We start from the raw sequence: 110,348 nt of genomic DNA on the forward strand, positions 1-110,348 counted from the left end.
TCAACACCTCACTCTGGCACGTCGATGCCGTCGGGGGGCGTCCACCCCATCACCCGTAGCCGACATTGAATGCGTCCGCTTTCGGACCGTGACCCGGTCGCGCGAAGGGGGTGGGGAGGGTGACGGCCGATGGTGGGAAAGGTAGGACTTCTCCATGAGCACCCTCCCCGAGATCCACGGCTCCTGCCCGCCGCGCTTCGCCGCGGTGAAGGACGCTTTCGCGGCCAATTTCACCGAGGCGCCCGAGGGGCTGAACGAGCAGGCGGCGCGGTTCAGCGTCTGTATCGGCGGCGAGGTCGTGGTCGATCTGTGGGCCGGCTGGGCCGATGCGGCCCGGACCCGGCCGTTCGATGAGCAGACGCTGACGCCGGTGTTCTCGACCGGCAAGGCCGTGATGGCCTTGATGATCGGTACGTGCGTCGAGCGGGGGCTGCTGGACTATGAGAAGGCGGTTTCCGGCTACTGGCCGGCCTTCGGACAGGCGGGCAAGGAACGGATCACGGTCGGCCAGCTGATGAGCCACCAGGCGGGGCTGCCGGGGTTCTCGGAGAGCGTGGACCCGACGATCTGGTTCGACCCCGACGCGGCGCTGGCGCGGCTGTGCGAGCAGGCGCCGATGTGGGCGCCGGGGACGGCGTCGGGCTATCACCCGATCACCATCGGCCTGCTGGCCGGCGAGCTGTTCCGGCTCGTCGACGGGCGGAGCATGGGCGCGGCCCTGCGCGAGGACTTCGCCGACCCGTTTGGGCTCGACCTGTGGATCGGCCTGCCCGAGGCCGAGCACGGCCGCGTGGCGCAGATGAAGAAGCCGACGGCGGCGCCGCACCTGGGCGTCATCGATGCGGTCAAGCGCGCCGCCTTCCTCGACACCGGCTCGGCCCCCGGCGGGCGCGGCTCGGCGGAATGGCGGACGATGGAGCTGCCCTCGGCCAATCTGCACGGCACGGCGAAGGATCTGGCGCGGATCATGGCGGTGGTCGCCGATGGCGGAGCGCTGGACGGGCGCACCGTGCTGTCGCCGGGGGTGCTGGCCCAGATGCTGCGCGAGCGGATCCACGGCCGCGACAAGGTCGTGCCGTTCGACATCAGCTGGGCGGCGGGGCTGATGCGCAACGAAGGCCTGCACATCTTCGGGCCCAACCCGACGGCGGCGGGCCATTGCGGCTGGGGCGGCAGCTGCGCCTTCGCCGATCCGGACGCCGGAGTGTCGGGGGCCTATGTGATGACGCGCCAGTCGCCGCATCTGATCGGCGACCCGCGGGCGCAACGGTTGATCGGGGCGCTGTATGGGGGGCTGTGAGGGGTGGCTGGTGGCTGCCGGTTCGCCCGAGGAGGTCGTCCAGCCACCAGTCACCAGCCACCTTCAGACCGGTTCCGCCGACCGTTTCAAGGCTTCCCGCGCGGCGCGGTGGCGGAACAGGGCCGCCGCCGCGAAGACGCCCGCGCCGCCCCAGATGAAGGCGAAGCTGATCACGCGCAGGGGAGTCAGGGCCTCGCCCGCCCAGACGCCGACGGCGAACTGCAGCGTCGGGGCGAGGAACTGGATAAAGCCGATGGTCGACAGCGGCAGGCGCCGGGCCGACCAGGCGAACAGGGCCAGCGGCAGGACGGTGGCGGGGCCGTTGGCGAGGGCCCAGAGCGTATTGACCGGGCTGTCGAATGCCACGCCGGCGCCGGTGTGCTGCAGCCACAGCACCCAGGCCAGGCCAAACGGGACCAGCAACAGACATTCGACCAGCAGGCCGGCCTGGGCGTCGATGGGGACGCGTTTGCGGATCACCCCATAGCTGGCGAAGCTGATGGCCAGGACGATGGAGATCCACGGCGGACGGCCGAGGGCGGCGGTCTGGAAGGCCACGCCGATGGCGGCCAGACCGATGGCGACCCAGCCCCATTTGTCGATCTTCTCGCGGAACAGCCACAGACCCACGACCATGTTGAGCAGCGGGTTGATGTAGTAGCCGAGGCTGGCTTCCAGCGTGGCCTCATGCGTCGTGGCCCAGACATAGAGGCCCCAGTTGACCCCGATCAGCAGCGTCGAGAGGATCAACCACCCGAGAGTTTTGGGCGAGGCGAAGGCGGCGCGGACCTGACCGCCCTGCTTCGCCAGCAGCACCAGCAGGCCGGCGACGGCCACGGCCCAAAGGGCGCGGTGGGCGAGGATTTCGAGCGAGTCGAAACCGAGCGCGCCCTGCCCCATGAACAGCAGGGGCATGAAACCCCACATGACATAGCAGCCGAAGGCGGAGACCAGGGCGGCGCGGGGCGTGGCGGACGAAGCGGGGGCCATGGCGGACATTCTGTTTCCTTCTCCCGTTGGGAGAAGGTGGCCCGGAGGGCCGGATGAGGGTCGGTCGGGTGGAGCGGCGAAGCCGCCCCGGGGCCGTAGCCCCTCACCCTTTCGCGCAAGGACGACGGCCTGCGGCCGGCGTGCGCTCAAGCCCTCTCCCGCCGGGAGAGGGAGGCCTTAAACAGTGATGCTTCGATACCCGGACGCCGGCTTGATGATCCCCGTCTCGTCCAGCAGTTGGGCGATCTGGACGGCGTTGAGGGCTGCGCCCTTGCGCAGGTTGTCAGAGACGATCCACAGCGACAGGCCGTTCTCGACGGTCGGGTCCTTGCGGATGCGGCTGACATAGACGGCGTGTTCGCCGGCGGCGTCGACGGGGGTGATGTAGCCGTCGTGCTCCTGCTTATCGATGACCATGACGCCGGGGGCCTCGCGCAGGATGGCGCGGGCCTCGTCGGGCGAGATGGGGCGGTCGAACTCGAGGTTCACGGACTCGGAGTGGCCGACGAAGACGGGCACGCGCACGCAGGTGACGGTGAGCTTGATGTCAGGATCGAGGATCTTGTGCGTCTCTTTCCACATCTTGGCTTCCTCGTCGGTGGAACCGTCGTCGAGGAAGCTGCCGATGTAGGGGATGACGTTGAAGGCGATCTGTTTGGGGAACAGTTTCGGCCGCGCGTCGCCGAGGCCGTAGATGGCCTTGGTCTGGTTCCACAGCTCGTCCATGCCCGCCTTGCCGGCGCCCGAGACCGATTGATAAGTCGAGACCACAGCGCGCTTGATCTTCGCCGCGTCATGCAGGGGCTTGAGGGCGACGACCAGCTGGGCGGTCGAGCAGTTGGGGTTGGCGATGATGTTCTTCCGCGTCGCCAGCTTGATGGCGTCCGGGTTCACCTCGGGCACGATCAGCGGCACGTCCGGGTCCATGCGGAAGGCCGAGGAGTTGTCGATGACGATGGGGCCGGCCTTGCCGATCTTCTCGGACCACAGGCGCGAGGCGTCGCTTCCGGCGCTCATCAGCACCAGGTCGACGGTCGAGAAATCGAACAGTTCGATGTCCTCGCATTTGATCGTCTTGTCGCCCCAGGAGACCTCAACGCCCTTGGATTTGCGCGAGGCGACGGCGTGCATCTTCTCGACGGGGAAATCGAGTTCCTCGAGGATGTTCAGCATCTCCCGGCCGACATTGCCGGTGGCGCCCACGACGGCGACGCGATAACCCATGACATTGTTCCTTGCGCTAACGCTCGCCGCGCGGCGGCTCGCTTCTTGAGCGCGATTGGGGTTGATCCTTCGAACGCTCTAACGCTCGGCCCGGAGAGCCTCGCTGCTTGAGCGCAGGTGGTGTGGATGTCCGGGAACCGGACGTTGACGCCTATGTGGGCCTTCGCGGGCGCGAAGCAATCGCTTTTCAGCGGTCGCGGGCGCCGCTAAGCCCGGGAACGATGCCGTCACGCATACGCACCGCTTATGACCGTCGTTTGGCCGACGGTCGACTGACGCCCGATCCGTCGCAGATTCCGGTGGTCGACGCCCTGGCACGGCTGGAGAAAGATCTGCGCAAAAAGGCGCCGATGGGCGGCCTGCTGGGGTCGGGCCCCGAGGTGCGCGGCGTCTATCTGTGGGGGCCGCCGGGGCGGGGCAAATCCCTGCTGATGGACATGTTCTGCGCCTGCGCGCCCGAGCCGCGGAAGACCCGCGCCCATTTCCACGCCTTCATGGCCCGCGTCCACGACCTGATCCGCCAGTGGCGCGAAGGGGATGCGAAGACGCGCAAGGCCGTGTTCGGCCAGTCGAAAGGCGACGATCCCATCAGGCCGGTGGCGGAACTGATCGCCGACGAGGCGCGGCTGCTGTGTTTCGACGAGCTACAGGTCACCGACATCGCCGACGCCATGATCCTGGGCCGGCTGTTCGAGGCCCTGTTCGAGCGGGGCGTGGTGCTGGCGGTGACCTCGAACCGGGCGCCGGACCAGCTGTATCTGAACGGGATCAACCGCCAGCTCTTCCTGCCCTTCATCGCCATGCTGGAGCGCAAATGCGTGGTGGTCAGCGTCTCGGGCTCGCGCGACTGGCGGCTGGACCGGCTGATGGGGACCCGGGTCTGGTACACGGCGACCGACATGGGGCGGCGCATCGGGTTCGAGACCCTGTGGGAGCAGCTGAAGGGTGAACAGCAGGAGTCGCCGACCCGGCTGACGGTGCTGGGTCGCGACGTGGTCATCGAGCGAACGGACGGCGGACTGGCGCGGGCGACCTTCAGCCAGCTGTGCGGAACGGCGCTGGGGCCGCAGGACTACCTGGCCATCGCCGCGCGGTTCCACACCCTGTTCCTCGAGGGTGTCCCGGTGCTGGGACCGGCCAACCACCATGAGGCGCGGCGGTTCGTGACCCTGATCGACGCCCTGTACGAGGCCGGGACGCGGCTGGTGGTGCTGGCCGAGGCGGCGCCGGAGGCCCTGTATCGCGAGGGGGCCGGGGCCTTCGAATTCGAGCGGACGGCGTCGCGGCTCAATGAAATGGCGAGCGCGGACTGGCTGGCGCGCGAGCGAACGGCGTAGGATGGTCGCCACAATTCCGCTCGGGCCGATGGCTCTAACGTCTGCGACCCCGGAGATCCGCCATGCGTCTGCCCGTTCTGTTCGCCGCCCTCGCTCTCGCCGCCGCCCTGCCCGGCGCGGCCCTGGCCCAGACTCCGCCGCCGGCGGCGGTCGCGACCAACGGGGTCTCGGTCGCCGATGCGAGGACCTGGCTGACCGGTCTCGGCGGCTCGGTCGGGGAGCCGGTCCTGCGCGAGGGCGTGACCAGTCTGCACATCGCCGACCAGCCCCTGCCGTGGAACCTGACCTTCTACGCCTGCGGCCCGACCCTTTGCGACGACGTCCAGTACAGCGCCATCTTCACGGGGCCGATCACCGCCGACCAGATCAACGCCTGGAACCGCGACAACCGCTTCCTCAAGGCCTTCTTCGTCCCGGCCGCTCCGGGCGGCGAGGCGAGCGCGGTGGTCCAGTATGACGTCGTCCTGACCAGCGCCGGAACCGAGCAGCTGCGGGAACCGACAGTGGTCTGGCTGCAGCTGCTGAGGACGTTTGCGCAGAGCCTGGTGGCCGCGACGGCGCCGGCGACAGCGGCTCCCGCGCAATAGCTATCGTCATCCTCCGGCGAGCGCAGCGAAACCGGGGGACCCAGCGGCGCCGAAGGCGATCTGTTCAGGCAGGGTGTCCGCGACAGCTTCGCGCTCTCGCGCGCCGCTGGGTCCCCCGGTCTGCGCCGCGAAGGCGCGGCTTGCCGGAGGATGACGAAAGCAAAAAGGGCCGCGGATCGCTCCGCGGCCCTTCTGTTTTTCGCGGCTCGCTGCAGCGATTACGTCAGCGAACTATCGATGTCCTTGCAGGCCTGGATCAGGCCCTGCACCGACTCGACCGACTTGGCGAACATCGCCTTCTCGTCATCATTGGTGGTGAACTCGATCACCTTCTCCACGCCGCCGGCGCCGATCATGGCGGGGACGCCGACGTAGAGGTCCTTGAGACCATATTCGCCCGACAGCCAGACGGCGCAGGGCAGGACGCGCTTCTGGTCGAGCAGATAGGAGCGGGCCATGGCGATGGCGCTTTCGGCCGGGGCGTAGAAGGCCGAGCCGGTCTTGAGCAGGGCGACGATCTCGCCGCCGCCCTTGCGGGTGCGATCTACGATGGCGTCGAGCTCGGCCTGCGACAGCAGGCCCGCCTTGACGGCGTCGGGCAGGGGCAGGCCGCCGACAGTCGAGTGGCGCACCATCGGCACCATGTCGTCGCCGTGTCCGCCCAGGGTCCAGGCGTGGATGTCCTGGATGGACACGCCGGTCTTCTCGGCGAGGAAATACGCAAACCGCGCCGAGTCGAGCACGCCGGCCATGCCGACGACCTTTTCCTTCGGCAGGCCCGAGAACTGCTGCAGGGCCCAGACCATGGCGTCGAGCGGATTGGTGATGCAGATGACGAAGGCGTCCGGGGCGTGCTGGCGGATGCCTTCACCCACCGCTTTCATGACCTTCAGATTGATGCCGATCAGGTCGTCGCGGCTCATGCCCGGTTTGCGCGGCACGCCGGCGGTGACGATGCAGACGTCGGCGCCCGCGATGTCGGCATAGTCATTCGCGCCCTTGAGGGCGACGTCGGTTCCGATGACGGCGGTGGCCTCGGCGATGTCCAGCGCCTTGCCCTGGGGGGTGCCCTCGGCGATGTCGAACAGGATGATGTCGCCCAGCGCTTCGCGCGCGGCCACATGGGCCAGGGTGCCGCCGATCATGCCGGCCCCGATGAGGGCGATCTTCGCGCGAGCCATGGGTGTCATCTCCGAGGGGTGGTTCTTGGGAGGATGGAAGTTTGCGGTTGCGAACCGCGGTCGGGCGGGGTCTAGACCCGCGAGCGCGGGCCTGCAACCGTGACGCTGCGTCATCGGAGCGCCCATGGCCCGCCTGCCCGAAACCCGTCCCGAGTTCGTCGCCGCCGAGGACACGCCGTCCGACCTGATCACGGTCGTGGACGAGACCACGGTGCGGGCGGAGGTCGCGACGTGGCGGGCCAGGGTGCTGAAGCCGCCGGGGCTGTGGGACAAGGCGACGCGCGGGTCCCAGGACCGGATCAACAAAATCATCCCCGAGCGGGTTCATGCCATCATCACCTCGGGCGTCGAGGCGATGACCAGGGGCATTCTGTTCGGCTCTGACCTGATCCAGACGCGGCCCACAGCCGATGGCTCCCTGGCGGCGCGCGAGCTGCGGGCGCGGGCGAGGATCAAGGCCTACCGCACCACCGCCAGCGTCGAGGGCGGGATCGCGGGGGCCGGCGGCTTTGTGCTGGCGGCGGCGGACTTTCCGGCCCTGATGGCGATCAAGGTGCGGATGCTGGGCGATGTCGTCGGCGCCTATGGCTGGGGCGGGGCTGCGGATGGCGACTCCGGGCGCGAGCGGCTGTTCCTGCTGCACATCTTCCACCTCGCCTTCGCCAGCGCGAAGCGGCGGCCCGGGGCGCTGGCGGAGCTGGAGCGGTGGATCGCCGGCGTGGATCAGCCCGAGGCGATCACGGAGTACGACTGGCGGCGGTTCCAGATCGAGTACCGCGACTATATCGACCTGGCCAAACTGGCCCAGCTGATCCCCGTCGTCGGCGCCCCGATCGGGGCCGTGGTCAACTGGCGGCTGGTCGACCGGCTCGGCGAGACGGCGATCATGGCCTGCCGGATGCGGTGGCTGGACGAGGCGCAACAAGCTCTACCATAGATAGAACGCGCTATCCGCCACGGCCTGGCGTATGGTGGGGCGGCCATGAAGGATGTTGCGAACTACCGGGCGAGATCAGAGGCGGCCATCGCGAGAGCGGGCGGCGCGACGAGCGAGACCGAGAAGGCGCATCACCAGGCCGACGCCGCGAGTTGGGAAGCCCTGGCGAAAATGGCCGAACGCCATGCGCTGATGATGGCGGCGTTCAGGCTGTAGGGCGGGAGCTTCGCAGCGGCAACGCCACGCGATATTTTCGTACATACATAAATTATTGACGTCCGACATTTTATGTGTATACACATATTGCCGATGGCCATCGAGTTCGATCCGGAGAAGGACGCCGCCAACATCGCCAAACACGGCGTGTCCCTCTCGGCGGCCCTTGAGATGGTCCTTGATGACGCCGTGATCGTTCCAGACACCCGATTCGACTACGGCGAAGACCGTTTCAACGCCTACGGCATGATCGGCGGGACGCTGCCTGCGATGACCTTCACCCTTCGGGGCGACGACATCCGCGTGATCAGCCTTCGCCGGGCCCGGCCAAAGGAATTGAAGCGTTACACCGAATGATGGCCGCAGTTGCGACCCGCCAAGCCAAGGAGAACCAGGTGGTGGACAAGGACGACGCCCCGGAGCTGACCCGGGAGATGATGAAGAAGGCCGGGCGCGGTCGTGAGGTCCTGCCCGAAACGGTCCTCGCACAGTTCCGGCGCGGTCCGGGACGGCCGCCGGCGGACAATCCGAAAGTCCCCGTCTCGATCCGGCTCGACAAGGATGTGGTGGACCACTTCAAGGCGACGGGCGAAGGCTGGCAGACCAGGATCAACAGCATCCTGCAGGACGCGAAATCGGGTCGCCTGAAGGCGGTGAAGCCATCGAGCCCGCCCCTGAAGAGACGGGCTTGAGTTCCTGTTTTGTTCGTGCGTAGATCAGCGCTCAAAGGGAGGGTTTCGACATGATCGGCTATGTGACGCTGGGCACCAACGACCTGGAGCGGGCGGCGGTGTTTTATGATGCGATCGCCGCGGAGTTGGGGACGGCGCGGATGATGGAGTGGCCGGGGGCGATCGCATGGGGCACGCCGGGCGGCGGGGCCGGGATCGGGCTGACCAAGCCGTTCGACGGTCAGGCGGCCAGCATCGGCAATGGGGTGATGGTGGCGCTGGAGGCGGCGTCGCGCGAGCAGGTCCACCGGCTGCACGAAGTCGCCCTGGCCCACGGCGGGACCTGCGAAGGGCCGCCCGGACCGCGCGGGGATACGTTCTACGCCGCCTATTTCCGCGATCCCGACGGCAACAAGCTGAACGCCTTCATGATGGAGGGCGGCGCGGTGGCGTAGGTCCGTGCCCAACAAGCTCCACAGCCCGTCATCCTCGGGCTTGTCCCGAGGACCCATTTACCCGCCGCACGGGCAAATGAAGCCTCGCAGATCGTCAGGACACGCCATCTGACCTAAGGTTCGAGGCCGCTGAACGATGGGTTCTCGGGACAAGCCCGAGGATGACGGGACCGTAGATCATCATAGATTTTCCTGCTTCTCGCGACAGGATTTATCGATTTTCCTTAGCGACGCTACCGGTCCAGGCTGTCCGCAATCGCGCCCAGGCGCAGGAGGACACCATGGACGGACACGCGGGCGGACCCAGCCCCCTCAATGATCCGAAGAAGGAAAAGGCCGCGTTGCGATCGCTGCTCGGCCGGACCAACCGCGACTGGTGGCCGAACCAGATGGCCGTGGACATCCTGCACCAGCAGGGGCGGACCGGCGATCCGATGGGCGACGGCTTCAACTATGCCAAGGCGTTCAAGGCGCTGGACTATGCGGCCGTCAAACGCGACCTGACCGCCCTGATGACCGACAGCCAGCCGTGGTGGCCGGCGGACTATGGCCACTATGGCCCCTTCTTCATCCGCATGGCGTGGCATTCGGCCGGCACCTATCGCACCGGCGACGGGCGCGGCGGCGCGGGCGCGGGGCAGCAGCGGTTCGCCCCGCTGAACAGCTGGCCGGACAACGGCAACCTCGACAAGGCGCGGCGGCTGCTGTGGCCGATCAAGCAGAAATACGGGGCCAGCCTGTCGTGGGCCGATCTGATGATCCTGGCCGGCAATGTCGCCATCGAGAGCATGGGCGGGCCGGTGTTCGGCTTCGGCGGCGGCCGGGCCGACGTGTGGGAGCCCGAGAAGGACGTCTATTGGGGCACCGAGGAGAAATGGGTCGGCGAGGAGGGCAATGAGACCCGTATCCAGCCCGACAGGGAGATGGCGCTGGAGAGCCCGCTGGCGGCGATCCAGATGGGACTGATCTATGTGAACCCCGAGGGCCCTGGCGGCGTGCCGGACGCCCTGCAATCCGCGCGCGACATCCGCGAGACCTTCGCCCGCATGGGGATGAACGACGAGGAGACGGTGGCCCTGACGGTGGGCGGCCACACCTTCGGCAAGGCCCACGGCGCCGGCGACGCCTCCAAGGTCGGGGTCTCGCCCGAGGGGGCGGACATCGCCCAGCAGGGACTCGGCTGGACCTCCAGCCACGAGAGCGGCATCGGCGACCACACCATCACCTCGGGCATCGAAGGCGCCTGGACGCCGACGCCGATCCAGTGGGACATGACCTATTTCGACATGCTGCTGGACCACGAGTACGAGCTGGTCCGCAGTCCGGCCGGCGCCAAACAGTGGCGGCCGGTGGGCAATCCGGACGACACCCTGGCCCCGGCCGCGCACACGCCGGGCAAGCGCGTGCCGACGATGATGACCACCGCCGACATGGCGATGAAATTCGACCCCGAATACCGCAAGGTGATGGAGCGGTTCCGCGGCGATCCGGCCCATTTCGGCGACGCCTTCGCCCGCGCCTGGTTCAAGCTGTGCCACCGCGACATGGGGCCGAAGGTCCGCTACCTCGGGCCGGAAGTTCCGCAGGAAGACCTGATCTGGCAGGACCCGATCCCGGCGCGGAAGGGTCCGGCGCTCACCGCGTGGGACATCAGCGCGCTGAAGGAACAGATCGCGGCGTCAACCCTGACGGTGGCCGATCTGGTCACGACGGCATGGGCGGCGGCGGCGACCTATCGGGGGTCCGACCACCGCGGCGGCGCCAACGGCGGTCGGCTGCGGCTCGAACCTCAGCGGTCATGGGACGTCAACCAGCCCCGGGCGCTCGCCCATGTGCTGGAGGTCTATGAGGCCATCAAGGGCGACTTCGACGGCGAGCGCATCGTCTCCATCGCGGACCTGATCGTGCTGGGCGGCTCGGTGGGAGTCGAGAAGGCGGCCAGGGCCGGCGGCCATGCGGTGGAGGTTCCCTTCACCCCGGGCCGGACCGACGCCTCGGCCGAACAGACCGACGTCGAGGGCTTTGCGGTGCTTGAGCCCAAGGCCGACGGCTTCCGCAACTATCTGCAGGTCCGGTACAATGTCCCGACCGAGGAGCTGCTGGTCGACCGGGCGCAGCTGCTGGGCTTGACGGCGCCGGAGATGACGGTGCTGGTCGGCGGGCTGCGGGTGATCGGCGCCAACCACGGCGCGTCGAAGCATGGCGTGTTGACCGATCGGCCGGGCCAGCTGACCAACGACTTCTTCGTCAATCTGCTGGACATGCGGACGGGCTGGAAACAGGTCGACGACAGCGGCGACGAGACATTCGTCGGTTCGGACCGCCTCACCGGCGAGCCGCGGTGGACGGCGACTCGCACCGATCTGGTGTTCGGCTCCAACTCGCAGCTGCGGGCCCTGTCGGAGGTCTACGCCTCGGCCGATGCGGGCGGGAAATTCGTCCGCGACTTCATCAAGGCCTGGGTCAAGGTCATGAACGCCGACCGCTACGACGTGACCCTGAAAGAGGAGTTCGGCGCCGCGGCGGCCTGATCGGCTGAAGGGTTCATCACGACAGGCACAACGAAAGGCACAACGGACACGACGGGACAGGTGATCTTTCCTCAAGACCGGTTTCTTGCGGGGCGATGAGATCGCGGCTTCGCCGCCTTGATTGATCAAAGCCCTGGATGACCGCCTGGCCGTTTTCCCGGCCCCCGTTGTGTCCGCCGTGACTTTCGTTGTGTCCGTTGTGATGAACCCGCCACCGTCGACCCCATAAAGCCGTCTGATTGCCTTTGGCCAAAGCCATAGCGGACGCCTATATGTCGGCCATGCTCCCGACCCTGCGACAGCTCCAGTATCTCAAGCTCCTGGCCGAACACGCCTCGTTCAGCCGGGCGGCGGAGGCGGCCCATGTCAGCCAGCCGGCCCTGTCGGCCGGGGTGCAGGAACTGGAGAAGATTCTCGGCGCGCCCGTGGTCGAGCGGACGCGCGGCAACATCCAGCTGACCGCCGTGGGGGCCGAGGCGGTCCGGCGGGGCGAGGACGTGCTGGCCCGAACCGAGGATCTGGTCGAGGCGGCGCGCAATGCGGGCAAGCCCTTGACCGGGCGGTTCCGGCTGGGCGTGATTCCGACCGTCGCCCCCTTCCTGCTGCCGACCAAACTGCCGGGGGTGAAGGCGGCCTGGCCGGCCCTGCGGCTGTTCATTCGCGAGGACCTGACGCCGCGGCTGATCGCCGGGCTGAAGGCGGGGCAGCTGGACGCGGCGGTGATCGCCCTGCCCTACAGCTCGCACGGCATCGACCACGCCCGCATAGGCGACGACGAGATTCTGGCCGCCGCGCCTGTGGGCCATGCGCTGGCGGGGACGGGGCCGATCCCGGCGGGCTCGCTCAAGGCCGAGGACCTGATCCTGCTGGAGGACGGCCACTGTCTGCGCGACCACGCCCTGGCGGCCTTCGGTATCGAGCCGCCGCGCGGCGAGGATGTCTTCGCCGCCACCAGCCTGCATACGCTGGTGCAGATGGTCTCGGCCGGGCTGGGGGTCAGCTTCCTGCCCGAGATGGCGGTGCGGGCCGGACTGGCGGACCTGCCGGGCGTCGTGGTCCGGCCGATCACGGCCAAGGCCCCGCGCCGCGAGATCGTGGTGGCCTGGCGCGCCGGCTCCAGCCGCGCTGCCGAAGCGAGACTGCTGGCGGACGCGCTCAGACTGGATTGAATACTCTATCTTCCGCTCATCCCGGCGAAAGCCGGGACCCGGTGCTTTGGCGGATTCGGCGGATAAAAAGGTCCCTCAGGCCTCAATCCTGAAACACCGCGTCAAGCTGGACAGGACTGGGTCCCGGCTTTCGCCGGGATGAGCGGAATAGGGAATTGGACTCATTACGACTCCGTAAGGTGCGCCGGGTTTTGGCCCTGTTAGGGTTCGCCCGCCCGCGTGCGCCGGGCGTCCCGGAGCCGTGCCCCATGAAGTCCCGCCTGTTCGCCGCCGCCTCGATCGCCGCCCTGATGCTGGGCGTTTCCGCCTGCGCCACCACCAGCGCCCAGGATGCCGCCGTTACCGCCGCAGCCGGCGCCAGCGAGGCGATAAGAGCCTGGGAGGCAACTCAGCCGACACCCGCCCCCATCGTGGTTCCCCCGCTAGGTTTCGCCGAGCGGACCCTGCCGAACGGGCTGAGAGTGTTCACGGCGCGCGACACGGCCACGTCCAACGTCACCGTCCAGGTCTGGTACAAGGTCGGGGCCAAGGACGATCCGGAAGGGCGGTCCGGCTTCGCCCACATGTTCGAACACCTGATGTTCAAGGCGACGCGGAACCTGCCGCAGGAGACTTTCGACCGGCTGACCGAGGACGTCGGCGGTTCGAACAACGCTTCGACGGGCCTGGACGTGACCAACTACTATGAGACCGTGCCGGCCCAGCATCTGGAGCGGATGCTGTTCGCCGAGTCCGAGCGGATGGGGTCGCTGGTCGTCGACGAGGCGTCGTTCGAGAGCGAGCGCGACGTGGTCAAGGAGGAGTTCCGCCAGCGCGTGCTGTCGACCCCCTATGGCCGGTTCCAGCGCCTGCACTCCCAGGCCTTCATCTATCAGGACAGCCCGTATCGTCGCCCGGGCATCGGCTCGATCGCCGATCTGGACGCCGCCACCATCGACGACGTGCTGCGCTTCCACGAGACCTTCTACCGGCCCGACAACGCCTATCTGATCGTGGCCGGGAATTTCGACCAGGCCCAGTTGGACGCCTGGATCGACGGCTATTTCGGCGGCATCGAAAACCCGGACCGGGCCCTGCCCGTCAACAATGTGCCCGAGAGCTTCGGCACGGCGCGCGAGGCGACCTTCCATGGTCCCAACGTGCCGCTGCCGATGGTGCAGATCACCTGGCCGACCGTGCCCTATGACCACCCCGACCGGGCGGCGCTGGACGTGCTGGACGGCATTCTGTCGACCGGGGAGTCGAGCCGGCTGTACCAGGCGCTGGTCTATCGCCAGCAGATCGCGACCACGGCCACGTCGTCCAACAGCCAGCAGCAGCAGGTCGGGGTGCTGAACACCTCGGCCGTCATGAGCGCGGGGCATACGCCGGACGAGGGCATGACCGCCCTGCGCGCCGAGGTCGCCCGCATGCGCGACGAACCGGTCACCGAGGCCGAACTGGCCGAGGCCAAGACCGAACTGGTGGCCAGCGCGCTGCGCGGACTGGAGACCATCGACGGCCGGGCCTTCGCGCTGGGCTACACCCTGATCATGACCGGCGATCCGACCAGCGCGGATCGCGACGTCGCCAACATCCAGGCCGTGACCGTCGCCGACGTGCAGCGGGTGGCGCGTCAGTACCTGCGCGACGACCGCGCCATCGCCATGCGCTATCTGCAGGCTGACGCCGAGAATCCGGCCTCGCCGGTGCAGGAGGTGTTCACCGCGCCGATCACCCTCGCCTCGCTGGCCCCCGCGGGCGAACCGGTGACCCTGCTGCCTGAAGGTCAGCGGACGCCGCTGCCGCAACCGGGCCCGGCGGTCGACGCCGCCACGCCGCAGGTGGTCGAGCGCCGTCTGGCCAACGGCATGCGGGTGCTGGTCGCCCGCAAGCCCGGCCTGCCTCTGATCTCGGCCCGGCTGAGCTTCAACGCCGGCACGGCTGACGACCCGGCAGGCAAGGCGGGCGCAGCCAATTTCACCGCCTCGCTGCTGACCCAGGGGACACAGACCCGCTCGGCTCCCGAAATCGCCACCGAGATCGAGCGACTGGGCGCGGATATCGGCGCGGGCGCGGGCGCGGACTTCACCAATGTCTTCGCCTCCTCGCCGTCCAATGTCTTCCCGCAGACCATGGCCCTGATGGCCGATGTGGTGCGCAACCCGGCCTATGCCGCCGAGGAGCTGGACCGCGAAAAGACCCAGACGCTGAACGGCCTGCGCGTCGCCCTGTCGCAGCCGGGGCCGGTGTCCAACCTGGCCGCCGCCCGCGCGGTGTTCGGCGAAGCGCCCTACGCCCTGCCCGGCTCGGGCACGCCGGGCACCATTCCGGGCCTGACCCGCGACGATCTGGTCGCCTTCCACGAAGGCCGCTACCGGCCCAGCCAGGCGACACTGGTGTTCTCGGGCGACATCACGCCGGAGGCGGCCTACGCCCTGGCGGAACAGGCCTTTGGCGACTGGCGCGATCCGGCGGGAACTGTGGCAACGATCGACGATCCGGCCGGGGCGCTGGTGGCGCCGCGCATCATCGTCATCGACCAGCCCGGCGCCGGTCAGGCGGCGGTGGTCGCGGCCCTGCGCGGCATCGCCCGCACGGACGAGGACTATTTCCCGCTTCTGGTCGGCAACAGCCTGATGGGCGGCGGCTTCTCGGCGCGCCTGAATCAGGAGATCCGCATCAAGCGCGGCCTGTCCTACGGGGCCAGCTCGAGCCTCGGCGTGCGCGAGGACGAGGGCATCCTTTCGGCCTCGGCCCAAACCCGCAATGACGCCGTGCCGGAGGTGGCCGAGCTGATCCTGGCCGAAATCGCCCGTCTGTCAGCGACCACCGCCACCGAGGCCGAACTGGCGCCACGCAAGGCGACCCTGATCGGCTCGTTCGGCCGTCAGCTGGAGACGGTGGACGGTCTGGGCGGTCTGGTCGCCAATCTGGCGCTGTACGGCCTGCCCCTGACCAACCTGGCCAGCTACGACGACGATGTGAACGGCGTGACCCCGGATGCGATCCGGGCCGCGGCGGCGGAACACCTGCCCGCCTCGAGCGCCAGTCTGGTGATCGTCGGCGACGCCTCGGTCTTCCTGACGGCGCTGCGGGCGAAATATTCGAATATCGATGTGGTGCCGCTGTCGAGCCTGAACATCGACTCGGTGAGGCTGAGGTAGGCGTCAGATCGACAGACAGACGACCTGGGCCACGCGCAGTTCGCGGCGCAGGTCGTCGGCGACGAGGCCGTAGTTGTCGACGGTGACGAGGCGGCCGGTCAGGGGTTCGTCAGCCTTCTGCACGCCGCGGATGGCCGGGCCAAAGGTATCGGGCGAGGTGGTGTAGATCCGGCCCCGGCGCGGGCTTTCGGCGATAGTGACGCCGATGGCGCGGCCCTGGCGGTCCAGCACCGGCGCGCCCGACAGGCCCGCCAGCGTGCCGCCCAGACCGTCGGTGCGGCCGACCTCGGCCCAGGCCAGGACCGGTTCGTCGCGCTGTCCCCGGCCGCGCACCCTGAGCGTCTCCCGGCCGAGCAGGCGGGAGGCGACCTCGCCCGCCCGCGCCTGGGGATATCCGGGGTGGAAGCCGCGCTGTCCGGCGCGCAGGCCGTGCGCAGCCATCACCGGAACCGCGTCCGATCCGCCCTGGGTCAGCAACACCGCGATGTCGGCGCGAGGCGCCAGCCGCACGTCGGCGGCGACGGCGCGGCCGCCCCCGACGAGGATGGCCGGACGCCGGCAGCCCTCAACCACATGGCGGGCCGTGACCCAGCGGCCGTCACGCGAGATCGAAAAGGCCGTGCCGGAAGTCGGCTGGAAGGGAGTGTCAGGGGCGTGGACGGTGACAGCGGGGTCGAACGGCGTGATCGGCCCCAGCAGGGCGCCCTCGACCTCATCCGGCGGGGGCGGCGCCGGCGGGGCGTCTGCGTTTTCTCGCAGTTGCAGGGACCAGATGACGAGCGCGCCGACCACTGCCGAGTAGATGATCCAGTCGGGAATACGCATCAGGTTCTGGGTTCTAGGGATTAGGTTCTGGGGAACAGGGTGGATTGGAGACGAGGCGTGCTCTCAGGGCGGTCAACATGCGCCCGACCTCCTCGGCCTGAGCCAACACGAGGTCGGTAGCGGTGGATGGAGCCAAGTCGAGCTCCGCAACAAGTAGCAGAAACGTCTCAAGCTCCGCCAAGGAGCCTTTCGCGATGCTGACGAAATGAGCGTAGTCCCGTCTCGTCCCGCGACCATGCCCCTCCGCGATATTCGCCGGCACCGACGTGGCAGCGCGGATCATCTGTCCGGATATTCGATATTCCTCATGCTTGGGCAGCTGCCGCGTCAGGCGGTAAACCGACGCCGCCAGGGCCATCCCCTTCTTCCAGACTACGAGGTCCCGGTAAGACCGAACCGTCATCCGCGCCCTCCCTAGAACCTGATCCCTAGAACCTAGAACCTCGCACTTACCCTGTCAGCGCCGCCGCCAGGATCAGCGCGGTCGACAGCTTGGCGCCGACCAGCAGGACGGCGGCGGCGACCTCGCCCTCGCGGATGCGCTGGGGCAGGCCGGTCAGCAGCAGGTCGACGATGCGGAAGGCCAGAAGCTGCAACACCACAGTGGCGACGCCCCACAGGGCGATGTCCTTGAGCGAGGTCGAGACGCTGAGGCTGACCGCAAGCGGAATGGCGAGGCCGACCAGCACGCCGGAGAAGGCCACGGCGGCAGCGGCGTTGCCCTCGCGGATCAGGGCGATCTCCTTCCACGGCGTGAACAGGGCATAGAGGATCGCCCCCACCGCCAGCAGGGCCAGCGTCACGCCAAGGTGCGCCAGGGTGGTCGGAAAGCCGGTCGCAAAGGCCTGAACCTCGGCGCTTTCGAGCAGGGTGGTGAGGGACGAGGAGTCCATGATTGTCCGTTGTCAGAGCCCCGTCGACGATTGCCTGGATTTCGCCTCAATCCGCAAGCGCGACGGCGCCACACCTCATCACGAATCTTGTCCGAATGTAACCGGAGGTTAGGCGGCCGCGACGGCTCCCGCCACCGTGGCCTGCCCGGTCTTGCGCAGGGTCGAGGCCCGCACCTTCTCGCTCTCGGACTTCAGCTGCCCGCAGGCGGCGAGGATGTCGCGGCCGCGCGGGGTGCGGATGGGCGAGGCGTAGCCAGCCTTGTTGAGGATGGCGGCGAACCGCTCGATGGTCTTCCAGTCCGAGCATTCGTAGTTCGTGCCGGGCCACGGATTGAACGGGATCAGGTTCACCTTGGCCGGAATACCCTCGATCAGCTTGAGCAGGGCGCGGGCTTCGTCCGGGCTGTCATTAACGCCCTTCAGCATCACATATTCGAACGTCACCCGGCGGGCGTTGGAGAGGCCCGGATAGGCGCGGATGCCGGCCATCAGCTGGGCCAGGTCGTATTTCTTGTTCAGGGGCACCAGGACGTCGCGCAGGGCGTCGTTGGTGGCGTGCAGGCTGATCGCCAGCATGGCCTGGGTGCGGGCGCCCAGGGCGTCAAGCTGCGGCACCACGCCCGAGGTCGAGACGGTGATGCGACGACGGGACAGGGCGATGCCCTCATTGTCCGAGATGATGTCGATGGCGTCTGCGACATGGTCGAGATTGTAGAGCGGCTCGCCCATGCCCATGAAGACGATGTTGGACAGGCGGCGGTCTTCCTTGGGCGACGGCCATTCCTCGAGGTCGTCGCGCGCGACCTGGACCTGGGCCACGATCTCGGCGGCGGTCAGGTTGCGGACCAGCTTCTGGGTGCCGGTGTGGCAGAAGGTGCAGTTCAGGGTGCAGCCGACCTGGGACGAGACGCACAGCGCCCCCGCACGGCCCACATCAGGGATGTAGACGGTCTCGATCTCGATGCCGGGGGCGGTGCGGATCAGCCATTTGCGGGTGCCGTCCTTCGACACCTGACGCTCGACGATTTCGGGGCGGGCGAGGGTGAAGGCGGCGGCCAGTTTCGCCTGGGTGTCCCTGGCCACATTGCTCATGGCGGCGAAGTCGGTGACGCCGAAATGGTGGATCCAGCCCCAGACCTGCGAGGCGCGCATCTTCGCCTTTTCGGGCGGGCAGATGTCGGCGTCGATCAGGGCCTGCCGCAGGCCCGTGCGCGTCATACCGGACAGGTTGACGGGCGCCGTCGGGGCGGTCGCGGACGTGCGCGAGAGGTCGAGCGTGAGGCTCAAGGGTCAGTCCTGCAGGAGAGGGAGGCGCGGCTTATACCACAGATCGGGAAGGATTTAAGGCGGACATCCTGATCCTTCTCCCAATGGGAGAAGGTGGCGCGCAGCGCCGGATGAGGGTCGAGCGGTGGAAGCGGCGCAGCCGCCCCCCGGCGGTCGACCCACACCCTTTCGCGCAAGAACGACGGCTCCGCCGCCGTGCGCTCAAGCCCTATCCCAATGAGAGAGGGTCAATCGTCGGCTTCCTCAATCACGTCGATCCGGTCGTCGTCGAGGCCGAAATGGTGGCCGATTTCGTGGATCAGGACATGGGCGATGATCTCGCTGAGGCCGACGTCGCCGCGTTCGCACCATTCGTCGAGGATCGGGCGCCGGTAGAGGAAGATGCGCGAGGGTTCAGCCGCAGGGCCGAGAGAGTCGCGCAGGCCGATGTCGACGCCATGATAGAGGCCGGTCAGTTCGAACGGATCCTCCATCTCCATCATCGCCAGCGTCTCCTCCGCGGCGAAGTCGTCGACGCGAATGACCACCTCGCCGGCCAGCGAGCGGAACGGTTCGGGCAGGACGTCGAACGCCTCGCGCGCAAGCCGGGCGAAGTCGTCGAGCGAAGGGGCTGTTTGGTCGGTCCACTGCATAGGTTTCAGGTTCTAGGGACTGGGTTCCAGGGAAGCGAGGGGCCAGGCTCTCCCTGGAACCTAGTCCCTAGCCCCTAACCCCTCTTGAGGTATGGTTACCGAATCAGGGCGCGGGAGCTGACACGAAATCATGGCCGAGGCCGACATCGCCTATGTCGCGACCGCGGGCGCCGCGGGGCTGGCCCTGGCCCTCAGCGCCTGGGCGGCGCGGCTACGCGGCCGGCTGGCGGCGCGCAACCGGGTGGCCGAGGCCGAGCTGGCGACGGCCCTGGTCGATCTGGCGGATCGCGACGGAGCGCTGGCGGCCTTCGAGGATGTGCGGCTGGCCCTGACGCCTGACGGCCAGACCAAGCGGCTGGGGTCCCCCCAGGCCTGGAACACCCTGACCCGCGAACTGGCCGACGACGAAGACCATGAGCGCGATCCGGGGCTGGTGGTGCTGGACGCCGCGCGGCGGGCGGCGGGACCGCGGCTGGACGCCCTTATCGATCAGGGCGAGGCGTTCGACGCCGTGCTGGAAGGCTCGGGCGGGGCCTGGTCGGTCGAGGGCCGGTCTTCGGCGGGCGCGGCCTGGCTGAGGCTGTCGCGGCTCGGGCTGGTCGGCTCGGCGACGGAGAGCGGCCTGGGGTTGCTGGCCGATTCCTATCCGGCCCCGACCTGGATCACCGACGCGGCGGGGCGGCTGGCCTGGGCCAACAAGGCCTGGCTGACCGAGATGAAGGCCGACAGCGTCGAGGCGGCGCGCGAAAAGGGGCTGAGCTTCGACCGGGGCGCCGACGCCATCGTGGCCGAGGCCGGCCGGACGCATCAGCATCAGGACGGCTTCCGCTGGACCACCGGCGGCGGACGGCGGCGGGCGTGGCGGATCGTGGCCGAGCCGGTTCAGGGCGGGGCGGGCGCGGTGCTGGCCTTTGCGCTGGACATGACCGAGGCGGAAGAGACGCGCGACACCCTGCGCCGCCACGTCGAGGCCCATGACGAGACGCTGAACCATCTGGCCGATGCGGTCGCCATCTTCGGTCCGTCCAAGCGACTGGCCTTCCACAACACCGCCTTCCAGACCCTGTTCAACATCGATCCGGCCTGGCTGGATGAGCGACCGACCCATGCCGAGCTGCTGGACCGGCTACGCCAGCGCCGCCTGCTGCCCGAAGTCATCGACTACGCCGGCTGGAAGGCCAATGAGCTGGACTTCTACGGCGCCTCGGCGGCCGCGCCGGACGATAGCTGGTCCCTGCCGGACGGCAGGACGCTGCGGGTGGTGCGCCAGCCGCACCCGCTGGGCGGGGTGTTGCTGCTGTTCTCGGACATCACCGACGAGCTGAAGCTGCGCAGCCGGTTCAACGCCCAGATCCAGGTCCAGACCGCGACGCTGGACAAGCTCAATGACGCCGTGGCCGTGTTCGGCTCGGACGGGCGTCTGCGGCTGCACAATGAGGCCTTCGACGCCTTCTGGGGCGTGACCGGCGAGGCGCTGGACGCGGCGGGGGATTTCGACGCGGTCGCGGCCCTGTGCCAGTCGACCATGCCCGATCCGGCCCTGTGGCTGGGGCTGAAAGCGCGGGTCGCCGACCCTGATCCCGAAAGCCGGGTGCCGATCGCCGGCGAGGGCAAGACCACCGACGGTCGCATCGCCTCCTGGCAGACCCGGCCCCTGCCCGACGGCGCCACCCTGGTGGCCTTTTCCGACGTGACGGCCCGGCGCGGCCTCGAACAGGCGCTGGCGGCCAAGGCCCAGGCGCTGGAGGAATCCACGGCGCTGAAGCGCGAGTTCGTGGGCAGCGTGTCGTATGAACTGCGCACCCCCCTGACCACCATCGTCGGCTATTCCGAACTGCTGGAGATGCAGGCTGACCTGCCCGAGCGCAGCCGCCAGCATGCCGGCGCTATCCGCATCGCCGCCAGCCAGCTGGCCAGCTCGATCGACGATGTGCTGGACATGGCCCAGATCGACGCCGGCGAGATGGAGCTGCAGCTCGGCGACGTGCGGGTGCGCGACCTGCTGGACACGGCCGCCGAAGGGGTCTCGGCCCGGATCGAGGCGCGCGGGGCCAGCCTGAAGGTCGACTGCCCCAACGGCCTGCGGCCCATCCGCGCCGACGCCCAGCGGGTCGGTCAGGCGCTGGATCATCTGCTGGACCACGCCGCGCGGGCGGTGTCGGAGGGCGGGTCCGTGGTCCTGGCCGCCGAGGCCACGTCATCGGAAGTCCGCATCCGCGTCGAGGACACCGGGCGCGGCATTCCCTACCACCTGCAGGCCCATGTCTTTGACCGGTTCGTGCGGCGCGAGCGCGGCGGGCCAGGGGTTGGCCTGGCCCTGGTCAAGGCCCTTGTCGAACTGCACGGCGGCTGGGCCGAGGTGGAGAGCGAACCCGGCAAGGGCGCGACCTTCATCCTGCACCTTCCACTGGAAGCCGCGGGCGTGGCGGCGGCTCCGGAGCTCTTGTTAGGTTCCAGGGGTTAGGTTCCAGGTTCTGGGGAAGGAATGCCGGGCCCGCGCTCTTTGACAGGCCCTGTCGCTTTCCCTACCCCCTAGAACCCACCCCCCAGAACCCAGAACCTCTCATGGCCAAGCCCCTCAAGACCGCCCTGATCTACGATTTCGACGGCACGCTGGCGCGCGGCAACATGCAGGAGGTCAGCTTCATTCCGTCGATCGGGATGAAGCCGCAGCAGTTCTGGGACAGCGTCTATCCCGAGACCCGGAAGGCCGATGGCGACGGCATCCTGATGTATATGCAGATGATGCTGGCCGCCGCCAAACAGGTGAACCAGCCGGTGACGAAACAGGCCCTGCGCGATCACGGTCGCGACGTCGCCCTGTTCGAAGGCCTGCGGGACCTGTCCTGGTTCGACCGGATGAACGCCTACGGCGCCGAGGTCGGGCTGGAGATCGAGCACTACATCATCTCGGCCGGGCTGACGGAGATGATCGAGGGCTGTCCGATCGCCAAGGCCTTCCGCCACGTCTATGCGTCGAAATACGTCTATGACACAGAGGATGTGGCGATCTGGCCGGCGGTCGGCGTCAACTACACGACCAAGACCCAGTATCTGTTCCGCATCAACAAGGGCGTGTTCAACCATTGGGATGACGAGCGGATCAACCGCTTCATCCCCGATGACGAGCGCCCGATTCCGTTCGAACGGATGATCTTCCTCGGCGATGGCGACACCGACGTGCCAACAATGAAGATGATGCACACCAAGGGCGGCTATTCGATCGCCGTCTATGACCCCGACAACACCCCGCGCGACACGCGCAAGATTCACCGGCTGATCTCGGAGGACCGGGTCAATTTCGTCGCCGCCGCCGACTATCGCGAGGGCACGGCGGTGGACCTGATCGTCAAGGGCCTGATCGGCCGGATCGCGGTCAATTCAGGGACGATGCCGGCCGATCTCTGAAACTAGATCGCGTTCAGCGGCAGTTTGAGGAACCGCTTGCCCGAGGCTTCGGCGGGCGGCAGGGCGCCGGCGCGGATGTTGATCTGCAATGACGGCAGGATCAGCGCCGGCACCTTAAGGGTCGCGTCGCGGGCTTCGCGCAGGGAGACGAAATCGTCTTCCGAACGGCCGCCGCCGATGTGGATGTTGCCGGCCGCCTCGGCCGCCACCGTCGTCTCCCAGCGATAGTCCGCGCGGCCCTCGGGCAGATAGTCGTGGCCGACGAAGAGCCGCGTTTCCGACGGCAGGGCGAGGATACGCCGGATCGAGCGATACAGGGTCCGGGCGTCGCCGCCTGGGAAGTCGCACCGCGCCGTGCCGTAGTCGGGCATGAACAGGGTGTCGCCCACAAAGGCGGCGTCGCCGATGACGTAACTGACGCAGGCCGGGGTGTGGCCGGGCGTGTGCATCACCTCGACCGGCAGCGAGCCCAGGTTGAAGCGTGCGCCGTCGGCATAGAGGCTGTCGAACACCACGCCGTCGGCGGTGACGTCATGGGCTTCGAACAGGACGCCGAAGGCCTTCTGCACCTCGGTGATGCGGCTGCCGATGCCGATGGGGGCGCCGGTGCGGCGGCGGATCTCGTCGGCGCCGGTAAGGTGGTCGGCATGGGCGTGGGTTTCCAGAACCCGTTCGAGCGTCAGGCCGCGTTCGGCGATCCGGGCCAGGACCTGCTCCAGAGAGGCGGTCGAGGTGCGGCCGCTGGCGGCGTCGAAGTCGAGCACGGGGTCGATCACGGCCGCGGCGCCGGTCGCCGGGTCGGCGACCAGATAGGTGATGGTGTGGGTCGCGGCGTCGAAGAAGCCTTCAACGGTCGGCACAGGGGCGGGGGCGACGGTCATGCGGAGCTCCTTGGTTCGTCGCAGTATATTAGCGGTTGCTAAATTAGCAATACATCATATATTCCGCGTCATGAACACCCTTTCCACCCTGTCCCTCGACCAGTTTCAAGACAACGCCGGCGAGGCGGCCCGGCTTCTGAAGGCGCTCTCGAATGAGAAGCGGCTGATGATCCTGTGCCAGCTTGCCGACGGCGAACGCGCCGTCGGGGAACTGCTGCCGCTTGTGGGCCTGTCCCAGTCCGCCCTGTCGCAACACCTCGCGGTCCTTCGCGGGGAAGGGTTGGTCGCCGGCCGGCGCGAGGGCGTGTCGATTCTCTACCGCGTCGCCGATCCGGCGGCCCTGAAGGTCATCGCCTTACTCGCCGACATCTATTGCCCTCCCGCTCAAGGAAACTGATCATGGCCGTGCTCACCCCCCTCTCCGCCGCTGAAGTCGCAGCCCGCATCAAGTCCGGCAAGGCCGTGCTGGTCGACATTCGCGAGCCCGGCGAAGTCGCGCAGGAACGGATCGCCGGCAGCGTCGTCAAGTCGCTGTCCGCCTTCGACGCGGCCGACCTGGACGTCCAGCCGGACAGGGATGTCATCTACATGTGCCGCTCCGGCGCCCGCACCGGCATGAACTGCGCCCGCCTGGCCGCCTGCATCCCCGGGGAAGCGTTTGTGCTGGAGGGTGGTCTGAATGCCTGGAAGGCCGAGGGCCTGCCCACGGTCGCCAGATCCGGAAAGCCCGCGTAACGCCATGGACGCGACCGTCGCCCAGCTGCTGCTGGCCGTCCTCAGCGGCGGCATCGTCGCCCTGCTGCTGACCGTGTTCGGCGGCGGGGGCTCGGTGCTGGCCGTACCGCTGTTGCTGTATGTGGTCGGGGTCCAGGATCCGCACGTCGCCATCGGCGCCTCGGCCGCCGGCGTGGCGCTGAACGCCCTGACGGCGCTGGCCGGTCAGGCCCGCGCGGGGCGGGTGCGTTGGCCTTGCGCCCTGCTTTTCGCCGTGACCGGCTCGGTCGGCGCCTTCGCCGGATCGTCTGTCGCCAAGGCGATCGACGGCCACGCCTTGCTGATCTTCTTCGCCCTGGCCATGGGGCTGGTCGCCCTGGCCATGCTGAGGCCGAACGCGCCGGTCGGGACCGAGAATGTGCGACTGACCCGCGCCATAGCCCCGCGCGTCGCCGCCTCGGGCGCAGGTGTGGGCGTGGCCGCCGGCTTCTTCGGCATCGGCGGCGGCTTTCTGATCGTTCCAGGCCTGATGGGCGCCGCTGGCATGACCCTGGCTCTGGCGCAGGCCTCATCGCTGGTCAGCGTCGCGGCCTTCGGAGCGACGACGGCGGCCAACTACGCTTTGTCGGGCCTGATCGACTGGCCCATCGTGGCCGCCATGGCGGCGGGCGGGACGGTGGGAACCCTCGCGGGCCTGCCCATCGCCCGGCGGCTGGGGGCCAACGCCGTCCTCGGGCGACGCCTGTTCGCGGGTTTGATCCTGATCGTCGCCGTCTATGTGGCGATCAAGGCCATCTCAGCCGTCTAACGGCCGCCCGCTCTCACGAAGGCGGCGCGGGCGGCCGCGAAGCGGGAGGGGATCAGGCCGCGCAGGGAGGACTGGCCGTGCCGTTTCAATCCCGCCTCCAGCCCCTTTCTCCAGACCACTTCGGCCTCGATGACCACGGCCTGCGCCATGTCGATGACGAACACCCGGTCGGGCAGGGCGAGCTTGCGGTCCAGCCGAAGGCGCAGGCCCGCCGGGGAGTGGTCGACGATCAGACACGGTAGCTCGAGCCCCGGCGCAACCACTACCGCGCGGGCGTTGGCGGCCGAACGCGGCTCGAAACGGCGATCCTGCGGCGGAGTCATGCGTCCATAGAGCCCGGCAGACGGTTTCGGTCCAGTTTCACGATGACATCGGCCCGCACGCCGCCGACGAGCATGCGGCGGGTGATCCGCTCGAAATACTGGATGAAACCGGCCAGCCGGGCGCGTTCGGCGGCGGGCAGATCGGCGGCATCGACGCCCAGCAGCTCGGCCTCCTGCTGACAGCGCCAGTCCAGCACGACATCGAACGACGGGGCCTTGAGGAACAGCACGGCGTCGAACCGGGCGACGAAGTCCGTATAGGTCCCGCCGACGAAGCCGTTGACGGCGCGCCGCCAGCCGCCGTCCGGGTCGTGGTCGGCCTCCAGGGCGTTGATCGGTTCCGCGAGCTCCGCCGCGTCCTCCGGCAGGGCGCCGAGGCACCAGGCGTCGATCAGTATGGCCGAGGGCCGGCCGCGACAGACGCGCCAGTCCCCGACCGGCCGCCGGTCGTCGCCGCGCTTGTCGAAATCGGGGATCCGGGTCTCGTCGTCAGGCCCGGCGGCGGACAGGCCGTCGATCAACTCTTGCAGCAGGCCGAGATCGTGCGTCCCCGGCGGTCCCCGGGTGACAAACAGCGGATGAACCTCGCGCGCCATCGCCTCGCGTTCGGCCCGGGTCAGATAGACGTCGTCGATCGAGATCTGCACCGCCCCGAACCGCTCGGCGGCGGCGCGGGCCAGGGTAGTCTTGCCGGACCCCTGCGCCCCGACGATGGCGATCAACGGCGGGCGATCCTTCGGACCATCGGCGATCAGGCGGCCAACGAGATCGACGAGCCCAGGGTTTGTGCGGCCCATGGCCGCGGCTCAGTGCTGGTTTTCGGGCAGGCGGACGATCAGGCCGTCGAGATCGTCCGAGACCCGGATCTGGCAGGACAGGCGGCTGTTCGGCTGAACGTTCTCGGCGAAGTCCAGCATCGACTCCTCCATGGCCGAGGCGCGGCCCGTCTCGGCGGCGAAGGCTTCATCGACATAGACATGACATGTCGCGCAGGCGCAGGCGCCACCGCAGTCGGCGTCGATGCCCGGCACATTGTTGCGGATCGCCCCCTCCATGACGGAAAGGCCGGTCTTGACCTCCACGACATGCTCGCGGCCGTCGTGTTCGATGTAGGTGATCTTCGCCATGGGAGGCTCATACCGTCAGGGACGCCATAGGCAAACCGCAACTTGATGCCATATCAGTTATATGGCATATTTATGCGTATGAACGATGTGCGAAAAATTACCGCGATTTTGCCGGCCCGTCTGTTGGCTACGGCGCAGATCAATAGTGGAGCCAGTCTGACACAGACGTTGCGGACCGCTCTCGAACAGTACAATCATTCGGAGTGGTGCCGAAAAATGCTGGCCGCCCAAGGGCGGTTCAAGCTCGATATCGATCTGGATGACCTGCGCGAGGACCGTGAGTTCGATGCCCAGGGCAACGTGCTTTGATCGCGGCCGACTCAAGTTCGCTGATCGCCTTCTTCGCGGGCGACGAAGGCGCGGATACCGCCGCGATAGCGACCGCGGCGACCGAGGAGCGGTTGGGACTGCCGCCCATCGTCCAGTTCGAGATGTTCTCCGGCGTGTTTCCGGCGGCCCATCGAAACCTGATCCGCAATGCAACCCTGCTGGAACTCGAGCCCGGCTACTGGCAGCGCGCGGGGCTCATGAGGCTTGGACTTCGAAAGCGGGGGCTGAAGGCCAAGGCTGCGGATTGTCTGATCGCCCAATGTTGCATCGATGCGGGCGTGTCCCTGATCACCCGCGACCGGGACTTCCGCCACTTCGCTGATCATTGCGGGCTGAAACTGGAAGTCTGACCGTTATTCGCCGCCGGTCTGCTCGCGGGCCAGCGCCTCGTAACCACTGATCTGAGCCAGCATGACGGCGGCGCGGGAACGCGCTTCGGGGTCAGGATCTTCGACGACGACGATCTCATACCAGCGCTTGGCCTGCGCCAGCAGGACGACGTCAACGGGTCCTCTCGGAGCGTTCGGCACGGCCCGGACAAAAGCGGAGCGACCAACCAGTATAGCCGCGTCCTTGCGACCGGCCTCATAGGCCTGCTCCAGCCAGCGTGACGCTGAAACGAGATCGATGGGCCCACCCAGCCCATTCCAGTCCAGTACGCCCCGCTGGAACGCGGCGTTGCGCTGACGCTGGGCCGCCGCCCGCTCATACCACTGACGCGCCATTGCATAGTCCTGCGCCACGCCCCGACCGCCGCCGTAGTGGTCGCCCATGTCGGCCTGGGCGTTCGGGTCGCCCGCATCCGCCGCCTGTCGGCAAAGGGCGACGCCTCGTTCGGGTTCGGCGGCACCGCCTTCACCCTTGATCAGCATATTCCCCAAGGCGCACTTCGCCTGAAGAAAGCCTCCGTCCGCGCCACGCCCGTACCACACGCGCGCCTGTTCCAACTCACGCTCTCCAAAGGCACCCTCCCACAGGCATTGGCCGTAGTTGTGAGCCGCACTGGGGCGGGCTTCGCGCGCGACGCGGAAATGCTCGCAGGAGCGGGCGCGGTCGCGAACCACGCCGTCAAGACCCGTGTAAACTTCGCCCAGCAGGTTGTGGGCTTCCAGATCGCCGCCGTCCGCAAGCGCCTGAAGGCGGGCCAGTCCCTGATCCTGTTCACCGGCCGCGATCTGACGGGCTGCGCCGCGAAGTTCGAGATTCACCCCCGCTTCCTGAGCGGCCACGGAGCCGGCAGTCCCGAACGTCAGGAAGGCGACAAAGGCAAACGCCTCTGGTCCCATCACGCCGCTTCCGTCTTCTTCCGTCCCGGCGACACCATCAGCTTCTTGGTCTTCGCGATCGCCTCGGCCGGGTTCAGCCCCTTCGGACACACCTGGGTGCAGTTCATGATGGTGTGGCAGCGGTAGAGTTTGAACGGGTCCTCGAGGTCGTCGAGCCGCTTGTCCGTGGCGTCGTCGCGGCTGTCGGCGATCCAGCGGTAGGACTGCAGCAGGGCGGCGGGGCCGAGGTATTCCGTCTGGTTCCACCAGTAGCTGGGGCACGACGTCGAGCAGCAGGCGCACAGGATGCATTCGTACAGGCCGTCCAGTTTCGCCCGGTCTTCCGGCAGCTGGATGCGCTCCGTCTCCGGGTCCGGCTCGTCGGACTGGAGCCAGGGCTGGATCGAGTCGTACTGGGCGTAGAACAGGGTCAGGTCCGTCACCAGATCCTTGACCACCGACTGGTGCGGCAGGGGGGCGATGGAGATGGTCGAGGACGAGCATTCCTCCCAGCCCTTGGTGCAGGCCAGGGTGTTGCGCCCGTCGATGTTCATCGAGCACGAGCCGCAGATGCCCTCCCGGCACGAGCGGCGGAAGGTCAGGGTCGGGTCGATCTCGTTCTTGATGTGGATCAGGGCGTCCAGCAGCATCGGGCCGTGGTCGTCGGCCGAAATCTCGAACGTGTCCCAGCGCGGGTCGGCGTCGACCTCGGGGTCGTACCGGTAGACCTTGTAGGTCTTGACGTTCTTGGCGCCGGCCGGGGCCTTGTGGACCTTGCCGGTCGTGGGTTTGGAGCCCTTGGGGAGGGTGAGTTGAACCATCAGGCGACGTCCCGGGTGTCGTTGCCCGCCATGCCGTACCAGTCGACCTTGCGGGTGAAATACATGACGGCCGCGATGGCCGCGAAGCTGGATAAGGCGCCGACCAGCAGCGCATAGTCCTCAAGCCGCATCAGCACATAGATGAGGCCGTACAGGAAGGTGAAGGCGACCAGCGCCCGTATGCCCTGCGCCCGGCTGTCGAAGGTCCAGCCGGCATAGGCCGAGATCAGGCCGACCGTCGGGGCGGCGGCGAGGGCGAAGGCGAGGTCGAAGCCGGTGTGTTCCGCGATCGACAGCAGCAACATGTAGAAGATCACCTGGGCCATGCCGACCAGGACATACTGGGCGGGGTGGACGCGGCGACCGGTCGTGGTCTCGAACAGGAAATAGGCCAGGAAGACCAGCCCGATGAACATGGGCGCGTATTTCAGCGAGCGGCTGACCGACTGATAGGGATTGGCCGGCTCGACGAAGGTGACGGCCAGTTCGGTGGCGCCGAGACGGCTCAGGGCGTCCGACCCGCCCTCGACAGGCACGCCGCGGGCCACGAAGGGAACGGTCCAGGACGCATTGAAGCCGGGACCGTCGGCGGCCGGCACCTGGCGCGCGGGCAGGAAGCCGCCGTTGTAGGACGGGTGAGGCCAGTCACCCTTGATGACGGCGTCGGTGGTCCCGGCAAACGCCAGAACCGCCACCCGCTGGGCGCCCGAGAAGGTTGCGGCGCCCGCCACATCGAAGGTCCCCGCGGCACGCTGGGCCTCAGGCAGGCGGGTGCCGAACAGGCGCAGGCCGTCGCCACGCGGCGCGCGGCTGTCATAGTCGTCGCCGTACGACAGTCCGGTCGTGGCCTCGACCGAGGACGGCGTCAGGGCGACGGTGCGGCCGCCGACGGTGAGGCCGATATCGGATTTCGCCCCGCGCGCATCGGAGGCCCCAAGAACGATCTCGGCCCGGCTCCAGTCCAGAACCGCGCCCCGCGGAGCCTCGGCTCCGGCGTTGGCCAGGTCGAAACGGGCGGAGTAGGTCAGGTCGGCGGTATAGACCGGCACCTTGAACAGGGAGCGACTGCGGACTTCGGACGCCGTCGCGACCTCGACGCGACCGCGGGTCGGGAAGATGTGCCAGACGCCATTTTCGGTGGTCGCGCGGGCCGGCTGGCCAACGGGGACCGCCTCGGCCGTCACGGCGGCGCGACTGTAGGGCACGGCCAGCACCGGCCCGAGGAAGGTCTGGGGTCCGCCCATCAGACCGCCGACCTCTTCGGCCACCGACTCGGCGCGGTTGGACCGGTCCATCAGAAGGGCGAAGACGAACAGGGCGGCGATGCTCATCACCAGCGCCAGGCCGCAGACCAGCAGAAGCTTCAGACCGAGGGACCGGCGCGGCAGACGGGACGACGTCGCCCGGTCATAGACGGGGCGCGGCGCCGGTTCGGGCGTCGCTGGTTCGACGGGAGGCGTCCTGGGCGTGCGGGCCATCTGTGGTTCCTAGTACACCCGTGCCTTGGGCTCGATGTAATCGATGTCCTTGGACATCGTGTAGTTGTGGACCGGGCGGTAATCGATCTTCACCGCCTCGCCGGGGACCTTCCACGACAGGGTGTGTTTCATCCACTCGGCGTCGTCGCGGTCCGGATAGTCCTCGCGGGCGTGGGCGCCGCGGCTCTCGGTGCGGTTCAGGGCGCTCTCGATGGTGACCAGGGCCTGGTCGACCAGGTTGTCGTATTCGAGGGTCTCGATCAGGTCGGTGTTCCAGATCAGGCCGCGATCAGTCGTCTTGATGTCGACGCCGGCGGCGTGGATGGCGCGCAGCTTGGCCACCCCCTCCTCCAGCGTCTTGCCAGTGCGGAAGACGGCGGCGTCGGACTGCATGGCGCGCTGCATGTCGATGCGGAGCTTGGCCGTCGGGGTCGATCCGTTGGCGTGGCGGAAGCGGTCGAGCCGAGCCAGATGGCCGTCGGTGGCGGCGGCCGGGGCGTCGGGCACGGCCGAGGCCTTGTCCACCACCTCGCCGCAACGCAGGCCGGCGGCGCGGCCGAACACCACGAGATCGGTCAGGCTGTTCGAACCCAGACGGTTGGCGCCGTGAACCGAGACGCAGGCCGCCTCGCCGACAGCCATCAGGCCGGGCACCACCGTATCGGCGTTGTCGCCGACCTTGGTCAGGACCTCGCCGTGATAGTTCGTCGGGATGCCACCCATATTGTAGTGGACGGTGGGCAGGACCGGAATCGGCTGTTTGGTCACGTCGACGCCGGCGAAGATCTTGGCGCTCTCGGAAATGCCCGGCAGGCGCTCGTGCAGCACGGCGGGATCGAGGTGGTCGAGGTGGAGGTGGATGTGGTCCTTGTTCGGGCCCACGCCGCGGCCTTCACGGATTTCGATGGTCATGGAGCGGCTGACCATGTCGCGCGGAGCCAGATCCTTCACGGTCGGGGCATAGCGCTCCATGAAGCGCTCGCCCTCGGAGTTGGTCAGGTATCCGCCTTCGCCGCGCGCGCCCTCGGTGATCAGACAGCCGGCGCCGTAGATGCCGGTCGGGTGGAACTGGACGAACTCCATGTCCTGCAGCGGCAGGCCGGCTCGCAGGACCATGGCGTTGCCGTCGCCGGTGCAGGTGTGGGCCGAAGTGGCGCTGAAATAGGCGCGGCCGTAACCGCCGGTGGCCAGGATCACCAGCTTGGCGCGGAAGCGGTGAATCGTGCCGTCGTCGAGCTTGAGCGCCGTCACGCCGGTGCAGGCGCCGTCCTGCATGATCAGGTCGAGGCCGAAATATTCGACGAAGAACTCGACCTCGCGGCGGACCGACTGACCGTAGAGGGTATGCAGGATGGCGTGGCCGGTGCGGTCGGCGGCGGCGCAGGTGCGCTGCACCGGACCCTCGCCGAAATTGCGCGTCATTCCGCCGAAGGCGCGCTGGTAGATCTTGCCTTCCTCGGTGCGCGAGAAGGGCACGCCCCAGTGCTCGAGCTCATAGACGGCCTTGGGCGCGTTGCGGACCAGGTATTCGATGGCGTCCTGGTCGCCCAGCCAGTCCGACCCCTTGACGGTGTCGTACATGTGCCACTGCCAGCTATCCTCGCCCATGTTGCCGAGCGAAGCCGAGATCCCCCCTTGCGCCGCCACAGTGTGGGAACGGGTCGGGAAGACCTTGGTGACGCAGGCGACCTTCAGCCCTTGCTGGGCCGCGCCGAGGGCGGCGCGCAGGCCGGAGCCGCCCGCGCCGACGACGACGACGTCATAGGCGTGATCGACGAATTCATAAGCAGCCATCAGCCGTCAGATCCCGAAACCGGCAGGCAGGGGCGCGGAGCCCAGGGCCAGCCGTACGATAAAGAAGACGCCCGCCGCCGCGAGCAGCAGGCACAGCAGGCCGATCAGGCCCAGCAGCGCGCTGCGCGAGCCGGGCTTGTGGATATAGTCGTCGACGATGACCTTCAGCCCCATCTGCATATGCCAGACGCTGACCGCCAACGTCACGGCCAGCAGGACGGCGTTGACCGGCGAGGCGAACCAGTCTCGCGCGCCGTCATAGCCGCCGCCAGACAGGACATAGCCGCTCCACAGGCCCCACAGGGTCAAGGGCACGAGCGTCAGGGACGACAGCCGCTCGGCGGTCCATTCGCCGGCGCCGTGGCGCTCGGAGACCTTGACGCCGTTGACGAAGGTTTTGGTATCGCGGCTCACAGCACGACCCTCCCGGAGCTGAACAGGAAGGCCCAGAAGGCCACGGCGATGACGACGCCGCCGATCATCGAGGCCCAGGACAGGGCGTCTGCCGCCTTGGGCGACAGGCCGCGGCCGGCGTCCCAGATCAGGTGGCGGACGCCGCCGGTCAGGTGCAGGCACAGGGCCAGGGTCAGGCCGAACCAGACCAGCAGGCCCAGCGGCGATCCCATCCAGCCGGTGAAGCTGGCATAGGCCTCCGGTCCGAAGGCCAATGCCATCAACCAGGCGAAGACCAGCACCGCTCCGACCGACAAGGCCCCGCCGGTCATGCGATTCAGGATCGAGGCGAACATGGTGACGTGCCAGCGCCAGATCTGCAGATGCGGCGACAAGGGGCGGACGCGGCCGTTGGGCTGGACCACAAACCGGCCGGTCTGGTCGTCAGACGGGTCGTTGGAGGCGTCGCCCGGCAGGGGGGAGGTCGACATATTGCGAATGGTTCTCAGAAACCTGAGCGAATTCAGCCGCTCGAAACCGGTCGTCCGGGTTTAGTCAGCGGGGCGGCGGGGGTCAACGAAGCGCAAGCGTATGCGACGTTCGCGATCGCGAATTCGCGGACGGGGTGCAGCCGCTTTGTCATTCGCGCCGGTTCGCGGCAGTCTGGCCCCATGTCGGGTTTGATCGTCCTCGCCTTCGCGGGCCTGCTGATGCAGGAGACCGCGCCGCATCCGTCCACGCAGGCTGCCTATCAGGCGCCTGTAATCCGCCCGTTCGAGCCGGGCCGGAATTTCGGCCGCGAACAGGCCCAGGGCGACGCGGACGGCGACCTTTACCGCCGTCCGCTGGAAACGCCGGTCGTGGTCGAGGCCTATGTCCGATCCTACGAATACACGCCCAGCGACGTCGAGACGGCCTATGAGCAGGGCGTGGCGTCCGCCGAGATCCGGGCCGATCAGGCCGCGGGGCGGCTGGACGGGGCCTGGCGGATCGTCGATGCGGCCGGGCGGACGCTTTACGATCTGGTCCTCAACGATGCCGGCGTCGGTCCGGTCGAGGGCGGCTGGCGCGGTCAGGCGGGTTGGGGCGCGGCGACCTCGGACGGGACGACCCTGACGCTCGACGGCTCCGGGGCAATGACGCTGGAGCGGGCGGGGAACGGATGGCGCGGCGTGCTGACGATCGACGGCCAGCCCCGCCCGGCGAGCCTTATCCGCCCGAACTGAGCCGGATGCGCGACACCGCCGCCTGAAGCCCGTTGGCGCCGTAGGGCACGACCGCGCCACGCCCCCAGACCGGATCAGGCCACTGACCGTCGTCGTGGCGGCGGCCGATGACATGGACGTGCAACTGGGCCGTGACATTGCCGAGGGCGGCGACGTTCAGCTTCTGCACCGGCCGTCCCGCCGCCTGACCCAGCGACCGCACCATGTCGCCGGCGCGGACGACCTCGTCCATCAGGGCGGCGCGCTCGGCGGCAGCCAAGTCCTCGATCTCATGCAGGCCGGCGCGGCGCGGAATCAGGATCAGCCACGGATAGCGGGCGTCATCCTGCAGCCGCACCTGACACAGGGGCCAGTCGCAGACGATGACGGAGCCCGACTCGAAGGCCGGATCGGCTTTGAACGCAGCGGTCATGCCCTTCGGTCGCGCGGCGACGGCGATGGGTCAAGCGTGGCGGTTCAGTTCAGCGCATAGACCACGCAGACGTGGTCGGTCGGTTCGCGCGGCGGGCCGCCTCGCCTATGAGCAGAATAGAGAAAATCTATCGTACAAAGTCGTGTCCAATCATTGACTTTGTGCACTGCACGCGCCATTTCGCAGCTGCGGCGCTCCTCCCCGGGCGCAATCCCATTCAGACATCAGGAGAACCCGCCATGCTGGGCGTTGGACAAACACTGCCGGACTTCAAGATCATCGGCGTCAAGCCGGGCTTCAACAGCCACGAGGAGAACGGCGTCTCGGCGTTCGAGCCAATCACCAGGGACAGCTTTGAGGGCAAGTGGAAGGTGATCTTCTTCTACCCGAAGGACTTCACCTTCGTGTGCCCGACCGAGATCGCCGAGTTCGCCTCGCTGGCGCGCGATTTCGACGACCGCGACACCGTGGTGATGGGCGGCTCGACCGACAATGAGTTCGTCAAACTGGCCTGGCGCCGCGACCACGCCGACCTGTCGAAACTGCCGATCTGGCAGTTCGCCGACAACGGCGGCAAATTCGCCCGCGACCTGGGCATTCTGGACGAGGCCGAGGGCGTCGCCCTGCGCGCCACCTTCGTGGTCGATCCGCACAATGTCGTGCAGCACGTCTATGTCACCAACCTGAACGTGGGCCGCGCGCCGGCCGACACCCTGCGGGTCGTGGACGCCCTGCAGACCGACGAGCTGTGCGCCTGCAACCGCCCGGTGGGCGGCGAGACGCTCGCTGCGTAAAGGCGGCTGACCGAGTGGTGGAAGGCGGCGGTGTTCGCGTCGCCGCCTTTTCGCCGCTCACTTCATTTTTTGGGCGCTATGCTCGGCTCGCGGAGCCTCGCGACTTGAGCGCAGGACGCGCCCGTCAATCCACCAAGCCCCATATGCGGCTCAATTAGTGAGCGACCGCGTCGCGAGCGATAGCCGCTTCCCGAAGGGAACCCCACAAAATGTCCCTCGACACCCTGCGCGACCTGATGCCCGCCTACGCCAGGGACATTTCGCTGAATCTCGGCTCCCTCGCCTCCGAAACCGTGCTCAACGACCAGCAGAAATGGGGCTGTTTCCTCGCCTCGGCCCATGCGATCGGCGTCGCGCCGGTGGTGAAGGCGATCGAGGCCCAGGCCGCGACCGTACTGACGCCAGAGGCGATGAACGCGGCCAAGGCCGCCGCCGCCATCATGGGCATGAACAACATCTACTACCGGTCGCTGCACCTGATGAAGAACCACGAATACACGACCATCCCCGCCCGCCTGCGGATGAACGTCCTGGCCAATCCGGGGGTGGACAAGATGGATTTTGAGCTGTGGTCCACGGCCGTCTCGGCCATCAACGGCTGCGGCTCCTGTCTGGACGCCCATGAGGGCGCGTTGCGCAAGCATGGCGTCCCGGCGACCCAGGTGCAGACGGCGCTGCGCATCGGCGCGGTGGTCCATGCCGCCAGCCGGATCGCGGCTTCGGAAGCGGCCCTGGCGGCCTAGCCGACCGGCGCGGCCCAGTCCGTGCCCTTCAGCGCGACGGCGTAGGTCCGGCTGACCGGGGCGGACGCGCCGTCCGAGAGGGTCAGGGCGCCCCGGGCGCCCCTCTAGCGCACAGCCTCAACGGCGGTGCGCGCCACCGACCACGAGCGGTGGGTGCGGAAACCGTCCAGCCCCGAAAGCGCCTCGAGCGCATCCCCGAGCCGCATGAGGACGAGCGCCGAGCCGGCCTCGGTGCGGACGCGCAGATAGTGGTCCTCGGCCTCGAACGCGACCAGACGCGCCCGCGCCAATCGGGGCGGCAGCCGGCTGTTGCTGGTCGAGGCCTGGCTCAGGGACTTCGGCTGGAACGCCGGGCCTCAGCCCTCGCCGTATTCGACGTAGCGGATGAACCGCTCGAACTGGACGGCCATGACGCCGTTGACAGGATCGGCGAAGGCGCCCAGCCCCGGACCTTCGACGATGAAGGTCATGGTCACCATCGTGCCCGCGCCTGCGTCCGGCCAGCTAAACGTCAGGTCAGCCTTCGAGGCGCGCCCTTTGAGCGGACCCAGCGGGGCGTCCAGCGCCAGATGGTCATCGTCCAGCACAACGACCCGGCCGTGTTCGAAGGCGCTGCCGTCCGCCAAGGCCTCGCAGAAGCACGCGCCCGGATCCAGGAGCAGGCTGAGATTGGCGGCGTCACCGCTGTAGGTATGCGCCCCGTCCCACCAGCCGCCGATATTGTCCAGCGCCAGAATGACATCACCGGCGGACGTCTCCATCGGCACGGCGAAACGCAGCGTGAAACCGTCGGCATGACGCGCGACCACCTCCGCCGCCGCCGGCCCGGCGGCGAAAAGGCTCAAACCGGCCGCGGCCGCGATCATCGATTTCAGCATCTGGAGGTCCTCCCGCCCGCATTCGGCGTCGTGACCGGCCCCCCCGTCAAGTCAAGCGGGCGGGAAGGTCAGGCGGGCGTGAAGGTCAGGGGCGCGCCCCAGAACTGGCTGACCAGATCAGACTGCGGCCCGGCCTTGCCGCTGGTCAGGAAGTCCCGGCGGCCCTGACCGCCGAGGTCATACTCGGGATGGCGCTGGAAATACCGGTCCAGGGCGTCGGCGACGGCCGTGGGCTGGTGGATCACCGGCGTGCCGGGCGGCAGGGCCGCGGCGAACAGGTCGGCGACGATCTCATAGTGGGTGCAGCCGAGGATGGCCTGGTCCGGATGGCGGCCGATGCGGCGGCGCAGGGCGTCGACGTGGTCGTCGACGACCACCTTCAGCTCCTCGGCGGGGGCGCCGAGCTCGATCAGGCCCGCGAGGCCCGGACAGGGTTCGGAGAAGACGGCCAGATCTTCGCGCCGCTTGTCGATCTCGATCTCATAGACCCGGCTGTGGGCGGTCGCGGCGGTGCAGAAGACGCCGGTGACGTCGATGGCCTCGATCTTCTCACCACGACGCTCGGCTTCATAGGCCCAGGGCAGGCCGGTCGCGGCCTCGATGGTCGGAACGATGATGCCGAGCACATTGACCGGGCGGCCGTGGCGGGCCCGGGCCTCCGGCACCCAGCTCTGCTGCAGCCGGCGCAGGGCGATGGCGCTGGCCGTGTTGCAGGCCAGGACGATGACATTGGCCCCGGCTTCGAACAACCGTTCGCAGCCGGCCCGGGTCAGCTCGACGATCTCCTCGCCGCCGCGCCCGCCGTACGGGGCATTGGCCTGGTCGGCCAGATAGATGAAGTCGCGCTCCGGAAAGCGCCGCGTCAATTCGCGGTGGACCGTCAGGCCGCCCACGCCGGAGTCGAATACGCCAATCGCCATGCCGCGCGCTTTAGACGGGCCGCCGGTCCCCGTCCACCGGCGAAGATTACGGGCCGTTCATGTGACAGTCAGGCCGGGAAGGGCCTACGGTTCGCAGGAACCCATTCACGGACGGAGTTTATCCATGCACAGACGCCAGCTTCTCGTCGCCGGGGGCAGTTTGTTCGCCCTGTCGGCCTGCGCCTCCAACGGGATGTCGATGGGCGGCGAAACCCCCGCCGCGACTCTGGCGACTGACGCCGCCGCCGCCCGCGCCGTCCTGCCGGTGCAGACGCCGCAGGCCGAGCTGTTGCAGGTCTGGACCGGCCCGTATGAAGGCGTCCCGCCGTGGGACCGGGTCACGGCGCCGAAGCTGCGCGCGGCCCTGCTTGAGGGCATCGACCTGCAGCGCGCCGAGATTGCGGCGATCGCCGACAATCCCGAACCGGCGACCTTCGCCAACACCCTGGTCGCCCTGCAGATGGCGGGCGATCCGCTCGACCGCGCCGGCGCCATCTATGGCGTCATGACCTCCAACATCGGGTCGGACGATTACAATGCGGTTGATACCGAACTGTCGCCCCTGCTGTCGGCGGCCGGCGACGAGATCACCTTCAATGAACGGCTGTTCGCCCGCATCAAGGCCGTCGCCGACGGCGCCGCCGCTGCGGGCCTGACGGCCGAACAGACGCGGATCACGACGCGCAGCCGGGACGCCTTCATCCGCAACGGCGCGGCCCTGAATCCCGCCGGCAAGGCCGAGCTGGGCCGGATCAACACCGCCCTGTCCAACGCCTTCACCAGCTTCGGCCAGAAGGTGGTGGCCGACGAGAACGCCTGGACGGTCATCTCCAGCGAAGCCGGGGTGGCCGGACTGCCGGCCTCGAACAAGGCCGCCGCCGCCGGCGCGGCCCGGTCGCGCAACGTCCAGGGCTGGGCCATCGTCAACACCCGCTCGAGCGTCGATCCGTTCCTGAGCTTCGCCGACGACCGGGCCCTGCGCGAACAGGTCTGGCGCAAATTCGTCAACCGCGGCGACAACGGCGACGCCAACGACACCAATGCGACCATCGCCGAGATCGTGCGGCTGAGGGCCGAGCGGGCCCGGCTGCTGGGCTTCGCCAACCACGCCGAATGGCGGATGCAGGACACGATGGCGAAGACTCCGGCGGCGGCCATGGGCCTGATGAACCGCGTCTGGGCCCCCGCCAAGGCGCGCGTCATCGAGGAGGTCGCCGACATGCGGGCGATCGCCGGTCACGAAATCGAACCGTGGGACTACCTCTACTATGCGGAGAAGGTCCGGAAGCAGAAGTACGACCTCGATCAGAATGAGCTGAAACCGTATTTCGAGCTGAACAACGTCAAGCGCGGCGCTTTCCATATGGCCGGGCGACTGTACGGATTCGACTTCACGCCCGTGCCGGCCGGGAGCGTCCCGGGCTTCCACCCCGACGTCGAGGTGTTCGAGGTCACGAACAAGTCCGACGGCAGCCATGTCGGCCTGTTCTATTCCGACGACTTCTCGCGCCCCAGCAAACGCTCGGGCGCCTGGGCGACCAGCTACCGCAGCTATTCGACCTATGACGGCGTCAAGAACGTGCTGTCGTCGAACAACAACAATTTCACCAAGGCGGAAGGCACAAACCCGATCCTGATCTCGCTCGATGACGCAGAGACCCTGTTCCACGAGTTCGGCCACGCCCTGCACTCGCTCTCGGCCGCCTACACCTATCCGGCCCTGGGCGGCACGCCGCGGGACTATGTGGAATATCCGTCGCAGGTGCATGAGCACTGGGTGCTGAGCCGGCCGATTCTCGACGGCTTCATGCGCCACTACCAGACCGGCGAGGCCATGCCGCAGGCGCTGGTGGACAAGGTCGAGGCGGCGGCCACCTTCAACCAGGGCTATGCCACTGTCAGCTATCTGTCCTCGGCCCTGGTCGATATGGACCTGCACACCCGGGCCACGCCGCCGACCGACATCGACGCCTTCGAGCGCGAGAGCCTGGCGCGCTATGGCATGCCGAAGGAGATCGTGATGCGGCACCGCCTGCCGCAGTTCAATCACCTGTTCACCTCGGACGCCTATTCGGCGGGCTACTATTCCTACCTCTGGTCAGAGGTCATGGACGCCGACACCTGGGCCTATTTCGAGGAGTCGGGCGACGTCTTCAATCCGGACATCGCGGCCCGCTACAAGGCGATCATCCTGGCCGAGGGCAACACCACCGACCGCGCCGAGGCCTATCGCCGCTTCCGTGGCCGGGACCCGGATGTAACCGCGCTGCTGAAGGTCCGGGGCTTCCCGACGTCGTAAGACATCAGGCCCGAGACAACCGGGGCCGGCGGAGCGATCCGCCGGCCCTTTTCGTGTGACCGCCGCCTGGATCAGAGAATGACCGGCAGGCGGCTGAGGGCGTAGTCGACCTGGACGGCGCCGGGCAGCTGGCGGACCGCCTCGTCACGGAAGGCGGCGCGGCAGAAGGCGCGGTCATTGATCCGGCTGCCGGGCCGTTTGACGCCGCGACACATCCGGTCGGCGGCGGCGGCGACGCGGGCGTCGAAGGCGTCAGCGCCGGCGGCGCTCGAGAGATCCAGATCGCCCCACTGGACGCGGGCCTCCTGGGCTGAGGCGGCGCCGGGGGCGAGGCTGACAGTGAGGGCGGCGACGAGATAAGCGAGGATTTTCATGGCGATCTCCTGCGGAGGTCTGCGTCGCTCTTTGCGGCGACGGACCAGGAGATACGGCCGGGCTGTTTCAGGCGGGTGTGGGTTTGGCGGCGAAATAGAGACGGCGGATGAATTCGCGGAAAGCTGAACACTGATCAGCCGCTGTTGCGCAGACCCGCGGCCACTCCGTTCAGCGCCAGCAATATGCCTTCGCGAACCCGGGGGTCGTCGTCGCCGGCGCGGCGGCGGCGGATCAGCTCGATCTGCACATGGTTCAGCGGTTCGACGTAGGGCATGCGCAGCCGGATCAGCCGGTCCAGCTCGGGCTGGCTGCCCAGCAGGGCTGCCTGGCCGGTGACGCCCAGGACCGCCGCATGGGTGCGGTCCCACTCGGCCTGGATGGCGGCGAATATCCGGTCGGCCAAGGCCCGGTCGGGCACGAGGGCGGCGTAGCGCCGGGCGATGGTCATGTCGGCCTTGGCCATGACCATCTCCATGTTCTGGATCAGGGTGCGGAAGAAGGGCCAGTCGCGGTTCATGGCCTGAAGCTCGTCCATGTCGGCGCCCGCGACGGCCGAGCCGAAGCCGAACCAGCCCGGCAGCATGACGCGCGACTGCGACCAGCTGAACACCCAGGGAATGGCGCGCAGGTCCTCGATGGCGGTGGAGGCTGTGCGCGAGGCGGGCCGCGAGCCGATCTTGAGATCGGCGATCTCGGCGATGGGCGTGGCGGCGCGGAAATATTCGACGAAGCCTTCGGTCTCATAGACCAGGGCCCGGTAGCCGGCCATCGAGGCCTTCGACAGCCGGTCCAGCGTCGGGCCGTGGCGAGCGGTCAGCTCGGCGTCGGGCGGCGGCGCCAGCGAGGCCAGAAGGACCCCGCAGGTCAGGGCGTCGAGGTTGCGCCGCGCCACTTCCGGCTCGCCGTATTTGTTGGCGATGACCTCGCCCTGTTCGGTGACGCGGATGCGGCCCGAGACCGTCCCCTGCGGCTGGGCCACAACCGCGGCGAAACTGGAGCCCCCGCCCCGGCCCACGGCCCCGCCCCGCCCGTGGAACAGCTGCAACCGGAGACCGGCCGCGTCCGTCACGGTCTTTAGAGCGCGCGAGGCCTCGTGCAACTCCCAGGTGGAGGTCAGGTAGGAGCCGTCCTTGTTGGAGTCGGAATAGCCGATCATTACCTCCTGCACGCCCCGGGCCCGGGCGATGGCGAGGGCGGACGGCTCCGTCAGCAGGCGCTCCAGCGTCGGCCGGGAGGCGCGCAGGTCGTCGATCGTCTCGAACAGGGGCGCGGCCTGTATGGGACAGGCGGCGGGATCAGCGGGCCGGTAGAGACCGACCTCCTTGAGCAGAAGATAGACTTCGAGCAGGTCGGAGGCCGCATCGGTCTTGGAGACCACATGGGTGCGGATCGCCTGCGGACCGAACAGGCGCAGGGCCTCAGCCGCCGCCTGGAGGATGGCACGTTCCTTCAGCGTCTCGTCGGCATAGGCCGCATAGGGGTTGAACAGCGGGCGGCCCGAAGCCAGTTCGGCGGCGAGGATCGACAGACGGGTCGCCTCATCCAGGTCGGCGTAGTCGTCGCACACCCCCGCGACCTTCAGCAGATCGGCGACGACGCGCTCATGCACATCCGAATTCTGGCGCAGGTCCAGGGTAGCCATGTGGAATCCGAACACATCGGCAGCCGTGATCAGCCGGGCCAGCCGGTCGTCGGCGAAAACCGCGCCGTGGTTGGCCACCAGACTGTCCTGCAATACCGCCAGATCGGCGCGAAAGGCATCCGGGCCTGAATAGGGCGCGGCGACGAACGACGGCGCGCGCGGGACCGGCTGGCCCGTCAGGACCGGCCAGGTCGCCGCCAGCCGGGCGTAGATCTCGCTGAGGGCGCGGCGGTAGGGCTCGTCGGCGCGGTGGGGCGAGCGGTCGCCAGAGGCCTCGGCCAGGGCACGCAGGGCCGGAGAGATGGCGCTCATCGACCCCGACAGGCTGAGCTCGGCGCCGAGGGCGTTCACCTCGTCGAGATAGAAGCGCAGCACGGCGCGAGACTGGCTGCGGAAGGCGGCGGTCAGGACCGCGCCGTCGACATTGGGATTGCCGTCCCGGTCGCCGCCGACCCAGGTGCCGATGCGGATGAATGGAGCCAGGTCCGGCGCGTCCAGTCGCCGACGCCAGTCCGCCAGCTGGGCGGGCGCCACCTGCAGAAAGACGCGATCGAGGAAGGAGACGACGGTGTCGATCTCGTCCTGCACCACCAGCCCGGCCTGCCGCACCAGACGCGTCGCCCACAGGATGGTGGTCTGGCGGCGCAGCCCCGCGTCCCGCGCGGCGAGATCGCAGGTCGCGCCGGTCTGGTCGCAGGCGTCCAGCAGGTCCGAAACGGCGGCGATGCGGTCGATGACGCTCTTGCGCCGGACCTCCGACGGGTGGGCGGTCAGGACCGGAGAAATCAGGGCGGCGGCCAGCAGGTCGCGCGCATCGGCGGGCGTCCGACCCGCGGCGACCAGCCGCTGCAGGGCGCCCTCGGGCGTGTCGGGCCGCGCGCCTGCCGCCGTCTGCTCCTGCGCCAGCCGCTTGCCGGCCCGGTCCTCGGCCACATTGGCCAGCAGGGAGAAGGCGGCGAAACCGTGGGCCAGGCCGACGGCGTCATCGAGCGACAGTTCGGCCAGCAGCGCCTCCAGCCGCGAGGCGTCGGTGGAGGCCGGGCCCCGATGGTAGGCCACCGAAGCCTGCCGCACAGCCTCGATCCGGTCGTAGAGGTCCTGCCCGCCCTCCGCGCGAATGACCTCGCCCAGCAGGCCGCCCAGCAGGCGGACCTCGTCGCGCAGGCGGTCGTCAGCGGCAGGGCTCATGGCGTCGTCTTTCAGCGGGGAGGCTGGAAGCGGCACCGTATCAGGGGCGAAGGGGTTGGCCATTGCAAAGCTAACGCTGAAACCCAAAGTGCGGTCCGCGAACGCCCGGACGGAATTGTCCCGGACGAGTCGACAAACCGCCCCTTTTCCTTCATAAGCCGCCGCTTCCGACGCCAGTGAACCTCGCGTCTCCACCTGCACGACCCCGGTTCCGGCCGGACGAGGCAGGCGAGAACCCTCCGCCGACGTGATCGTCGCCGGAGGCCATTTCGCTATGGAGACCGTCTCACCCGTCGGATGTTGGTGGCCCGCAGGGCTGACGAGGTTTGTATGTTCGAGGCTCTGAACGAGCGGCTGACAGGCGTCTTTGACCGGATCACCGGGCGCGGCGCCCTGTCCGAAAAGGACGTGGCCGACGCGATGCGCGAAGTGCGCGTGGCGCTGCTCGAGGCCGACGTCGCCCTGCCCGTCGTCAAGGACTTCATCGCCTTCGCCACCGAGCGCGCCACCGGCGAGGACGTCATCCGCTCGGTCAAGCCGGCCGATCAGGTGGTCAAGATCGTCTATGACGGTCTGGTCGAGATGCTGGGCGGCGAGGAGCCGACCCCGATCAATCTGAACGCCACGCCGCCCGCCGTCATCCTGATGGCCGGCCTGCAGGGCTCGGGCAAGACCACGACCTCGGCCAAGCTGGCCCTTCGTCTCACGAAATTCGACCGCAAGAAGGTCATGATGGCCTCGCTGGACACGCGTCGTCCGGCGGCCATGGAGCAGCTGCAGACCCTCGGCAAACAGATCGATGTGGCGACCCTGCCGATCGTGGCCGGCGAGTCGCCGATCCAGATCACCCGACGCGCGCTCCAGTCCGCGAAACTGCAGGGCTTCGATGTCCTGATCCTCGACACGGCCGGCCGCATCACCCTCGATGAGGCCTTGATGGCCGAGGTGGCGGAAGTCGCCGCCGTCTCGAAGCCGGTCGAGACCCTGCTGGTCGCCGACAGCCTGACCGGTCAGGACGCGGTTCGCACGGCGAAAGCCTTCCACGAGCGCCTGCCGCTGACCGGCCTCGTTCTGACCCGCGCCGACGGCGACGGGCGCGGCGGGGCCATGCTGTCGATGCGGGCCGTCACCGGCCTGCCGATCAAATACATCGGCGCGGGCGAGAAGGTCGACGCGCTGGAAGTGTTCGACGCCCGCCGCGTCGCCGGCCGCATCCTGGGTCAGGGGGACATCGTCGCCCTGGTCGAGAAGGCGTCGCAGGAGCTGGACGCCTCCAAGGCCGAGGCCATGGCCCGCAAGCTGGCCAAGGGCCAGTTCGACCTGAACGACCTGGCCGGCCAGCTACAGCAGATGAAGCGGATGGGCGGGCTGCAGGGCATCATGGGCATGCTGCCGGGCGTGGCCAAGATGAAGGCCCAGATGGCCGACAGCGGCGTCGACGACCGCATGATCGCCCGCCAGGAAGCCATCATCTCCTCAATGACCAGGGCCGAGCGCAAGAAGCCCGACCTGCTCAACGCCAGCCGCAAGAAGCGTGTCGCGCGGGGCGCCGGCGTCGAGGTCCAGGACATCAACCGCCTGCTCAAACAACACCGCCAGATGGCCGACATGGTCAAGTCCATGTCGCGCGGCGGCGGCAAGGGCATGAAGCAGATGGCCGCCATGATGGGCGGCCTCGGCGGCGGCATGGGGGGCGGCCCGGACATGGCCCGCCTCAAGGCGATGGGGGGCGGCCGCATGCCCGAGCCCAGCGCCGACGAAATGAAAGCCCTTCAGGACCGGCTCGCTGGACTGGGCGGCGGACAACTTCCGGGGGGCCTTCCGGGTCTTCCGGGCTTCCCTCCCAAGAAATAGAACGACCAAAGAAAGAGACTGAAAATGTTGAAGATTCGTCTGGCCCGCGGCGGCGCCAAGAAGCGCCCCTACTATTACATCGTCGTCGCCGACAGCCACTCGCCGCGCGACGGCAAATTCATCGAGCGCGTCGGCACCTACAACCCGATGCTGCCGCGCGATGGCGAGCAGAAGCGCGTCAACCTGAAGGTCGACCGCATCACGGAATGGCTGTCCAAGGGCGCCCAGCCCACCGACCGCGTCGCCCGCTTCCTGAGCCAGGACGAAGCCCTGGCCGGCAAGGTCAAGTGGACCCAGTCGAACAACCCGAAGAAGGCCGAGCCGGGCAAGAAGGCCCAGGAACGCGCCGCCGAGCGCGCCCAGCGCGAAGCCGACCGCGCCGAGGCCGAAGCCGCCGCCAAGATCGAGGCCGCCGAAGCCGCCGTCCGCGCCAAGGAAGAAGCCAAGGCCGCCGCTGAAGCCGCCAAAAACGCTCCGGCCCCCGAGCCGGAAGCCGCTGCTGAAGAAGCCCCGGCCGAGGCTGCTGCTGAAGAGGCTCCGACCGCTGAAGCTGAAGCCGTGACCGAGGAAGCCCCGGCCGAAGCCGCCGCGGAAGAGGCTCCGGCCGAAGCTGCTGCTGAAGAAGCTCCGGCCGCTGAAGCCGCCGCGGAAGAAGCCCCGGCCGCCGAAGCCACCGAAGAAGAAAAGACCGAGGCCTGACGTGAAAACCCTCTCCCAGAGGGAGAGGGCGGGGCCCGCCCGCGTCAGCGGGTGGGAGGGTGAGGGGTTATGGTGCGTCCACACGGAACGCCGTAACCCCTCACCCTTTGACGCTTCGCGCCGCCCTGCGGGTCGCGCCAGAACGAGCACTGCGCGCTCGTGCGCTCAAGCCCTCTCCCAGTGGGAGAGGGTCTCGTGACCGACAGCAAACTCATCCTCGTCGGCCAGGTCGCCGGGGGGTTCGGGGTCAAGGGCGAGGTGCGGGTCACGGCCTGGACCGCCGACCCCATGGCCCTGCTGTCGTACGGCGTCCTGCTGCGAGCCGATGGCTCGCCCGGCCTGACGCTGACCTCGGGCCGGGCCGAGAAGGCGGCCGTGGTCGGTCGGGCGAAAGAGATCGCCACCAAGGAACAGGCCGACGCCCTGCGCGGACTGAAGCTCTATATCCCGCGCGACAAGCTGCCCGAGCCGGACGAGGACGAGTTCTACCTGACCGATCTGGTCGGGCTGGAGGCGCGCGATCCTGACGGGCTGGTCTTGGGCACCGTCAAGTCCGTGCAGAATTTCGGCGCCGACGACATGCTGGAGATCGCCCCCGCGACCGGCGGCCCGACCTGGTATCTGCCCTTCACGAAGGACGCCGTGCCGGACCTTCACATCGCCGACGGCTGGCTGCTGGCGGTGAAACCGACCGAGATCGGCGAGCGCGAACCGGACTGAGACCCCCGGTGGCGCCTGCGCAACGAAACAGCCCGAGCGTCCCGCTTGACCTTAAACCGCAGGCTCCTCCGACCGCCAGCATTGCGACAGGTTGTCTGTCGCGGCTCGACCGAAATCCGCGATCAAGCCTCCATTGCTGCTCATCTCTAGCCTTGTGTTGGCGGTATGGTCGGGTTGGGTTCCGCGCCCCCAAACCGTTGTCGAGAGGCCGTCCGTAGAGACGGTCACCGGCCTTCTACCTGCGGGCTCCGCCTCACTCGGACTGACTCCAGCGATCTCAATCCTGGGGGCCACAAGCACGGTCATCCATACGAGAGTATTGTATAGGGCCGGGCAGTCGCTCGACCTCGTCCAAGTGATTGTTCCAGCCTGACCAGCTTCACCGCTGTTCCTTCGAGCGACATACTGAATCGTTGGCCTACCGTTGGGCAGCCTTAGATCGGGGTTTGGAAAGGCGAAAATCTCGACTGTCTGCCACGCTCCCGTGAGAGCATCCGTCGTCGAGTACCCTGCGTCTGCCCGCCTGCCTTGGTGTTCCGAGCCTTGCACTTGTTGAGCTCCAACCGGCCCGGCGGCAAAACCGGCACAGCCCAACATTATGGCCGCGACCAAAGCGATCCTAAACTGGACAAGGTTGAGCATCTGGATTCACCTCCGGCCCTGGGTTGTCTTCATCGCCATCCAGGTTGGTCTCATCATACACGCGGATTTGAAGTCGAGCTTGCTCGCCTGGGTCCGCTCGCGTTCCGACGATGTAGATGCGGAAGGCAGAAGGGTCACCTCCGCCTCCCCCGCCGCCACCTGGGCCCGCCGGAAAAGTCCCGTTCGAGCGGCGCCGTTGGCCGACGACCTCGACGTCCGGAAGTGTATCGGTCATCTCGTTCTCCGAGTGCAGCGGAACATCTTAAGGGTGTATACTGGCACGAGAGCGAGTCACATTGCCGTGTTTGGCGAAGCCCTACCCCTCCTCGTCGGCCGCCATGCCCATCATGTGGAAGCCGGCGTCGACGTGGATGACCTCGCCCGTGGTCGAGAAGCCGAGGTCCGAGCACAGCCATAGGGCGGCGCCGGCGACGCCCTCCATCGAGGTGTCCTCCTTCATCGCCGACATGGCCCGGCCTTGGCTGATCATGCCGCGGCCGCCCGAGATGCCGGCCAGCGACAGGGTGCGCATGGCCCCGGCCGAGATGGCGTTGCAGCGGATGCCGCGCGGGCCGAGGTCGCGGGCGATGTAGCGGGTCGCCGCCTCCAGCGCCGCCTTGGCCACGCCCATGGTGTTGTAGTTGGGAATGGCCCGCTCCGAGCCGAGGTAGGTCATGGTCACCAGCGAGCCGCCGTTGGGCATCAGCTTCGAGGCGCGTTTGGCCACGTCGACGAAGCTGAAGGCCGAGATGTTCATGGCCAGCAGGAAGCTGTCGCGGCTGGTGTTATCGACGAAGCTGCCCTTGAGCTCGTCCTTGTTGGCGAAGGCCACCGAATGGACGACGAAATCGATCGTGCCGAAGGCCTTTTCCAGCTCGGCGAAGGCCGCATCCATGGAAGCGTCGTCGGTGACGTCGGCCTGGATCAGCAGTTTCGCGCCGACGCTCTCGGCCAGCGGGCGGACGCGGCGCTCCAGCCCCTCGCCGAGGTAGGTGAAGGCCAGTTCAGCCCCCTGGGCCGCCAGCTGGGAGGCGATGCCCCAGGCGATGGAGTTCGAGTTGGCGACCCCCATGATCAGGCCCTTCTTGCCCTTCATGAGTTCGCCCGTGGGCATGTTCCAGCCGCTCTCGCTCGCCATGGTCCGTCTCCCTTTTGGTGGCCTGTCGCTCGCAACGCGGTTGCTCGCTGCTTGAGGCCGGTCTGGTTGGCCTGAGGCCGTGGGCGGAGGGTTAGCAGCGCCCGCATTCGGGGGGAAGCGTCAGCCCGCTTCCGCCTCACGCCGCCGCGTCAGCCGCTGCAGCAGAGGGGCCGCGGTGACGCCGTGCACAAGGATCGAGACGAGGATGATGAAGCCGACGATGGCCCACAGCCGCTCGCTGTCGCCGAAATCGCCGTGGTTGAGACCGTAGGCCACATAATAGACCGAGCCGACGCCGCGGATGCCGAGGAAGGATAGCAGCAGCCGCTCGCGCATCGGCTGGCTTGATCCGGTCATGGCGATCATCCCCGCGACCGGCCGGACCACGAACACCACCGCCAGGCCGATCAGGGCGTCGACCCAGGTCAGGGACGCCAGCAGGCCGTTGGCCAGGGCGCCGCCGAACAGGACCAGCAACAGCATGATCAGCAGCCGTTCGATCTGGTCGGAGAAGTCGTGCATCTCTTGATGAATCTGGTGGTCGCGCTCGGCGGCGCGGATCGTAAGGGCGCACACGAAGACGGCGAGGAAGCCGTAGCCGTGGGCCAGCTCGGCGGCCGCATAGGCGACCAGGGTGGCGGCAAGGGCGACGAGGCCGTCGCCGAAACGCGTCCCGCCGCCGCGGAAGATCAGCCGGGCGAAGCCGAACCCGGTGAGCACGCCGACGCCCACGCCGGCGGCCAGTTTCCAGCCGACCTTGATCGTCAACCAGTCCGTCAGCCCTTCCGTGGCGGCGAGCCCCCCGGCGGCGGCCAGGATGGCCAGATGCACGAAGGGGAAGGCGAGGGCGTCGTTGAGCCCGGCTTCGGAAGTCAGGCCGAAACGCACCTCGTCCTCGTCGCCCGATGTCGGCGGACCGACCTGTACATCGGCGGCCAGCACGGGGTCCGTCGGGGCCATGGCGGCGCCCAGCAACAGGGCCATGGCGAGGCTGAAGCCCAGACCGGCCACGCCGAGCCAGGCCACGGCGGCGATGGTCAGGGGCATGGCCACGGCCAGCAGCCGCCAGGTCGAGGACCACCGCCGCCAGCCCAGCGGCCGGTCCAGCTTCAGCCCCGCCCCCATCAGGCTGATGATCACCACCAGTTCGGTCAGCCGCTCGGTCGCCGTGTCCCACGTCCTCGGGTCCGGATTGAACGACAGCAGGCCGGTGCTGAATATGACCACGCCCAGCGCCACGCACAGGATGGCGAGAGTCAGCGGCAGCGGCTTCAGCCCGACCGGCGCCCAGGCGACCAGAAGGATGACGGCGCCGAGGCCGAGCAGGAAGAGGATGTAGGGGTCGAGGGTCAGGAAAGGCTCCGGCAAGCAGGGGTCGGGGGCGGTCTTCGCCGGAAATGCGGGTCCGTGTCCAGACAAGCTCGCGTCAGCTTCGATCAGCTGGCGCGCGGATCATGCGGGCGCTAGCGTCATGCCATCGTCCGGAGCGTCCCCCATGTTTGAACTGCTTGTCGCCCTGTCAGGCCCCCTCATGCCGCCGCCGCGCCTGCCGGTCGCCGTCGTAGTGGTATCGCTGGACGACGCGACCCAGGGCCAGATCCGCTATGGGCGGTGGACCGTCGAGGCGGTCGGCGACGAGACCGGTTCGTTCGCCTTCACCCCTCCGCCGCTGGAGGAAGCGGCCTTTCGCGCCTGTCTGGACGACGAACTGGAGCGCGCGGCGACCTGCGCCCGCTTCTATATCGGCCACAACAACGCCCGCGAGGCCCGGCCGCCGGTCGTGGTGGTTCTTCTGGCGGACGCCGCAACCGACGACGAGTTCAAGACCGGGCAGCTTCAGGCTGCCTGCGTCGGTGTCGGCGAGGCCGCGACCAACCCCGGACGCCAGACGATCAAACTGTGGCCGGACGCCGCGCGGATGCATGGCGTCAACGACCTGACGGCTGACCGGAACGCCATGACAGGATGCATCGCTGCAGCCGGGGCGGAAAGCGGCTGGTAGGGCCTCAGACCTTCGACAGGATCAGCGTGCCGTTGGTGCCGCCGAAGCCGAAGCTGTTGGACATGACGTGCTTCAGTTCGCCGTCGTGGCGTTTGCGCAGGATCGGCATGCCCTCGAACTCGGGATCGAGGTTTTCGATGTGGGCGCTTTCGGCGGCGAAGCCGTGCTTCATCATCAGCAGGCAGTAGATGGCCTCCTGCGCCCCGGCGGCCCCCAACGAGTGACCCGTCAGCGACTTGGTCGAGGAGATCATCGGGATGGCGTCGCCGAAGACGTTGCGGACCGCCCCCATCTCCTTGGAGTCGCCCACCGGCGTCGAGGTGCCGTGCGGGTTGAGGTAGTCGATCTTCGGATTGCCGGCCATTTCGAGCGCGATCTTCATGCAGCGCTCGGCGCCCTCGCCCGAGGGGGCGACCATGTCGTAACCGTCGGAATTGGCGCCGTAGCCGGTGACCTCGGCGTAGATGGTCGCGCCGCGCGCCACGGCCCGCTCATACTCTTCCAGCACCACGATCCCGGCGCCGCCGGCGATGACGAAGCCGTCGCGGGCGGCGTCATAGGCTCTTGAGGCGACCGAGGGTGTTTCGTTGAAGTTGGACGACATCGCGCCCATGGCGTCGAACATGTTCGACATCGACCAGTCGATGTCCTCGACGCCGCCGGCGAAGACCACGTCCTGCTTGCCCCAGGCGATCTGTTCGGCGGCCGCGCCGATGCAGTGGGCGCTGGTCGCGCAGGCCGAGGAGATCGAATAGTTGATCCCCTTGAGCTGGAACCAGGTGGCCAGCACGGCCGAGGGACCCGAGGCCATGGCCTTGGGCACGGCGAACGGGCCGATGCGTTTGGGCGACGTCTTTTCAATCGTGGTGGCGGCGGCCTGGAGGATGATCTGGGTCGAGGGACCGCCCTCGCCGACAATCACGCCGATGCGGTCTGACTGGATTTCCTCGGCGCTCATGCCGGAATCCTTCAGCGCCTCCTCGAAGGCGATGTGACCCCAGGCCGTGCCATTGGCGAGGAAGCGGGCGGCGCGGCGATCGACGTGCGGGGCCCAGTCCTCGGCCGTTACGCCCAGCGCCGGCGGGGCCCAGACCTGCGAGCGGAAGCCATACTTTGTATGGTCCGGCGCCGCGACGACGCCCGAGCGGGCGTCGCGCAATGAGGCCGAGACCTCGTCCTGGCCAGTGCCGATGGATGAGACGATACCCAGTCCGGTGACGACGACACGCCGCATGGTGTGGTTTCCTTCTTGAACGCTATTCGCCGCGTTGATCGCGGTCTTCGCATGGAGTCAGCCGCCGACGGGCTCCGTCGCGCCGAACAGGCCGACCCGCATATCGGTGGCTGTATAGATAGGAACGCCGTCGGCTTCGAGAACCCCGTCGGCGATGCCCATGACCAGCCGGCGGTTGATGACCCGCTTCAGGTCGATCTTGTAGACCACCTTCTTGACGTCCGGGGTGACCTGGCCCGTGAACTTGACCTCGCCGACGCCCAGAGCCCGGCCCTTTCCGGGACCGCCGATCCAGCCGAGATAGAAGCCGACCAGCTGCCACATGGCGTCCAGGCCAAGGCAGCCGGGCATGACCGGGTCGCCGATGAAATGGCACTGGAAGAACCAGAGGTCGGGATGGATGTCGAGTTCGGCCTCGACATAGCCCTTGCCGTGCGCGCCGCCGTCATCGTTGATCGTCACGATACGGTCGAACATCAGCATCGGCGGAGCCGGCAGCTTGGCGTTGGCGGGACCGAACAGATCACCCCGTCCCGCCGCCAGAAGGGCCTCGTAGTCGTAGGACGACGGATTTTTCGACTGGCTCAAGGGGCTCTCGCATTGTGTTGGCCTGACGCGCCTTGCGCGGCTTGAGGCCGGTGTTGCCGTCGGGTTACACGACGTGAACCGGCGGCTCAACTTTTTAGCGGTCAATGGCTCCGCTCAAAGCGGTGAGGGTCTAACGCCCCCGTCCCGCCGGACGGGCGGCGCTGCACAGGGCCTGTTCCTGACCGCCGAAGACGTCGCGCTGGCGCACGAAGCCCCGCATCCGGCGCACTCGCACCTCGCACCAGCCGCCTTCGCAGTCTTCCATGGCCACGACCGAGCGGGGCGTCAGCCGGGCCCGCAGGGCGGCGGTCGTGGAAGGGCCGGAGCGGACCGGAATCTCGGCGTCCGAGGCGTTGAAGGCGCTGCGGCGGCTGGAGACGACGCTACGGTGAACCCAGGCGACACCGCCTTCGGGATCGCAGATCTTGCGCCATTCGGTGGTCTCGGCGACCACCTGCACAGGCAGGCCCGAGACCTGGTATTCCCACAGGATCCGGTAGTCGAGACCGGGACCGAACCGCGCCCGGACCTCGTCGGATTTCAGCGACAGCCAGCGCGGCACGGGCTGGCCGCTGGGCGTCGGCCGGCCGTCAGGCATGGCCTGACCCGCCCCGGCCACGACGGCGCCGGTCAGGACGGCGCCGAGGACGGCCAGTCGTTGGAAGCGTGAGCGAGCCTTGCCAGACACCGGATGCGCCAATAAGCCGAAGCGATCGAAACCGAAGGCCGCCAATGTCCGCGCCCAGACTTAAGGTCGTGTTAACCAGACGGCTGCCGGACGCGGTCGAGACGCGCATGCGCGAACTGTTCGACGCCGAGCTGAATCTGACCGACAAGCCCATGGACCGCGCCGCGCTGGAGGCGGCGGTTCAGCGGGCGGACGTGCTGGTCCCGACCATAACCGACATCATAGACGCCACCCTGATCGCCGCGGCGGGCGGGCAGCTGAGGATGATCGCCAATTTCGGCGCGGGCGTGGATCACATCGACATCGACGCGGCGGTGGGACGCGGCCTGATCGTGACCAATACGCCCGGCGTCCTGACCGAGGACACCGCCGACCTCGCCATGGGCCTGATCCTCGCGGTCAGCCGCCGCATCGTCGAAGGCGCCCAGGTGGTGGCCGAGGGCCGGTTCGAGGGCTGGACACCGACCTGGATGACCGGGCGCAAACTGTGGGGCAAGCGGCTGGGCATCGTCGGCATGGGCCGCATCGGACAGGCGTTGGCCCGGCGCGCGAAGGCGTTCGGGATGCAGGTCCACTATCACAACCGAAAACCCGTCCCGGCCATGATCGCCGAGGAGCTGGGAGCGACTTACTGGGACGATCTGGACCAGATGCTGGCGCGGATGGACCTGATCTCGCTGAACTGTCCGGCGACGAAGGAGACCCACCACCTGCTGTCGGCGGAACGGCTGGCCCGGCTGCAGCCCCACGCCATCCTGATCAACACCGCCCGCGGCGAGCTGATCGACGAGGCGGCGCTGGCGGACGCGGTGGCGCGCCGTGCGATCGCCGGGGTCGGTCTGGACGTCTATGAGCACGAGCCGGCCATTCACCCGGGGCTGCTGGGCCACGCCAATGTCGTGCTGCTGCCCCATCTGGGGTCGGCCACGCTGGAGGCGCGACAGGACATGGGCGATCGGGTGATCGCCAATATCCAGACCTTCCACAACGGCCACCGGCCGCCGGACCGGGTGATTCCGGCCATGCTCTGAAACCTTGCGCTTGACGCCTCGCAAAACCTTGGGCTGTTAGGCGCACAGTAGCGTTTCGGGGGGAACCATGAAAACCGGATTGAGCAAGGCGGCGCAAGCCGCCCTGTCGCGGCGCGGTCTGCTGGCCGGAACGGCGGCGCTGGCCGGGATGGCGGCCTTGCCGCCGGGCGTGGCGCGGGCCCAGGCCGGCGCCTATCCGCTGAGTGAATTCTTCAAGCCGACAAAGAGCAGCGGCGCGGCCCTGTCACCGTCCGGAACCCGGATCGCCGTGGCCGAGAACCTCGGCACCGACGAGACCCCGCGCAGCGCCATCGACTTCATCGACGCCGCCGACCCCGAGGGCCAGCGCCGCCGGGTTCCCCTTGGCGCAGTGGTGGTCAGCTTCGTCGACTGGGCGAGTGACGAGCGCCTTCTGGTGAGCGTGATCCTGAAGGGAACGGTATCGGGCCGGGCGATGGCCGGGTCCAACCGGAGGGAAGAGGACGTCGACTACTACATGCGGCGCACGGTCTCCGTGAACGCCACGACCGGCGAGGTGGTGCTGCTGTTCAGCGATCAGCGCAACCGTATGCGCAACACCTTCGACATGGGCCGCATCATCGACATGCTGCCCAACGATCCCGACCATGTCCTGATGGCCGCGTGGGAGACCGACGGGGTGATGGGCCTGCATCGGGTCAATGTGAACACAGGTTCGGCGACCCGGATTGAACGCGGCGGATCGGGCACCTATCACTGGCGGGCCGTCAACGGCGTGCCCGTCCTGCGTCACGACATGAACAGCCGCGGCACGGTCGAGACCATCATGGTCCGGGCGCCGGGCGAGACCGAGTGGAAGATGGCGCGCCGCACCCGGGTGCGGGAGGCCCCGGACTTTTTGTGGGTCGGCGCCGGCGAGACGCCCGGCAAGGTGCTGGTCATCGCCCGTCTCGACAATGAGGACGTCCAGAGCGTCCGCGAGATGGACCTGACGACGACCGCGCTCGGCCCTGCGCTGAACCCCCGTCCAGGCCGGGACGTCGCCTACGGCCTGCGGGACTCCGCGGGCAACTATCTGGGCGCGGCCTATTACGGCGAGCGGCTGGAATATGAGTTCATCGATCCCGCGCTGGCCGTCCACCACCGGGCCCTCAACCGCTTCTTCGACAATACGTGCAACGTGCACTTCACGGACGTCGACATGGCGCGGAACCGCTTCATCGCCCGTGTGGACGGGCCGGCGGAGCCGGGGGCCTGGTTCTTCTACGACAAGGCCGCGCGCGCGATCGTCAACCTCGGCCAGGCGCGCGACCTGGACCAGGAGCGGCTGGGCGCCAGCGAGGTGCTGCAGGTTCAGACCCGCGACGGGGCGACCATCGAAGCCTATCTGACGGCGCCGCCCGGAGGCCGTCCCGGCCCGTTGGTCGTCCTGCCCCACGGCGGACCCGAGGTGCGCGACACGCCGAGTTGGGACCGGCAGGTGCAGGTGCTGGCGGCGCAGGGCTGGTGGGTGCTGCGGCCGAATTTTCGCGGCTCGGGCGGCTATGGCCAGAGCTTCGCCCAACAGGGCTGGACCCGCTGGGGCGACCGTATGCAGGACGACGTCGAGGACGCCGTCGCTCAGGCCATCGCCGCGAAGGGGCTGGACGCGTCGAAGGTCGGGATCATGGGCACCAGCTACGGCGCCTATGCGGCCCTGATGGGGGCGGTGAAGCGGCCGGACCTGTACAAGGCGGCGATCGGCATCTGCGGCGTCTACGACCTGCCCGACGTGCTGGCGTCGGAAGACCGTCAGGACGACACCCCTGGCCAGCCGATCTACGAATTCTGGACCAAACGCATCGGCGACCGGTCGGTGATGGGGCCTGCGCTGGAGGCGGGTTCGCCTCGTCGTCGGGCCAGCGAGATCACCTGCCCTGTGTTGCTGGTGCACGGGGCCGACGACCCCGTCCTGCCATCGATCCAGTCCCGTCGGATGCGCGACGCCTTGCGCAGCGCCGGCAAGTCGGTCGAGCTGATCGAGGTCGAGGACGCGGGGCACGCGGACTGGGAGGACGCCAGGGAGCAGGCGCTGATGACCCGCTATGTCGCCCTGTTCCGTCAGGCCTTCGCTTGACGTCGGCGCCAGCCTTGGGCTGTTAGAACTCAGAGTATCGGGGGTTTATCATGGCAATCAGGAATTCCGCGGCGACGCGGTGGGCATTGTCGCGCCGGGGCCTGCTGGCGAGCGCCGGCGGTCTCGGGGTTGCGGCGGCGGCGGGACCCGTGGCGGCGCGTCAGATCACGCCCCACGCCCTGGCCGACTTCTACGCCAAGGACGGCGTCAAAGGCGTGGCCCTGTCTCCCTCGGGTGAACGGATCGCCATCATCCGCGAGGTCCATCAGGGCAGGGTCCGGCTCGCGGTTCTCGACGTGCTGGACGCCGCCGATCCTTCCGCCCCGCCCAAGCGCTCACCGCTGGGCGACGTCGACTGCGAGTCAATGGCATGGGCCAGCGACGAACGGCTGCTGGTCCGTATCGCACTCGGCGGCCGGACCAGCACGGAACGGACCTCCGCCCGGTCTCTGGGCTCGACCACCGCCGAGGCTGTGATTTCCCGGCGGATGGTGTCGATCAATCCCGACACCGGCGGCGCCGTGGTCCTGTTCGACAATGAAACGCAACGGATGCGGACCACCCACAACCTCGGCGCCATCGTCGACCTGCTGCACGACGATCCGGAGCATGTGCTGATGATGGCTCCAACCCAGGCGCGGCGCATAAACGCCCTGTACAAGGTCAATGTCATGACCGGCCGGGCCGAAGAGTTCGAGCGCGGCGATTTCGACACGGTCGGCTGGGAGACCCGGAACGGGGTGCCGGTGCTGCGCTATGACATCAACAGCGCCGGAAACACCCTGGAGATTATGGCCCGGGCGCCGGACGAGCGTCAGTGGCGCTTCGTGCGCCGGATGCGAATCGCCGACGTTCTCGACTTCGAATACGTCGCGGCGACCGACCGCGGCGACGTGCTTCTCGTTTCCGCCCGACAGGAGGGCGAAGACGTCCAGTCCATCCGCGAGTTCAACCTGCGGACGGGCGTCTATGGCCCGCCCGTCGCCTCGCGGCCCCGGTCCGACGTCTCGGGCGGCCTGACTGACGATCGCGGCGTCTACTTGGGCGCCGCCTACTGGAACGACCGCCTGGAATATGATTTCGCCGTTCCGGAACTGGCTCCGCACCACCGGGCCATGAACCGGTTCTTCGACAACAGTTGCAATGTGCGGCTGGTCGATATCGACCGGACCCACAACCGCTTCCTGTCCTATGTCAGCGGGCCCAATGAGCCCGGCGCCTGGTATCTGTATGACCGGGCCGCCCGCAGCTTCGTCAACCTGACCCCGCGCACCGCGCTGCAGACCGAGCGGCTTGGCCAGACCGAGGCGCTGGATGTGACCACGCGCGATGGCGCTTCCATCCGCGCCTATCTGACTGCGCCCCCCGGGGCGGCCCCCGGACCCTTGATCGTCCTGCCGCACGGCGGGCCCGAACTGCGCGACGTGATGAACTGGGACCGCACGGTCCAGGCCCTGGCGGCCGAGGGCTGGTGGGTTCTTCAGCCCAATTTCCGTGGCTCCGGCGGCTATGGCCTGGCCTTCGCCAGCGAGGGCTGGGGGCGTTGGGGCGACCGGATGCAGGAGGACGTCGAGGACGCCGTCGACCACGCGATCAAGACCCGCGGGCTGGACGCCGGCAAGGTCGGCATCATGGGGAGCAGCTACGGCGGCTATGCCGCGCTGATGGGCGCCGTGCGCCGTCCGGACCTTTACAAGGCCGCCATCGCGATCTGCGGAGACAGCGACCTGCCCGAACTGCTGGCCAATGAGAAGCGGGGTGACAATTCGGCGGAGAACATCGCCTACCGCTTCTGGTCCACCCGGATCGGCGACCCCGAGGCAGACGCCGCGGCCCTGGCTCTGGCCTCGCCCCGCCGCCGGGCCTCGGAAATCGCCTGCCCGATCATGCTGGTGCACGGTGTGGACGACCCCGTGGTTCCGGTCTTCCAGTCGCGCCGCATGAAGGAGGCGCTGGATCGCGCCGGCAAGTCCGTCGACTATGTCGAGATCCGCGGGGCCGGCCACGCCGACTGGGAAGACGGCGTCGAACTGGACCTGATGACCCAGTATATCGAGCTGTTCCGGCGGGTCTTCGCCTAGACCCGGGAGCAGACCGGACAGCCGGGATCGGCGGCGACCGTGACCGCCCGGGCGGTCCCGGCCAGGCCGTCGTAGATCAACAACCGGCCCGCCAGCGGCGCGCCCGCTCCGACGATGAGCTTGATCGCCTCGAGCGCAGCCATGGACCCGACCACGCCCGCCAGCGCCCCGATCACGCCGACGCGGGCGCAGGTTTCGGCCTCCGGGGGGGCGGCGGGCACGAGGCATCGGTAGCAGGGCCGGCCTGTGAAGACGCCGACCTGACCGCTCCATCGACCCAGGGCGCCCGAGACCAGCGGGATACGCGCCGCCATACAGGCGGCGTTGACGGCGAACCGGGTCGCGAAATCGTCGGTTCCGTCGATGACGACGTCACAGCCCGCGATCAGGCGCGCCGCGTTCTCCCCGATCAGCCGTTCGGCGACCGGTTCGATCCGCACATGGGGGTTGAGCGCTGTCAGGGATTCGGCCCCGGCCTCGACCTTGGGGCGGCCGACGTCAGCGGCGTTGAAGGCGATCTGGCGCTGAAGATTGGACAGGGCGACCGTGTCATCGTCGATCAGACGCAGCCCGCCGACCCCCGCCGCCGCCAGGTAGAGGGCCGCCGGCGCGCCGACGCCGCCGAGACCGATCAGGCCCACGCGCGCTGCCTTCAGCCGTTGCTGCCCGGGTCCGCCGACCTCGGCCAGCACCAGATGGCGGGCGTAGCGCTCGATTTCGTCGTCAGAGAAGGTCACCGTCTCCAGTTAGGACGTGCCGACCGCGAGGTCACGCGTTTCAGGCGGCCTCGCGCAGATCCAGAATCAGTTCCGCCTCATTGGCGGTCATGCGCGAGATGCAGGGCAGGCCGATTCGCTCGAGCATCGTGTTCGGGTCGGGGCACAAACCCATCGGCTCGTCGAGACGGCGCGTATGGATCGGCATGTCGGACAGGATGCGCAGGTTGGTGTGGCGCGCGTCGGTCAGCAGACGGCGCATCAGCCGGTCGACATCGGGGCGGCCGCCCTCGATCGCCTGCAAGATGTGTCCCTGGTGGAACATCACGCAGCTGGTCAGATGATCACGGCGATTGTTCCGTTGGGAGACGCCGATAATCTGGGCGACCGACAAGGTGGAGGTCCCTGTCGCGCCAACCGCTTCGCTGGCGAAAATCACGCGATGAAGCACGACGCTTCCCTCTCATGGCGAGTTGTGGGGTATAGTTTGCCAATGTAACGCGTTACATGGCCCGGATTGTGGCTGAGCGTCGCCATTGAATTTGCTCCGATTCGGCTTGCCGCGCCGCATTTCGGTCTCCATCTGCAACGGATGATCAACGCGAACCCCAACTTTCCGGACTGGCACGGCACAACCATCCTCGCGGTGCGCAAGAACGGTCGAACCGTCATCGCCGGCGACGGCCAGGTCTCGATGGGTCCGACCATCGTCAAGGGCGCCGCGCGCAAGGTGCGGGTGCTGGCGGGCGGCAGGGTGTTGGCGGGCTTCGCCGGGGCGACGGCAGACGCCTTCACCCTGATCGAACGGCTGGAAGCCAAGCTGGAACAGTATCCGGACCAGCTGGCGCGCGCCTGCGTCGACCTGGCCAAGGACTGGCGCACCGACCGCTATCTGAGGCGGCTGGAGGCCATGCTGCTGGTGGCGGACAAGAGCTCGATCTTCACCGTCACAGGCGTCGGCGATGTGCTGGAGCCCGAACATGGCGTGGCCGCTGTCGGCTCGGGCGGCAATTTCGCCCTGTCGGCGGCCCGAGCCCTGCTCGATCACACTGACATGGACGCCGAGACCATCGCCCGCCGGGCCATGGAGCTGGCGGCGGAGATCTGCGTCTACACCAACGGCAATCTGACGGTGGAGACGCTGGAGTAGCGGCTGAAGCCGGGGCCCGTTGTGCTCGTTGTGATGAACCCCAACCTATAGTCCCTCTCCCGCGCCGGAACCCGAATGACCGACCTCTCCCCCCGCGAAATCGTCTCCGAACTGGATCGCTTCATCGTCGGCCAGGACGACGCCAAACGCGCCGTGGCCGTGGCCCTGAGGAACCGCTGGCGCCGCAAGCGGGTGCCGGACGATCTGCGCGACGAGGTCACGCCCAAGAACATCCTGATGATCGGCCCCACCGGCGTCGGCAAGACCGAGATCGCCCGGCGGCTGGCCAAACTGGCGGGTTCGCCGTTCCTCAAGGTCGAGGCGACCAAATTCACGGAGGTCGGCTATGTCGGCCGCGACGTGGATTCGATCATGCGCGATCTGGTCGAGGCGGCGCTGGTCATGGTGCGCGAAAAGCGACGGAGCGGGGTCAAGGCCCGGGCGGAAGCGGCGGCCGAGGAGCGGATTCTCGACGCCCTGGTCGGTCCGGGCTCACAGCCGGCCACGCGGGACAGTTTTCGCAAGAAGCTGCGGGCCGGTGAGATGGACGACAAGGAGATCGAGGTCCAGCTGGCCGACACAGCTTCACCCATGCACGGGCTGGACATTCCCGGCGGCGGCAATGTGGGCATGATCAATCTGTCCGAAATGCTGGGCAAGCTGGGCGGCGGGCGGACGAAGACGGCCAAGCTGATGGTGCGCGACGCCCTGACGCCGCTGGTCAATGAGGAGAGCGACAAGCTGCTGGATCAGGAAAGCCTGACCACCGAGGCCCTGTTGCTGGCCGAAAACGAGGGCATCGTCTTCATCGACGAGATCGACAAGGTGGCTGGACGGTCCGACCGTTCCGGTGGCGACGTCAGCCGCGAGGGCGTGCAGCGCGACCTACTGCCGCTGATCGAGGGCACGACGGTCTCGACCAAATACGGCCCCGTGAAGTCGGACCATGTGCTGTTCATCGCCTCGGGCGCCTTCCATGTGGCCAAGCCCTCGGACCTGCTGCCCGAACTGCAGGGCCGGCTGCCGATCCGGGTCGAGCTTAAGGCCCTGACGCGCGACGACTTCGTGCGCATCCTGACCGAGCCCGAGGCGAACCTGATCCGCCAGAACCAGGCCCTGCTGGCGACCGAGAATGTGACCCTGACCTTCACCCCGGACGCGGTCGAGGCCCTGGCCGACGCCGCCGTGGCGGCAAACGGGGCCGTCGAGAACATCGGCGCGCGGCGGCTGGTCACGGTGCTGGAGCGGGTGCTCGAGGAGACCAGTTTCAAGGCCTCCGACCTGTCCGGCCAGACCGTCGCCTTCGACGGCGATCGGGTGCGGGATCTGGTCGCCGAACTGGCGCGCGACGCCGATCTGAGCCGCTTCATCCTCTAGACAGGCAACCCGGCAGGCGTTTCACTCGTACCTACGCACCCACCGCCGCCAGGGACGTCCCATGAGTTCGATGCGAATTCCCGCCGCCACGCTGATCCTTGCACTCGGCCTTTGCACAGCGGCGGCCCCGGCCGCGGCCCAGTCGAGCAACGTGGCGCTGGACCAGTTCGACGGCCGCTGGTTCGAGATCGCCCGCAATCACAACGATGTGCAAAAGGACTGCCGCCGGGCCCAGATAGACTTCAACCCGCAAAGGCAGGTCCACCGGTATTCCATCATCGTCACCTGCACGCGGCGCGCAGACGGGGTGGTCGAGACCCTGCGCGCCAACGCCCGGGTCACCGATCCGGGCACCAACGCCCGCTTCCGCTTCAGCCTGACCGGTCTGCTCAGCTTCGGTGGTCTGGCCGGGCAGAACTATTGGGTCTGGGACCATGCGCCGGACTACAGCTGGGCCATCATGGGCCTGCCGAACAGGTCCAGCTGGTGGGTCTGGCACCGCAGCCAGAGTCTTTCCGAAGCCGAGCGGACGCGTCTGGTCGCCCGCGCTCGCGCCCTGGGCTTCAACACGTCGAACGTGGTCCATACGGGCCGATAGGACAGGCTGGCTTATTCCAGACCTTCGCCGCGGCTTGAAATCGGAACATATGCCGAACATAAAGACAGCATGGCCGCCGCCCTGCTCCAGATCGACCTTGTCTTCAGCCGGCCGCGGACGACGCTGGCGGTGACGCGCGGCGCGGCGCGGCTGATGGTCGATCTGGGATACGCCCCGCTGCTGGAGGTCTGCCTGCCCAACGGCCGGCGGGCCGACGTCATGGCCCTGGGGCCGCGCGGGGACATCGTCATCTGCGAGGTCAAGTCGGGGGTCGAGGACTATCGGGTCGATCGCAAATGGGGCGAGTACGGACCGTTCTGCGACGCGTTCTATTTCGCCGTGGCGCCCGAGTTCCCGGGCGACATCCTGCCCGACGAGCCTGGACTGATCGTCGCCGACGGCTTCGGCGGGGCGGTGGTGCGCGATGCGCCAGCGTCGCCCCTGGCTCCGGCGCGGCGCAAGGCCCTGCTCGTGGCCTTCGCCCGGCTCGGGGCGATGCGGACGCTAGAGCAAAATCGGCCTTGATGGACGCAGGCCAGCAAGGCTCAGATTTTGCTCCAGCATGATGGCGGACCATTTTTTGGGTTCAGGTCGATTCGACCTGAAACAAAAATGGTCTGCGGGAACCGGCGGGCTAAGCCCCTATTCGACCACCGGGCCGCTTTCGCCGGTGGACATGATTGCGGCGGTCGAGGCGGCGCAGCCGATCAGCTCACGCTCGCCCAGCTTGACCATGGCCGTCAGCGGATAGGTCCGGTCGCTCATCCCGTCCGAGCATTCCGTCGCGATCAGGGTGACTCTCAGGGCGGTTCCGTCGGCGGTTTCCGCCTCCCAGGTCGCCGTCGTGCCCTGAACCAGGGGATCGGGCTGGGGGGCGCGCTGCTCGGGCGGTTCGGGGGCCGTATAGACCATCTCTGTCCCGGTCAGCTCAACGCTCCAGAACGGCTCGGTGCCGAGGGCGCGGACCGGTTTGTCCAGATCGACCCCGCCAAGCACGGGTGCAGGCTCAGGGGCCTCGGACGGCGGCGCGGGTTCGTCAGCCGGCGAACAGGCGCCGAGGGCGAGGACGGCGAGGGCGGCGAATACGGGGCGCATGGGGGACTCCGGGGTTGGCGTCAGAAAGCGCGGACGTGGGCCCGGGGTCAAGCCCGGCGCGCGCTACAGCCAGCCTTTGCGCTTGAACCAGGCCAGCGGCAGGACCGCCGAGACCAACATGGCCGCGATCGCCGCCGGATAGGCCCAGGGCTGCGGCAACTCCGGCATATGTTCGAAATTCATCCCGTAGATCGAGGCAATCAGGGTCGGCGGCAGGAAGGCCACCGCGGCCACCGAGAAGATCTTGATGATCGACGACTGTTCGATGTTGATCAGGCCGAGGGCTGCCGACAGCTGGAAATTGATCGCGACCGCCACCGACTGATTGTGAGCGATCAGACTGTCGGCGTCACGGCCGAGCGACCAGAGATGGGAACGCGCCTCATCCGTATCGACCCGCTCATCCATCCCGACAAAGGCGAATATCCGGAGCAGTCCCGCCAAACTCTGTTCGATGCGCGCCGAGGCCATCTGGGCCTGACCCAGCTTGGTGATCAGCTTGTCGAAACCGACCGCCCGGCCGCCAGAGAAGATGTGGCCGGCGATGCCTTCGACCCGGGCGCCGTTCCTGGACAGGACGTCCGAGTTCCGGTCGATCACCGCCTCCATGAGGTTGAGGAACATATCGGCGCCTGAGGTGCACAGCGCCGGTTCACGGCCCAGCTTGTCGACCATCATCGCAAACGGCCGAGGGTCGGTATAGCGAACGGTCACCAGCGGCCCATCGGTCAGAACAAAGGTGACGGGCTCAAGGCCCGGAAGGGCGTCGTCGCCATGGGTGATGAGATCGGCGGTAGCGTAGGTGGCGCCGTTTTCGCGGTAGACCCGGCTGGAGGCCTCCAACTCGGCCATCTCCTCGCGTGTCGGAACGGCCAGACCCAGCGCCCTTTCGACGGCGGCGTCTTCCTGGCGCGTGGGGTTGATCAGGTCGATCCACAGGGTGTCGGGCGGCATCGACCAGTCGGCCGGATCGACGGTCGACGGCTCGCAAGCCGTGCAGCCGGAGCGGTAAACGCGGATCATGCGATGACCCCGGACGGGGTCAGGCGATCAGGGCTGGCCGTTGGCCGCCGGCTCCGAGGCCATAAGCACGCCGTCGGTCGGCAGCGGCGGGGCTTTGTGGATAAAGCCGTAGGTCGGATAGACGGACGTGCCGAGGTCATGAATCGGATTGTACCAAACCTTGACCGCAGTCCAATCGCCGTCATGCGAGACGTCGACGACGGTGACGTTTTCCTCGACCCGGCCGCGGCTGCCGCCCCAGTTGGCGTGGGTCACGCGGATCACGCGGTCGGTCAGGATTTCAGAGACGACGGCGACGTGACCGCGGGTCATCCGGCCGCTGGGCTGGAAGGCGAGGACCGAGCCAGTTTCCGGGCGGGCGCCGGTGCGAAACTTGCCCTGGGCCTGACGCCACCAGGTGAGGGCGTCGCCGAAGATGTTGATGCCCGAAAACATGCGGGCGAAGGTCACGCACTGCCAGTACGGCTCATCGGCCTTCGCGACGGGGGCATAGCCCAGCGCAGAAAATCCGAGGGTCGCTGCAACCGCAGCGGCTGTGAGCCGTTTCATCATGCTGGCGTAGGTCCCGACCTGTTTCAGTGCGCTAGCCTTAGACGATAGTTTCCGAGGGTTGAAGAACCCTTTCGGGCGAGTCCGTGCGCGATTTCGCCGCGCCGGCCCGCGCCGCGCGCCGGTCGGCGAACCCCCTCAAAGCCTTGCGGGCCGGGCGTTCGACGAGGTGGTAGGTGAGCATGGCCGCCACCGGAATCACCGCCACGAGCGCCAGCCACACAATGATGTGAAACTGTTTGTCGTCGGCGCCGATGAGCCGCGCCGCGACATTGGTGGTCAGCAGCAGCACGGGGGCGCAGACCATGTAGATCGAATAGCTGATCTCGCCGAGATAGACGCCAGCCTTCGAACCCAGAACGCCCGCGCGGGCGTTGTCCAGCGAACCGAGGCCGAGGATCAGACCGCCCGCGGCCAGTACGGTGACGGCGTCCCACAGGCCCAGTGAGGCGCTGACCAGCACAGCGAGGCCGCTGACGAGGGCGACCGGGCCGGCGAAGGGCACGCCGCCGCGCCGGTGGACCAGATAGAGGGCGCACCCCAGGGCGAAACACGGCGCGATCCGCAGCGCGCCCCAGCGGAAGGTGGCCTCGGTCAGGGAATAGCCCGCCAGCGGCTCGAAGGCTGCGTAGAGGCCCAGCGCGAAGGCCGCGGCCAGCACCGTGGCCAGAACCGGCCGTTCACGAAGCCGCCAGGCGACGAAGGCGAAGGCGGGGAAGCTGAGATAGGCGGCCCATTCCGCCGAGATCGACCAGGACGGATGGTTGAAGGCCGAGCTGGTGGCCAGCCCCCAGGCGTGGGTCAGGGTCAGATGCGCCGGCAGGGCCCGCCAGTCGGTCAGGCTGCCATCGATGCTCAGCCCGGCGACCGTGGCGGCGACGCCGAGGCCGATCATGCCGAACAGGGTGACCAGATGCAGCGGATAGACCCGCGCGATCCGGGCCCAGAGGAAGCCGCCGTAGCTGAACCGCTTCTCGCCTGCCGCCTCGAGATAGACGTGGCTGAGGATGAAGCCCGACAGGACGAAGAAAGTCTCGACGCCCAGATACCCCTTGGTCACCGCGACCGGGATCCAGCTGACATCCAGGTGCGGCCAGGCGGTGTAGAGCACCACCCACAGGGCTGCGAGGAACCGCAGGGTGGTGAGGGCGCGCAGATCGGGGGGCGTCGGAACGGGCGTCATGGCCCGCAGACTAGCGGTGCGGGGTACAGGAACCGTTAAACGGGGCCTGGGACAGGCTTCAGGCCGCGCATTCCGAGGGCTTCGCCTCCCCCGGCGCATACATTTCGCAGGACCGGTCGATCTCGCCCTGGATCATCTCGCAGGGATTGGCGACATTGCAGGGCGGGCGGGTCGCAGGGCTGACGGCGATGCACCGATCGACCAGTCGCTGCGCCGCCTCGGCCCCGATATCATTCAGGCAGGAGACCGGCGCGCCGACGGGCGTCATGACCACAGCCGGATCGACCTCTTCCTGCGGCGGCGCATCGGCGGGCATTTCCGGGGCCGCGGCCTCGGCGGCGGGCGCATCCGCGGTCGTGTCAGTGGGGCGTTCGCAAGCGGTGACCATGACGGTCACGGCCAGCAGGGCGATTACGGTCCGGCGCATGGGCACTCCGATCGGTCGCGGGAAGCGGCAGCATAGGCACGGTTCGCCCCCCTACGGAAGCATCAACGCCCCAATCTAGCGGCCGAGCGCGGCCCGCTGCATGGCGAACAGGTCGGCGCAGCCGCCCTCGGCCAGCTGGAACAGCCGGTCGAACTCGATGCGGGAGAAGCCCCGCTTCTCGCCCGTGGCCTGGATCTCGACGATTGCGCCTTCGCCGGTCAGGACGAAGTTGGAATCGGCCTCCGCGTTGGAATCCTCCTCATAGTCGAGGTCCAGCACCGGCTGATCGTTGCAGACGCCGCACGACACCGCCGCGACCTGATCGAGGATGGGATCGGCCTTGAGCACGCCCTCGGCGCGCAGATAGTCAAACGCGCTGGCCATGGCGACCCAGGCGCCGGTGATGGCCGCCGTCCGGGTGCCGCCGTCGGCCTGGATAACGTCGCAGTCCAGCACCACCTGCCGCTCGCCCAGAACCTTCAGATCGACCACGGCGCGCAACGAGCGGCCGATCAGCCGCTGGATTTCCTGCGTCCGGCCCGTCTGTTTGCCGCTGGCGGCCTCGCGGCGGCCGCGGGTGTGGGTAGCGCGGGGCAGCATGCCGTATTCCGCCGTGACCCAGCCGGCGCCCTTGCCGCGCATCCAGCCGGGCACATTCTCCTCGACCGAGGCGGTCACCAGCACCTTGGTATGGCCGAACGTGACCAGGCAGGAACCTTCGGCATAGCGGTTCACGCCGGTCTCCAGCGTCACGGTGCGGAGCTGTTCGGGCGTACGGTCGGACGGACGGGGAGATGACATGAGCGATTTCCTTGGACGGGGCGGCGGCGCTGCTTATCCTGAAAGCGTGAGCCTGTATGCCCCCAACCCTTCGCCGTTCAGCAGCAGCCCTGCCGGTCTGGCCGCGCTGGACGAACGCGCCCGCGACATCTTCCGGCGGATTGTCGAGACCTATCTGGAGACTGGCGACCCCGTCGGGTCGCGGACCCTGTCGCAAACGGGCATCGCCCTGTCGCCGGCCTCGATCCGCAACACCATGCAGGATCTGACGATGGCGGGGCTGCTGGGATCGCCGCACACCTCGGCGGGGCGGATCCCGACCCATGCCGGCCTGCGGCTGTTCGTCGACGGCCTGCTGGAGATCGGTGACGTCGGGACCGAGGAGCGGCGCGAGATCGACGCCCGGCTGGCGGGACGCGGGCGCAGTTTCGACGAGGCGCTGAACGAGGCCTCCAGCCTGCTGTCCGGCCTCGCCGGGGGGGCCAGCATCGTCGCCAGCCCCGTGCGCGAAGCCGGGGTCAAACATGTCGAGTTCGTCGCCCTGGGCCATGATCAGGCCCTGGCGGTGCTGGTCGGCGACGACGGCTCGATCGAGAACCGGCTGATGCCGCTCAAGGCGGGCGTCACCCCCTCGACCCTGACCGAGGCCTCCAACTTCCTCAACGCCCGGCTCAAGGGCCGGCCCCTGCACGAGGCGCGCACCGAGATGCGCACCGAACTGGACGCCGCCCGCCGCGAGCTCGACGCCGCCGCCGCCCGGCTGGTCGAGGACGGCATGGCCGCCTGGTCGGGCGGGGCAGAGCGCGAACGGTCGCTGATCGTGCGCGGCCGGGCCAACCTGCTGCATGACCGCGAGACCGCCGAGGATCTGGAAAAAGTCCGCGTCCTGTTCGACGATCTGGAGCAGAAGGAACAGCTGATCGGCCTGCTGGACGGAGTGTCGACGGCGCAGGGGGTGCGCATTTTCATCGGCGCCGAAACACGGTTGTTTTCGCTTTCGGGTTCCGCCGTGATCGCGGCGCCCTATATGACGGGCCGACAACGGCTCCTGGGCGCCATCGGCGTGATCGGACCTGCGCGACTGAACTATGCCCGCATCATACCGTTGGTGGACTACACCGCCCGGGTGCTGGGGCGAATGCTGGACGGACAAGAGACTTGAGCGACACACACGACGACTTCCCCAAATCCGAAGAACTGGCCGCCGATATCGCAGAGGCCGAGGCGAACGCCGAAGCCGGACTGGATGACGGCCTCGGCCCCATCGACGCCCTGATCGCCGAGCGCGACCAGTGGAAGGACCGCGCCCTGCGCGCCGTGGCCGAAGCCGAAAACACGAAGAAGCGGGCCGAGACCCAGTCCAACGACGCCCGGGCCTACGCCATCCAGCGCTTCGCCCGCGACCTGCTGGGCGTGGCCGACAATCTGGAACGGGCGCTGCAGGCGGCTCCGAAGGACGCCGACGCCGGCGAGGCCGGTCTGGTCACCGGGCTGGAGCTGACCCAGAAATCGCTGCTCCAGGCCTTCGAGAGCAACAATCTCAAGCGCGTCGCCCCCGAGCCGGGCGAGGCCTTCGACCCGCATCTGCATCAGGCGATGATGGAGCAGGTTTCCGACAGCGTGCAGGGCGGACAGGTGATCCAGACCCTGCAGGCCGGCTACGCCCTGTTCGGCCGCACGGTGCGCCCGGCCATGGTGGTGGTCGCCGCCAAGGGCTCCGGCGCGGCGGCGGGCAATGCAGCCTATCTCGCGGCGGGCGCAACCGGCGGCAATTTCGACCAGAAGGCCTGATCCTCCCCCATCGGGGGAGGGGGACCATGCGAAGCATGGTGGAGGGGTGTCGGCTCCGCGCTCACTTTGGCGCCCCTCCACCGCCCTGCGGGCGGTCCCCCTCCCCTGAGGGGAGGAAACCGTTACTTCAGCCGCGCCTCGAAGAAGGCCAGCAACCGCCCCCACCCATCGGCCGCCTCGGCGGCGCGGTAGCTGTCGCGATAGTCGGCGTGGAAGGCGTGCGGGGCGTCCGGATAGAGATGGATGCCGCTGGCGGTCTGGCCGGCGCGTTGCAGGGCGGCGCGCATGGCCTCGACGCTGGGCAGGGGGATGCCGCGGTCCTGACCGCCGTACAGGCCCAGAACCGGGCATTTCAGGTCGTCGGCAAGATCAACGGGCCAGGGCTGACCCCCGGCGGCCTGTTCCGGCGTCGCTGTCGCCGACGGGGCCAGCCGGCCGTACCATGCGACCCCGGCGTCCAGCACGGCGAAGCGGGCGCAAGCCTGCCACACCACCTTGCCGCCCCAGCAGAAGCCGGTGATCCCGACCTTGTCGGAATTGGCCCAGGGCTGCTGGCTGACCCAATCGAGCGTCGCCGAGACATCGCCCATGACCTGCTCATAGTTGGCGGCGCCGACGATCTGCTGCACCCGCGACATATCCGACAGGCTGGCCGGATCCTCGACCCGGTTGAAGAAAGACGGGGCGACCGCCGCAAAGCCCGCCTTGGCCAGCCGCCGGCAGAGGTCGCGGATATATTCATGGACGCCGAAAATCTCGGACGCGACCACCACCACCGGCCACGGGCCGTCGCCGATGGGGCGCGCCGCAAAGATCGGCAGGGCGAAGCCGTCCGGAGCCGGGATGGTCGTCTGTTCGAGGGTCAGGCCGTCATCACCCGTGGTGATCGGGGCCGCCTGCCGGGCCACGGCGGCCGGGGCGTAGCCGGCGAAGGCCAGACCACCCAGGGCGCCGGTCGCCAGGGCGCGGCGGCTAAGGCGGAAATCGTCAGCCCCGGGTCCTTCGGGACGGATCAGGTTCGGCATCAAGCGTCTCCGGTCTCGGGAAGCCGGAAGACTGGCCGCGCGACCGCCTGCCGTCGAGTCACGTTTGCCGTGAAGCTGGGCCCGCCTTGCGGAGCGTCAGATTGATCCGTCCGCCATCCGGAACGAGGGTCGAGGAGCCCGCGATCACCCGGTCGATCCCGTGCCGCGCCAGCCGCGCCGGACCGGTCAGGGCGCAGACATCGCCTGACGCCAGCCGCACCGTCCGCGTCGGCCCGCCGCCGGCCGCGCCGATCCGGAACACCGCCGATTCCCCGAGCGAGACCGACAGCACGGGCGCGCTGTGGTCTTGCTCATCGAGGTCCTGATGCAATCCCATCTTCGCCCCGCCCCGGTACAGGTTGACCAGACAGGCGTCCGGCGGCTCGGGCCAGCCGGTCAGGTCGCTCCAGAGCGCCAGCAGCGCCTCCGGCATCGGCGGCCACGGTGCGCCGGTCACCGGATGGGTCGGCTGATAGCGGTAGCCGGACCGGTCCGAGACCCAGACCAGGGGCCCCATGCCGGTCATCTCGACCGAAAACGGCCGCCCGCCCGGCGTCACCGGGCGGTAGAAGGGCGCCTCTTCGGCGGCGGCCAGCACTTCAGCCAGCAAATCCGCCTGCCCGGACGCGGAAAGGGCTCCCGGCCAGAACCGGAAGCCCTCCATTCCCGTATCGATCTCACGCGCGGAACCCATACCCCAAGGTAAGGCGTCCCGCACGGCGCTCAAGCAGTGAGCCCGTCATCCCGGCGAAGGCCGGGACGCGCGGCGAGCGTTAGCGCCCCAAAATCAGCGCGTGTAATAGTAGTCGGCGATCTGGCAGACGTTGATGTTGAAGCGCGTCAGCGTCTGGCCGTTGGTGAACTCGGCCTTGAAGTCATAAAGGCAGGCGCCGGAGCCATCGTCGATGTTCATCATGATGCTGCTTCCGGCGGCCAGCGTCCCTCGGCCCAGCATATCCTCTTCCCAGCTGTCGACGCGGGAATCCGAGGCGTAGAAGCGCAGCATGGTCCAGCCGGTGTTGTTGTGGATGCGCACCCGGCGGTTCAGGCCGTCGCGCGACTGGACCGGCGCCGAAACGGCGGCCTTGTCTGCGGCGATCACCGGCTCGGCGGCGGCGACGGAAGCGGTTCCGAGGGCCGCGACGATCAGTGCGGCGCGTGCGATGGTTTTGAAGGTGTTCACGTCGGTCTCTCCCCAGCGGCCGGACCCTGGTGGCTCGGCGATGACAACGTTATGCCACTTTTCGGGCGTGGCCGCATCTGACGGACCCTGACAGTTGAATCGCCCGTCAGGTCCGTTTGGGGCTTGCGGGCGGGGGGGTGTTTCCCATATCGGCCTCAACCGTCGTAAATCCCCGCACTTCGTGGGGCTTTGTGGCCGGAACCGTACCAACCGACCAAAGACCCTGACACCGGGGGCGGTCACGCGCGGCGCTTCGCTTTAAAAGGCCGCCGCATCGCCCGCTGAAATGGAGTGAAAGACCACCAATGGCCAAGATCATCGGCATCGACCTGGGCACCACGAACTCGTGCGTGGCCGTCATGGACGGCAAGACCCCCAAGGTCATCGAGAACGCCGAGGGCAACCGCACCACGCCCTCCGTCATCGCCATCCAGGACGGCGGCGAGACCCTTGTGGGTCAGCCGGCGCGCCGCCAGGCCGTGACCAACCCGACCAACACCTTCTTCGCCATCAAGCGCCTGATTGGCCGCTCGTTCGACGACCCCGTGGTCGCCAAGGACAAGAAGATGGTCCCCTATGAGATCGTCAAGGGACCGACCGGCGACGCCTGGGTGCGCGCCAATGGCAAGGACTATTCGCCCCAGCAGATCTCGGCCTTCACCCTCGGCAAGATGAAGGAGGCTGCTGAGGCCTATCTCGGCGAGACCGTGACCCAGGCCGTCATCACCGTCCCGGCCTATTTCAATGACGCACAGCGGCAGGCCACCAAGGACGCCGGCAAGATCGCCGGCCTCGAGGTTCTGCGCATCATCAACGAACCGACGGCGGCCGCCCTGGCCTATGGGCTGGAGAAGAACGAAGGCCAGAAGATCGCCGTCTATGACCTCGGCGGCGGCACCTTCGACGTCTCGATCCTCGAGATCGGCGACGGCGTCTTCGAGGTGAAGTCGACCAATGGCGACACCTTCCTGGGCGGCGAGGACTTCGACCTGCGTCTGGTCGACTACCTGGCCGACGAATTCAAGAAGGAGCAGGGCGTCGACCTGCGCTCTGACAAACTGGCCCTGCAGCGTCTGAAGGAAGAGGCCGAAAAGGCCAAGAAGGAGCTCAGCTCCACGACCCAGTACGAGGTCAATCTGCCGTTCATCACCATGAACGCCTCGGGCCCGCTGCACCTCAACATCAAGCTGTCTCGCGCCAAGCTGGAAGCCCTCGTCGACGACCTGGTCCAGCGCACCATCGAACCCTGCGCCAAGGCGCTGAAGGACGCGGGCCTCAAGGCCTCCGACATCGACGAAGTGGTGCTGGTCGGCGGCATGACCCGCATGCCCATGGTGCAGGAGGCCGTGAAGAAATTCTTCGGCAAGGAGCCGCACAAGGGCGTCAACCCCGATGAAGTCGTGGCCCTCGGCGCCGCGGTCCAGGCGGGCGTGCTGCAGGGCGACGTCAAGGATGTGCTGCTGCTGGACGTGACCCCTCTGACCCTGGGCATCGAGACCCTGGGCGGCGTCTTCACCCCGCTGATCGAACGCAACACCACCATCCCGACCAAGAAGAGCCAGACGTTCTCGACCGCCGACGACAACCAGTCGGCCGTGACCATCCGGGTCTTCCAGGGCGAGCGTCCCATGGCCTCGGACAACAAGGTGCTGGGCCAGTTCGACCTGATGGGCATTCCGCCGGCGCCGCGCGGCATGCCGCAGATCGAAGTCGCCTTCGACATCGACGCCAACGGCATCGTCCACGTCACCGCCAAGGACAAGGCGACCAACAAGGAACAGTCGATCCGCATCCAGGCCAACGGCGGCCTCTCGGACGCCGACATCGACAAGATGGTCAAGGAAGCCGAGGCCAACGCCGCGGCCGACAAGGCCAAGAAGGAAATGGTCGAGGCGGTCAACGCCGCCGACAGCCTGATCCACTCGACTGAAAAAGCCATGGCCGAACACGGCGACAAGGTCGGGGCCGACGAGAAGGCCGCGATCGAAACCGCTCTGGAAGAGCTGAAAACGGCCAAGGACGGCACGGATCCGGAAGACATCCGGACGAAGACCAATACCCTGGTCCAGGCCTCGATGAAGCTGGGCGAGGCCATGTACGCCCAGGCCCAGGGTTCGGGTGAAGGCGACGACGCCACCGCCACTGCTGACGACGGCGTGGTCGACGCCGAGTTCGAGGAAGTCTCGGGCGACGACGACGACAAGAAGAGCGCCTAAGCACCGTCTCCTCCCTGTTCGCGTTTGCCGGATGGGGAGGGGGACCGCGAAGCGATGGGGGGGTGGAGGAGGAACGCAACGCGTTCCGACGACGGGCTCCGGACTTGATCCTGAAGGGGACCGCGCGACGGAACCAGCCCCTCCACCACGCTGCGTGCGGTTCCCCTCCCATTGCTTCGCAACAGGGAGGAGACAAACTTGCATCATTCAGCCGGGCGCCCATGTCAGCCCGGTCAGCCGTTTCCGGCCCGCCGTTCAGCAGGCGCGGCCATCGGCAGGTAAGAGGACGAACGCCGGATGGCGACGCGTGACTATTACGAGGTTCTGGGGGTCGAGCGGACCATCGACGCCGCCGGTCTGAAGGCGTCCTATCGCAAGCTGGCCATGCAGCACCACCCCGACAAGAATGGCGGGTGCGACGACTCCATGGCCCGCTTCAAGGAGATTTCCGAAGCCTATTCGGTCCTGTCGGACGACCAGAAGCGCGCAGCCTACGATCGGTTCGGTCATGCGGGCGTCAACGGCGGCGAGGGTGGGTTCGGCGGCCAGGGGCAGGGCTTCACCGACGTCAACGACATCTTCTCACAGGTCTTCGGCGACGCGTTCGGCGATGTGTTCGGCGGCCGCGCCGGCGGCGGGGCGCGCCAGCACGGCCCGCGTCGCGGCTCGGACCTGCGCTACGACCTCGAGATCACGCTGGAGCAGGCCTACAAGGGGTCCGACGTCGAGATCGCGGTGCCCACCACCGCCGCCTGCGAGGCCTGCGAGGGCTCCGGGGCCCGCAAGGGCGCCAAGGCGACCACCTGCGCCACCTGCCAGGGCGCGGGCCGCGTACGTTCCGCCAACGGCTTCTTCCAGGTCGAACGGACCTGCCCCCATTGCGGCGGACAGGGCGCCCGGCTGGCGGCCGCGGACGCCTGCACCGCCTGCGCCGGCCACGGTCAGGTGCGCAAGAACCGCAAACTGCAGCTCAAGGTCCCGGCCGGGGTCGACGACGGCTCGCGCATCCGCCTGTCGGGCGAGGGTGACGCCGGCACGCGCGGCGGGCCGCGCGGCGACCTCTATGTCTTCATCTCGGTCACGCCCCACGAGCTGTTCGAGCGCGACAACCTCGACCTGCTGGTCACTGTGCCCGTGCCCATGACCACGGCGGCCCTGGGCGGGGAGATCGACGCCCCCTGCCTGACCTCGGAAGCCTGCGACGGCCGCTGCCGGGCGCCGGTCAGCGTCCCCGCGGGGGCCCAGACCGGCAAGACAGTGCGCATCAAGGGCAAGGGCATGCCGCATCTGAACGGCAAGAACCGCGGCGACCTGGTGGTCGAACTGTTCGTCGAGACGCCAACCGAGCTGACCCCGCACCAGAAGGAGCTGCTTCAGGAGCTGGCCGCCTCGCTGGGCGAGAGCCAGACGCCGCGCAACTCCTCCTTCGCCGGCAAGGCCAAACGCTTCTGGGCCGACATTCTGAGGTCCGAGGCGCCGCAGTAGGCTCTCGGCGGTTGAGGATGACGACGCTGTCGAATACCGCCAGAATGGCCGCGAACTGACAGGGGTCTGAGTTGAGCGTTATCTTCCACGCCGGCATTTCCGGCGCGCGCGGCCGGATGGGCCGGGCCGTCTCGACCGTTCTGGACGCCCGCGAGGACGTCGTCGTCGCCGCCCGGTTCGACCGTGGCGAAACGCCCGACCTGTCGCTGTGCGACGTGATCATCGACTTCTCGACCCCCGACGCCTCGGTCGAACTGGCGCAGACGTGCGCCGAGCGCGGCGGCCCGGCCCTGGTCATCGGCTCCACCGGCCTGACGCCCGAGCAGGAAACCGACATCCACAAGGCGGCTGAAAAGATCGCCATCGTCCGCAGTGGAAACTTCTCGCTTGGCGTCAACATACTGATCGGACTGGTGGAACACGCAGCCCAGCGGCTCGACGCGGCCGATTGGGACATCGAGGTGCTGGAGACCCATCACCGCAGGAAGGCCGACGCCCCTTCCGGCACGGCCCTGATGCTGGGCGAAGCCGCCGCAAACGGCCGCGGCGAGGACCTGGCCGACGTCCGCAGCGCACCGTACGACGGCATCACCGGCGAGCGGGAAACGGGGAGAATCGGCTTCGCCTCGCTGCGCGCCGGCGGCGTCATCGGCGAGCACACCGTCCTGTTCGCCTCCGAGGACGAGACCCTGACGCTCAGCCATTCGGCCATCGACCGCTCGCTGTTCGCCAAGGGCGCAGTCGCCGCCGCCGCCTGGGTCCGCAGCCGCAAGCCCGGTCTCTACGACATGCAGGACGTGTTGGGTTTTCGGCAGGCGTAGAAGAACCCTCTCCCCTCGGGAGAGGGCTTGAGTGCACGGCGGCGCAAGCCGTCGTTCTTGCACGAAAGGGTGAGGGTCGCCTGCTGGAGGGCGGCTTCGCCGCTCCAACCACCCGACCCACGTCCGGCCCTGCGGGCCACCTTCTCCCAATGGGAGAAGGAACAGGCTTAGTGCGCGTGGCCGCGGCGACTGTGTCCACGACCGACGAACAGCGACTTGATGAAGAACATCACCGCAATCACCACGGCGAAGCCGAGGAACAGCGCCAGCACCGTCATCCAGAAGCCCAGCGTCAGCAGCGCCGGCATCACGAAGGCGCCGCCGTCGAGCATCGGGCGCAGCAGACCGACCAGGATGAAGACAAAGGCGGCCCCCAGCGACGTGGCCCACAACCGGCTCCAGGCAGGCATCATAAAGGTCGCGATCACCGCGATGATCAGGCCGGTGACCTGATTGATGGTGTCAAACCCGCCCTGGGCGAGGCCGAACATGCCACTCAGGAACGCACCGATCGAATCGAACAGGGACTCCATTACGCCAACCTCCAGGATGCGGCCCAAGCTTGGCCGGACACAGGGTTAACGCGGTTCCAGGAGAATGGCTCCGCTTATCGTCCCGTCGAGCCGAATCCGCCCGCCCCGCGCGCGGTTTCGTCCAGGCCCGCGACCTCGATCATGACCGCCTGTTCGCAGCGGGCGATGACAAGCTGGGCGATACGTTCGCCGCGGCGGATCACGAAGGGCTCCTGTCCGTGGTTGATGAGGATGACGCCGACCTCGCCGCGATAATCGCTGTCGATGGTGCCGGGCGAGTTCAGGCAGGTCAGGCCGTGCTTGAGCGCCAGCCCCGAGCGCGGCCGCACCTGGGCCTCGAAACCGGGCTCCAGCGCGATCTTGAGGCCGGTGGGCACCAGGGCGCGGGCGCCGGGCTCGAGCGTCGCCGGGGCCGTCTCCGGGACCGCCGCACGCAGGTCCATCCCGGCCGAGCCGCCGGTCTCATAGGCCGGCAAGGGCAGGCCCTCGGCATGGGGCAGACGTTCGACGCGGACGGTGGTCATGGCTTTCCCTTGGCGGTGCGGCAGGTGATGTATCGGATGTCCAGCCTATCGTCCTTGTCGCGAGCCGAATGTATCGGTTGTCTCGCACCGATTGTCGCTGTGGATAAGCTGGGGAAAACGCGCGGCTCAGGCCTTGAAGTGATCGGCGATTCTGGCGGCGAGCTTCCTCGCCACCTCGGCCTTGGACTGGCGCGGCCAGGCCTCGGCCGAACCGTCGCGGGTGAACAGGGTGACCGTATTGCCGTCAGCGCCGAAGACGTCGTCGGACACGTCATTGCCGACGATCCAGTCGCAGCCCTTGCGCGAAAGCTTGCTACGGGCGTTGGCCTCGAGGTCCGTGGTCTCGGCGGCGAAGCCGACCACCAGTCTCGGCCGCTTCTTTCCGGGCGCGGAGATGCCGGCGAGGATGTCCGGGTTCTCGATCAGCGACAGGGAGGGCGGGCCGCCCGGGGCCTTCTTGATCTTGCCCGAGGCCACGCCGTCGACGCGCCAGTCGGCGACCGCGGCGCTCATCACCGCGATATCGGCCGGCAGGGCCGCCGCGACCGCCGCCTGCATCTCGCGGGCGGTCTCGATCTGGACCCGCTCGACCCCGACCGGCGCGGCGAGGGCCACAGGGCCGGAGACCAGCGTCACCTGCGCCCCCAGCCGGGACAAGGCCTCGGCGATGGCGTAGCCCTGTTTGCCGCTGGAGCGGTTGGTCAGACCGCGCACCGGATCGATCGGTTCGAAGGTCGGCCCGGCGGTCACCACCGCCCTGCGTCCCGCCAGCGGCCGGCCGTCGGGACCGGCCAGCAGGCCGTCGATGGCGTCCAGGATCGCCGCCGGCTCGGCCATCCGGCCCGGCCCGAACTCGCCGCAGGCCATCTCGCCCTCGTCGGGCCCGACCACGGCGACGCCATGGAAGCCGTCGAAGCTCTTGAGCCGCTCGACATTGGCCTGCACCGCCGGGTGCAGCCACATCCGCACATTCATCGCCGGGGCCAGCAAAACCCGTTTGTCGGTGGCCAGAAGGGTGGTCGAGGCCAGGTCGTCGGCCAGTCCATTGGCCGCCCTGGCGATCAGCCCGGCTGTCGCGGGCGCCACGACCACCAGATCGGCCCAGCGCGACAGTTCGATATGGCCCATGGCCGTTTCGTCCTCAGGCATGAACAGCTCGCTGCGCACCGGATGGCCCGTCAGGGCGGCGAGGGACATGGGGGTGACGAAGGCGGCGCCGGCCCCTGTCAGGATCGTCCGGGCCTCGGCTCCGGCCTTCTTCAGCAGCCGCACCAGCTCCAGCGCCTTGTAGGCGGCGATGCCGCCGCCGACGATCAGCAGGATCTTGCGTCCGGACAGCGAGGCCGTGGTCATGCCGCTGATCTAGCGATGCGACCGGGCGGCGTCGAGGGGAACCGGGCCAAACAAGAACATTGCATGAACATATGACCTGTGGGGGATGTATCCCCTCTGGACATGTAAGCCCGGATGTGGGATATTGCGGGTATGGAAACGACCCGCACCCCTAAAGGCCCGACCCTCCGCCAGTTTCAGGCGCGCTTCCCCACGGAAGACAGCTGCCTTGAGCATCTCAAGCTGGTTCGCTACGGGGCCAAACACACCTGCGCCAAGTGCGAGCGGGAGGCCCGCTATTACCGCGTGAAGGCCCGCCGTTCGTATGAATGTGAGTATTGCGGCTATCAGGTCTACCCGACCGCTGGAACGCCCTTCCAGAAGACCCGCACGAGCCTTCGCGACTGGTTCTATGTGATGTTCCTGTTCACCTCGACGCGGAACGGCGTGGCGGCGAAGCGTGTCCAGCGCGAGATCGGCGTGACGTACAAGACCGCTTGGCGGATGTGCAAACTCATTCGCCAGTACATGGGCTATGTGGACGGCGACGACGCCATCGGCGGCTTTGACGGCCAGCCGGTCGAGGTTGACCACGGCTTCATCGGTGGCCGTGCGGACTCCGACAACAAGCTGGAAAACAAGAAGGTGGTCCTCGGCATGATCGAACGCGGCGGAAGCGTCATCGCACGTCACCTGCCGGTTCGTCGCCTTGACCTGATCGCCGGGACGCTGAACGCCAGCCTCAAGCCGGGAAGCCATGTCGTGTCAGACGCCGAAGTGTCGTTCTCGTCCGTCCTGCGGATGGGCCAGGGTCACCAGCACACCACGATCAAGCGCAGCGCCGGGGAGTTCAAGGTCAATGGTCAGACCACGGGCCATGTCGAAGGCTTCTGGAACCTCGTGAAGCGCGGCATCAACGGCACCTATATCTCGGTCAGCCAGAAGCACATGCAGACGTACCTGAACGAGTTTGAGTTCCGCTATAACCTGCGCCGGTCGCCGCACCTGATGTTCGACCTGCTGCTGCTGTCGTTTCCGCGCGAGGTCTGAATGACAAAGGGCGCGGCCCTAAGACCGCGCCCCGGAATTCGACAGCTCCAGCAGCTTGTCATCGCCTCTGAAGCCCGCCACCTCATCGAGTGAGATGGTCTCAAAGCCCGATGCCAAGGCAGAGCGGGGACCCCTAGAATCTGGTCCCTTAGAGGTGCTGTGTCAAGTTTTGCATGTTGAGGGCGCAGAGTACGGCGGCCCGGATTTCCTTAAGCTTGGCCGCGTCAACGTGCGGATAGAGGTATCTCCGCTTGCCGTCGCGGTCGCGGCCAAGGCCGATTCCAGAGAGCCGCTCGTAGCTTACGGTCGCGAACATATCGCACTTCGCCCACTTACTCGCCCCTTCCCATGGCTTGGGTAGCTCGGGGGCGAAATCGACACTGTAATGGTAGTCGAACACAGTATCTGGTGGCGTGGTGCTTAGCGGGACGACCGTGCACAACCCGTCGCGTTTCCGCAGACGAGGGGTAATCACAACACAGAGCCGTCGCTTCGTGATCTCCGGCTCTACGAAGCCGCTGTAGTCACAGATGAAGATTGCGCCGGGCTTGGGGTGGAACGTGATGGCCATGCCTCACAAGAAGCGCTGATTCGCGAATCTCCAAATCGCTAGCCCTCGTCGTCCTCGCGAAGATCTTCCTCGGTCGGCTCGTCCTTGGGCTTCACGTCCAGTGGGGGCTTCTTGACCATAGCGTCCAGCAGACGGTCGAAGCGTTGCCTATCGTCGGTTTCTGGCATCTAGATCGTCTCCATGGGGCGGATGATACTCTCGATATGTGCGGTTGTCGTGGCGCTGGGGCTAGGGGGCTCCGCTCAAAGCCCAGGTGAGGCCCCAAGACGCGAGGCCGGCCCCACACAGCGCGACACCCGCGCCACTGAGAATGTGCCAGTCCCGGTGAGCGCGAGCCGCATGACCGGCGATCTTGAAGCCCCCGACGCAGACGCCAAGACCGCCCGCGAACAGCGCGATCTGGAGGCCCAAGAGGCTATGGCGCTTTGGTCGGCCCGCATGTTCTGGGCGACCGCTGCCTCCGTCCTCCTTAGCGGTGTCGGCGTCGTGCTCATATTCCTGACCTTCCGTGAGAGCCGCCGGGGCGCGGAGGCCGCCGATCTGATGGCCGGAGAGGCCGCAAAGTCCACCTTGGCGGCCATCAAGGCAGCCGACATCGCTGAAGCGGCCCAGAAGTCCAACGAGAAGCAGATGCGGGCTTACGTTGTGGTCTGCCAAACCGACAACGTTGATCTGGTTGCTGGCCAGCGTCCGGCGGTTCAGTACACGATGATAAATCGCGGCGTTACCCCCGCTCTTGATGTTCGAGTGTTCGTATGCGGCATGGAGGCCGATGATGCTCACACGGCTGCCATCAAGTTTCGCCCAAAGTCCGGAAAAATTGACCTCGGAGCGGGGCAGGCCTCGGCCCAGACAGAGAGGTCTGATGTAGCGGTGACGCAGGCTCAAGTGGACGCCTTGATGCAAGGTCGGCGCGGCGTCGTCTTCGCGATTTATATTCGGTATCGTGACATCTTTGGGCGAACGCACCGCACCATCGCTCGGATGTTTTTGGACCCAGCTGTCCTGCAAAATGGCAACGGGCCCCTTGCCTACGGTCGCAAGGGCAACAGGGTCAGTTAGCGCCAGCGCGGCGATGACCGCGCCGATCACGGCCTAGAGGCCTTTTCACGATACATGTTCACATGGGATACATTCCACCTGTGGTTATCCTCTTGTCGGCGGGTTTCAACCAAGGGAGGGTTTCATGATCGCCAACAAGGGTTCGATATGGCTGGCTACGGCGTTGCTGGGCCTGGCCGGTTGCGGCAATGGCGGGTCCGCTGTCGAGACACGGGACCGGGCGACGGGTGGAGGGGGGGGCGACGCTGACCGCTGCGACCGGCGCGCCGGCGGAGGCGAACGAGGCCGCTCCGGAAAAGATCCGGCCGGCGCTGACCGCCAATCGGCGCGAAACCGTCGACGCCAAGATCGCCCGGCTGTTCGAGCGCAACGGCGCCGACTTCGGCGCGGAGACGGCGCAGGACTATCTGGGAAAGGTCCGGGCCTTCACGTCACGCCCACCCGCCGGGACGGAACGGGCCGAGCGCCCCAATGGCGATGTGCTGCTGTATCAGGCCTCGACCAACACCTTCGCGGTGGTGTCGCGGGACGGCGTGCCCAAGACCATGTTCAAGCCTCGTGACGGCGCAGCCTACTGGGTCGAGCAGAAGGACGCCGCGCCGAACTTCGGCCGGCGGCGCACGGGGTCCTCGGAGGAATAAGGGAACCGGAGATCGGGGACCGGACCGGACGGGACGGTCAGTCCTCGTCCTGTTCCTTGCGGTCGGCCATGTCGCGGATCAGCTCCAGGGCCAGCTTCTGCTGGCGGGTGGACAACTGGGGCGCCAGACGGCTGATTTCGATCGTGTAGCGCGTGGCCGGAAAGTCGTGCTCGAAGGCGCCGGCGCCCTCGGCCATGCCCGCGATCTGGGCCCCGGTCAGGCCCTCGAAGAAATAGCCGATGTCGACCTTGAAGAAACGCGCGATGTCCCAGAGTTTGGACGCCGATACACGGTTCGCGCCCTTCTCGTATTTCTGGATCTGCTGGAAGGTCAGGCCCAGTGCCCGGCCCAGGTCGCTCTGGTTATAGCCGAGCGCCAAGCGCTTCTCGCACACGCGCCGACCCACATGCCGGTCCACGGGATGAGGGCCGTCCTCGCCCTTGCCTCTCGCCATCGTTCATTCGTCCTTCGGTTGCCTACCGCCAAGCCTGAATGCGCCCGTGACAGGTCGCTGTCATCAAAAAATGCAAAAACAGCGTCGCCCCGCCCAGCAGGGGTTGCGTAACCGGCTCCAACCCTCTCGCATGGCGTGAATCAGGCCGATGACGGAACGGAATCAGGCGTCGGGACGGATGCGGCGCAACCGACTCCAGGGCGCCGCCACCGCCAGACCGGCGAACGTCGCCAGCCAGAACAACAGGTCGCCGATCCGCCCGTAAAGCGTTACGGCCGTCGGCCGCGGCAGGCTGGCGTCTATGACGCCGCTCTCGCCGGGCTCAAGCCTCTGGTCGCCGATCACCCGGCCCCAGGGATCAATCATGGCCGAAACCCCCGTCGGCGTGGACCGCACCACGGGCAGACCTATTTCGATCGCGCGGTAGGACGCCAGGTTCAAATGCTGGAGCGGGCCGGAACTGCGGCCGAACCAGGCATCGTTGGAGATGTTGACGATCCACTCCGGTCGACCGGTCCCGCCGGACGTGAAACCTGGATAAAGGCTCTCGTAGCAGATCAGGGGCTGGGCCCGCGGCGCACCGGGAATGTCGATCGGCGCGGGACGGGGGCCGGCGCTGAAGTCGGTCGGCATATGCGTCAGGCTGCGCACGCCCAAAGCCCCCAGCAGTCCGCCCGCCGGCAGATATTCGCCGAACGGCACCAGCCGGTATTTGTCATAGACGGCGCTGATGCTCAGCCCGTCGCCGCCCCGATCCGTCAGGACAAACAGGCTGTTGAAATAGCGCTCGCCCTCAGGCGACGAAGGATCGGCAAGGCCGCGGCCCAGCCCCATGATCAGGCTCTGGCCGGGCTGAACTGCGCGGGCGATCGCCACAGCCTCCGGCGACCCGGGCGCGAACACCTGATTGGCCGAGGCCGGCAGCGCCCCCTCCGGCCAGATGATCAGATCGGGCGTGACCGCGCCTGGCCGGGCGGTCAGATTGACGTAGCGATCGACGATGCCGCGATAGGCCTCGGGCGTCCATTTCGACTCCTGGTCGACATCGGCCTGAACGATGCGCACCACCGTGGCAGTCAGTTCCAGCCGGGCCTGCGACAGCCGCACCGCGCCGCCGATCAGCAGTCCCGCAATGGCCAGTGCGCCCAGCACCGCCGCCCCGATACGGGCCTTGCGCGGACCGGCCCCCAACAGAGGTCCGAATGTAGCGGCCGCCGCCACTGTGACGAAGCTGAGTCCATAGACACCCGCCACCGCCGCGAACTGGGACGCCGCCGAGCCGGCCTTCCAGCTGGCTCCGGCGGGATTCCACGGAAAGCCGGTCAGCACATGGCCGCGCAGCCATTCCAGCAGGCAGAACAGGGCGGCGAAAAACAGCGCCCGCTTGACCCCGCCGGGCAGGAACCGGCGGTACAGGGCCGTCGCCGTCCCCCAGAACAGGCCCAGCCCGATCGGCAGCAGGCTGGCCGCGAACGGCGCCATCCAGGCCTGGGCCGGATTGACCAGAAAGGCCTCGGCCACCCACCAGCAGCTGATCAGGAAATAGGCGAAGCCGGCCAGCCAGCCCATCCAGAAGCCGCCCCGCACCGAAGTCGATCGCTCGGCCAGGAACATCAGGAGGGCATAGCCCAGCAGGCCGGGCAGAAAGCCGAACGGCGGATGCGCCGCGGCCGCGCCGGCGCCGGCCGCCAGCGCCAGGCCGATGCGGCCGAAACGCAGGATCAGTCCCGAGCGCGGATCGTCTTGGTCAAGCGTCGCCGTGAGAAGGTTCATGGGGCCTGTATGGGTCCGCGACGCCCAGCGTGGCAAGAAGGGTCCGCTCCTCGGCCTCCATGGCCTCGGCCTCGGCCTCATCGACATGGTCGCGGCCCAGCAGATGGAGCACGCCGTGGACCGCCAAATGCGTCAAATGATCCGCCAGTGACTTGCCCTGGGCCGCGGCTTCGGCGGCGCAGACGCCATGGGCCACCACGAGATCGCCGAGATGCGGCGCGGCGCTCGCGGCCGCCGGAAACGACAGGACATTGGTCGACTGGTCCCGATCACGGAAGCGGGCGTTGAGTTCATGCACCGCCGCGTCGTCGGTCAGCAGGACGACCACATCACCCTCGATCGCTCCCAACGCCGCGGTCGCCGCGCGTTCAACCACGGCGATGGCGTCCGGGAGAGCGTCGGTCCAGGTCTCATCCTCGATCTCGACCTCGATCACTAATCCGGGTCCTCGAGATCGGCGGCGGGTCGACGGCTGGCCGTATCGGCGTCATAGGCGCGCACGATCCGCTCGACCATCGCGTGGCGCACCACGTCCTGGGCCTCGAACCGCTGGACCCCCACCCCCTTGATGTCCTCAAGGATGCGCAGGGCGTGTTTCAGGCCGGAGTCGCGCGGGTTCAGCAGATCGACCTGCGACGGGTCGCCCGTCACCACCATGCGCGCGCCTTCGCCCAGCCGGGTCAGGACCATCTTCATCTGCAGCCGCGAGGTGTTCTGGGCCTCGTCAACGATGATGTAGGCATGGGCCAGCGTCCGCCCGCGCATGAAGGCGATGGGCGCGGCCTCGATCTCGCCCTTGTCGCGCCGGCGGCGGACGTCGTCGGGGCCGAGGATGTCGTTCAACGCCTCCCAGATCGGGGCCAGATAGGGATCGACCTTTTCGTTGAGATCGCCGGGGAGGAAGCCCAGCTTTTCACCCGCCTCGACCGCCGGCCGTGTGATGACCAACCGGTCCACCTGCCCCCGCCGCAGCAGGGAGGCGCCATAGGCGGCCGCCAGAAACGTCTTGCCGGTGCCCGCCGGGCCGACGCCGAACGTCAGCTCGCAGCGGCTGAGCAGCGATAGATAATTGGCTTGGGCCGCCGTCTTGGGCGCGATGGCGCCGCGCCGCCCGACCGGCAGGGCGATGGCGTCGGGCGCCACGCTCCCCTGCCCTGCCCGCGGCTGGGTCGCAGCGGCGCCCAGGGCCGTGCGCACATCGGCCTCGGTGATCTCGGCGCCGGTCTCGGCGCGGTCAGCCAGTGTCTCGATGACCCGTTTGGCCTGGGCCCGGTCGCGCGCCGAGCCATTGATGGACACGCCGCCGCCGGGGGTCTCGACCAAAACCTTGAACCGGTCCTCGATCAGGGCCAGGTGCCGGCTGTTGGGACCGATAACGGCGCGAAGGGCGAGATCGCCCAGGGCCAGGAACTCACTCTCACGCGCCATGGATGCTCTCTTGCGCCCTGACGCTCGACGCGCGGCGTCTCGCTGCTTGAGGGCCGTCGGTTTCAGTCAGACGGCCCTTCAGGGAGTTCTGCTGGCCGTGTTCGATCACGACCGGAACGATCCGGCCGATCAGATGATCCGCGTCGTCGACATGGACCGACTGCAGCCAGGGTGAGCGGCCGATGGCCTGGCCCGGCTGACGGCCCCTCTTCTCGAACAGCACATCCATGGTCCGTCCAGCCATGGCGACGTTGAAGGCCGTCTGCTGCTCCCACAGCAGGTCCTGGAGCGCGTGCAGCCGCTCACGCGCGACGGCGGCCGGAACCTGAGCCGCCATGCCCGCCGCGGGAGTGCCGGGGCGCGACGAATACATGAAGGAGAAGGCCGAGGCGTAGCGGGCGCGCCGCACCAGATCCATCGTCTGCTCGAAATCGGCGTCCGTCTCGCCCGGGAAGCCGACGATGAAATCCCCTGACAGGGCGATGTCAGGCCGCGCCGACCGGATGCGGTCGATCAGGTCGAAATATTTCTGCCGCCCGTGCTTGCGGTTCATCGCCCGCAGGATCCGGTCCGAGCCGGACTGCACGGGCAGATGCAGCCACGGCATCAGGGCCTCGAGGTCGCCATGGGCGGCGATCAGGTCGTCCGACATGTCGTTGGGGTGGCTGGTGGTGTAGCGGATGCGGTCGATTCCGGGGATTTCAGCCAGCGCATACGCCAGCCGCGCCAGGGTCGACGGGGAGCCGTCCGGCCCCTCGCCGTCATAGGCGTTGACGTTCTGGCCCAGCAGGGTGACCTCGCGGACGCCTTTGGCGGCCAGCTCCCGCGCCTCGGCCAGCACCGCCGCTACGGGCCGCGACCACTCGGCGCCGCGCGTATAGGGCACGACGCAGAAGGTGCAGAATTTGTCGCAGCCCTCCTGCACGGTCAGGAAGGCCGTCGGACCGTTGACACCGCGCGCCCGGGGCAGGGCGTCGAACTTGTCGACCGGGGCGAAGTCGGCGCCGATCCGCTCGCCCCGCGCCCTCGCTGTGCGGGTCAGCAACTCCGGCAGCTGGTGATAAGCCTGCGGCCCGACCACCAGATCGACCGCCGGCTGGCGGCGCATGATCTCCTCGCCCTCGGCCTGGGCGACGCAACCGGCCACAGCGATGGTCATGACCCCCTGCCCCGTCGCGGCGCGCTCGTCCTTCATCATCCGCAGCTTGCCCAGCTCGGAATAGACCTTCTCGGCCGCCTTCTCGCGGATGTGGCAGGTGTTGAGGATGACGAAGTCCGCGCCCTCGGCCGTGTCGGTCGTGGCATAGCCCAGCGGGCGCAGGACATCGGCCATGCGCTCGGAGTCATAGACATTCATCTGGCAGCCGTAGGTCTTGATGAACAGGCGCTTGGGCGCGGCCTGTCCGTCCTGCGGCGGGGCGAGGGTTTCGGTCATGGACGGCGTGTTTAGCCTGCCGGGGTCGGACAGGCTACCGGAACCCGAACCCCCAGGCCGCCCCCGGGGGAGAAGGTGGAATCTTCTGACAGCGGCCCAACTCAAATGTCGAGTTTGTCCGGATCAACCCGATGGGCGTGGCGGGTGAAGATCAGGCCTTCGCGCTTGGACGGCTCGGCCCCGGCGATCGGCTTGCCGTAAAGCTCCAGCTTGTGGCCGATCAGTTCGAAGCCCAGCCGCTCGGCGATCTCGGTCTTGAGCCGTTCGATCTCGGCGTCGAAGAATTCGATCACCTCGCCGGTGCGGGTGTCGATCAGGTGGTCGTGATGGTCGTCGCCGGCCTCTTCATAGCGGCTGCGTCCGTCGCCAAAGTCGTGCTTCTCGACCACGCCCGCCTCTTCGAACAGGCGGACGGTGCGGTAGACGGTGGCGATCGAGATATGCGGATCGATGGCCGAGGCGCGGCGGTACAGTTCCTCGACATCCGGATGGTCGTCGGCGCTGGACAGCACCCGGGCGATCACCCGCCGCTGCTCGGTCATGCGCATGCCACGCTCGGCGCAGAGTTTTTCGATCCGGTCCATGGCGGGCAGGATAGGCGGGCCGCCCGCGCTAGGGAAGCGTCACCGGCAATTTGACAGCCAGGATCAGGGCGTCCTGTCGGCCGCCGTCGGGGCGGGCGTAGTAGCCGGGCCGCCGGCCCGCCCCGGCGAAGCCCGCGCGGGCGTAGAGGGCGAGGGCGGCGGTGTTGTCGTCTGCGACTTCGAGGAACAGGCGTGTGGCGCCGCGGGACGCTGCGGCTGTCGCGCCCTCGCGGACCAGGCGGGCGCCGAGGCCCTGCCGCCGCGCCTCGGGGCGGACGGCGAGGGTCAGGATTTCCGCCTCATCGGCGACCGCGCGGATCAGGATGAAACCGTCCGGCTCCTCGATGGCGAAGACGCCCGTCTGATCCAGCAGGGCCTCAAGGGCCGCGGCGCCCCAGGGCGTGGAAAAGGCGGCCGTATGGACTTCGGCGAGGCGCGCGGCAGTGGCGGCGATCGTCATGGGGTCCGGGCCGGGCCGCGGGCCTGTCCCGGCAGGCGGGTGGGCGGCGTCGCATCGGGCGCGCGCAGATAGAGAGGGCGGGCCGGAGCGGAAGCCGGATCGGCTGTCGCCGCCAGCCGGGCAAGAGCCTCAGGCGCCGGTCCGTCCAACGGCAGGATAGTCCTTCCCGCCGCGATATCGGCAAACAGCGCTGCGCCGGAACCGACAAGGACGGCGTTGGTCCCCATGGTCGCGATCCGGGTCGCCGCGGCATCGAGGGTGAGGGCTTCGGCCGCTGCGTCCGCCTCTCCGCCGCGCCAGAAACGGGCGTAGACCTGACCGCGCCGCGCGTCGATCAGGGCCGCCACGGTCCGGGTCTCGGCCGCCGAGGCCGCGAGCGCGTCCAGAGCCGAGACCCCGACCACCGGCCGGTCCAGCGCCGCCGCCAGTCCCTGGGCGAAGGCCAGTCCGACGCGCAGGCCGGTGAACGAGCCCGGGCCGACGGTCACGCCGATGCGGTCGAGGTCGGTGAACGCCACGCCTGCCTCTGCCGCCGCATCGCGTGCGAAGCCGGCGATGCGTTCGGAATGCCCCTTGACCATCGGCTCGGACCGCAGGCCCAGCTGACGCACGCCCGCGCCATCAACCTCGAACACTCCGGCGGTGCACAGGCCCAGCGTCGTGTCGACGACCATCAGCTTCATGCCGGAGCCCCCGCGCCGGACGCCGTCAGTCGCCCCCCGCCAGCGCCCGGACGATGCGCGCCACGGCCCGCCGGACATCGCGATCCTCGATCAGAGGAAAGCCGGTCGCCACCGATCGGCCGTCGACGGTCGAGGTGAGAAAACGCAGGGTCTCCCAGCCTTCGTCGCCCGTTCCGCGCGACGTCTCGACCGGCGGGAAGAAGGTCTCCACCGACGTTCCCAGTATGGTGGCCGCGCGATGCAGGCGCGAGGCGGAGATGCGGTTCTGGCCGGTTTCGTATTTCTGCACCTGCTGGAAGCTGATCCCCAGCTGCTGGGCGAGGGCGCTCTGGGACAGGCCGAGCGCTGAGCGCCGCAGGCCGATGCGCGCGCCGACATAGGCGTCGACTTCGTCCCGTGCGCCGATCCTGGCCATGGCTGTCCTCCTCCTCCCTTTCGAGAGCAGACTGTTTCATGGAAACGAAAACGTTGCAATGAGTTCGTTTCATTCAGAGTTCCACCCGGGCTATGACGGCGGAGACGGCGCGGGTTTCTGACCGGGCGATCCGCTCGTGCGCCGCCAGACCGCCCGGACCGCCGCGCAGGGTCAGAGCATCGGCGTCGGCGCTCTCATAGATCCGGACCCGAACTTCGCCGTCGGCCATCTCGATCACACAGCCCTGATCCCGGCGGGGCCAGCGGCCGGGCTCATACTCCACCACCACACCCGAAGCGGCCCAGGGGGCGAGGTCGTCATTGGACAGTTGCAACCGGCGTGGCGCGGCGGGGGCATGGACGAAGGGCCGGCCTTCACTGGCCATGCCGGGCGCGGCCGCGTCCTGCCGCTGCAGCAAATCGTCCGGAGTCGCGCCGAGGGCGGCGGTCAACCGGCGCTGGACGTCGGGGCGAAACAGGCCGGATCGTTTTCCAGCCTCATAGAGGCCCCAGCCCTGGCTGGTCATGCCTGCCCCGCGCCCGGCCTCGGCCTGGCTCAGGGCGCGGTCGCGGCGCAAGGCCGCGAGGGCCTCGCCAAGACGCCGAGCGTCGCTGTCGCTCTCGAAACGGGGCATGGGCCGATGATGGCGCCGTCCGCCTGCAGAAGCGAGGACGGATTCGTTTCAGTGCGCTCAAGCAGCGAGCCGCCGCGCGAGCGGGAGCGCCCTGAAGGTTCAGAGCACCTGTTCGACGCGCGTCACTTCCGGGATGTAGTGTTTCATCATCTGCTCGACCCCCGCCTTCAGGGTTGCGGACGAGGAAGGGCAGCCGGCGCAGGCGCCGCGTAGGCGCAGGGTCAGGACGCCCGTCTCCTCGTCGAAGGCGTCGAACAGGATGTCGCCCCCGTCCTGCGCCACCGCCGGCCGGACACGGCTGTCCAGCAGTTGCTTGATCTCGATCACGATCTCGGAGTCCTCGCCGGCCTCCGCGCTGTCGGTCGCCCCGTCGCGCATCAACGGCGCGCCGGAAACGAAATGGTCCATGATGCCGGCCAGGATCGGCGCCTTCATCTGGCTCCAGTCCAGCCCGTCCACTCGCCGCGTCACCGACACATAGTCGGACCCGAAGAAGACGCCGGCCACGTTCTCCAACCCGAACAGGGCCTCGGCCAGGGGCGAGGCGGCCGCCTCGTCGGCGTTGAGAAATTCCCGCGGCGCGGCCGAGACGTCGCGGCCCGGCAGGAATTTCAGGACATTGGGATTGGGGGTCGGTTCGGTCTGGATGAACATGGCGCGTAAGTGCGCTCCCGAAGCAGCGGGTTCAAGAGCGACGCTGCAAAGCGCTCAAGCAGCGAGTGACCGCATCGCAAGCGTTAGCGCCCCAACATCAAGCCAGGTCCTCGATGTCCTTCTCGGTCAACTCGCCCGGGACGATGGTGACTGGCAGTTTACGCCCGGTGAAGGCCGCGCCCTGTTTGACCACCGCCGAGACCAGCGGGCCGGGGCCGCGCCCGCCGCTGCTCGCCGCCAGGACGAGGATCTTGATCTCGGCGTCCTCGCCGACGACCTTGCGGATCGCGTCCTGGGGCTCGCCGCGCTCAATCAGCAGGACGGGTGTCGCGCCGGACCGTTCCGCCGCCTCGCCCGCCCATTTGTTCAGCGAAGCCTCGGCCTCGACCCGGGTCTGGCGCTCGATCTCCTCACGCACCCCGGCCCAGTGGGCGTCGGAGGCCGCAGCGGGGATGACGCGCAGCAGGGCGACGCGACCGCCGGTCGACCGGGCCCGCCGGGAGGCATAGCGCAGCGCCGTCTCGAACTCCGGACTGTCGTCGACGACCACCAGAAATTTGCGCGGCATGGCATCCCTCCGGGCGCCGATCATCTCAGCCCGCTGACGAAGCTATCTCACGGATGACGCTGTTGGCGATGGTCAGCTTGGCGAAGGTCCAGCCCGAACCCGAGGCCTCGATCTCGTCGACCGAGCTCCGAACCCCCTCGACCAGCCCCTGTTGCGGTCCGATCCAGGCGTCCACGGCGGCCTCGGCCGCGGCCTCGCTGGCGCCGACCGAGACAGTCGACGCCTTGGCGACTGCGCGGGTCAGGGTCGCCTGTTCGGCCATCAGGTCCTCGATCAGGCGGCGCACCGCCAGACGGTCGAAATGGTCGGCCGAGGGCACATTGCCCGCGCCGGCGCGCAGCCGGTCGAAATCAAAGGCCGCGCCGACCTGGTGGTACAGCATGGCCATGGCTGGTTCGGGCCAGCCCGCCTGTCGCGACAAGTCGCCGATGTCGGCCGTGGCGACCAGCGGGCGCAGCATGGCGAAGTCGCGCGCCATGGCCTCGGGCACGCCCAGGCCGATGAAACTCTGGACCCGACCTTCCAGCCGGTCCTGTTCGAAGCGGGACAGCACGGTCCCGCCCGCCGCGCGCAGGGCGTCCGCCGCCGGACGATAGGCGGCGACGAGGGAGTCTACGGTACAGCCCGGCCGCATCGCCCGCCGCGAGAGCCAGAAGGTCTGGCGCCGCAGGACGGTGGCGATCTCCTGATACAGGACCGTCTGGGCCTCAGCCGAAATCTTCAGATCAAGGGCCGAGACCTGGTCCCAGGCCTGGTCAAGACGGAACACCTGCCGCGCCACCTCAAAGGCGACGACCATGGCCCCCGTGTCGCACCGCACCGAGAGGCGCAGCCGTTCGGGGAAGGTCGGGCCGCACATATTGACGATTTCGTTCGACAATATGGTCGAGATGATCTCGCGGCGCAGGCGGTGGCGCTGCATGTCGGCTTCGTATTTCGCCAGCGGGGCCGGGAAATAGCGGACGAGGGTCTGTTTGAAGAAGGGGTCGTCCGGCGCGGTCGAGCCGACGATGTCGTCAAACAGCTCCAGCTTGGAATAGGCGGTCAGGACGGCCAGTTCGGGCCGGGTCAGGGCCTGTCCCGCCAGCTTGCGTTCAGCCAGTTTCACATCGTCGGGCAGACCCTCAACCTTGCGGTCCAGCTTACCCTTGGCGCCCAGCCACTGCATGAACCGCTGCTGGGTATCGAGCGTCTCGGCGCCGTCGGCTTCCTGCAGGGACACGGCCAGGGTCTGGTCGTAGTTGTGCGCCAGCACCTTGAGACCGACCTCATCGGTCATCGAGGCCAGAAGGGCGTTGCGGTCGCCGGCCTTCAGCGCGCCCGACGCGATCGCCGCCCCCGTCAGGATCTTGATGTTGACCTCGTGGTCAGAGCTGTCGACGCCAGCCGAGTTGTCGATGGCGTCGGTGTTGATGCGGCCCCCATTCATGGCGAAGGCGATGCGTCCGGCCTGGGTCAGACCCAGATTGGCGCCTTCCCCGATGACCTTGGCGCGCACCTCGGCGCCGTCGACGCGGATGGCGTCATTGGCCTTGTCGCCGACCTGGGCGTCGGTCTCGTTCGGCGCCTTCACATAGGTGCCGATGCCGCCGAAATAGAGCAGTTCGGCCGGGGCCAGCAGGATGGCCTTCATCAACGTCGCCGGATCGACCACGTCTTCCTGGATGTCGAGCACAGCCTTGATCTCGGGGCTCAGCTCGATCGACTTGGCGGAACGCGGGAAGACGCCGCCGCCCTTTGAAATCTTCGACCTGTCGTAGTCCTGCCAGGACGAGCGCGGCAGTTTGAACATCCGGTCGCGCTCGACCCAGCTGGAAGCCGGATCGGGGTTCGGGTCGATGAAGATGTCGCGGTGGTCGAAGGCGGCGACCAGCCGGATGGCCTTCGACAGCAGCATGCCGTTGCCGAACACATCGCCGGACATGTCGCCGACCCCGACCACGGTGAAGGGCTCGGTCTGGATGTCCTTGCCCATCTCGCGGAAGTGGCGCTTGACCGCCTCCCACGCGCCGCGGGCGGTGATGCCCATGACCTTGTGGTCGTATCCGACCGACCCGCCCGAGGCGAAGGCGTCGTCCAGCCAGAAGCCGTAGTCGGCCGAGATGCCGTTGGCGATGTCCGAGAAGGTCGCCGTGCCCTTGTCGGCGGCCACGACCAGATAGGGATCGTCGCCCTCGAAACGGACCATGGCGGCCGGCGGAACCACGGCGCCGTCCTTCGCGATATTGTCGGTGATGTCCAGAAGGCCTGACAGGAAGGTCTTGTAGGCGTGTATGGCCTCGGCCTGCTGGGCGTCGCGGTCGCCGCCGGCGCGGACAATGGCCGCCAGGTGTTTGGGGAAGAAGCCGCCCTTGGAGCCGACCGGCACGATGACGGCGTTCTTGACCTGCTGCGCCTTCACCAGACCGAGAACCTCGGTGCGGAAGTCGTCGCGACGGTCGGACCAGCGCAGGCCGCCACGCGCCACCGGGCCGAAACGCAGGTGGACGCCCTCGATGTGCGGGGCCCAGACGAAGATCTCTCGGTAGGGCTTGGGCAGGGGCAGGTCGGCGAGTTCGCGCGAGGCGATCTTGATCGAGATGTGCGCCTTGTGCGCCCCGTCGGCGCCGGTCTGATAGTAGTTGGTGCGCTTGATCGCCTGCACCAGCAGGACCATCCGCCGCAGCGCGCGGTCGTGGTCGAGGCTCTTCACGTCCTGCAGCAGATCCTTGATCTTCGCGACCAACTCGCCGACCGCCGCCTCGCGGCTGGCCGCGTCGCCGCCCGCAGCCGGGTCGAATTTCGCCGCGAACAGTGCGAACAGGCCCCGCGCCACGGCCGGATAGTCTCGCAGCGCCTCTTCCTGCACCGCCTGGCTGGGATCCAGCCCTGTCTGCTGACGATAGCGGGCGAGGGTCCGCACCAGCGCCGCCTCGCGCCAGTTGATGCCCAGTTCCAGCACCAGCCGGTTGAAGCCGTCGCTTTCGGTCCGACCGGTCCAGACCGCCGAGAAGGCCTCCTCGAACGGGCCCTTCACATCGGCGAACTGAAGGTCGCCGCCGCGCGGATCCTCCATGAGGAATTCATGGACATGGATTTCGGCCTCGCCCGTCGGACGCAGGGCATGGCCCCATTCCTCAAGCGTCTTCAACCCCATGTCGGCCAGGATCGGCAGCACGTCCGAAAGCGGCACGGCCGCCCCCCGGCGATAGAGTTTGAAGCGGAAATTCAACAGACCTTCGCCGTCGGCGCGGAAGGCGCGGACCGCCACCGGCTCGCCGCCATCGTTCAGTCCGCTGTCGTTCAGCGAGTCGACGGCCTGCAGGTCGCGCACAGCCTCGGCGGCGTCATAACGGTCGCGATAACCGGCGCCGAACGCCTCGGCCCATTTGGCGCTGAGCGGTCCGACAACGACGTCGTCGACGTCGGCGTCGCGCAAGGCGCTCTCGAAGCGGTCGATCCAGCCGCGCCCGGCCTCAGTGATCTCGGCGTCGAGTGCAGCCTGGTCCGGGCACGGATGATCGCCTGGCGTAACGCCGATGATATAGTGGATACGGACCAGTGGCTGGTCCGACAGCTGCGGATACCAGGCCGAAAGACGCCCACCCCAGGCCTTGGCCAGGATTTTACCGATCCGTTCACGGACCGAGGCGTCGAACCGTTCGCGCGGGATGAAGGCCAGGACCGAGACGAAACGGTCAAACGGGTCCTGGCGGGTGAAGGTCTTGATCCGCGGGCGGTCGTGCAAATGCAGGATGCCGAGGGCGATCCCCAGCAGCTCGCTCTCCCCGATCTGGAAGAGTTCGTCGCGGGGATAGTTTTCGAGGATGTTCTTGAGGCGCTTTTCGCTGTGGCTGCCCGCCGTCTTGCCCGCCCGGATCAGGGCGTTGGCGACCTTGCGGCGGACCAGGGGCACCTGGGTCGCGGTCTTGTCATAGGCCTCGGCGGTGAACAGGCCGACGAACCTGGTCTCGCCAGAGGGGCGGCCGTCGGGCCCGAACCGCTTGACCCCGATATAGTCCATATAGACCCGGCGATGGACGCGGGAGCGGACATTGGCCTTGGCCACGGTCACCGGCTCCGACAGGTCCAGCTGCCGCTTCATCGACCTGGTCAGCACCGCCGGTTCGTTGGCGCGGCGCAGGACGGTGCGTTCCGGATCGGCCAACACGCCCAGACCGACGCCCGACTGGGACAGGGGAGCCTCGGCCTCATAGCCGCCGTCCTTGCTGCGCGGATAGTCGTAATCGCGGGCGCCGAGGAAGACGAAATGATCAGCCTGCAGCCATTGCAGGAAGGCCAGGTTCTCGGCGAGCACATCGGGCGCGACCCCGTGTGGATGCGCCTCCAGATGGGTGATCGACCGGTGCATCAACGCGGCCATGCCGGCGTGGCCGTCCACCGCGCTGGACACGTCGTTCAGGGTCTGGACCAGGCCTTCGCCCAGGGCGTCCCGCCGCTCCTGCGGCAGGGGATCCAGGATCACGATGATGGAGGACTCGCGCCCGCCCTCTTCTTCGGTCACCGGGTGGTACATCGACCGCACCGTGACGCCGGCGTCGGCCAGCTCGCCCATCACGCTGTCGACCAGAAAGGGCCGGTCGTCCTGAATGACGATCAGAACGTCATAGCCCAGCGGCGCCCCGTCAGCGGCGTGAAGTGGCGACAGGGTGATCCGCGCCGGCTCGCCGTGCGCCCGGCCCTCAGCCGCCCGCCACGCCAGGGCGAGAAGGCTGGCCATGTCGCGCCCGGCGAGCTCCGGCGTCTCGTCGGCGGCGTAGTCCTCCCAGGCCTGGCGCAGGAAATCCCGGGCCGGGCCGCCCAGCGCGCCCGGCGAGAGCTGGTCGAAGCTGGCTTCCAGCGCCTCCAGGGTGATTGCCTGAGGGTGCGCGGGGGCCGTTTCGCCGGACATGGGCAGGTCTCTTGTGGACGCGACCGCTCAAACGGTCGCCGGAGATGACGCCAGACTAGGCCGCTTTGCCGCCTGGGCAAGCATCCGCGTCGGACGGCGCCTGACTAGGCTAGCAGGCCCGGCTCGGGAACCCCCAAACGACAACGCCGGCCCCGTTTCCGGGGCCGGCGTCGCACCGGTCGTCGATCAACCGGAAAGCGGGGTCAGAAGCGGACGTTCATGCCCAGTTTGATGGCGTGCAACTCCATGCCGTCATTTCCGCGCGCGATATCCGTGCCGGCCGTATTCGGCGGCAGGATGAAGGGGTTGGTCGGCCCCGCCGTGCCCGGGCCGGCGCGAACGACATAGTCGCCGGGCTGCAGGTTGGTGAACAGATACTCACCCGTCAGGGTGAAGTTCGGGGCGAGGCGCCACTCGATGCCCGTGCCCAGCTGATAGCCGTCGGCCTCGTCGTCATTGACGGTTTCGGTGAAGCTGTTGGCGGTGTTGGTGGTGCGGAAGCTGTTCTCGATCTTGGCCATGGCGCCGCCGCCGGTGATGTAGATCAGGGCCGGACCGGTCGCGAAGCCGGCGCGCAGGCGCAGGGCCGCCATCGTCTCCAGCTCGCGCGTGAAGACATAGGCCGCCGGAGTGGTGCTGAACGAGGTGACGGAGTCTTCCACGTCCGCACCGCTCAGTTCGCCGACCGCGCCGACCACAAACGCGCCGAATTGCATGTCGTAGCCGAGGCGCACGGAGGCCTCGACGCCGGTCGGATCGACATCACAGCCGTTTGCGGCTGCCTGGCCGCTGGCGCTGCCTGAGCAGGAGCCGGGGCGGAAAGCGTTGTCCGTCGTGCCGCTCAGGATGACGGTGTCATCGAACTGACCGTCGAAATCACGGTCGAACATCAGGCCTTCGCCGGCGTCTTCGTTGTTTTCCAGCACACCGCCGTAAACGCCGATGTACGGGCCGCTCCAGTCGGGAACAGATTGGGCGAGCGCGGGGGACGCCACGCCGGCCAAAAGCAGGGTCAGGGTCGCGGCGGAAATCGTCTTTATCATCAGGGAGGTATCCTTCGAGCTGGGCGCGGAACACCCGCGGTTCGCCCTTCCGCCGCCGCTAACGCAGGCTGCGCGCTCCCTGTTCCCGCGAGGGGGCCAGTCGGTCCCGGCGGGGCCGGCCTGTGGCGCCGAAAGCGCGTCTTCAGGCCCGGAAACGACAAGGCCGCCGAACTTGCGTTCGGCGGCCTGCTTCGGACCGGCGCCCAGGAGGGGGGAGGGTTGGCGCCGATCTATTCCGCCGCGGCTTGGGGGGGGGGGGGGGGGGCCGCGGCGACAGGTGTGAAATAGGCGCCGGTTGTGGCCAATCAAGGGCGCCGGACGAGCCTCAGCCGGCCTTTGACTGCGGCGGGTTGACGCGGCCCCGCTTCGGACGCAGCGGCGCGGCTTCGTCCTCGTCGGCATAGGGCTCGCCGTCGCCGGACAACAGGATCGCCATCCAGCGCGAGCCCTTGAACTCGGCCAGAACGGCCATGGCCATGACCGCCAGCGGCGTCGACAGGAACATGCCGACCACGCCCCAAAGTTGGCCCCAGAGCGCCAGGGACAACAGCACCACCACCGGGTCGATGTTCTGGTTGTCGCCCTGCATGCGCGGCTGAATGAAATTGCCGCTGATGAAGAGGATGGCCTGGAGCCCGATCAGCAGGATCAAGGCGGGCCAGTAGCTTTCGAACTGCACCAGGGCGAACAGCGGCGGGGCCAGACCCGCGACGGCGCCGCCCAGAACCGGGATGAAGCCCACGACGAAGATGACGAAGGTCCAGAACTCGGCATTCTGAAGCCCGACCGCCCGCATCAAGACCCAGGCGACGGCGCAGATCAGCACGCCGGTCACGGCCTGGACCCAAAGATAGCCCTCGACGCCGCCGCGCACCCTCTGGAACACGCCCATGGCCTCGTTCCGGGATCCACGGTCCGGGAACATCCCGACCAGCTTGCGGCGGAAACCGCTCTGGGAGGCCAGCAGGAAGCCAAGGTAGATCATGACGAAGATGGCGCCGGTGACCACGCCCTGGGCCTGGAGCGCCACGGTGGTGAAATACTGCGATACGTCGACCCGGGCGATCAGCTCGCTGGCGGTCGGCGCGGCGGGCATGTCGAACAGCCGGTAGGCGTCTGCCAGGATCTGGTCGAGGCGGGGCCCCAGCAGAACAGCATCGTCCGAGGCCTGGTTGAAGAAGCCGCGCGCGCCATTCACGATGACGGCGATCGCCCCGAGGAATCCCAGGATCACCACGATCAGGGCGGCGACCCCCGCCCAGCGCCCGGGCACGGGCGTCCGGGCCTCAATGGAGCGCTTCACCCCGTCGATCATGATCATCAGGAAGATGGCCATGGCCAGCGGCGTCAGGATGTTCCGCAGCCAGTAGACGGCGGCCCCGGCGGCGACGATGGCGATCAGCACCAGGGCGTTGCGCGAGACGGCGGACGTCGGAACGGTGAGGGGCGGTTTCATCGGCATATGGTCAGGGTCCGGGCGGTCGGCGTCAATCCAGCCTTGAACCATAGACGCCGCCAGTAGAGCATGAGCGCCTCCCCCCCGCCCGGAGTTCCCATGCCCGACGCCGCCCCCGGACTGTTCCTCGGCCAATCCTCCGACAACGGGGCTGACAAGCCGGAACAGCTGCTGTTCCACCGCGCCAACCGGCACGGGGTGGTCGCCGGCGCCACCGGCACCGGCAAGACGGTCACCCTTCAGATCATGGCCCAGGGCTTTTCCGACGCGGGCGTTCCGGTCTTCTGCGCCGATGTGAAGGGCGATCTGTCGGGCATTTGTGTGCCCGGGTCGCCGAACGAGAAGCTGCTGGCCCGCGCCGCCGGCATGGGCCTGACCCTGACCCCCCGCGCCGCCCCGGTGGTGTTCTGGGACCTGTACGGGCTGAAGGGCCACCCGATCCGCACCACCGTCAGCGAGATCGGCCCCCTGCTGCTGGCCCGGATGCTGAACCTCAACGATGTGCAGGAGGGCGTGCTGTCGGTCATCTTCCATGTCGCCGACAAGGAAGGCCTGCTGCTGCTCGACCTCGACGATCTGCGGGCGATGCTGGTCCATGTCGGCGAGAACGCCGAGCGGATCGGCCGCGAGGTCGGCAATGTCGCCCCCGCCTCGATCGCCTCGATCCAGCGCTCCATCCTTCAGCTGGAACAGCAGGGCGGCAAGGCCTTCTTCGGCGAACCGGCCCTGCGGCTGGAGGACATGATGCGCACCGGTCTCGACGGCCGGGGGCAGGTCAATGTGCTGGACGCCACGAAACTGATGGCCAGCCCGCGGCTCTACGCCGCCTTCCTGCTGTGGCTGCTGTCGGAACTGTTCGAACAGCTGCCCGAGGTCGGCGACCCCGAAAAGCCGCGCCTCGTATTCTTCTTCGACGAGGCCCATCTGCTGTTCAACGACACGCCTGATGCGCTCAGGGAGAAGGTCGAACAGGTCGTGCGGCTGATCCGGTCAAAGGGCGTCGGCGTCTATTTCGTCACCCAGAACCCGGCCGACATCCCCGACAGCGTCCTGGCCCAGCTGGGCAACCGCATCCAGCATGCGCTGCGCGCCTACACCCCGGCCGAACAGCGCGGGCTGAAGGCGGCCTCGGACAGCTTTCGCGCCAATCCCGCATTCGACACGGCTGAAGCCATCCAGGGTCTGGGCGTCGGCGAGGCCCTGGTCTCGACCCTCGACGAGAAGGGTGCGCCCCACATCGTCGCCCGCACCTTGATCCGCCCGCCCGACAGCCGCCTCGGCCCCGCCACCGACGCCGAACGCGCCGCCGTCATGGTCGCCAGCCCGGTGCGCGGTCTCTATGAGGCCGTCATCGACCGGCAATCCGCGGAGGAAGTGTTGGCCGCCCGCCGGGGCGAGGCCGATCAGGACGCCGCTGACGCAAAACTGGCCGAGGCCCGGGCCAAGGCGGACGCCGTGGCCGCGAAGGAGGCCGACAGCGCCGCCGCCGCCCGCGAGAGGGTGGAAGCCCGCGAACAGGCCCGTTACCAGCGCGAAGCCGCCCGCCCCCGCTCGCCGGCCCGCCGCTCGACCCGCGAAACGCCGATCGAGGCCGCCACCAAGTCGGTGCTGCGCACGGCGGGGAGCACCATCACGCGGGAGTTGCTGCGCGGTCTGCTGGGCGGTTTGCGGCGACGTTGAGTGGTCAGCCTGCCAGAACCGCGCGGCACCCGGAAGCGAAGGCGGTCTGATCAACAGGGCTGAGGCTCTCCAGCGGGCCGAGCATTTGAGCGCCGTACGAGAGAGATAGCGGACCGCCGGCCTCGATAGCCTCGAGCAGCGCAGGCGAGATGGAGCCCGAGCCCAGCACCCCCGTGACGGAAGCGCCGGGGTCCGCCACCAGGGCATGGGCCTCATTTCCCGCCCCGACGGTCAGTCGTTCTTCACTGCCGATGGCATTCAGGCTGAACCCCTGCGCCTGAAAAACCCGGCCGGAATGCAGGCAGGCGAAGTGGGCCACCGATGCGCCGTTCCGTGCAAGCTCAAGGCTGATCCCGTCAGCGTTGCTGGACAGTCTCCAACCGGAGGGCGGAGCCGGTACCGGGGCGGGAGTCGCGTTCGGTGTTTCTCCCGCCGGTCGGGGCGGTCCATCCGTTCGCGGCGGCGCCTCGCAAGCGCAAAGCGCGAGCATCAACAGAATAGCGCCGTAAGGTTTCATGGACATCCGTCAGGTCTCCGGCCGATCCGACTCCATCCAACATTCCACGGCTGGAAGGGTCGCGTATGAAATCCGGCCTCAGTCCCGCGGAACCAGCCGCCACATCCTGAGTGGATGGCGCACCGCGCCCGCCTCCTCGCCCGCCTCAGCGCCCCGGCCCATGTAGAAGTCGGCGCGGACCGGGCCGCGGATGGCGGAGCCGGTGTCGAGGGCGACGACCAGCCCCTGATAGCTGGCCCGGGCGCCGCGCAGATTGCCGCCGTCGGCCGAAATCCACACCAGATCGCCGTAGCGCCAGTGAGCCGGATCGACGGCGATGGAGCGGCGGGCTGTCAGCGGAATCCCCGCCGCCCCGTTCGGGTGGCCGCCGTCGTCGGGGTCCATGGCGAAGAAGATGTAGCGGGGATTCAGCGCCATCACCGCCCGCGCCTCGGGCCCGCGATGGGCCGCCAGCCAGGCGCGGATCGCCTCGCCCGAGGTTCCATTGGCCGGCAGCATGCCCTGTTCCGCCATCGGCCGGGCGATGCCGGTGAAGGGTCGGCCGTTGTCGGCGGCGTAGGCGGCGCGGACCCGGGAGCCATCCTCAAAGGTTAGATATCCCGAGCCCTGGATCTGCATAAAGAACAGATCCTCGGCCCGCATCCAGGCCAGGGCGTCCGTGGCTGGCGCGGCCTCGATATCGGCGCGCACGGCCATGACCTCGCCGCGAGACCAGGAAGTCGGTCGGGGCCGGACGGGCATGTCGAACTCGGCGTCAGGGGCTTGGCGAGCGGAATATTCCGGCGCGAAATAGGCGGTCAGCAGCCCCGGTCCGCCGTCCGCCGTCTGCGCCGCCACGACGATGAAGCCGCTCTCGAGGAAGGCGCGGGCCGCCGAGGGCGTCACCGGCTTTGAGGTCTGTCTGATGTGCATGGCCCGGTCGCAGTGGGTCCGGGACGCGGCGTCGCGCGCGACACGACAACCGTCGGCCCAGGCGTCGAAGGCGGCCAGATGGTCTTCGTCATTCCAGCCGGGCAGGGTCGCGGGACTCTGCCCCTCAGTCGCCGGCGCGCGGCTCGGCGACGGCGCTTGAGCAGGCGCCTCCGTCCCGGTCTCCGGCGGAGCCGGCAGGGCGGTGGGCGTCGTGGCGCAGGCGGCGAGCGTCAGGAAGAGGCCAACAAGGGCCGCCGTGGCCGAGAGTCCCCGACGGCGCGCGCCGCCGCTGATCATGCCGCGGCGGGTTCGGTGCGGGCCAGAACCCAGTTGGGGTCGCTGGCGCCGAGGGTGCGTTCGAAGGTCCACAGCTCGGCCACGCGGCGTTCCTCAATCTGGGGCTCGGCGGCGGCGTCGGGGGAGGTCACCGTATTGCGCAGTTCAGCCAGGAAACGGACCTTGGCCGTGGCGCGGTTCTCCTCAGCCGAGGCCTGCTCCAGATCGGCGCGGGCGGGGTGGAGGAATTCGGCGACCTCGGTCTCGCCGCGGGTCTCGCGGGCGGTGATGCCGGCCTCGAACGAGGCCATGACGGTCGGGGTCAGGAGAGGTTTGAGCGTCTCACGGTCGCCGGCGGCATAGGCGCGGACGATGGTCTCATGCGCCTGACGCGCACCCTCGAGGAAGCGCAGCGGATCGAAAGCCGGATCGCGCGCCTTCAGGCCGGCGATCGAGGCCAGGGTGACGGCGTCCAGCACATGGGGCCGGCCGGCGGGCTGCTCCGGCGCCGAGGCGACCGGCGCCGCGGCGGGTTTCGAACGGGCGTCCTCTTCCGGCTGGCGGCCGACCTTCTTGCCCAGCACATTATAGAGCTGGAACAGGACCACGGCCGCGATGACGGCGAAGATGACGATCTGGATCTGAACCGGCGGCACTGGCGAACCTTGACTGGCGGCCGGCGGGGGGACCGGGCGCAACGACAGACGATTAGGGGCTGATATAGGGACGCGCAACCAGAACCGCCTCAGGCTCCTGGTGTGACCAATCGCCCTTCGGGCTACTTGAGGCCGAACGTCTCCGGGCGAGCATCGTTGCCGCACCCGGCCCCTCGTGCTAGTCGCCGCGCCTTCCCGGCGCCTTATTCCGGCGCTGACCACTCTTTCAGACAGACCCGACCGATGACCGACGCCGCGCCTCCTTCCGACGCCAACACCGCCCCGCCCGCCGACGCCGCGCCGCAAGGACCCCAGGGGCCCGGCTTCCGCATCGTGGCCCAGTACGTCAAGGATCTGTCCTTCGAGAACCCGAAAGCGCCCGACAGCCTGCGCGTCGACGGCAAGCCGGCCATCGACATGGGCGTTGAGATGAACGCCCAGGGCCGTCCCGACGGCCTGTTCGAGGTCGATCTGCGCCTGACCATCAAGGCTACCACCGACGCCATGACCGTGTTCAACGTCGAGCTTCTGTACGGCGGCCTGTTCGCCCTGCACGGCGTACCCGAACAGGACATCGAGCCGCTGCTGCTGATCGAATGCCCGCGATACCTGTTCCCGTTCGCCCGCGAGATCATCGCCCGCGCGACGTCGGATGGCGGCTTCTATCCCCCCTTCATGCTGGACCCGATCGACTTCGCCGGCATCTATGTCGCCCGTCAGCAGTCGATTGCGCGGGGACCTGCCGAAGCCGGTCAGGCGTAAGAGCCCTAAACACCCTTCCGCCGCGTGGTGGGCGATAGAACAAGATCAGGCGTCCGTCAGGTGGCGGACGCCTTTTCCATGTCGAGCCCATAGGCTGCCCATAGCGACCGGTCTTTGAGGTTGGCCTGCAGGAAGGCGAGATGCGTCGCCTGTTCGGCCTCACTGGTCCGGATCGGCAGGGGCCGGGGACGCGGCCCATAGCCTTGGGCGGCCACAGCCGCCGCGGCGGCGATCACCGAGCGCGAAGCGGACAGGTCCAGCCGGCGTTCCTTGCCGCCCTTGAGCTCCAGATAGACCTCGGCCAGCAGGCGTGCGTCGATCAGGGCGCCGTGCAGGGTCCGTTCGACCAGCGAGACCTTGAACCGCTTGCACAGGGCGTCGAGCGAATTGGCCATGCCGGGAAACCGCGTCTGGGCCAGTTTCAGCGTGTCGATCCAGCGGTCCTCCGGGAACAGGACCCGGCCGCAGCGGCCGAACTCGTGATCGATGAAATTGCGGTCGAACTGGGCGTTGTGGGCGATGATCGGAGCGTCGCCGATGAAATCGCACAGGTCGATGACGATCTCGGCGAATTTCGGGGCGTCCTTCACCTTGTCGTCGGTGATGCCGTGCACCCGGATGGCGTCGGCGGGGATCAACCGCTCCGGATGGATCAGCCGGTGGAAGGTGCGGCCCGTAGGCAGCAGGTCCTCGATCTCGATACAACCGACCTCGATCATGCGGTCGCCCGTGCGGGGGTCGAAGCCGGTGGTTTCGGTGTCGAGAACGATTTCGCGGGACATGTCCCTTACTGCGATGGTTCGCCGGCTTGCGGAAGACCAGGCCGGGGCGGCTTCCACCCCTCGGCCAGAACCATCCCCACGATTTCCTCGACCCGCGCCCGGGCCGCCTCAAGTCCGGCGCCTGTGTCGATGACGAAGTCGGCGCGACGGCGCTTCTCGGCGTCGGGCAGCTGGCGCGCCAGAATGGCCTCGAACCGTTCGCGGGTCATGCCGGGCCGGGCCAGCACCCGCTCCGCCTGGACCGCGGTGGGGGCCGTCACCACCACCACGGCGTCCACGTCCGCGTCGCCGCCGGTCTCGAACAGCAGGGGAATGTCGAGCACCGCCAGCTTCACGCCTCGGGCCCCGGCGGCCGTCAGATCCTCCAGCCGTACGTTCAGCACCAGCGGATGGACGATCGCTTCCAGCCGCCCGAAGGCCTCGCCGTCCCGCCCCAAGGCTTCCGCCAGCCGGGTCCGGTCGACCGCGCCATCCACGACCACGCCCGGAAAGGCCTCGCCGACGGGAACGACCGCCCCCCCGCCCTTGGCATAGAGGCGGTGCACGGCGTCGTCGGCGTTCCAGACCAGGGCGCCGGCGTCGGCGAACATGGCCGTCGTCGTCGACTTGCCCATGCCGATGGAGCCCGTCAGGCCGAGCACGATCATGGCGTCTCTCCCAGCGCCTTAAGGGCCGCCGCGCGGACGTCGACCGGGGGCGGCTCGACCCCGAAGATCGCGCGGAACGAGGGGCGCGCCTGGCCGATCAACATGGCCAGACCATCCACGGTGGTCAGCCTCCGGCTCCGGCCCTGCTGCAGAAAGGGCGTAAGCAACGGCCGGTAGGTCATGTCCATCAGAACCGCGTCGTCCCGTAACCGGGACACGTCGAGATCGGGCGGCACGCTCAGGGCGTTGACCACCAGTGCGGCCTCTTTCAGCACCGTCGCCTCGACCACTGTCGCGCCGAGCTCTTCCGCCAGCGCCTCCGCCCGGGCGCGGGTCCGGTTCAGCACCCCGACGTCGGCCCCGGCGGCCTTGAGCCCCGCGACCGCCGCCCGCGCCGCACCGCCCGCGCCCAGAATGACGACTGTCTGGCGGCGCACATCCAGCTGTGGCGCCTGTTCGGACAGCGCCGCCATCAGACCCGCCCCGTCGGTGCTGTCGGCCCGCACCCGGCCGTCCCTGAACAGCAGCAGATTGGCCGAGCCGCAGGTCCGCGCCGTCGCGCTCGCCTCGTCGGCCAGCGCCAGGGCCTGTTCCTTGAACGGAGCGGTGACGTTCAGCCCCAGCAGCCGACCGGCGCGCCCATCCGCGACCATGGCGGCGAAACCCGCAGCATCCTCCGGTCCGAAGGCGTGATAGGCGGCGTCCAGCCCCGCCGCCGCGATCCAGGTGGTGTGGATCAACGGGCTGAGCGAATGGGCGATCGGTTGGCCCGCTACGCCCGCCAGCATCGTCATGACCTCAGCACCCCGGCCCGCCGCAGCTCCGCCAGTACAGGCCAAAGCGGCAGGCCGAGGACGGTGAAATAGTCGCCCTCCACCGCCTCGAACAGCTGGGACCCCATGCCTTCCAGTCGGTACGAGCCGACGCAGGCCAGCAACGCCTCGCCCTCCGTCGCAAGATAGGTGTCGAGGAAGGTCTCCGAAAAGGCCCTCACCCGCATCGTCGCCGTATCCACGCCGGACCAGACAATCTGGCCGTTGCGGGCGAGGGCCGCGCCGGAATGCAGCTGGTGCGCCTTGCCGCGCATGGCCATCAGCCCTGCCCGCGCCGCATCGAGAGAACCGGCCTTCGACACCAGGCCGCCCTCGAAGGACAGGGTCTGATCCGCCCCGAGCACCCAGGCGTCGGCGTCATGCCGCGACACCGCCAGCGCCTTGACCCGCGCCAGCTCGACCGCCAGCCCCGCGGCGTCGGTCGGATCGTGCGTGGCCTTGACCGCATCCTCGTCCACATCGGCGGCCTGGACCGAGAAGGCCACGCCGGCTTCCGTCAGCATCGACCGCCGCGCCGCGCTCTTAGACGCCAGGATCAGACGTTCGCCGCGCTGAAGCAGCCCGAAGGGCGTTAGCGCATCAGAAGGCGCGGTCACCAGGCCGCCCCCAGCCGTCGCGTACGGCGCTCGTTCAACAGGTTGATGATGGCCGCCGCCGTCTCCTCGACCGAACGGCGCGTCACGTCGATGACCGGCCAGCCGCGTCGTTCAAACGCCCGTCGGGCCTTGACCGTCTCTTCGCGCACGGCGTCATGGTCGACATAGGCGCTGGCCCGGTTGGCGTTCAACCCGTCCAGCCGGTTCTTCCGGATCTGCACCAGCCGGTCGGCCGACACGGTCAGGCCGACCACCAGCGGATTCTTCAGCCCGACGAGGCGCTCGCCGTCCTCCTGACCGGGCACCAGGGGCACATTGGCGGCGCGGACGCCTCGGTGGGCGAGATAGATGCAGGTCGGGGTCTTTGAGGTGCGGCTGACCCCGCACAGGACGACGTCGGCGCTTTCCAGCTGAACCGCCGTGCCCTGGCCGTCGTCATGGGCCATGGCGTAGTCGAGGGCGGCGATGCGGTCGAAATAGTCCGTGTCCAGCGCGTGCTGGGCCCCCACCCGGGTCGACAGGGCCGCTCCGAGATAGCGCGACAGGGCTCCAACCAGTGGGTCCAGCGCCGCGATCTGGGGCATATCCAGCTTGCGGCAACCCTTCTCCAGCAGTTCGCGCAGCTCCCGGTCGACCAGGGTGTGCAGCACCACGCCGGGCGAGGCCGCGACCTCCTCCAGCACCCGCTCCAACTGTTTGCCGGAGCGGACCAGGGCGTAGATGTGCTCGATCGGGATGACGCCGTCGAACCGGGCCACCACGGCCTTGGCCATGGCGTTCAACGTTTCGCCGGTGGAGTCGGACACCAGATGGACGTGGAAATAGGTCGCCAGGCGCGTGGGGCCCGAGGCGCGGCCTGACGAACCCGGCGTCATCGGCGGCTGTCCATGATTGCGAGACTCCTGTGGACGGGGCGGGGGGTGACCGGGGCCGAAGCGTGCGTCTTTTCCTATAGCGGCGCCGGAGGCGGGCCGCGAGCGGGGACAGAGGTGGATGGGGCGCCGGCTCCGGCGTCTTTCATCCCAAGGCTGCCCGCCGCCGCCGATCAGCCTGTGGAGATCCTTAACGAGGCGTTAACGGCGCCCAGCCCTGGAACCTTGTCGCCGGTCGTCCGGCTCCACTGTTAAGGCCTCGTCAGGATTTATCCCCGCTTTCACCAGCCCCGTGGAGGGCTGCTCCGCCGACTGTGACCGTTTGCGGAAAACTCGTCCGTAATCCGCCCAAACCACCCGATTGTCCCCGTCGTCCCCGGCCCTGCTTCCTGCTTCCAAACCTCAAGACTCTTTCTTGAGAAGGATTGGAAGGGTGCGACACGGGACGGGGTTGAGCAGGACCCGGCCCCCCGGTAGGACCGGGGTCAGATGACCGTTTCCCCCGATACCCCCCTGCTGCTCAAGGTTCTCGCCGGCGAAGCGACGACGCGAGCGCCCGTATGGTTCATGCGTCAGGCCGGGCGCTACCTGCCGGAGTACCGGGCGCTTCGGGCGACGACGCCCGATTTCATCTCCTTTTGCCTTGATCCCGGGAAGGCCGCCGAGGCGACCCTGCAGCCGATGCGGCGTTTCGGCTTCGACGCCGCCATCGTCTTCGCTGACATCCTGCTGATCCCGCAAGCCCTGGGCCAGGAGGTCTGGTTCGAGGCCGGCGAAGGGCCGCGGCTGGGTGCCCTGCCGCCGGTTGAGGCCATGCGTGATCTGACCGCTGGCGCCGGAGAAGCGCTGAAACAGGTCGGCCAGACCCTGTCGCTGGTGCGGTCGCAGCTGGAGCCTGAGCGGGCGTTGATCGGGTTCGCCGGAGCGCCCTGGACCGTGGCCACCTATATGCTGGACGGGGCGACCCGGACCATTGGCAAGGGCGAGCGGGCCCAGGCGCGGACCTATGCCTATGCCGAGCCGGAGAAGGTCGCGGCCCTGCTGGATGTGCTCGTCGAGGCGACGGCCCATTATCTGAAGATGCAGGCGGACGCCGGCGCCCAGGTGCTCAAGATCTTCGAGAGCTGGGCCGAAGGTCTGCCGGAAGATCTGTTCGAAAGCCTCGTTCTTCGGCCTCATCAGCAGCTGGTTCGACGGGTCCGCGAACTGGGCGTGACCGTCCCCCTGATCGGCTTCCCGCGCGGATCGGCGGCTCTGGCGGAACGCTATGCCGCCGAGGTCGATGTTCAGGCCGTGGCGCTCGATACAGCCTGTCCGCTCGAGGTCGGCAAGCGCGTGCAGGCGATCAAGCCGATCCAGGGCGCGCTCGATCCCCTGCTGCTGCGCGCCGGCGGGCCCATGCTGGACCGGCGCGTTGATCAGTTGCTTGAAGCCTGGGGGCAGGGACCCTGGATCTTCAACCTCGGCCACGGCATCCTTCCGGACGTGCCCATCGCCCATGTCGAACAGGTGCTGAAACGGATCGGCGCCCAATGAACGGCCGCCGCATCGCGGTGGTGCTGTTCAACCTCGGCGGTCCTGATGATCAGGCGTCAGTCCGGCCGTTCCTGTTCAATCTGTTCAGCGATCCGGCCATCATTGGTCTGCCGAACCCCTTCCGCGCCGTCCTGGCGCGCCTGATCTCCAGCCGCCGCGAGGCGAGCGCCCAGGCCAACTACGCCCTGATGGGCGGCGGTTCACCCCTCCTGCCGGAGACCCGCCGTCAGGCCGCGGCCCTCGCAGAAGCCCTGGCGAGCCTGCTGCCGGGCGACGAGGTCCGCACCTTCGTCGCCATGCGCTACTGGTCGCCCCTGACCGAACAGACCGCCGCCGAGGTCGCGGCCTTTGCTCCCGACGAAATCGTTCTGCTGCCGCTGTATCCGCAGTTCTCGACCACTACGACGGAGTCCTCGCTGAAGGCCTGGCGCGAAGCCTACACCGGGCCGGGCGGCAGCCGGACGGTCTGCTGCTATCCCGAGGCGCCGGGCTGGGTCGAGGCCCAGGCCGACGGAGTCAGGGTGAAACTGGTAGAGGCCGGCGACCATCCGGTCCGCGTCCTGTTCTCGGCCCACGGCATTCCCGAAAGTCTGATCGCGAAGAAGGGCGATCCCTATCAGGAGCAGATCGAGTCGACCTGCGCCGCCATCGCCGCCCGGGCAGGCCTGACGGACTGGTCAATCTGCTACCAGAGCCGGGTCGGGCCGATGAAATGGCTTGGACCGTCGACGCCCGAGGCTATCGCCGAGGCCGGGCGCGACGGCGTTGGCGTGGTCATCGCGCCCGTCGCCTTCGTCTCCGAACATATCGAGACCCTGGTCGAGCTGGACATCGAATACGCGGAACTGGCCCACAGCCTCGGCGTGACGCCATACCTTCGCAGCCCTGCGGTCGGCGTGGCCGCGCCGTTCATCGAGACTCTGGCCGATGCCGCGGTCGAGGCCCTGTCGCGGTCCGGCGCGGCGCCTTACGGTCCCGGTTGCCGGGCAGACTGGAAGGCCTGTCCACGGACGTGCGAGCGGAGGGCGGCATGACGTTCGAGATTGTGCGCGGTCTGCATATCCTGGCGGTCATCGCCTGGATGGCCGGCATGCTCTTCCTGCCGCGTCTCTATGCCTATGACGCGGAACAGGCGGACAAGGCCGAGCCGCTGCGGTCGGAGATGCGGGGCCTGCTGCGGACCTGGCAGCACCGCCTGCTGAAGATCATCATCAATCCCTCGATGACCGCCGCATGGATCTTCGGCGTCTGGATGATCGGCATCCATATGTTCGAATACGGCGAGGGCTGGGGCTTCCTCGCCCAGCCGTGGATGGTCGCCAAACTGGCCGGGGTGATCGGACTGTCGGCCTGGCACGGTTTCCTGGCCGGCGAACTGAAGCGCATCAAGGCGGGGACCTCGGTCCGCACGGGCCGCTTCTGGCGCATGACCAATGAGATCCCGTTCGTCATCGCCATCGTGATGGTGCTGTCCGTCACCACTCAATGGACCTTCGGCTGAGCCGCTCAGCTTGACGTAGCCGGCCCCGCGTGGTTTCGCTCAAGGCGACCGCCCTGCAGGAGTCTGGGGCGGCTCCTCTCTTCGCGACGCCCGCCGATCTCGCCGGGACGACCCGTCGCCCTTCCATCCGGCCGCAAGGCCAGACATCGCCAGATTTTCCCGCCCGCGCGACGCCCAGTCTCGCGGCGATGCTTTTGATTGCACGCCATGACCGACGCCACCGACACTCCCGAAACCGAACTGACCGGCGAGGCCGAAGCGCCCGAGGTCGGTAATGAGCTGGCCGCCGCCGACCTGCCTATGGTCGACCAGGAACAGGGCGACGAGGATGACGACGGCGAACCGATCGTCCCCAACGGCCGCATCACCCTGCAGGAGTTGAACGAGAAGACGCCGGAAGATCTGGTCGCCTTCGCCGAGAGCCTCGAGATCGAGAACGCCGGCAACCTGCGCAAACAGGACCTGCTGTTCGCCATCCTCAAGACCCTGGCCGACGAGGAAGTCGAGATCATCGCCGACGGCGTGCTCGAGATCTTGCCCGACGGCTTCGGATTCCTGCGCAGCCCGGACGTCAATTATCTTCCGGGTCCGGACGATGTCTATGTCTCGCCGTCGCAGATTCGCCGCTTCGGCCTGCGCTCGGGCGACACCATCCACGGCGCCGTCCGCGGTCCGCGCGAGGGCGAGCGCTATTTCGCCCTGCTCAAGGTCGACACGATCAATTTCGAGGATCCCGAGACGGTCAAGACCAAGGTCCTGTTCGACAACCTGACCCCGCTCTATCCCGAAGAGCGGCTGCACATGGAAATCCAGGACCCGACGCTGAAGGACCGGTCGGGCCGGGTCATCGACATCGTCGCCCCGCTCGGCAAGGGCCAGCGCTGCCTGATCGTCGCCCCGCCGCGGGTCGGCAAGACGGTGATGCTGCAGAACATCGCCAAGTCGATCGAGAAGAACCACCCCGAGGTCTTCCTCATCGTCCTGCTGATCGACGAACGGCCGGAAGAAGTGACGGACATGCAGCGCACGGTGAAGGGCGAGGTCATCGCCTCGACCTTCGACGAGCCGGCCACCCGCCACGTCGCCGTCGCCGAAATGGTGATCGAAAAAGCCAAACGCCTGGTCGAGCACAAGAAGGACGTCGTCATCCTGCTCGACTCCATCACCCGCCTGGGCCGCGCCTACAACGCCACCGT

The 110,348-nt window shown here is 68.1% G+C and carries 114 protein-coding genes and 1 pseudogene (1 of these 115 running past the window's edge); 47 read left to right on the forward strand and 68 right to left on the reverse strand.

The features are described 5' to 3' along the window. Positions 1-154 precede the first annotated feature (154 nt). Positions 155-1,300, forward strand: a complete 1,146-nt coding sequence (locus ACTIEW_RS02395; RefSeq protein ID WP_439476313.1) for a serine hydrolase domain-containing protein — start codon at positions 155-157, stop codon at positions 1,298-1,300. 63 nt (positions 1,301-1,363) lie between these two features. Here ACTIEW_RS02395 and rarD read toward each other — a convergent pair whose 3' ends face one another. Next, positions 1,364-2,299, reverse strand: a complete 936-nt coding sequence (gene rarD / locus ACTIEW_RS02400) for an EamA family transporter RarD (protein WP_439476314.1) — start codon at positions 2,297-2,299, stop codon at positions 1,364-1,366. Positions 2,300-2,467: 168 nt separating this feature from the next. Further along, positions 2,468-3,514: an aspartate-semialdehyde dehydrogenase gene (locus tag ACTIEW_RS02405; RefSeq protein ID WP_439476315.1), complete on the reverse strand. Its 1,047-nt coding sequence runs from the start codon at positions 3,512-3,514 to the stop codon at positions 2,468-2,470. Positions 3,515-3,735: 221 nt separating this feature from the next. On the opposite strand from ACTIEW_RS02405, the gene zapE reads away from it, so the two are divergent. Beyond that, the gene (zapE, locus tag ACTIEW_RS02410; protein WP_439476316.1) at positions 3,736-4,851 is read left to right on the forward strand and encodes a cell division protein ZapE; all 1,116 of its coding nucleotides are present in this window, start codon (positions 3,736-3,738) and stop codon (positions 4,849-4,851) included. A gap of 62 nt (positions 4,852-4,913) precedes the next feature. After that, complete coding sequence (locus ACTIEW_RS02415; protein ID WP_439476317.1) at positions 4,914-5,438, forward strand: hypothetical protein; 525 nt, start codon at positions 4,914-4,916, stop codon at positions 5,436-5,438. A gap of 218 nt (positions 5,439-5,656) precedes the next feature. Here ACTIEW_RS02415 and mdh read toward each other — a convergent pair whose 3' ends face one another. After that, positions 5,657-6,619: a malate dehydrogenase gene (mdh, locus tag ACTIEW_RS02420; RefSeq protein WP_439476318.1), complete on the reverse strand. Its 963-nt coding sequence runs from the start codon at positions 6,617-6,619 to the stop codon at positions 5,657-5,659. Between the two features lie 124 nt (positions 6,620-6,743). Between mdh and ACTIEW_RS02425 the strand changes: the two genes are divergently transcribed. From ACTIEW_RS02425 to ACTIEW_RS02460, 8 genes are all read left to right on the forward strand, one after another. Continuing rightward, positions 6,744-7,556, forward strand: coding sequence for an EcsC family protein (locus ACTIEW_RS02425; protein ID WP_439476319.1), 813 nt, complete (start codon positions 6,744-6,746; stop codon positions 7,554-7,556). Positions 7,557-7,601: 45 nt separating this feature from the next. Further along, positions 7,602-7,772: a hypothetical protein gene (locus tag ACTIEW_RS02430; protein WP_439476320.1), complete on the forward strand. Its 171-nt coding sequence runs from the start codon at positions 7,602-7,604 to the stop codon at positions 7,770-7,772. Positions 7,773-7,844: 72 nt separating this feature from the next. After that, the gene (locus tag ACTIEW_RS02435) at positions 7,845-8,129 is read left to right on the forward strand and encodes a BrnT family toxin (RefSeq protein WP_439476321.1); all 285 of its coding nucleotides are present in this window, start codon (positions 7,845-7,847) and stop codon (positions 8,127-8,129) included. Continuing rightward, positions 8,126-8,464, forward strand: a complete 339-nt coding sequence (locus ACTIEW_RS02440) for a BrnA antitoxin family protein (RefSeq protein ID WP_439476322.1) — start codon at positions 8,126-8,128, stop codon at positions 8,462-8,464. Before ACTIEW_RS02435 ends, ACTIEW_RS02440 begins: the two co-directional genes overlap by 4 nt. 50 nt (positions 8,465-8,514) lie before the next feature. Beyond that, complete coding sequence (locus tag ACTIEW_RS02445) at positions 8,515-8,898, forward strand: VOC family protein (RefSeq protein WP_439476323.1); 384 nt, start codon at positions 8,515-8,517, stop codon at positions 8,896-8,898. A 281-nt stretch (positions 8,899-9,179) separates the two neighbouring features. Further along, positions 9,180-11,429 carry a catalase/peroxidase HPI gene (gene katG, locus ACTIEW_RS02450; RefSeq protein WP_439476324.1) on the forward strand — a complete coding sequence of 750 codons (2,250 nt, stop codon included), beginning with the start codon at positions 9,180-9,182 and terminating at the stop codon, positions 11,427-11,429. 281 nt (positions 11,430-11,710) lie between these two features. Continuing rightward, on the forward strand, positions 11,711-12,598 hold the full coding sequence (locus tag ACTIEW_RS02455) for a hydrogen peroxide-inducible genes activator (protein WP_439476694.1): 888 nt from the start codon (positions 11,711-11,713) through the stop codon (positions 12,596-12,598). Positions 12,599-12,846: 248 nt separating this feature from the next. Beyond that, positions 12,847-15,744 (forward strand): M16 family metallopeptidase, encoded by a 2,898-nt coding sequence (locus ACTIEW_RS02460; RefSeq protein ID WP_439476325.1) that lies wholly within the window; start codon positions 12,847-12,849, stop codon positions 15,742-15,744. Between the two features lie 3 nt (positions 15,745-15,747). Here the strand turns inward: ACTIEW_RS02460 and ACTIEW_RS02465 are convergent, their stop codons facing one another. From ACTIEW_RS02465 to ACTIEW_RS02485, 5 genes are all read right to left on the reverse strand, one after another. Beyond that, positions 15,748-16,569: a S1 family peptidase gene (locus ACTIEW_RS02465; RefSeq protein ID WP_439476326.1), complete on the reverse strand. Its 822-nt coding sequence runs from the start codon at positions 16,567-16,569 to the stop codon at positions 15,748-15,750. A 13-nt stretch (positions 16,570-16,582) separates the two neighbouring features. Beyond that, positions 16,583-16,972 carry a four helix bundle protein gene (locus ACTIEW_RS02470; RefSeq protein ID WP_439476327.1) on the reverse strand — a complete coding sequence of 130 codons (390 nt, stop codon included), beginning with the start codon at positions 16,970-16,972 and terminating at the stop codon, positions 16,583-16,585. A gap of 46 nt (positions 16,973-17,018) precedes the next feature. Continuing rightward, a complete protein-coding gene (locus tag ACTIEW_RS02475) occupies positions 17,019-17,462 on the reverse strand; it encodes a DUF350 domain-containing protein (protein ID WP_439476328.1) in 444 nt (147 codons plus the stop codon). 108 nt (positions 17,463-17,570) lie between these two features. After that, complete coding sequence (rlmN, locus tag ACTIEW_RS02480; RefSeq protein ID WP_439476329.1) at positions 17,571-18,749, reverse strand: 23S rRNA (adenine(2503)-C(2))-methyltransferase RlmN; 1,179 nt, start codon at positions 18,747-18,749, stop codon at positions 17,571-17,573. A gap of 227 nt (positions 18,750-18,976) precedes the next feature. Next, positions 18,977-19,381: a metallopeptidase family protein gene (locus ACTIEW_RS02485; RefSeq protein WP_439476330.1), complete on the reverse strand. Its 405-nt coding sequence runs from the start codon at positions 19,379-19,381 to the stop codon at positions 18,977-18,979. A gap of 130 nt (positions 19,382-19,511) precedes the next feature. Here ACTIEW_RS02485 and ACTIEW_RS02490 point away from each other — a divergent pair, with 130 nt between their 5' ends. Both ACTIEW_RS02490 and ACTIEW_RS02495 read left to right on the forward strand, forming a co-directional pair. Beyond that, positions 19,512-21,845 (forward strand): ATP-binding protein, encoded by a 2,334-nt coding sequence (locus ACTIEW_RS02490; protein WP_439476331.1) that lies wholly within the window; start codon positions 19,512-19,514, stop codon positions 21,843-21,845. A gap of 101 nt (positions 21,846-21,946) precedes the next feature. Next, complete coding sequence (locus ACTIEW_RS02495) at positions 21,947-22,789, forward strand: HAD family hydrolase (protein ID WP_439476332.1); 843 nt, start codon at positions 21,947-21,949, stop codon at positions 22,787-22,789. Between the two features lie 2 nt (positions 22,790-22,791). Here the strand turns inward: ACTIEW_RS02495 and ACTIEW_RS02500 are convergent, their stop codons facing one another. Then, complete coding sequence (locus ACTIEW_RS02500; RefSeq protein WP_439476333.1) at positions 22,792-23,670, reverse strand: MBL fold metallo-hydrolase; 879 nt, start codon at positions 23,668-23,670, stop codon at positions 22,792-22,794. A gap of 70 nt (positions 23,671-23,740) precedes the next feature. On the opposite strand from ACTIEW_RS02500, the gene ACTIEW_RS02505 reads away from it, so the two are divergent. Genes ACTIEW_RS02505 through ACTIEW_RS02515 form a run of 3 tightly spaced genes read left to right on the forward strand, consistent with a single transcriptional unit; the run spans position 23,741 to position 25,192 of the window. Then, a complete protein-coding gene (locus ACTIEW_RS02505) occupies positions 23,741-24,067 on the forward strand; it encodes an ArsR/SmtB family transcription factor (protein WP_439476334.1) in 327 nt (108 codons plus the stop codon). Positions 24,068-24,069: 2 nt separating this feature from the next. Further along, positions 24,070-24,405, forward strand: a complete 336-nt coding sequence (locus ACTIEW_RS02510; RefSeq protein ID WP_439476335.1) for a rhodanese-like domain-containing protein — start codon at positions 24,070-24,072, stop codon at positions 24,403-24,405. Between the two features lie 4 nt (positions 24,406-24,409). Further along, on the forward strand, positions 24,410-25,192 hold the full coding sequence (locus ACTIEW_RS02515) for a sulfite exporter TauE/SafE family protein (RefSeq protein WP_439476336.1): 783 nt from the start codon (positions 24,410-24,412) through the stop codon (positions 25,190-25,192). Here the strand turns inward: ACTIEW_RS02515 and ACTIEW_RS02520 are convergent. From ACTIEW_RS02520 to ACTIEW_RS02530, 3 genes are read right to left on the reverse strand one after another with little or no spacing between them, the layout of a single operon-like run. After that, the gene (locus ACTIEW_RS02520; protein ID WP_439476337.1) at positions 25,189-25,515 is read right to left on the reverse strand and encodes a PilZ domain-containing protein; all 327 of its coding nucleotides are present in this window, start codon (positions 25,513-25,515) and stop codon (positions 25,189-25,191) included. The genes ACTIEW_RS02515 and ACTIEW_RS02520 overlap by 4 nt on opposite strands. Then, positions 25,512-26,312, reverse strand: coding sequence for a kinase (locus ACTIEW_RS02525; RefSeq protein ID WP_439476338.1), 801 nt, complete (start codon positions 26,310-26,312; stop codon positions 25,512-25,514). Before ACTIEW_RS02525 ends, ACTIEW_RS02520 begins: the two co-directional genes overlap by 4 nt. A gap of 9 nt (positions 26,313-26,321) precedes the next feature. Next, positions 26,322-26,642, reverse strand: coding sequence for a 2Fe-2S iron-sulfur cluster-binding protein (locus ACTIEW_RS02530; RefSeq protein WP_055826608.1), 321 nt, complete (start codon positions 26,640-26,642; stop codon positions 26,322-26,324). 72 nt (positions 26,643-26,714) lie between these two features. Between ACTIEW_RS02530 and ACTIEW_RS02535 the strand changes: the two genes are divergently transcribed. Beyond that, positions 26,715-26,951, forward strand: coding sequence for a hypothetical protein (locus tag ACTIEW_RS02535; protein ID WP_439476339.1), 237 nt, complete (start codon positions 26,715-26,717; stop codon positions 26,949-26,951). Beyond that, positions 26,948-27,322, forward strand: a complete 375-nt coding sequence (locus tag ACTIEW_RS02540) for a PIN domain-containing protein (RefSeq protein WP_439476340.1) — start codon at positions 26,948-26,950, stop codon at positions 27,320-27,322. Before ACTIEW_RS02535 ends, ACTIEW_RS02540 begins: the two co-directional genes overlap by 4 nt. Positions 27,323-27,325: 3 nt before the next feature. On the opposite strand, the gene ACTIEW_RS02545 is transcribed toward ACTIEW_RS02540, so the two are convergent. The 6 genes from ACTIEW_RS02545 to sdhC form a co-directional block, all read right to left on the reverse strand. Continuing rightward, positions 27,326-28,180, reverse strand: coding sequence for a tetratricopeptide repeat protein (locus ACTIEW_RS02545; protein WP_439476341.1), 855 nt, complete (start codon positions 28,178-28,180; stop codon positions 27,326-27,328). Positions 28,181-28,257: 77 nt separating this feature from the next. Beyond that, on the reverse strand, positions 28,258-29,058 hold the full coding sequence (locus ACTIEW_RS02550) for a succinate dehydrogenase iron-sulfur subunit (RefSeq protein WP_439476342.1): 801 nt from the start codon (positions 29,056-29,058) through the stop codon (positions 28,258-28,260). Continuing rightward, positions 29,058-30,536, reverse strand: coding sequence for a cell envelope integrity protein CreD (gene creD, locus ACTIEW_RS02555; protein WP_439476343.1), 1,479 nt, complete (start codon positions 30,534-30,536; stop codon positions 29,058-29,060). The genes ACTIEW_RS02550 and creD overlap by 1 nt, the downstream gene beginning before the upstream one ends. A 9-nt stretch (positions 30,537-30,545) precedes the next feature. Beyond that, positions 30,546-32,330 (reverse strand): succinate dehydrogenase flavoprotein subunit, encoded by a 1,785-nt coding sequence (sdhA, locus tag ACTIEW_RS02560; RefSeq protein WP_439476344.1) that lies wholly within the window; start codon positions 32,328-32,330, stop codon positions 30,546-30,548. 6 nt (positions 32,331-32,336) lie between these two features. Continuing rightward, the gene (gene sdhD / locus ACTIEW_RS02565; protein ID WP_439476345.1) at positions 32,337-32,744 is read right to left on the reverse strand and encodes a succinate dehydrogenase, hydrophobic membrane anchor protein; all 408 of its coding nucleotides are present in this window, start codon (positions 32,742-32,744) and stop codon (positions 32,337-32,339) included. Next, the gene (gene sdhC, locus ACTIEW_RS02570; RefSeq protein WP_439476346.1) at positions 32,741-33,214 is read right to left on the reverse strand and encodes a succinate dehydrogenase, cytochrome b556 subunit; all 474 of its coding nucleotides are present in this window, start codon (positions 33,212-33,214) and stop codon (positions 32,741-32,743) included. Before sdhC ends, sdhD begins: the two co-directional genes overlap by 4 nt. 180 nt (positions 33,215-33,394) lie before the next feature. Here sdhC and ACTIEW_RS02575 point away from each other — a divergent pair, with 180 nt between their 5' ends. Beyond that, entirely contained in the window at positions 33,395-33,949 is a 555-nt protein-coding gene (locus ACTIEW_RS02575; RefSeq protein ID WP_439476347.1) for a hypothetical protein, read from the forward strand. Here ACTIEW_RS02575 and ACTIEW_RS02580 read toward each other — a convergent pair. Continuing rightward, complete coding sequence (locus tag ACTIEW_RS02580; protein ID WP_439476348.1) at positions 33,933-34,361, reverse strand: HIT domain-containing protein; 429 nt, start codon at positions 34,359-34,361, stop codon at positions 33,933-33,935. The genes ACTIEW_RS02575 and ACTIEW_RS02580 overlap by 17 nt on opposite strands. A gap of 239 nt (positions 34,362-34,600) precedes the next feature. On the opposite strand from ACTIEW_RS02580, the gene ACTIEW_RS02585 reads away from it, so the two are divergent. Both ACTIEW_RS02585 and ACTIEW_RS02590 read left to right on the forward strand, forming a co-directional pair. Beyond that, positions 34,601-35,155: a peroxiredoxin gene (locus ACTIEW_RS02585; protein WP_439476349.1), complete on the forward strand. Its 555-nt coding sequence runs from the start codon at positions 34,601-34,603 to the stop codon at positions 35,153-35,155. A gap of 209 nt (positions 35,156-35,364) precedes the next feature. Next, a complete protein-coding gene (locus tag ACTIEW_RS02590) occupies positions 35,365-35,898 on the forward strand; it encodes a carboxymuconolactone decarboxylase family protein (RefSeq protein ID WP_439476350.1) in 534 nt (177 codons plus the stop codon). Between the two features lie 104 nt (positions 35,899-36,002). On the opposite strand, the gene ACTIEW_RS02595 is transcribed toward ACTIEW_RS02590, so the two are convergent. From ACTIEW_RS02595 to ACTIEW_RS02605, 3 genes are all read right to left on the reverse strand, one after another. Continuing rightward, positions 36,003-36,188, reverse strand: a complete 186-nt coding sequence (locus tag ACTIEW_RS02595; RefSeq protein WP_439476351.1) for a LytTR family DNA-binding domain-containing protein — start codon at positions 36,186-36,188, stop codon at positions 36,003-36,005. Positions 36,189-36,254: 66 nt separating this feature from the next. Then, positions 36,255-36,776 (reverse strand): hypothetical protein, encoded by a 522-nt coding sequence (locus tag ACTIEW_RS02600; RefSeq protein ID WP_439476352.1) that lies wholly within the window; start codon positions 36,774-36,776, stop codon positions 36,255-36,257. A gap of 68 nt (positions 36,777-36,844) precedes the next feature. Further along, the gene (locus ACTIEW_RS02605; RefSeq protein ID WP_439476353.1) at positions 36,845-37,696 is read right to left on the reverse strand and encodes a glutamate racemase; all 852 of its coding nucleotides are present in this window, start codon (positions 37,694-37,696) and stop codon (positions 36,845-36,847) included. Positions 37,697-37,820: 124 nt separating this feature from the next. Between ACTIEW_RS02605 and ACTIEW_RS02610 the strand changes: the two genes are divergently transcribed. Further along, a complete protein-coding gene (locus ACTIEW_RS02610; RefSeq protein ID WP_439476354.1) occupies positions 37,821-39,995 on the forward strand; it encodes a M3 family metallopeptidase in 2,175 nt (724 codons plus the stop codon). 71 nt (positions 39,996-40,066) lie between these two features. On the opposite strand, the gene ACTIEW_RS02615 is transcribed toward ACTIEW_RS02610, so the two are convergent. Together ACTIEW_RS02615 and ppc are read right to left on the reverse strand one after the other, a co-directional pair. Beyond that, a complete protein-coding gene (locus ACTIEW_RS02615) occupies positions 40,067-40,369 on the reverse strand; it encodes a UrcA family protein (RefSeq protein ID WP_439476355.1) in 303 nt (100 codons plus the stop codon). A gap of 134 nt (positions 40,370-40,503) precedes the next feature. Then, the gene (ppc, locus tag ACTIEW_RS02620; RefSeq protein ID WP_439476356.1) at positions 40,504-43,200 is read right to left on the reverse strand and encodes a phosphoenolpyruvate carboxylase; all 2,697 of its coding nucleotides are present in this window, start codon (positions 43,198-43,200) and stop codon (positions 40,504-40,506) included. Positions 43,201-43,530: 330 nt separating this feature from the next. Here ppc and ffh point away from each other — a divergent pair, with 330 nt between their 5' ends. The 3 genes and pseudogenes from ffh (at position 43,531) to rimM (ending at position 46,473) form a co-directional block, all read left to right on the forward strand. After that, positions 43,531-45,054 carry a signal recognition particle protein gene (ffh, locus tag ACTIEW_RS02625; RefSeq protein WP_439476357.1) on the forward strand — a complete coding sequence of 508 codons (1,524 nt, stop codon included), beginning with the start codon at positions 43,531-43,533 and terminating at the stop codon, positions 45,052-45,054. A 24-nt stretch (positions 45,055-45,078) separates the two neighbouring features. Next, positions 45,079-45,585, forward strand: a pseudogene (gene rpsP / locus ACTIEW_RS02630) (30S ribosomal protein S16); the annotation flags it as partial. 363 nt (positions 45,586-45,948) lie between these two features. After that, complete coding sequence (gene rimM, locus ACTIEW_RS02635) at positions 45,949-46,473, forward strand: ribosome maturation factor RimM (protein WP_439476358.1); 525 nt, start codon at positions 45,949-45,951, stop codon at positions 46,471-46,473. A 958-nt stretch (positions 46,474-47,431) separates the two neighbouring features. Here the strand turns inward: rimM and ACTIEW_RS02640 are convergent. Further along, the gene (locus ACTIEW_RS02640; RefSeq protein ID WP_439476695.1) at positions 47,432-48,229 is read right to left on the reverse strand and encodes an enoyl-ACP reductase FabI; all 798 of its coding nucleotides are present in this window, start codon (positions 48,227-48,229) and stop codon (positions 47,432-47,434) included. Between the two features lie 144 nt (positions 48,230-48,373). Then, positions 48,374-49,621: a cation:proton antiporter gene (locus ACTIEW_RS02645; RefSeq protein ID WP_439476359.1), complete on the reverse strand. Its 1,248-nt coding sequence runs from the start codon at positions 49,619-49,621 to the stop codon at positions 48,374-48,376. A gap of 127 nt (positions 49,622-49,748) precedes the next feature. Between ACTIEW_RS02645 and ACTIEW_RS02650 the strand changes: the two genes are divergently transcribed. Beyond that, complete coding sequence (locus ACTIEW_RS02650; protein WP_439476360.1) at positions 49,749-50,255, forward strand: hypothetical protein; 507 nt, start codon at positions 49,749-49,751, stop codon at positions 50,253-50,255. Positions 50,256-50,259: 4 nt separating this feature from the next. Here ACTIEW_RS02650 and fabB read toward each other — a convergent pair whose 3' ends face one another. The 3 genes from fabB to ACTIEW_RS02665 all read right to left on the reverse strand — a co-directional run bounded on the left by fabB (position 50,260) and on the right by ACTIEW_RS02665 (position 52,765). Beyond that, positions 50,260-51,489, reverse strand: a complete 1,230-nt coding sequence (gene fabB, locus ACTIEW_RS02655; protein ID WP_439476361.1) for a beta-ketoacyl-ACP synthase I — start codon at positions 51,487-51,489, stop codon at positions 50,260-50,262. 57 nt (positions 51,490-51,546) lie between these two features. Next, a complete protein-coding gene (fabA, locus tag ACTIEW_RS02660; RefSeq protein ID WP_439476362.1) occupies positions 51,547-52,077 on the reverse strand; it encodes a 3-hydroxyacyl-[acyl-carrier-protein] dehydratase FabA in 531 nt (176 codons plus the stop codon). Positions 52,078-52,207: 130 nt separating this feature from the next. Next, positions 52,208-52,765, reverse strand: a complete 558-nt coding sequence (locus ACTIEW_RS02665) for an SH3 domain-containing protein (RefSeq protein WP_439476363.1) — start codon at positions 52,763-52,765, stop codon at positions 52,208-52,210. A 44-nt stretch (positions 52,766-52,809) separates the two neighbouring features. Here ACTIEW_RS02665 and ACTIEW_RS02670 point away from each other — a divergent pair, with 44 nt between their 5' ends. From ACTIEW_RS02670 to ACTIEW_RS02680, 3 genes are all read left to right on the forward strand, one after another. Then, entirely contained in the window at positions 52,810-53,796 is a 987-nt protein-coding gene (locus ACTIEW_RS02670; RefSeq protein ID WP_439476364.1) for a 2-hydroxyacid dehydrogenase, read from the forward strand. 67 nt (positions 53,797-53,863) lie between these two features. Further along, positions 53,864-55,891, forward strand: a complete 2,028-nt coding sequence (locus ACTIEW_RS02675) for an alpha/beta hydrolase family protein (protein ID WP_439476365.1) — start codon at positions 53,864-53,866, stop codon at positions 55,889-55,891. Between the two features lie 50 nt (positions 55,892-55,941). Continuing rightward, positions 55,942-57,972 carry an alpha/beta hydrolase family protein gene (locus ACTIEW_RS02680; RefSeq protein ID WP_439476366.1) on the forward strand — a complete coding sequence of 677 codons (2,031 nt, stop codon included), beginning with the start codon at positions 55,942-55,944 and terminating at the stop codon, positions 57,970-57,972. Here ACTIEW_RS02680 and ACTIEW_RS02685 read toward each other — a convergent pair. After that, positions 57,969-58,709, reverse strand: a complete 741-nt coding sequence (locus tag ACTIEW_RS02685) for a HesA/MoeB/ThiF family protein (protein WP_439476367.1) — start codon at positions 58,707-58,709, stop codon at positions 57,969-57,971. The two genes, ACTIEW_RS02680 and ACTIEW_RS02685, sit on opposite strands and share 4 nt — an antisense overlap. Positions 58,710-58,749: 40 nt before the next feature. Continuing rightward, positions 58,750-59,139 (reverse strand): BLUF domain-containing protein, encoded by a 390-nt coding sequence (locus tag ACTIEW_RS02690; protein WP_439476368.1) that lies wholly within the window; start codon positions 59,137-59,139, stop codon positions 58,750-58,752. A gap of 141 nt (positions 59,140-59,280) precedes the next feature. Here ACTIEW_RS02690 and hslV point away from each other — a divergent pair, with 141 nt between their 5' ends. The 4 genes from hslV to mmcB all read left to right on the forward strand — a co-directional run bounded on the left by hslV (position 59,281) and on the right by mmcB (position 62,338). Beyond that, complete coding sequence (gene hslV, locus ACTIEW_RS02695; protein WP_439476369.1) at positions 59,281-59,838, forward strand: ATP-dependent protease subunit HslV; 558 nt, start codon at positions 59,281-59,283, stop codon at positions 59,836-59,838. Between the two features lie 75 nt (positions 59,839-59,913). Then, the gene (hslU, locus tag ACTIEW_RS02700; protein ID WP_439476370.1) at positions 59,914-61,215 is read left to right on the forward strand and encodes an ATP-dependent protease ATPase subunit HslU; all 1,302 of its coding nucleotides are present in this window, start codon (positions 59,914-59,916) and stop codon (positions 61,213-61,215) included. Between the two features lie 61 nt (positions 61,216-61,276). Further along, positions 61,277-61,813 carry a lipocalin family protein gene (locus tag ACTIEW_RS02705; RefSeq protein WP_439476371.1) on the forward strand — a complete coding sequence of 179 codons (537 nt, stop codon included), beginning with the start codon at positions 61,277-61,279 and terminating at the stop codon, positions 61,811-61,813. Between the two features lie 69 nt (positions 61,814-61,882). Next, entirely contained in the window at positions 61,883-62,338 is a 456-nt protein-coding gene (mmcB, locus tag ACTIEW_RS02710; RefSeq protein ID WP_439476372.1) for a DNA repair putative endonuclease MmcB, read from the forward strand. 117 nt (positions 62,339-62,455) lie between these two features. Here the strand turns inward: mmcB and ACTIEW_RS02715 are convergent, their stop codons facing one another. The 6 genes from ACTIEW_RS02715 to rph all read right to left on the reverse strand — a co-directional run bounded on the left by ACTIEW_RS02715 (position 62,456) and on the right by rph (position 66,891). Next, positions 62,456-62,908 (reverse strand): COG3650 family protein, encoded by a 453-nt coding sequence (locus ACTIEW_RS02715; RefSeq protein ID WP_439476373.1) that lies wholly within the window; start codon positions 62,906-62,908, stop codon positions 62,456-62,458. A 63-nt stretch (positions 62,909-62,971) separates the two neighbouring features. Continuing rightward, positions 62,972-63,931 (reverse strand): magnesium transporter CorA family protein, encoded by a 960-nt coding sequence (locus tag ACTIEW_RS02720; protein WP_439476374.1) that lies wholly within the window; start codon positions 63,929-63,931, stop codon positions 62,972-62,974. A gap of 27 nt (positions 63,932-63,958) precedes the next feature. Beyond that, the gene (locus ACTIEW_RS02725; protein WP_439476375.1) at positions 63,959-64,483 is read right to left on the reverse strand and encodes a CHAP domain-containing protein; all 525 of its coding nucleotides are present in this window, start codon (positions 64,481-64,483) and stop codon (positions 63,959-63,961) included. 37 nt (positions 64,484-64,520) lie between these two features. Next, positions 64,521-65,663 (reverse strand): acyltransferase family protein, encoded by a 1,143-nt coding sequence (locus ACTIEW_RS02730; protein WP_439476376.1) that lies wholly within the window; start codon positions 65,661-65,663, stop codon positions 64,521-64,523. Positions 65,664-65,721: 58 nt separating this feature from the next. Continuing rightward, positions 65,722-66,090 carry a hypothetical protein gene (locus tag ACTIEW_RS02735; protein WP_439476377.1) on the reverse strand — a complete coding sequence of 123 codons (369 nt, stop codon included), beginning with the start codon at positions 66,088-66,090 and terminating at the stop codon, positions 65,722-65,724. A 75-nt stretch (positions 66,091-66,165) separates the two neighbouring features. Then, positions 66,166-66,891 carry a ribonuclease PH gene (rph, locus tag ACTIEW_RS02740; RefSeq protein WP_439476378.1) on the reverse strand — a complete coding sequence of 242 codons (726 nt, stop codon included), beginning with the start codon at positions 66,889-66,891 and terminating at the stop codon, positions 66,166-66,168. On the opposite strand from rph, the gene hrcA reads away from it, so the two are divergent. Beyond that, positions 66,890-68,032, forward strand: a complete 1,143-nt coding sequence (hrcA, locus tag ACTIEW_RS02745; RefSeq protein ID WP_439476379.1) for a heat-inducible transcriptional repressor HrcA — start codon at positions 66,890-66,892, stop codon at positions 68,030-68,032. The genes rph and hrcA overlap by 2 nt on opposite strands. Positions 68,033-68,079: 47 nt before the next feature. After that, the gene (gene grpE, locus ACTIEW_RS02750) at positions 68,080-68,661 is read left to right on the forward strand and encodes a nucleotide exchange factor GrpE (RefSeq protein WP_439476696.1); all 582 of its coding nucleotides are present in this window, start codon (positions 68,080-68,082) and stop codon (positions 68,659-68,661) included. A gap of 122 nt (positions 68,662-68,783) precedes the next feature. Here the strand turns inward: grpE and ACTIEW_RS02755 are convergent, their stop codons facing one another. From ACTIEW_RS02755 to ACTIEW_RS02765, 3 genes are all read right to left on the reverse strand, one after another. Further along, positions 68,784-69,686: a dienelactone hydrolase family protein gene (locus tag ACTIEW_RS02755; RefSeq protein ID WP_439476380.1), complete on the reverse strand. Its 903-nt coding sequence runs from the start codon at positions 69,684-69,686 to the stop codon at positions 68,784-68,786. A gap of 58 nt (positions 69,687-69,744) precedes the next feature. Then, on the reverse strand, positions 69,745-70,380 hold the full coding sequence (locus ACTIEW_RS02760; protein WP_439476381.1) for an alpha-ketoglutarate-dependent dioxygenase AlkB: 636 nt from the start codon (positions 70,378-70,380) through the stop codon (positions 69,745-69,747). 93 nt (positions 70,381-70,473) lie between these two features. Beyond that, complete coding sequence (locus ACTIEW_RS02765; RefSeq protein WP_439476382.1) at positions 70,474-70,869, reverse strand: hypothetical protein; 396 nt, start codon at positions 70,867-70,869, stop codon at positions 70,474-70,476. Between the two features lie 305 nt (positions 70,870-71,174). On the opposite strand from ACTIEW_RS02765, the gene dnaK reads away from it, so the two are divergent. From dnaK to dapB, 3 genes are all read left to right on the forward strand, one after another. Next, a complete protein-coding gene (dnaK, locus tag ACTIEW_RS02770; protein ID WP_439476383.1) occupies positions 71,175-73,085 on the forward strand; it encodes a molecular chaperone DnaK in 1,911 nt (636 codons plus the stop codon). Positions 73,086-73,382: 297 nt separating this feature from the next. After that, complete coding sequence (gene dnaJ, locus ACTIEW_RS02775; RefSeq protein WP_439476384.1) at positions 73,383-74,570, forward strand: molecular chaperone DnaJ; 1,188 nt, start codon at positions 73,383-73,385, stop codon at positions 74,568-74,570. A 71-nt stretch (positions 74,571-74,641) separates the two neighbouring features. After that, positions 74,642-75,391: a 4-hydroxy-tetrahydrodipicolinate reductase gene (dapB, locus tag ACTIEW_RS02780; protein ID WP_439476385.1), complete on the forward strand. Its 750-nt coding sequence runs from the start codon at positions 74,642-74,644 to the stop codon at positions 75,389-75,391. Between the two features lie 167 nt (positions 75,392-75,558). Here dapB and ACTIEW_RS02785 read toward each other — a convergent pair whose 3' ends face one another. The 3 genes from ACTIEW_RS02785 to coaBC all read right to left on the reverse strand — a co-directional run bounded on the left by ACTIEW_RS02785 (position 75,559) and on the right by coaBC (position 77,801). Then, positions 75,559-75,924, reverse strand: a complete 366-nt coding sequence (locus ACTIEW_RS02785) for a hypothetical protein (protein WP_439476386.1) — start codon at positions 75,922-75,924, stop codon at positions 75,559-75,561. Between the two features lie 74 nt (positions 75,925-75,998). Then, a complete protein-coding gene (gene dut / locus ACTIEW_RS02790; RefSeq protein WP_439476387.1) occupies positions 75,999-76,448 on the reverse strand; it encodes a dUTP diphosphatase in 450 nt (149 codons plus the stop codon). Positions 76,449-76,574: 126 nt separating this feature from the next. Next, on the reverse strand, positions 76,575-77,801 hold the full coding sequence (coaBC, locus tag ACTIEW_RS02795; protein ID WP_439476388.1) for a bifunctional phosphopantothenoylcysteine decarboxylase/phosphopantothenate--cysteine ligase CoaBC: 1,227 nt from the start codon (positions 77,799-77,801) through the stop codon (positions 76,575-76,577). A gap of 132 nt (positions 77,802-77,933) precedes the next feature. Here coaBC and ACTIEW_RS02800 point away from each other — a divergent pair, with 132 nt between their 5' ends. Further along, entirely contained in the window at positions 77,934-78,830 is an 897-nt protein-coding gene (locus tag ACTIEW_RS02800) for an IS1595 family transposase (RefSeq protein ID WP_439476389.1), read from the forward strand. A 148-nt stretch (positions 78,831-78,978) separates the two neighbouring features. Here the strand turns inward: ACTIEW_RS02800 and ACTIEW_RS02805 are convergent, their stop codons facing one another. Together ACTIEW_RS02805 and ACTIEW_RS02810 are read right to left on the reverse strand one after the other, a co-directional pair. After that, on the reverse strand, positions 78,979-79,401 hold the full coding sequence (locus tag ACTIEW_RS02805; protein WP_439476390.1) for a type II toxin-antitoxin system PemK/MazF family toxin: 423 nt from the start codon (positions 79,399-79,401) through the stop codon (positions 78,979-78,981). A 38-nt stretch (positions 79,402-79,439) separates the two neighbouring features. Then, entirely contained in the window at positions 79,440-79,568 is a 129-nt protein-coding gene (locus tag ACTIEW_RS02810) for a hypothetical protein (RefSeq protein ID WP_439476391.1), read from the reverse strand. Positions 79,569-79,740: 172 nt separating this feature from the next. Between ACTIEW_RS02810 and ACTIEW_RS02815 the strand changes: the two genes are divergently transcribed. Beyond that, the gene (locus ACTIEW_RS02815) at positions 79,741-80,463 is read left to right on the forward strand and encodes a hypothetical protein (RefSeq protein ID WP_439476392.1); all 723 of its coding nucleotides are present in this window, start codon (positions 79,741-79,743) and stop codon (positions 80,461-80,463) included. Positions 80,464-80,651: 188 nt separating this feature from the next. Then, positions 80,652-81,104 (forward strand): S-type pyocin family protein, encoded by a 453-nt coding sequence (locus tag ACTIEW_RS02820; RefSeq protein ID WP_439476393.1) that lies wholly within the window; start codon positions 80,652-80,654, stop codon positions 81,102-81,104. Between the two features lie 37 nt (positions 81,105-81,141). Here ACTIEW_RS02820 and ACTIEW_RS02825 read toward each other — a convergent pair whose 3' ends face one another. From ACTIEW_RS02825 to ACTIEW_RS02895, 15 genes are all read right to left on the reverse strand, one after another. Next, entirely contained in the window at positions 81,142-81,558 is a 417-nt protein-coding gene (locus ACTIEW_RS02825) for a helix-turn-helix domain-containing protein (RefSeq protein ID WP_439476394.1), read from the reverse strand. 162 nt (positions 81,559-81,720) lie between these two features. Then, positions 81,721-83,331: an apolipoprotein N-acyltransferase gene (lnt, locus tag ACTIEW_RS02830; RefSeq protein ID WP_439476395.1), complete on the reverse strand. Its 1,611-nt coding sequence runs from the start codon at positions 83,329-83,331 to the stop codon at positions 81,721-81,723. Beyond that, entirely contained in the window at positions 83,306-83,767 is a 462-nt protein-coding gene (gene ybeY / locus ACTIEW_RS02835; protein ID WP_439476396.1) for an rRNA maturation RNase YbeY, read from the reverse strand. The genes lnt and ybeY overlap by 26 nt, the downstream gene beginning before the upstream one ends. Then, complete coding sequence (locus ACTIEW_RS02840; RefSeq protein ID WP_439476397.1) at positions 83,767-84,759, reverse strand: PhoH family protein; 993 nt, start codon at positions 84,757-84,759, stop codon at positions 83,767-83,769. Before ACTIEW_RS02840 ends, ybeY begins: the two co-directional genes overlap by 1 nt. Then, positions 84,749-86,194, reverse strand: a complete 1,446-nt coding sequence (gene miaB / locus ACTIEW_RS02845) for a tRNA (N6-isopentenyl adenosine(37)-C2)-methylthiotransferase MiaB (protein ID WP_439476398.1) — start codon at positions 86,192-86,194, stop codon at positions 84,749-84,751. Before miaB ends, ACTIEW_RS02840 begins: the two co-directional genes overlap by 11 nt. Before the next feature lie 101 nt (positions 86,195-86,295). After that, positions 86,296-86,778 (reverse strand): Fur family transcriptional regulator, encoded by a 483-nt coding sequence (locus tag ACTIEW_RS02850; RefSeq protein ID WP_439476399.1) that lies wholly within the window; start codon positions 86,776-86,778, stop codon positions 86,296-86,298. Between the two features lie 28 nt (positions 86,779-86,806). Then, a complete protein-coding gene (gene rimI / locus ACTIEW_RS02855; RefSeq protein WP_439476400.1) occupies positions 86,807-87,238 on the reverse strand; it encodes a ribosomal protein S18-alanine N-acetyltransferase in 432 nt (143 codons plus the stop codon). Next, positions 87,235-87,921: a tRNA (adenosine(37)-N6)-threonylcarbamoyltransferase complex dimerization subunit type 1 TsaB gene (tsaB, locus tag ACTIEW_RS02860; protein WP_439476401.1), complete on the reverse strand. Its 687-nt coding sequence runs from the start codon at positions 87,919-87,921 to the stop codon at positions 87,235-87,237. Before tsaB ends, rimI begins: the two co-directional genes overlap by 4 nt. A 25-nt stretch (positions 87,922-87,946) precedes the next feature. Next, positions 87,947-88,336: a helix-turn-helix domain-containing protein gene (locus tag ACTIEW_RS02865; RefSeq protein ID WP_439476402.1), complete on the reverse strand. Its 390-nt coding sequence runs from the start codon at positions 88,334-88,336 to the stop codon at positions 87,947-87,949. Between the two features lie 73 nt (positions 88,337-88,409). After that, positions 88,410-88,970: a helix-turn-helix domain-containing protein gene (locus tag ACTIEW_RS02870; protein WP_439476403.1), complete on the reverse strand. Its 561-nt coding sequence runs from the start codon at positions 88,968-88,970 to the stop codon at positions 88,410-88,412. 99 nt (positions 88,971-89,069) lie between these two features. Then, positions 89,070-89,624, reverse strand: coding sequence for a NifU family protein (locus ACTIEW_RS02875; protein ID WP_439476404.1), 555 nt, complete (start codon positions 89,622-89,624; stop codon positions 89,070-89,072). 97 nt (positions 89,625-89,721) lie between these two features. Further along, positions 89,722-90,192: a universal stress protein gene (locus ACTIEW_RS02880; protein ID WP_439476405.1), complete on the reverse strand. Its 471-nt coding sequence runs from the start codon at positions 90,190-90,192 to the stop codon at positions 89,722-89,724. A gap of 25 nt (positions 90,193-90,217) precedes the next feature. Then, a complete protein-coding gene (locus tag ACTIEW_RS02885; protein WP_439476406.1) occupies positions 90,218-95,083 on the reverse strand; it encodes an NAD-glutamate dehydrogenase in 4,866 nt (1,621 codons plus the stop codon). Between the two features lie 203 nt (positions 95,084-95,286). Then, complete coding sequence (locus ACTIEW_RS02890) at positions 95,287-96,126, reverse strand: outer membrane protein (RefSeq protein ID WP_439476407.1); 840 nt, start codon at positions 96,124-96,126, stop codon at positions 95,287-95,289. Positions 96,127-96,451: 325 nt separating this feature from the next. Then, positions 96,452-97,582, reverse strand: a complete 1,131-nt coding sequence (locus ACTIEW_RS02895; protein ID WP_439476408.1) for an AI-2E family transporter — start codon at positions 97,580-97,582, stop codon at positions 96,452-96,454. A gap of 99 nt (positions 97,583-97,681) precedes the next feature. Between ACTIEW_RS02895 and ACTIEW_RS02900 the strand changes: the two genes are divergently transcribed. Further along, positions 97,682-99,262 (forward strand): helicase HerA-like domain-containing protein, encoded by a 1,581-nt coding sequence (locus ACTIEW_RS02900; RefSeq protein ID WP_439476409.1) that lies wholly within the window; start codon positions 97,682-97,684, stop codon positions 99,260-99,262. A 4-nt stretch (positions 99,263-99,266) separates the two neighbouring features. Here the strand turns inward: ACTIEW_RS02900 and ACTIEW_RS02905 are convergent, their stop codons facing one another. From ACTIEW_RS02905 to timA, 3 genes are all read right to left on the reverse strand, one after another. Next, positions 99,267-99,581 (reverse strand): hypothetical protein, encoded by a 315-nt coding sequence (locus tag ACTIEW_RS02905; protein ID WP_439476410.1) that lies wholly within the window; start codon positions 99,579-99,581, stop codon positions 99,267-99,269. Positions 99,582-99,857: 276 nt separating this feature from the next. Further along, the gene (locus ACTIEW_RS02910; RefSeq protein ID WP_439476411.1) at positions 99,858-100,988 is read right to left on the reverse strand and encodes an MltA domain-containing protein; all 1,131 of its coding nucleotides are present in this window, start codon (positions 100,986-100,988) and stop codon (positions 99,858-99,860) included. After that, entirely contained in the window at positions 100,985-101,623 is a 639-nt protein-coding gene (timA, locus tag ACTIEW_RS02915; RefSeq protein WP_439476412.1) for a TIM44-related membrane protein TimA, read from the reverse strand. Before timA ends, ACTIEW_RS02910 begins: the two co-directional genes overlap by 4 nt. A gap of 243 nt (positions 101,624-101,866) precedes the next feature. On the opposite strand from timA, the gene secB reads away from it, so the two are divergent. Continuing rightward, the gene (secB, locus tag ACTIEW_RS02920; RefSeq protein WP_439476413.1) at positions 101,867-102,385 is read left to right on the forward strand and encodes a protein-export chaperone SecB; all 519 of its coding nucleotides are present in this window, start codon (positions 101,867-101,869) and stop codon (positions 102,383-102,385) included. Between the two features lie 56 nt (positions 102,386-102,441). Here secB and dnaQ read toward each other — a convergent pair whose 3' ends face one another. The 5 genes from dnaQ to ACTIEW_RS02945 are packed head-to-tail and all read right to left on the reverse strand — an operon-like array spanning position 102,442 to position 106,118. Further along, complete coding sequence (gene dnaQ, locus ACTIEW_RS02925) at positions 102,442-103,167, reverse strand: DNA polymerase III subunit epsilon (protein ID WP_439476414.1); 726 nt, start codon at positions 103,165-103,167, stop codon at positions 102,442-102,444. Between the two features lie 5 nt (positions 103,168-103,172). Continuing rightward, on the reverse strand, positions 103,173-103,814 hold the full coding sequence (coaE, locus tag ACTIEW_RS02930; protein WP_439476415.1) for a dephospho-CoA kinase: 642 nt from the start codon (positions 103,812-103,814) through the stop codon (positions 103,173-103,175). Beyond that, positions 103,811-104,608 carry a shikimate dehydrogenase family protein gene (locus ACTIEW_RS02935; RefSeq protein ID WP_439476416.1) on the reverse strand — a complete coding sequence of 266 codons (798 nt, stop codon included), beginning with the start codon at positions 104,606-104,608 and terminating at the stop codon, positions 103,811-103,813. Before ACTIEW_RS02935 ends, coaE begins: the two co-directional genes overlap by 4 nt. Further along, a complete protein-coding gene (locus ACTIEW_RS02940; protein WP_439476417.1) occupies positions 104,605-105,243 on the reverse strand; it encodes a Maf family protein in 639 nt (212 codons plus the stop codon). The genes ACTIEW_RS02935 and ACTIEW_RS02940 overlap by 4 nt, the downstream gene beginning before the upstream one ends. Next, the gene (locus tag ACTIEW_RS02945) at positions 105,240-106,118 is read right to left on the reverse strand and encodes a pyruvate, water dikinase regulatory protein (protein WP_439476418.1); all 879 of its coding nucleotides are present in this window, start codon (positions 106,116-106,118) and stop codon (positions 105,240-105,242) included. The genes ACTIEW_RS02940 and ACTIEW_RS02945 overlap by 4 nt, the downstream gene beginning before the upstream one ends. Before the next feature lie 486 nt (positions 106,119-106,604). Between ACTIEW_RS02945 and hemE the strand changes: the two genes are divergently transcribed. The 4 genes from hemE to rho all read left to right on the forward strand — a co-directional run. Then, on the forward strand, positions 106,605-107,651 hold the full coding sequence (gene hemE, locus ACTIEW_RS02950) for a uroporphyrinogen decarboxylase (RefSeq protein WP_439476419.1): 1,047 nt from the start codon (positions 106,605-106,607) through the stop codon (positions 107,649-107,651). Next, positions 107,648-108,685: a ferrochelatase gene (gene hemH / locus ACTIEW_RS02955; protein WP_439476420.1), complete on the forward strand. Its 1,038-nt coding sequence runs from the start codon at positions 107,648-107,650 to the stop codon at positions 108,683-108,685. Before hemE ends, hemH begins: the two co-directional genes overlap by 4 nt. After that, on the forward strand, positions 108,682-109,152 hold the full coding sequence (locus ACTIEW_RS02960) for a CopD family protein (RefSeq protein WP_439476421.1): 471 nt from the start codon (positions 108,682-108,684) through the stop codon (positions 109,150-109,152). Before hemH ends, ACTIEW_RS02960 begins: the two co-directional genes overlap by 4 nt. Before the next feature lie 207 nt (positions 109,153-109,359). Continuing rightward, positions 109,360-110,348: the 5' portion of a transcription termination factor Rho gene (gene rho / locus ACTIEW_RS02965; RefSeq protein WP_439476422.1), read on the forward strand. It continues 424 nt past the right edge of the window; 989 of the gene's 1,413 nt are visible here — the first part of the coding sequence; it begins with the start codon at positions 109,360-109,362; its stop codon lies beyond the right edge, outside the window.

It is taken from the genome of Brevundimonas sp. (assembly GCF_051860745.1).
Taxonomy (GTDB): domain Bacteria; phylum Pseudomonadota; class Alphaproteobacteria; order Caulobacterales; family Caulobacteraceae; genus Brevundimonas.

Coding starts and splice junctions, on each gene's coding strand:
- ACTIEW_RS02395 (WP_439476313.1), top strand. CDS start 155: ATGAGCACCCTCCCCGAGATCCACGGCTCCTGCCCGCCGCGCTTCGCC.
- rarD (WP_439476314.1), bottom strand. CDS start 2,299: ATGTCCGCCATGGCCCCCGCTTCGTCCGCCACGCCCCGCGCCGCCCTG.
- ACTIEW_RS02405 (WP_439476315.1), bottom strand. CDS start 3,514: ATGGGTTATCGCGTCGCCGTCGTGGGCGCCACCGGCAATGTCGGCCGG.
- zapE (WP_439476316.1), top strand. CDS start 3,736: ATGCCGTCACGCATACGCACCGCTTATGACCGTCGTTTGGCCGACGGT.
- ACTIEW_RS02415 (WP_439476317.1), top strand. CDS start 4,914: ATGCGTCTGCCCGTTCTGTTCGCCGCCCTCGCTCTCGCCGCCGCCCTG.
- mdh (WP_439476318.1), bottom strand. CDS start 6,619: ATGGCTCGCGCGAAGATCGCCCTCATCGGGGCCGGCATGATCGGCGGC.
- ACTIEW_RS02425 (WP_439476319.1), top strand. CDS start 6,744: ATGGCCCGCCTGCCCGAAACCCGTCCCGAGTTCGTCGCCGCCGAGGAC.
- ACTIEW_RS02430 (WP_439476320.1), top strand. CDS start 7,602: ATGAAGGATGTTGCGAACTACCGGGCGAGATCAGAGGCGGCCATCGCG.
- ACTIEW_RS02435 (WP_439476321.1), top strand. CDS start 7,845: ATGTGTATACACATATTGCCGATGGCCATCGAGTTCGATCCGGAGAAG.
- ACTIEW_RS02440 (WP_439476322.1), top strand. CDS start 8,126: ATGATGGCCGCAGTTGCGACCCGCCAAGCCAAGGAGAACCAGGTGGTG.
- ACTIEW_RS02445 (WP_439476323.1), top strand. CDS start 8,515: ATGATCGGCTATGTGACGCTGGGCACCAACGACCTGGAGCGGGCGGCG.
- katG (WP_439476324.1), top strand. CDS start 9,180: ATGGACGGACACGCGGGCGGACCCAGCCCCCTCAATGATCCGAAGAAG.
- ACTIEW_RS02455 (WP_439476694.1), top strand. CDS start 11,711: ATGCTCCCGACCCTGCGACAGCTCCAGTATCTCAAGCTCCTGGCCGAA.
- ACTIEW_RS02460 (WP_439476325.1), top strand. CDS start 12,847: ATGAAGTCCCGCCTGTTCGCCGCCGCCTCGATCGCCGCCCTGATGCTG.
- ACTIEW_RS02465 (WP_439476326.1), bottom strand. CDS start 16,569: ATGCGTATTCCCGACTGGATCATCTACTCGGCAGTGGTCGGCGCGCTC.
- ACTIEW_RS02470 (WP_439476327.1), bottom strand. CDS start 16,972: ATGACGGTTCGGTCTTACCGGGACCTCGTAGTCTGGAAGAAGGGGATG.
- ACTIEW_RS02475 (WP_439476328.1), bottom strand. CDS start 17,462: ATGGACTCCTCGTCCCTCACCACCCTGCTCGAAAGCGCCGAGGTTCAG.
- ACTIEW_RS02485 (WP_439476330.1), bottom strand. CDS start 19,381: ATGCAGTGGACCGACCAAACAGCCCCTTCGCTCGACGACTTCGCCCGG.
- ACTIEW_RS02490 (WP_439476331.1), top strand. CDS start 19,512: ATGGCCGAGGCCGACATCGCCTATGTCGCGACCGCGGGCGCCGCGGGG.
- ACTIEW_RS02495 (WP_439476332.1), top strand. CDS start 21,947: ATGGCCAAGCCCCTCAAGACCGCCCTGATCTACGATTTCGACGGCACG.
- ACTIEW_RS02500 (WP_439476333.1), bottom strand. CDS start 23,670: ATGACCGTCGCCCCCGCCCCTGTGCCGACCGTTGAAGGCTTCTTCGAC.
- ACTIEW_RS02505 (WP_439476334.1), top strand. CDS start 23,741: ATGAACACCCTTTCCACCCTGTCCCTCGACCAGTTTCAAGACAACGCC.
- ACTIEW_RS02510 (WP_439476335.1), top strand. CDS start 24,070: ATGGCCGTGCTCACCCCCCTCTCCGCCGCTGAAGTCGCAGCCCGCATC.
- ACTIEW_RS02515 (WP_439476336.1), top strand. CDS start 24,410: ATGGACGCGACCGTCGCCCAGCTGCTGCTGGCCGTCCTCAGCGGCGGC.
- ACTIEW_RS02520 (WP_439476337.1), bottom strand. CDS start 25,515: ATGACTCCGCCGCAGGATCGCCGTTTCGAGCCGCGTTCGGCCGCCAAC.
- ACTIEW_RS02525 (WP_439476338.1), bottom strand. CDS start 26,312: ATGGGCCGCACAAACCCTGGGCTCGTCGATCTCGTTGGCCGCCTGATC.
- ACTIEW_RS02530 (WP_055826608.1), bottom strand. CDS start 26,642: ATGGCGAAGATCACCTACATCGAACACGACGGCCGCGAGCATGTCGTG.
- ACTIEW_RS02535 (WP_439476339.1), top strand. CDS start 26,715: ATGCGTATGAACGATGTGCGAAAAATTACCGCGATTTTGCCGGCCCGT.
- ACTIEW_RS02550 (WP_439476342.1), bottom strand. CDS start 29,058: ATGGTTCAACTCACCCTCCCCAAGGGCTCCAAACCCACGACCGGCAAG.
- creD (WP_439476343.1), bottom strand. CDS start 30,536: ATGGCCCGCACGCCCAGGACGCCTCCCGTCGAACCAGCGACGCCCGAA.
- sdhA (WP_439476344.1), bottom strand. CDS start 32,330: ATGGCTGCTTATGAATTCGTCGATCACGCCTATGACGTCGTCGTCGTC.
- sdhC (WP_439476346.1), bottom strand. CDS start 33,214: ATGTCGACCTCCCCCCTGCCGGGCGACGCCTCCAACGACCCGTCTGAC.
- ACTIEW_RS02575 (WP_439476347.1), top strand. CDS start 33,395: ATGTCGGGTTTGATCGTCCTCGCCTTCGCGGGCCTGCTGATGCAGGAG.
- ACTIEW_RS02580 (WP_439476348.1), bottom strand. CDS start 34,361: ATGACCGCTGCGTTCAAAGCCGATCCGGCCTTCGAGTCGGGCTCCGTC.
- ACTIEW_RS02585 (WP_439476349.1), top strand. CDS start 34,601: ATGCTGGGCGTTGGACAAACACTGCCGGACTTCAAGATCATCGGCGTC.
- ACTIEW_RS02590 (WP_439476350.1), top strand. CDS start 35,365: ATGTCCCTCGACACCCTGCGCGACCTGATGCCCGCCTACGCCAGGGAC.
- ACTIEW_RS02600 (WP_439476352.1), bottom strand. CDS start 36,776: ATGCTGAAATCGATGATCGCGGCCGCGGCCGGTTTGAGCCTTTTCGCC.
- ACTIEW_RS02605 (WP_439476353.1), bottom strand. CDS start 37,696: ATGGCGATTGGCGTATTCGACTCCGGCGTGGGCGGCCTGACGGTCCAC.
- ACTIEW_RS02610 (WP_439476354.1), top strand. CDS start 37,821: ATGCACAGACGCCAGCTTCTCGTCGCCGGGGGCAGTTTGTTCGCCCTG.
- ACTIEW_RS02615 (WP_439476355.1), bottom strand. CDS start 40,369: ATGAAAATCCTCGCTTATCTCGTCGCCGCCCTCACTGTCAGCCTCGCC.
- ppc (WP_439476356.1), bottom strand. CDS start 43,200: ATGAGCCCTGCCGCTGACGACCGCCTGCGCGACGAGGTCCGCCTGCTG.
- ffh (WP_439476357.1), top strand. CDS start 43,531: ATGTTCGAGGCTCTGAACGAGCGGCTGACAGGCGTCTTTGACCGGATC.
- ACTIEW_RS02640 (WP_439476695.1), bottom strand. CDS start 48,229: ATGCCCACGGGCGAACTCATGAAGGGCAAGAAGGGCCTGATCATGGGG.
- ACTIEW_RS02650 (WP_439476360.1), top strand. CDS start 49,749: ATGTTTGAACTGCTTGTCGCCCTGTCAGGCCCCCTCATGCCGCCGCCG.
- fabB (WP_439476361.1), bottom strand. CDS start 51,489: ATGCGGCGTGTCGTCGTCACCGGACTGGGTATCGTCTCATCCATCGGC.
- ACTIEW_RS02670 (WP_439476364.1), top strand. CDS start 52,810: ATGTCCGCGCCCAGACTTAAGGTCGTGTTAACCAGACGGCTGCCGGAC.
- ACTIEW_RS02675 (WP_439476365.1), top strand. CDS start 53,864: ATGAAAACCGGATTGAGCAAGGCGGCGCAAGCCGCCCTGTCGCGGCGC.
- ACTIEW_RS02680 (WP_439476366.1), top strand. CDS start 55,942: ATGGCAATCAGGAATTCCGCGGCGACGCGGTGGGCATTGTCGCGCCGG.
- hslV (WP_439476369.1), top strand. CDS start 59,281: ATGATCAACGCGAACCCCAACTTTCCGGACTGGCACGGCACAACCATC.
- hslU (WP_439476370.1), top strand. CDS start 59,914: ATGACCGACCTCTCCCCCCGCGAAATCGTCTCCGAACTGGATCGCTTC.
- ACTIEW_RS02705 (WP_439476371.1), top strand. CDS start 61,277: ATGAGTTCGATGCGAATTCCCGCCGCCACGCTGATCCTTGCACTCGGC.
- mmcB (WP_439476372.1), top strand. CDS start 61,883: ATGGCCGCCGCCCTGCTCCAGATCGACCTTGTCTTCAGCCGGCCGCGG.
- ACTIEW_RS02715 (WP_439476373.1), bottom strand. CDS start 62,908: ATGCGCCCCGTATTCGCCGCCCTCGCCGTCCTCGCCCTCGGCGCCTGT.
- ACTIEW_RS02720 (WP_439476374.1), bottom strand. CDS start 63,931: ATGATCCGCGTTTACCGCTCCGGCTGCACGGCTTGCGAGCCGTCGACC.
- ACTIEW_RS02725 (WP_439476375.1), bottom strand. CDS start 64,483: ATGATGAAACGGCTCACAGCCGCTGCGGTTGCAGCGACCCTCGGATTT.
- ACTIEW_RS02730 (WP_439476376.1), bottom strand. CDS start 65,663: ATGACGCCCGTTCCGACGCCCCCCGATCTGCGCGCCCTCACCACCCTG.
- ACTIEW_RS02735 (WP_439476377.1), bottom strand. CDS start 66,090: ATGCGCCGGACCGTAATCGCCCTGCTGGCCGTGACCGTCATGGTCACC.
- hrcA (WP_439476379.1), top strand. CDS start 66,890: ATGAGCGATTTCCTTGGACGGGGCGGCGGCGCTGCTTATCCTGAAAGC.
- rph (WP_439476378.1), bottom strand. CDS start 66,891: ATGTCATCTCCCCGTCCGTCCGACCGTACGCCCGAACAGCTCCGCACC.
- ACTIEW_RS02755 (WP_439476380.1), bottom strand. CDS start 69,686: ATGCCGAACCTGATCCGTCCCGAAGGACCCGGGGCTGACGATTTCCGC.
- ACTIEW_RS02760 (WP_439476381.1), bottom strand. CDS start 70,380: ATGGGTTCCGCGCGTGAGATCGATACGGGAATGGAGGGCTTCCGGTTC.
- dnaK (WP_439476383.1), top strand. CDS start 71,175: ATGGCCAAGATCATCGGCATCGACCTGGGCACCACGAACTCGTGCGTG.
- dnaJ (WP_439476384.1), top strand. CDS start 73,383: ATGGCGACGCGTGACTATTACGAGGTTCTGGGGGTCGAGCGGACCATC.
- ACTIEW_RS02785 (WP_439476386.1), bottom strand. CDS start 75,924: ATGGAGTCCCTGTTCGATTCGATCGGTGCGTTCCTGAGTGGCATGTTC.
- dut (WP_439476387.1), bottom strand. CDS start 76,448: ATGACCACCGTCCGCGTCGAACGTCTGCCCCATGCCGAGGGCCTGCCC.
- coaBC (WP_439476388.1), bottom strand. CDS start 77,801: ATGACCACGGCCTCGCTGTCCGGACGCAAGATCCTGCTGATCGTCGGC.
- ACTIEW_RS02800 (WP_439476389.1), top strand. CDS start 77,934: ATGGAAACGACCCGCACCCCTAAAGGCCCGACCCTCCGCCAGTTTCAG.
- ACTIEW_RS02805 (WP_439476390.1), bottom strand. CDS start 79,401: ATGGCCATCACGTTCCACCCCAAGCCCGGCGCAATCTTCATCTGTGAC.
- ACTIEW_RS02810 (WP_439476391.1), bottom strand. CDS start 79,568: ATGCCAGAAACCGACGATAGGCAACGCTTCGACCGTCTGCTGGACGCT.
- ACTIEW_RS02815 (WP_439476392.1), top strand. CDS start 79,741: ATGACCGGCGATCTTGAAGCCCCCGACGCAGACGCCAAGACCGCCCGC.
- ACTIEW_RS02820 (WP_439476393.1), top strand. CDS start 80,652: ATGGCGGGTCCGCTGTCGAGACACGGGACCGGGCGACGGGTGGAGGGG.
- ACTIEW_RS02825 (WP_439476394.1), bottom strand. CDS start 81,558: ATGGCGAGAGGCAAGGGCGAGGACGGCCCTCATCCCGTGGACCGGCAT.
- lnt (WP_439476395.1), bottom strand. CDS start 83,331: ATGAACCTTCTCACGGCGACGCTTGACCAAGACGATCCGCGCTCGGGA.
- ACTIEW_RS02840 (WP_439476397.1), bottom strand. CDS start 84,759: ATGGCGCGTGAGAGTGAGTTCCTGGCCCTGGGCGATCTCGCCCTTCGC.
- miaB (WP_439476398.1), bottom strand. CDS start 86,194: ATGACCGAAACCCTCGCCCCGCCGCAGGACGGACAGGCCGCGCCCAAG.
- ACTIEW_RS02850 (WP_439476399.1), bottom strand. CDS start 86,778: ATGGACCGGATCGAAAAACTCTGCGCCGAGCGTGGCATGCGCATGACC.
- rimI (WP_439476400.1), bottom strand. CDS start 87,238: ATGACGATCGCCGCCACTGCCGCGCGCCTCGCCGAAGTCCATACGGCC.
- tsaB (WP_439476401.1), bottom strand. CDS start 87,921: ATGAAGCTGATGGTCGTCGACACGACGCTGGGCCTGTGCACCGCCGGA.
- ACTIEW_RS02865 (WP_439476402.1), bottom strand. CDS start 88,336: ATGGCCAGGATCGGCGCACGGGACGAAGTCGACGCCTATGTCGGCGCG.
- ACTIEW_RS02870 (WP_439476403.1), bottom strand. CDS start 88,970: ATGCCCCGTTTCGAGAGCGACAGCGACGCTCGGCGTCTTGGCGAGGCC.
- ACTIEW_RS02875 (WP_439476404.1), bottom strand. CDS start 89,624: ATGTTCATCCAGACCGAACCGACCCCCAATCCCAATGTCCTGAAATTC.
- ACTIEW_RS02880 (WP_439476405.1), bottom strand. CDS start 90,192: ATGCCGCGCAAATTTCTGGTGGTCGTCGACGACAGTCCGGAGTTCGAG.
- ACTIEW_RS02885 (WP_439476406.1), bottom strand. CDS start 95,083: ATGTCCGGCGAAACGGCCCCCGCGCACCCTCAGGCAATCACCCTGGAG.
- ACTIEW_RS02890 (WP_439476407.1), bottom strand. CDS start 96,126: ATGATAAAGACGATTTCCGCCGCGACCCTGACCCTGCTTTTGGCCGGC.
- ACTIEW_RS02895 (WP_439476408.1), bottom strand. CDS start 97,582: ATGAAACCGCCCCTCACCGTTCCGACGTCCGCCGTCTCGCGCAACGCC.
- ACTIEW_RS02900 (WP_439476409.1), top strand. CDS start 97,682: ATGCCCGACGCCGCCCCCGGACTGTTCCTCGGCCAATCCTCCGACAAC.
- ACTIEW_RS02910 (WP_439476411.1), bottom strand. CDS start 100,988: ATGATCAGCGGCGGCGCGCGCCGTCGGGGACTCTCGGCCACGGCGGCC.
- secB (WP_439476413.1), top strand. CDS start 101,867: ATGACCGACGCCGCGCCTCCTTCCGACGCCAACACCGCCCCGCCCGCC.
- dnaQ (WP_439476414.1), bottom strand. CDS start 103,167: ATGTCCCGCGAAATCGTTCTCGACACCGAAACCACCGGCTTCGACCCC.
- coaE (WP_439476415.1), bottom strand. CDS start 103,814: ATGATCGTGCTCGGCCTGACGGGCTCCATCGGCATGGGCAAGTCGACG.
- ACTIEW_RS02935 (WP_439476416.1), bottom strand. CDS start 104,608: ATGACGATGCTGGCGGGCGTAGCGGGCCAACCGATCGCCCATTCGCTC.
- ACTIEW_RS02945 (WP_439476418.1), bottom strand. CDS start 106,118: ATGACGCCGGGTTCGTCAGGCCGCGCCTCGGGCCCCACGCGCCTGGCG.
- hemE (WP_439476419.1), top strand. CDS start 106,605: ATGACCGTTTCCCCCGATACCCCCCTGCTGCTCAAGGTTCTCGCCGGC.
- hemH (WP_439476420.1), top strand. CDS start 107,648: ATGAACGGCCGCCGCATCGCGGTGGTGCTGTTCAACCTCGGCGGTCCT.
- ACTIEW_RS02960 (WP_439476421.1), top strand. CDS start 108,682: ATGACGTTCGAGATTGTGCGCGGTCTGCATATCCTGGCGGTCATCGCC.